We start from the raw sequence: 115343 nt of genomic DNA, 5'->3' as shown, positions 1-115343 counted from the left end.
TTAATTGATTGAATTAACCCGGATTTGTGATCAATGGAGAATCCTCTCGACACGGCGCTGCTTCAGACGTTCGTCGCCGTCGCCGACGTGCGGAGTTTCACCGGCGCCGGTCGCAGGCTGAATCTCAGCCAGTCCGCGGTCAGCGCCCAGATCGTTCGTCTCGAAGAACAGGTCGGCCAGGCGCTGCTCGTGCGCAATACGCGCAGCGTCACGCTCACCGCGCATGGCCAGACGCTGCTCGGTTACGCGCGTGCGATGCTCAATCTGAGCGGGGAAGCGAGGGCGCGGCTGGGCGCCGGCGACGCAGCCGATACCCGGCTGCGCATCGGCGCATCGGAGGATTTCGCGGAAGGCTGGCTGCCGGACGTGATGCGTCGCCACTCGGCCACGCGGCGCGGCTTGCGGCTGGATCTGACGGTCGACATCGGCGACAGCCTGTTTCGGCGGCATGCCAGCGGCGAATTCGATCTCGTGATCGGCAGCCGGTGCGCGCACACGGATCAGGGCGCGACGTTGTGGCAAGAGCCGCTCGTCTGGGCATTTGCGCGCCACGAGCGGTTGCCGGAAGGCGAGGTGCCGCTCGCGTGCTTCCCCGATCCTTGCCCGTACCGGGGCGCCGCCCTCAAGGCGCTCGCGCTGGCCGACCTGCGCTACCGGATCGCATGCGAAAGCCCGAGCGTCACCGGCATCCGGACATGCGTGCGCGCCGGCATCGCCATCGCACCGGTGCCGCGCAGCGCGATCGACGGCACGCTCCGGGAGCTCGGCGTGGCCGACGGCTTGCCGGAACTGCCGGAAGTCGAATTCGTGCTGATGCATGACGCGCGGATGCCGGCCGCGGTCGAATTCGCCGCGACGATCTTCGACGAAGCCGCCGTTCGCACGGGAGCGGGCAAGCGCACTACGCCCTAGCAGGCATCGTGCGGCCGCGTTCAGCGCTTGGCGCTCAATCCCGCGCGCACGCCCACCGGTTCCCGGCTCCGCCCGAGCAGCGCCGCCAGCGAGAGATCCGCGAGCTTGCCGAACGGCGCGCGCAGCAGGCTCGGCAGGTTCCAGCGCCCCTGTACGAACACGCCCTTCGCGTGGCTCATCGCGCGGAATCCCTCGATGCCGTGATACGCGCCCATCCCGCTCGGACCGACGCCGCCGAACGGCAGGTCTTCCTGCGCGACGTGCAGGAGCGTGTTGTTGATGCCGACATTGCCCGACGTGGTGCGCTTGAGCAGCGACTCGCAGTCGCCGTCCTGCGCACCGAAGTAATACAGCACGAGCGGACGCGGACGCGCATTCACGTAGTCGACGACTTCGTCGATCGTGCGATACGTGCGCACCGCCAGGATCGGCCCGAAGATTTCTTCCTGCATGACGGCCGTGTCGTCGCCGGCCCCGACGATCAGCGTGGGCGCGAGCGTCCGCTTGCGGGTCGCCGCCTGCTGCGGGCTCACGCCCGCCTCGATCACGCGCGCGCCCTTGCTGCGTGCTTCGTCGACGAGCCCCTTCAGGCGGTCGTAATGCCGGTCGCTGACGATCGACGTGTAATCCGGGCTCGTCGGCCCGTCCGGATAGAAGCGCGCGACAGCCGCATCGTATTGCGTGACGAACGCGTCCAGGTCGTCTTCATGCACCAGCGCATAGTCGGGCGCCACGCAGGTCTGTCCGCCGTTCGACAGCTTGCCGAACACGATGCTCGACATCGTCCGGCCATCGACATGCCCCCGCGCGACGATCGCCGGGCTCTTGCCGCCGAGTTCGAGCGTCACCGGCACCAGGTTCTCGCTGGCCGCCTTCATGACCTTGCGGCCCACCTGCGTGCTGCCGGTAAACAGCAGATGGTCGAACGGCAGGCCGCTGAAGGCTGCACCGACTTCCGGGCCGCCGAGCACGACCGCGACTTCTTCGCTCGGGAAGGTCTCCGCGAGCATCCGGCGCATCACCTCGCTGATGCGCGGCGTCAGTTCCGACGGCTTGAGCATCGCGCGATTGCCCGCGGCCAGCGCAGTCGCCAGCGGAATGAAGGTGAGCGAGAACGGGTAATTCCACGGCGCCATCACGCCGATCACACCGAGCGGCTGGTACTCCACGTGAGCCTGCCCGGCCCGATAGAAAATCCCGACGTGCCGGCGCTGCGGCTTCGTGAAGCGGCGCAGGTTGCGCGTCAGGTAGTCGATCGCCTGGATCACGCCGACCAGTTCCATGATCGCGGTCTCGTGCCGCGAGCGATTCCCGAAATCGGCGTTGATCGCCTCCTCCACTTCGCGGCGATACGCGAGCACCACGGCGCGCAGCCGCGCGAGCGTGGCCTTGCGCTGCGGCAAGGTCGGCGGCCCCTCGCTGACGAACGCGTTGCGCTGGCGGGCCAGCAGCACCGCCGGGTCGAAGCTCGAGATGGATTCTGCGGAAACGGCCATGGTGCACCTCACGAGGTTGCGTCGATGTAGACACTGTCAACTTGCATGCGGCGGATCATAGGACCACAATGTGTTCCCTGTCAACATAGGAGCAACACGATGTCGTCGGATGAGGATGCGGACGCCGGGCAAAAGGCTTATCACCACGGGGATCTGCGTCGCGCGATCATCGAAACGGCGCTCGACACGCTGCAGGAGCAGCAGGGCTGGCAGTTCACGCTGCGCGAAATCGCGCGGCGCGCGAACGTCAGCCACTCCGCGCCGTACCGGCATTTCCCGGACAAGGCCGCGTTGCTGCACGAGCTCGCACTGATCGGCTTCGATCGCCTGCACGACGAGCTCGCCGCGTCCATCGATCCCGCGGCGAGCGCACCGGACGTGCTGCTGGCGCTCGCGTATGCCCATCTCGCGTTCGGGCAGCGCAACCCGGATCTCTATCGACTGATGTTTGCCGCGGATGCCGGGGAGCCCTCGGACATCCATCTCGATCCGCGCGTGCAGGCGCCTTTCCTGCTGGTCGTCGACATCCTGGAACACGGCCAGCGCGCCGGCACGATCCGCCCGCGCCCGGCGCTCGGCCAGGCAACCGCCTGCTGGGCGCATCTGCATGGCCTGACGATGCTGGCGATCGACCGGCGGCTGGTGCGCGAGAAGGTCGGCGATCACGCGATCGAAGATGCGCTGACAACCTTGCTGGACGGACTCATACTGCCCGCCAGCCCTGCGCGGGCAGCGAAGACGAAAACGAGAACGAAAGCGAAAGGGTCTTGACCTTCAACTTTTCTTAAAGGTTATGGTTTGCCTCGGCAGCGTATCGAGGCCATGGGTATGTGTACTGCCATCCGACAATCCGGCGGCGGCCTCGCCGCCATCCGCCGCATTCCCCGGCGGGACCCGCGACAGCAATCGTTTCGCATGGGTCGCACAATCGACCGACGCCGGTTTCGCCGCGATTTCGGCGATCAGCGACAAGACCTGTCCCTTGCTGCGCGCCAGCCGCGCCTCCAGTGCCTCGATGTCCCGCACCTTGCGGTGCAGCGCCTCCAGCAACGAATCGCACGGCCACTGCGCGAGGCCGGCCGGAATCAGCGTGCGAATCTCGTCGAGGCTGAAATCCGCCTTCTGCGCGGCCGTGATCAGATCGAGCACCGTCACCGCTTCCTGCGGATAGGAGCGGTAGCCGTTCGCTTCGCGCGCGACGAGCGTCAACAGACCGATGCGCTCGTAGAAGCGGATGCGCGAAGGAGTAAGGCCGGTGCGTTCCGCCAGTTCCCCGATCTTCATGTTCCGATACTCCTTCGCCGGATCGCATCCGGCCATCCGTCCCGTCGTGACTGCGGGTTGTCTCCTGAAATTGATTCGTTATCCGATCTTTATTGGCTTCCTGTCGCAGGGCGGACGGCACACACTCTCAAATCACGTCGAAACGCAGCCCCGCATGGCGAACCAGGCGCTCGATGTAGCGCTCGTCGAACATCGTCGCGGGCGTCCAGAAGCCGCCGCCGCGGCCGGTCTTGACGCCGTCTCCGCTGTAATCCAGTGCGAGACCGATCGCGGCCTGGCCGAGCATCTTGCCGGTGGAGCCATAGCCCGGATCGCGGTCGCCGGTGACTTTCACGCGCAAGGTCCGCCCGTCGTCGGCACGACCGAAGAAACGCAAATCGTAACGGCCGGCCAGCTGGGCGGCCGCACTCGGCCCCTCGCCGGGCTTCGGCAGCAGGAAACGCTCCATCAGGCTGCGCACCGGCTTGACGAGGACACCGACCATGAACGCGCCGAGGCCGGCCACCATCGTCAGCGCCGTCAGGCGGCCCTTGAGGCCCGTGCCCGTCATCACCGCTTCGTCATACGTGAAGCGGCTGCCGTACGCGTTGCCGGCCAGCGCATTGGAGCGGTGCACGACACGCTCGTTGATCGCCGCCATCACGAATGGCGCGATCCATGCGTCGAAGTCGCGATCGAACGCCGCGGACCGCACCGCATGCTGGCGTACCGTGAAGCCGTGCCCCTTCGGGCACAGCGAATAAGGATCGAGCAGCTCCCTGCGCAACGCGGGATCGGCGGCCGCTTCGCGGACGACGTTGATCACGCTCGCCACCGTGCCGCCCGACGCACCGCCCTTCAGCGTCCTGACGCGCATCTTCACCTGCGCGGCCGGCACGCCCCACCGCTGCCGCGCCTGCTGCTGCAGGAAGAACACGCCCATGTCCGACGGCACCGAATCGAAGCCGCAGCAATGGACGACGCGCGCGCCGGATTGCCGCGCCGCCGGTTCGTACCTGTCGATCATCCGTTTGATCCACTGCGTCTCGCCGGTGAGGTCGCAGTAGTCGGTGCCGGTTTCCGCGCAGACCCTGACCAGCGGCTCCCCGTAAAGCGCATAGGGGCCGACGGTGGACACGACCACGCGCGTCTGCGCGCAGAGCGCTCGAAGCTGCGCTTCGTCGGCCGCATCGGCGACGATGATCGGTACCGACTGCCCGGCCGCACCCAGCGTATCCCTGACCTGCCTGAGCTTCGCTTCGGAGCGGCCGGCGATGGCCCAGCGCAGCGTCTCGCCGGAGCCCGACAGGTACTCGGACAGGTAGCGGGCCAGGATCTGCCCGACGAAACTGGTGGCGCCAAATACGACGAGATCGTGGGTCGGCCGGGTCATGGGCGGTTCCTCATGGGGGATTCCTTCTGCGCGGGGGTGCCGCGAACGGACGTGGCGTCAGCGTTGCTTTCCGGGTTCATCGAAGGCCTTCAACGGGGTCGGCAGGTTCAGGACCAGTTGCGCGTCCTTCACCACGTCGAGACGCAGGATGGTGGACGCGCCCAGCCCGTCGAGCAGCTGGCTCAACGGACCGCCGTGCCGCACGAGCTCGACGTTGCGCGGCAACAGGCGCTGGGCGAACGATAGCGCATTCGTCTGCACCGATGTCTGGTGCCATTCGCCGTCGATGCGATTGATCATCGTCGTCGAGCCCATGTGCGACTGCGATGCAACGTGGGTCAGTGCCGGCAGCGGCACGCTCAGGCTCAGGTCCGGCCGGCCGCCCGGGCCGGCGATGCGGGCGCGGGCGGTGGCGCCGAGGTCCACGTCGATGTCGGCGAGCCACTTGGGCAACTGATAACCGTGCACGCCGCGCACTCGCGCGATTTCCGTGGTGACCGGCAGCGCCAGCACGTGCGCGAAGAAGCTCCGGCGCCGCATCGAATCGATCAGCTCGCGCGCGTGCGACCCTGTCGCGCCGGGCCGGCGGATGACCACCGCGACGGACACTTCGTCATACGGATCGTTGTCGCACACCGAATACGAGAAGAAGGTCAGCGCGACCAGCCCGTACCCGGGCAACGCACGCAGCGGTTCGAGCGGCACCGGCAGCGTGGTCCGCAGGCGTTCGAGCGGCGCAAGGAACAGCAGCTGGATGCTGCTGGAACGGTAGTAGAAATTCGGCGCCCAGGTCGGGCCGACCCGCGAAGCAACCTGACGCTTCGGAATCCGACGGAAAAAATCGATGCTCCCCGCGGCGGGATCGCGCGCCACCTCGTCGAGGTCGGGATTCATCCGGAACCGGTCGTAGTACCCGCCTTCGGGCACGTCGACCGTGTGCGGCCCGAATTCGACCTGTGTAAACCGCCTGTCCATGTTCGTCGCCTCTCGTCGATGATCGACCGTGGCAGGCAACACCCGAAGCCTGCTGACTCACCGCCGTCAGCAAGCACTCTAGGCTTGAAGTCAACTTTAAGGTCAAGGACCGGAATAGAGGGGCACGTCGGATCGCGTCGGGACGGCCGCCCCGTTCTACGGCTACAACCGCGACAGCGCCAAACCGTCGCAAGGCGTCATCCGGAACGGGTGGCGGCAGGGCATGATGGGCAGCGCGAAGACCCACTACGACGGCATCGTCGCGTTCTCGCAGACCGACTTCACCGAAGACCTGAACACCTCATGTCATGTATTCGAGCTAACGTGCGCTCATGAAAGCAAGCCGCCTGTTGTCGATCATGATGATGCTGCAAGCGCGCGGATCAAGACCGCGCCGGTCTTGCAGCATGCGGGCAGCGCGGAGGTACCACCGGGATGGAAGGAGTGTCTGTTGCCGATCGAATCGATCGAGCACGGCGCGCGGACACTGCTGGGGTACGGCGCACACGTGAAAATCCTGGGGCCGCAGGCGCTCAAGGATCAGTTCATCGACGCGCTATCGCAGGTGAAAGCGCTTTATCAGGCGGGGGGCGATTGAAGCCTGGGCTTCGATCGCAGGGCTGCCGTTGCGCGATGCTCTTCCACGCTGCGGGCTCGCAAAAAATGCCCACGACGGTTCATGCGAATCAATTCACCTGCCCCCCCACTTTCCGCCCAGCCGCCTGACCCGATGCACGCCGGTTCGCGGAACACTACCTGTTTCACTCGAACAGGCCGACAAGCAGTTTGTCGTACATTTCAATCTGCTTCGGATTTGAAGACAAAAACCGACCGATTATTTCCCGTTGCCGCGCTCGATAACCCTGCCAATCCTCATCGTGAGAATCAATTGCGTGCAAGAGTTGCCGAGAACCTTCTTCCGCATCGTTTTTAGAATAGAAGTAGCCCAGCTCGGAGCAGAGTGAGGCGTTATGAACCAGCGCGTAGCCGTTCCAGCAAACATCGAAATAGAAGTAATTCAGGGAAAGCCCCGATTGATGGGATATTACAATATCGGTGAACTCGGAAAGAAACTGAGGCGTGTTGTAGTAGCCGACAAAGCTTATCTTCGAATCCCGAACAAGATCGAGGTGATGCGCGATGCCAATGAATTCCGGGCTGCCATTTGCCAGGTGCTCCGTGTTCGTCGCGTGTACATAGGATATCTTTGCGCCACACTTCCGATAGCCCAATTCCGCGATCAAAAGCGGATAGAGGCAAAACTTGGTAACGTCGATATTCGGCTCCATGATGGATAGCCGTTTTTCCTGCCCGGTCGGGCGATACTCTCCGCGATGCGGAAGAGTAGCCGATCGTTCTTCAATGCATATCGGATCCCAAACGAACGGTACCTCACGAACAGGCTGACGTCGCAATACGCTGAAAAAGCTTGCGCTGGTATCGACGACTTGCGGGATGATCCACACCTGATCATAACGTTGGTTGATGAATACCGTTTCCGCATGCCGCCTGCCGAAAATCATGGCTTGCATCATGTGTACGTATTCCGGGCCGCAACAGTAGCTCACAACTTTTGTGCCGCGCGCCTGCAGATACGCGGTTTGCTGTGCATCGATTTGCCCGCCGAGTTCGATCAAAACATCGAGCGAATCCTTGGCGTCGTCGAAGGAACACACCGGGAACCGCTTGATATCCCACGGAAGATCCGACGTGACCCTGACGTTCGTCGTGTTGACGAGCGTCACCCGATGATTGAGCGGCGAGTGCTGGAAGAGTTTCATCAGATACAAGGCGTTCTGCTTGATGCCGTTGACCCAGAGACTCTCTCCCGCGTGGTGAAGGCCTATTGTGATGCCGATATTGAGCGATCTTGCCGAACTCATGGATAGTGCTCCGTTGCGCGTATCTCGGACCGAATAAGATGATGGCGTTGTATTTATTTTTTACTGTAAATCACGGTGGAAATCCATGGCTCTCGCTGAAGCCACGATTCAGCACCAGCGGACGCTCAACTGCATTCGGCTTCCCTTCGGATTCCGCTGGCGCACGCACGCCCACGCAAGCCCCTGTCAAATTCCAATGTGACCGGGCATCCGGTGCCCAGCCTGCAAAAACGTATCGCGTGCTTCTCCGATTTTTTTATGAGAACACGATCTCTGCATTTCGCAATGCAACACGTTCAAGAGGCAATTTCCCTTTGTTTAAATCGATCAGCCGGCGAACCAGGCCCGCCGCCAATTATTGCTGAATGTAGCTGGAGATCATTGAGACAGCCGCAGATCAATCGACATATGACAAAATTTAACAGTCCAGCTTTCAGGCAGAAAGGATGGATGGAGGAAATCGTCCGCACAATGAAATGAAGTCGTCATTCCCGAGTCGGACCGACTGCTCATCCGAAGGCTTCGTCGACGAAATCAGATCTCGTCTGCAAACTCGTCGAGAAACCGCTGCAACCGGTCGCGACGAACGATCGCCATCCGGGTACCGGTGGCGGTCTGGAAACCGGTTGAAAGCCTCAGCAGTTTCGTGCGGAAGTGATCGATCGCGAAACGCGTGTCGTCGAGTTCCCGTTCCGATGCGTGCGGATCGGCCGGGTCGTACAGCGCGCTGCCCATCCGGCCCGCGACATAAAAGCACCGCGCGACGCCTACCATCCCGATCGCATCGAGCCGGTCGGCGTCCTGCAACACCTTTGCTTCGCGCGTCATCGGCGCGACACCGGCCGAGAAACTGTGCGCCTCGACCGCGTGAGCAACGGCGTCGACCTTCGCGTCAGGCCAATCCAGCGACTTCAGCACCTGCCGGGCCTTTTGCGCCGACAGCCGCGATGCCTGCGCGCGAAGCGGAGAATCTTTCTCGACCGCCACGCAGTCGTGCAGCAATGTCGCGGCGAACAGCACCTCGGCATCGCCGCCCTCCTTCGCGTGGATCGCGGCCGCGTTCTTCCACACGCGTTGCAGATGCGAAGTGTCGTGGGAACCGTCGCCGTCGGCGCCGCTCCAGTGAGCCAGCAGGGCCTTGGCCAGATCCTGAAAGGGTGCGAACGCAGGGAGGGTCATGAGGGGCGGCAGTCGAGGTCGGGATGCCGATTATCGCCGCAAGTGCCGCACGGCACACGGTCGACAGCCCGATCCGCCGTTGATCCCGGCGCCTGCGCGTCGAACGCAGTGCCGGGTTCGCCACACGATCGTGTGGATGCATCAGACCGCGGCGGCTCACTCGGTCATCGCCGGGCGAAACAGCCACGATCGCAACGGATTCAATTCCACGCATGGCGTGCCGGGCGCACGCCGTTCAGATAGTAGTTGCCGACGAGGTGATATTTCCAGCGCACCGGATCGTGCAGCGTATGCGTGCGTGCATTGCGCCAGTGCCGGTCGAGGTTGTGCTCGGAAAGCGTCGCCTGCGTGCCGGCCAGCTCGAACAGCTTCTCGCCCGCGAGCAGCGCGATCTCCGTCGTCAGCACCTTCGCCTCGCCCACCGCTACCGACGCGCGCGCAACGTCGTCCTCGGTCACGTCGCCGCGCGCCGCGATCTCGTCGAGCGTGCGCGCCGCGCGCTCGAGCAACGCCTCCGCCGCATGCAGCTGAATGTGCAGATGGCCGATCTCGCGAATCGTCAACGGATCGTCCGCCGCGCGCTCGACGCCGCTGTCGACCCACGGCCGCGTGCGTGTGCGCACGAATGCCAGCGTATCGTCGAGCGCGGCCCTGGCGATGCCCGCATCGATCGCGGCCTGGATGATCTGCGACAGCGGGCCGTTCAGCGTCGGCAGGTCCGACACGCGTTGCGCCGGCAGCACGTGCGACGCAGGCACGCGCACGTTGTCGAGCACGACCGTGCCGCTCGCGGTGGTCCGCTGCCCGAATCCCGACCAGTCGTCGATCACGGTCAGCCCCGGCGCCGGCTGGCGGATGTATGCGAGCCACGCGCGGCGCTCGTCGTCGAGGCCGAGCACCGGCACGTAATGCGCGAACAGCGCCCCGGTCGAATAGAACTTGGTGCCGTCGACGACGTAATCGTCGCCGTCCCGGCGCACGCGCGTCTTCAGGTCGAGCACGTGTTTCGTGCCCTTCTCCGAAAAACCGTTGCCGAACCGCTTGCCGCTCAGCACTTCCGAGAAGAAAAGGCGCTTCTGCGCGTCGGTGCCGGTCAGCGCGATCACGTCGACCAGCCCGAAATGATTCTGCGGCAACTGCCCGAGCGACGGATCGGCCGCCGCGACGATCTTCACCACCTCCGTCAGCGTCACATGCGAGACGCCCGCACCGCCATAAGCCTTCGGCACCGTGATGGCCCACAGCCCCGACTGCGAGAACCATTCGATCTCGTCGCGCGGTAACCGGCGCTCGCGGTCGCGCTCGGCCGCGCCTTGCGCAAGGCGTTGCGCAAGCGCATGCGCGGCCGCGATGGCCTGTGCGTCGTCGGCGATCACGCTGGCCGCCTGCGGTTGCGTATCGGCCGGTCGTTCCTGGATCGTGGCGCTCGTCTCTGACATCGGGCTCTCCTGCTGGTTGACGGAAACGTTCAATCTAGCAGCGCCCCGAGCGCCGGCAAACCGAGCGATTCGCACAACGATATTCCTTCGAACGACAAACGATGCGGCACGCCGCGCGCAAGAAACCGCGCGTCAGCAGCGACATCGACGCCCCGGCATCGATGCCACGGCGCGTCGCCCGCGTAATGCCCGGCAGCGATAAGGATGTACGAATCCGTTATTGGATCGTCCGCATCGTGCTTCCTATACTGGCCTGCCGGCATCGACGGCCCCCGCCTTTCAAGGACCACCGCATGACTTCATCTCCCGCCGCAACCGAACTTTCCACCGGCACCGACTATGACGCGCTTGCCAGCCGCTTCAGGCCGATCTTCGAACGCATCGCGGCCGGCACCGCGGAACGCGAACGCCGCCGCGAACTGCCGCACGAGGCGATCGGCTGGCTGAAGGCCGCCGGCTTCGGCGCCGTCCGGCTGCCGGTGCGCGACGGCGGCGCCGGCGCATCGCTGCCGCAGCTGTTCCAGTTGCTGACCGAGCTCGCCGCCGCCGATTCCAATCTGCCGCAGGCCTTGCGCGGGCACTTCGCGTTCGTCGAGGACTGGCTGAACGCGCCGCCCGGCGCCGATCGACAGACGTGGTTCGACCGCTTCGCGAGCGGCCAGCTCGTCGGCAATGCGTGGACCGAGACCGGCGACGTGTCGCTCGGCCAGACCATCACGAAGGTGTCGGAAAAGAACGGCCGGCTCGTGCTGAACGGCCGGAAGTTCTACAGCACCGGCAGCCTGTTTGCCGACTGGATCGACGTGTTCGCGCAACGCGCGAGCGACGGCAGCGACGTGATCGTCGCCGTCGCGACCGCGCAACCCGGCGTGATCCGCGAAGACGACTGGGACGGCTTCGGCCAGACGACGACCGGCAGCGGCACCACGCGCTTCGAGGATGCGACGGTCGACGCACGGGACGTGATCGACTTCGCGCGACGCTTCAAGTACCAGACCGCGTTCTACCAGCTCTTCCACATCGCGACGCTGGCCGGCATCGGCCACGCGATCGTGCGCGACGCCGGCGAGCTGGTGCGCCACCGCACCCGCGTGTACAGCCACGGCAACGCACCGCGTGCCGGCGACGACGCGCAGCTGCAGCAGGTGGTCGGCGAGATCGCGTCGTGGGCCTACGCGGCCGACGCGCTCGCGCAGCGCGCCGCGCAGCCGCTGCAACGGGCCTACGAAGCGCACTTCGGCGGCGACGCGACGGCCGAGCACGACGCGAACGTCGCGGCCGAGATCGAATCCGCGCAGAGCCAGCTCGTCGTGTCGGAACTCGTGCTGCGTGCGGCGACGCACCTGTTCGACGCGCTCGGGGCGTCCGCCACCCGCAGCACGACGGCGCTCGACCGCCACTGGCGCAACGCGCGCACCGTGTCGTCGCACAATCCGCTCGTCTACAAGGCGCGGATCGTCGGCGACTGGGTCATCAACGGGCGCACGCCGCCGTTCGTCTGGCAGGTCGGCAACGGCGCGGGCACGCAAGCAGAGACGGGAGCCGCGCAATGAGCAAGACCGGCAAGACCATCCGCTTCAACGCGTTCGAGATGAACTGCGTCGGCCACCAGTCGCCCGGGCTGTGGGCCCATCCGCGCGACCGGTCGTGGCAGTACAAGGATCTCGACTACTGGACCGACCTCGCCCGCGTGCTCGAGCGCGGAATCTTCGACGCGATCTTCATCGCGGACGTGATCGGCTACTACGACGTCTACAAGGGCAGCAACTACCACGCGCTGCACCAGGCCGCGCAGATCCCGGTCAACGATCCGCTGCAGCTTGCCGCGCCGATCGCGATGGCGACCGAGCATCTCGGCATCGGCATCACCGCGTCGACGACGTTCGAACACCCGTACACGTTCGCGCGCCGGCTGTCGACCGCCGATCATCACACGAAGGGCCGGCTCGCGTGGAACATCGTCACGTCCTACCTCGAAAGCGGCGCGAAGAACATCGGCGATCACGGACTGCGCACGCACGACGATCGTTATGCGGTCGCGGCCGAATACGTCGAGGTGCTGTACAAGCTGTTCGAAGGGAGCTGGGAAGACGGCGCGGTAGTGCGCGACCGCGACGGCCGCGTGTTCACGCATCCGGAAAAGGTGCACGAGATCGGCCACAAGGGCCGCTTCTTCGACGTGCCCGGCTACCACCTGTGCGAACCGTCGCCGCAACGCACGCCGGTGCTGTTCCAGGCCGGCGCGTCCGGCCCCGGCAAGGCGTTCGCCGCGCAGCATGCCGAATGCGTGTTCGTCGCCGCGCCGACCCGCGCGCAGCTCGCGCGCTACGTGGCCGACGTGCGCGTGCAGGCCACCGCCGCGGGGCGCGATGCGAGCAAGGTATTGATCTACAACCTCGTCACCGTGATCGTCGACGAAACCGACGAGAAGGCGCAGGCCAAGTTCGACGAATATCGCAAGTACGTGTCGTACGACGGCTCGCTGGTATTCATGTCCGGCTGGACCGGCATCGACTTCGGCCAGTACGCGCCGAACGATCCCGTCCGGCGCGTCGAGACGAATGCGATCGTGTCGGCGGTCGAGCACCTGTCGGGCGGCGACACCGCCTGGACGATCGAGGAACTGGCGGCCTGGGGCGGCATCGGCGGCCTGGGCCCGGTGTTCGTCGGCTCGGCGGCGACGGTCGCGGACATCCTGCAGGAATGGGTCGCCGCCACGGACGTGGACGGCTTCAACCTCGCGTATGCGGTCGCGCACGAAACCTTCGAGGACGTCGTGCGTCATCTCGTACCCGAACTGCAGCGGCGCGGTGTGTATCCGACCGGCTATGCGCCGGGCACGCTGCGCGAGAAACTGTTCGGCGGGTCGGCGCGGCTGCCGGACGAACATCCGGCCGCGCAGTTCCGCGACATCGAGCAGGTCAAGCGCGATGCCGAGCGGGTAGCCGCCTGAGCGGACGGCATTGCGGCGGCTGGTCGGCCCATGTGCGGGCCGGCCGGCTTCACGACAGGCAGCAACCGGTGCGGCGGGCCGCTCGCCCGACACCTCGCCCGATCGCTGCGCTCCCCCTCACTCGAAGAAGCCCGGCGCAGCCCCGCTGCGTGTTCTGCCTGCGCACTCGCGCATCGAGATGCAGTGTAGAAATCGCGGTAACGACGACGCGCGCACTGATGAAAGCGCGCGCGTTTCCCAGCCGACGAACGATCCCGACCGCCTTCACTCTGCGCCGTCGTCGTCGATGTCCCGCGCCGTCGGCTCATAACGCACGATCAGCAGGAACACGATCGGCGTCGCGGCGCTGATCGCGACGACCCAGAACATGTCCGTGCCGAGACGCGCCTGCAGGATCGGCAGCACGAACAGCGCCAGCGCCTGGCCGATGCCGCACAGCGACCGCCCGAAGCCGACACCGGTACCGCGGATCGACGCCGGATACGACAGCGTCGGATAGATCATCATCTGCGCGCCGGGCCCGAAACCTTCGGCGAACAGCCAGGTGCCGAGCATCAGCAGCACGAAGCCGATCGCGAGTGCGCCATGCGGATGCCCGGCCAGCGCGAGCGCCACGAGCGCGACGAACTGGAGCGCGAAACCGGCGATCGCGACATGGCGCGACGCATGGCGATGGGCCAGGCGCATGCCCAGCAAACCGCCCGTAAACGCGAACAGCACGTTCAGCGCCAGCGACGCCGCGATCGTTTCGAACACGCCCGCACCGAGAAACTGCGACAGGATCGACGGCAGGAAGAATGCGATCGCCGTGTATTCGAACGGGATACACAGGTTCATCACGCTGGCGACGATCGTGCGCCCCAGGTACGGGCGCTGGAACAGCACGCGAATGCGCACGGGCGGCTGGCTCGGCGCGCGTCGCGCGTCCTCCGCCTCGTGTGCGTGAATCCCGTACGACTCGCGCAGGATCCTCGCGGCATTGGCCAGGTCGCCCTGGTTCGCGGCCCACAGCGGCGATTCGTTCATGAAGCGGTTCCTGAACAGGATGATGACGAGGGCCGGCACCGCGCCGAAGATCAGCGATGCGCGCCAAAGCCATCCCGCGTGCTCGGCCGGCAGCAGGAAATACAGCCCGAAGATCAGCAGGAAGCACGCCGACGACGCCACGTACCACATCGGGCACCACGCGGCGAGCCGCGACGCCTTGTTGCCGCGACCGTTGAACTTCGAGAATTCCGCGAGAAACGCCATCGCGACGGGCAGGTCGATGCCGACACCGAGCCCCATCACGAAGCGCGCGGCGATCAGCACCCATACATTGGGCGCAAGACCGGCCGCGATCGCCGCGACCACGAAAAACAGCATGTCGGCCATGAACACCTGATAACGGCCGATCCTGTCGGTCAGCCATCCGCCGATCAGGCTGCCGAAGATCGTCCCGATCATGATCGCCGACCCGACCAGCCCGGTCAGCGCGGGTGTCAGGCCGAACTCGCGTGCCACGTCGTCGATCCCGTAGGACAGCGTCGTCAGGTCGTATGCATCGAGAAAGACGCCGCCGAGCGCCAGCAGCACGATCATCCGGGCGTGGCTGACGGAGCTGTCCACCGTGTTGATCAGGCGCGCGACGTCGCTTGCCGAGCGAATGGGGGAGGAAGCCGGGGAGACGGCATTCAGGTCGATCGAACTCATCGCACTCCTTTGTTTTTCGCCGACGGGCCGGCGATGTCCGCATGAAGCCGGAAGTCGTGCGTGTTCAATCGCGACCGGCAACGACCCTTCGCAACTGCACGCCTCTCGACACGCGACGCCGTCGAGCTCCGGCAGCAGGCATTCTGTTCTCCCGATCCGGTTCTCCCAAGCGATATAAACCGATAAATTAATCGACCCGCGTCATAAAGTTGCCCGCCGCCCGCGCTTAGCAGCAACGCGCATGTTCAATCGCGGATTTCTTCGTTACCGAAACCCCGCGGCTTCGCTACATTAGCCGGTCACCCTGCCCGTCCCCGGCTCGTTGCCGTTCTTCCGGAGAATCCCCGATGAAGCTGTCCTGGTCCCGCGCATGGCAATCCGCGGCCCTCGTCGTTGCCGCGTTCGCCGGCCTCGTCTCGGTGCACGCACGCGCGGCGACGCCCGCGGAAATCCGCGTCGACTACGCGTACTACTCGCCGGAGAGCCTGGTGATCCGCCACTTCGGCTGGCTCGAGGACGAATTCAAGGCCGACCGCACGTCGATTCGCTGGGTGCTGAGCCTGGGCAGCAATCGCGCACTCGAATACCTGAACAGCGGTGCGGTCGACTTCGGTTCCGCCGCGGGTCTCGCGTCGGTGCTCGCACGCGCGAACGGCAATCCGATCCATACCGTCTACGTGTTCTCGCGCCCCGAGTGGACCGCGCTCGTGGTCCGCAAGGATTCGCCGATCCGCTCGCTCGCGGACCTGAAGGGCAAGAAAATCGCCGCGACGCGCGGCACCGATCCGTTCCTGTTCACGCTGCGCGCACTGCATACGGTCGGCCTGACCCGCGACGACGTCGAGATCGTCAACCTGCAGCATCCCGACGGGCGCACCGCGCTCGCGAACGGCCAGGTCGACGCGTGGGCCGGCCTCGATCCGCACATGGCCGCGGCGCAGCTCGACGACGGCGCCCGCCTGCTCTACCGCAATGTCGCGTTCAACACCTACGGTTTCCTGAACGTCCGCGATGCCTTCGCCAGCCAGTACCCGCAAGCGGTCACGCGCGTACTGAAGGTCTACGATCGCGCGCGCCAGTGGATCGTCGCGCATCCGGCCGACACCGCGCAGATCGTCGCCGACGAATCGAAGGTGTCGCTGCCGGTGGCGAAACTGCAGCTTCAGCGCAACGACTTCAGCGACCCCGTACCCGGCGAAACGCAGCGCGCGGCACTGAAGGCGGCCGCGCCGGTGCTGACGGCCGAGCAGTTGACCAAGCCCGGCGTCGATCCCGCGAAGATCGTCGATACGCTGATCGATCCGGCGTTCGCACGCCCGCTCGTCGCCGCTTCGCACTGAGCCTGCCGCCCATGACGAACAGCGCCGCCCGCGACGACACGCTCGCGCCTCGCCGCCCCGCGTCGCCCCGCGCCGGCCGGCGCGATCCGCTTCGCCGGTGGCGGCTCGCGGGCCTCGCGCTGCCGTTCGCGATGCTCGCGTTGCTGGAGGTCGTCGTGCGCCAGGGCTGGCTGCCGGACCATCTCGTTCCGGCGCCAAGCGAGATTCTCGCCACGCTCGCCGGCATGGGCATCACGCGCGTGGCGCGCCACGTCGGCGCGAGTACGCTGCGGGTCGCGGCCGGTTTCGCGGCCGGCGCCGTACTCGCGCTCGCCGTCGGCGCGGCGATGGGCCTGAGCCGACGGATCGACGCGCTGCTCGAACCGACGTTCCAGGCGCTGCGCGCGATTCCGTCGCTCGCGTGGGTGCCGGTGCTGTTGCTGTGGCTCGGCATCGATGAAGCACCGAAGATCACGCTGATCGCCATCGGCGCATTCTTCCCCGTCCACCTCGCGGTGGTCGCCGGCATTCGCGACGTCGACCGCAAGCTCGTCGAGCTTGGCGCCGTGTACCGGCTCGGCCCGCTCGCGCTGTTCCGGCGAATCCTGCTGCCGGCCGCGCTGCCGCAGATCGTCACCGGCCTGCGTACCGGCCTCAGCCTCGCGTGGATGTTCATGGTCGCCGCGGAGCTGATCGCGGCCACGCGCGGCCTCGGCTTCCTGCTGAGCGACGGCCGCGAGACCGGGCGGCCCGATCTCGTGTTCGGTGCGATCCTGCTGCTGGCGTTGCTCGGCAAGCTGACCGACGGCGCGATGGCGCGCATCGAGTCGCACTGGCTCGGCTGGCGCGACGCATTCGATCACGCGAAACGCAAGGCGTCGACATGAGCACGCGCGCTTCCGCACATACGGCAGCAGACGCGGCAACACCGCTGCTCGACCTGCGCATCACCCGCAAGCTTTACGGCGGCCGCACGATCCTCGCCGACGTCCCGCTGCAGGTCACGCGCGGCGAGATCGTCTGCGTGGTCGGCCCGAGCGGATGCGGCAAGAGCACGCTGCTGCGGATCGTCGCCGGCCTCGACACGGATTTCCGCGGCAGCGTGAAGCTGGGAGGCGTCGCGCTCGACGGCCCCTCCCCGCGCGTCGGCGTGATCTTCCAGGAGCCGCGACTGCTGCCGTGGTTATCGATCGCGGACAACGTCGGCTTTGCGGCCGGCCCGCGAGGCGGGCGCGCGCCGGCCGTCGCCCGGCTGCTCGACGAAGTCGGCCTTGCCGGCGTCGCCCGGCAACTGCCGGCCACGTTGTCGGGCGGGATGGCCCAGCGCGCCGCGATCGCGCGCGGGCTGTTCGGCGAACCGGACCTGCTGCTGCTCGACGAACCGTTCAGCGCGGTCGACGCGATGACCCGGATGCGGTTGCAGACGCTGCTGCTCGATGTCGTCGCGCGGCACCGGATGGCCGCGATCGTCGTCACGCACGATCTCGACGAAGCGCTGTACCTGGGCGATCGCGTGCTGATGCTCGCGCCCGACCCGGGCCGCATCGACGACGAGATCCATGTCGAAGCCGCACGACCGCGCGACCGCCGCGACCCGTCGCTGGCCGTGCTGCGCGCGCGGCTGCTGGACGCGTTCCAGCATCTTCAGGATCGTGCCGGCGGGGCGAAGCGTTTGACGCACGACAACCCGGGTGGGGAATCCGGCATTCGCGCGGGTTGATTTCGGGCTGATTCCGGGTTGATTCATCGCCGATTCGTCGCCGGCATCTCCCGACCCCGATCCGGCACACGTTCAACGCCTGGGCGACGCATCCGGAGTGTCACGCGCATGCGGCGAGAATCATCGTCGTATCGGCGCCCCAACAGGGTGCGCGGGAGATCGAGCGTGCCCGCTCACGTCGCGGCCCCATGCAGTGCCGCGACGCGCCGGTGCACCGACGCACATCAACCGTGCTCAGCCGTGCGTATGCCGCAATTCGCCGTCGATCGTCTGCGGCAGCGTCAACAGGTTGAAGATCGGGCACACGGCCTCGACCGCCTGATGCAGTGCACGAATCGTCTCCGGCGGTTCGGGCGACACGATATCGAGCGTGTAGCGGAGGTTGTGCGGAAACACCGGCACATGCTCGAAGCCCGGCTGCTGCGCGAGCGGATGCTGGTCGCCGGTCACCTCGACCTCGATCGAGTCGATCTTCAGGCCGCGCTCCGCGGCCTGGATCAGCGTGATGTGCGTCAGGCAACTGCCCAGCACGCCGAGCTGCAGCTCCGGCGACGCCGGCCCGAGGTTGTAGCCCGCAAAATCGGGCGGACTGTCGCTGATCACCTGGAAGTCGCGAATGCGGATCTCGCGCACGCCGCTGCGGCCCAGTGCACGCACGGTCGCTTTCAGCGGCGTCGCCTTGAATTCCGGATCGTTGCGCGCGGCATCCTTTTTCGCGAGCCAGGCGTCGCGCTTCTGTTCGAGATAGTCGTTCAGTGTGGTCATGGTCGGGCCGGTACGGTCGCAATCATCGGCCTCGCATGCGACGGCCGGTTGAGGGAAGTCGTCATGCTATTCCGATCCGCTTCGGCCACTAAACGATCTTTCCAGCAAAGCAATTCGCGCCGCGCGATGTCACATTGCAACCTCCGCGTTCAGGGACGCGTCGGCAGTTATGCACCGCCCTCCGACTTATCCACAATTTCCGTGCATAACCCTGTGGAGAACCTGGCGGCAATCGCGCGGCCGCCCTTGCCGACAGGCGTCGCCGCGCCGCCGTCGCCGCATCGCGGGCACTGAACGCGAACAACTGCGCATCGGGTTCGACGCTCGCCCGGATCCGGTTCCTCATCGTGCCGGCGCATCGGTTGCGTCAATATCGGCAGTCAGGATGTCCGCACCAGAAGTGTGCTGCTTCGACGACGTCCGCACCGTGTCGTGCCGCGAGCGCGGCCCGACGATCCGGTACCCGCCGCCCGCCTCGAGGCATCACGCGAGCGCGTCGTCACGCAGACGGAACTGCGCGACCGCCGCGCTCAGCCGCGCGCCTTGTTCGTCGAGCGACAGCGCCGCGGCCGCGGCCTCCTCGACCAGCGCGGCATTGCGCTGCATCGCCTGCTCCATCTGGATGACCGCGGCGTTCACCTGCTCGATGCCCGACGATTGCTCTTCGAACGCGTGGCTGGTGTCGCTCATGATCGTATTGACGCGCTCGACCGCGGCGACGAGCTCGGCCATCGCCGAGCCGGCCAGTGCGACGAGACCGCTGCCGTCCTCGACGCGCTGCGCGGAATGGCCGATCAGCTCGCGGATTTCCTTCGCAGCCGACGCGCAGCGCTGCGCGAGCCCGCGCACCTCGGTCGCGACGACCGCGAAGCCGCGCCCTTGCTCGCCCGCGCGCGCGGCTTCGACGGCAGCGTTCAATGCGAGGATGTTGGTCTGGAACGCGATGCTCTCGATCACGCCGACGATCCCGGAGATCTTCGCGGAACTGTGCGAAATCGCCGACATCGTCTCGACGACGCGCCGCATCGCGTCGCCGCCGCGCGACGCGATGCCCGCCGCGCCCTCGACATAGGTGCGGGCATCGCGCGCGTTGTCCGCGTTCTGGCGCACGGCCGCCGTCAGTTGCTCGACGCTCGCCGCCGCCTGCTGCAGCGACACGGCCTGCTGCTCGGTACGCGCCGACAAGTCGACGTTGCCGCTCGCGATCGTGCGCACGTCGCCGACGATCGTCTCCGTACTCGTGCGCACCTGGTTCACGGTGTCGACGAGGCCGTCCTGCATCCGCTTCAGCGCATGCAGCAGATACGCCATCTCGTTCTCGCCGGGCACGACGACCGTGCCGGTCAGGTCGCCCTTCGAGATCTTTTCGAACTGGCCGACCGCGAGCCTGATCGGCTCGATGATCGCCTTCGCGAGCACGCGCTGCGCCACGAAGCCGACGACGAGCGCGAGCACCGCGACCGCGACCATCCCCCACACGATCCGGTGGAACAGGACACCGGCCGCCTCGTAGCGCGCCTTTTCACGCGCAACCTGGAACGATTCGAGCGCATCGATCGCCTCCTGGTACGCGGTGAACAGGGCGGGCGGCGCGGTGCGTTGCGTGTCGAGGAAGCCGAACGCATCGTCGCCGTCGAGTTGCGCGAGCGCCTTCAGGAACACGCCGTCGAGCAGGGCCCGACGGCGATTCTGCAGCGTGTCGAACAGCGCCTGTTCGTCGGCGTTGCGCGCGTGCAGGCGCGCGTAGGCCTCCAGTTCGTCGTTGCTCTGCTTGAGGAGCGCGTGGACTTTCGCGACCTCTTCCTTCGCCGACCGGCCGGCGCTGATGACCTGCGCGACGTCGCTCATCCGTTCGCGCAGCACGAGCATGCGCTCGGAGCTGGTCTTCAGGTGCAGCAGCGACGCGGTGTCGTCGCGGTACATCGCCTCGAGCGAACCGTTGCCCATATAGAGGGCCGCGATGCATGCGCCGACCACCAGCACGAGCAGCACGGTATAACCCGCGATGGTCGCGACGAGGCCACCACGGATAGTGAGTTGTTTTCGCATGACGTTCCCTTGCGCCGGCCGGGCGCGGCCAGCGGCGGATGTGGATTCCGGATCACGAAAGACGCGCGCCGTGTCGCAACACGCGGCGCATGGGCTGCGAACGGGTTAACGGCGGGTGGAACGGGGAGGTTTTATCCGCACGCGACGCGAATCTTGACGATTGCGACAAAGGAAGCAGAAAGATGCGCTCGACTCGTGCGCCAAGCAGTACCAACGATTGCGTGGGTCACTTTCCGCGAGCGTCGGGCGGAACACGAGGAACACGAGGCACGCGAATCGCTCGACGCGCCCGACAGGTATCTAACCACCGTCGGCCAGCCGTGAACGGATCTCGTCGACCGAGAGGTCGCGCTGATGCGTGGCGATCTGCCATGTATTTCCCCAGCGGTCTTTCACCATAGCCCGCCTGTCGCCATACGGCATGTCGGCCGGCGCTTCGAGCGGGACCGCGTGTGCCGCGAGCGCCCGCCGATAGGTCAGGTCGGTATCCTCGACATAGACATACAGAAACGCGGGCATCGGATCGCGCAGGCCGTCTTCGCCGCTGATCATCACGACGGAATCGCCGATCCGGATTTCCGCGGGCAACCCGGGTCGGAACGCGCCCTGGGCGTGAAACACCGATCGCATGAATTCGATCAGGTGTTCCGGATCCGGCACCACGATGCGGGGCGTGACGGTATGCCATCCGTCGGGCTGGAATCGGGCCATGTCGGGCAGCCTCCGAAGGGATTTCCGGGGGGTATTCTCCTCCGGCTCCGGCGCGCTGCAAAGGGCACGCCGCCGCCGGCCGGAACGCGTTTGGTTCAATCGACGATGAGCGGTTTCGCGCCGTCCCGGCGGACGATCGACGGGCCTCCCTTACGAACCCGGCCTGACGATGCCGGCTTCGTCATAAGCGACGATGTTCAACCCTTCCGTCGCCGTCGGCGCGACGAAGTACCGCGTCATCCTGTCGAACTCGGCGTCCGATGCCCGGAACGGATGATCGCCTCGCGCGTTGCGCGCGCGCAGCCGCGCCTTGCAAACGGCATCGCTGACGTCGAGGTAATGCAGCCGATGACCGCAGCCGGCGGCCTGCGAAACGGCGAGCCCCCATGCGCGCGCGGCGACGGTATTGAACGGCACATCCAGCACCACCGATACGCCGGCCTGCAGCACCGCGCGGGCCTGATCCGCGATCACGTTGCCGACGCGCCGTGCACACCGGACGTAGTCGTCGATCGACAGGATCTCGCCCGGATAAAGATGCGCGAGCCACGCGTCTTCGCTGATCGCAACGACCGGCCCGGCGCTCGCGAGCCGCGCGACGAGCGTCGATTTTCCGGAAGCGATCTTGCCGCATACCATGTGGAGCAACACGGCATCGTCCGATGCCGTCGCGTGAAGTGACTTCGTCTGCATTTCCAGGTTCTCCGTCGAATGCCCGGAAAGCAAAAACCCGCCTTCCAGGCGGGTTGTGACGATATCCATTCAGTCGATCGCTACTCCGCCGGCAATATTGCGGCGCAAATAATCGAACGGATCGGCGAATGGGTCATGCGCGTCAGAATAACCAGCGGCCCGATTGCGGGCAAGCGAATTGGAAGCGGCATACTTCAACCCGCAGGCTTGAAACTGATACCCTTGCCGGAAAACAGATATGGAATTCCGTGGCGGCTCCGTGCCACCTCCATTCAGATAACAGAAAACCAAAAAGAGGGCATTCCGAAATGAAACGTGGTTTTGTATTTGCCGGCCTGCTGGCAATGTCGTTATTCGCCGCGCAGGCGGCACGGGCGCAGGAAAAGGCCGCGCCGCCTGTTTATACGTGGCTGTCCGAGCGTTTTCCGGATTACACCCGCTACGATTCCCCGGTATTGACCGTCAGCGATTCGGGTTTATCGGCCGACCAGGGCATCGTCGACGCGCAATTGACGCTCGTCCAGTCTCCGCAAGGCGTCGATTCGGTACTGGGGCTGGCCGTCGCGTTCCATACGACGCAGAAGTGGAATTTCAATACCGTGCGCGATTACGGGACATACGGCACCCACTACCGGCAGCCGAAGATCCCGGTCGTGATTCCGACGCTGAACGGCGGCGGCTACGCCGACACCCCATACTGGAACACGTCAGCCGATGGCGCCAAGGCCTGGCCCGTCAACGGCGGCGTCTTCGTCATGCTGGACCGCCTCTACTTGAAGACCTACGAGATCAGCGGGACCGACCTCGTGCTCAGCCTCTCGGACTACGACGCGACCGACAAGGTCTTCAGGATCCGGATTCCGGCCGCGCACCTGTCGCGCTTTCTCGCCGGCATTCCGAACGACCGCCGTCTGGTGCCGGAGGAACTGAAGGGCCGTCCGATGGGCTTCGGCGTGCATTTTGTCGAGCTGGACGAAGGGATACAGGAGGGGATGAAAGTCCCCAGCAGCGCGATGCAGATCCTCGGTGTGCTGCCCGGCACCGTCGCCGATCGCGCCGGCCTGAAGAACTACGATGTGCTGATCCGGTTCGGCGATCGCCCGCTCAAGACGATGGCCGATCTGGCCGACGCCGTGCATGCGACCGCCAAGGGCACCGTGGTGCCGCTGACCGTCTGGCGCGATGCCAGGGCGGTCACGCTGCAGGCGCAATTCTGAGCGCGCCGCCGGGCCGGCGCGCGAACGCGGCCTGACGCCGCGGCGCATGCGTCACGCGTCACGCGTCACGCGGCCCCGTCGCGCCCCTTCGGAAACTCGCCACGGCTCATCGCGTCGAGTTGCCGCTCGATCTCCGCGCGCAATTCGGCGGAGATCTCGACGCTGTCGAGCAACTGCGAAATCCATAGCCCGTCGGCGGCGAGCCGGCAGATCATCAGCGTCGCGGCCTGCTCGAGCGGCACCGGGTCGGGGCGCGTCCATTCCCGCATCGGCACCGACCATCGTTCGCGCGTGTCCTGGTCGGTAATCATCGACGCGACGAGCACGCGCAGCACATCGGTACTCGCGACCGGCTGCGACTCGTCGAGCACCGCGTGCATGTAGGCCCGCGCCGCCGCACCGGCGCCGCCGGCATCCGCCGCCACCCGCTCGGCCATCTGCGCGGCGAACCGCCCGGTCGCCTGACCGAACAGCGCATCCAGCAGCCCCTGCTTGTTCGCGAAGTGATACTGCAACGCGCCCTTCGTCACGCCGGCGCGCTCGGCCACCGCATCGAGCGTCAATGCGGCCACGCCGTGATGTGTCGCGATTTCCGATGCGGCCGCCAGCAGCTGCGCGCGCACCTGGTCCGGTGCTTTTTTCCGACGCACGCCGACGGCGGCGACGGCCGGCACCGACGATGCTTCAGGCGCCCGCGCACCGGCCACGGCGGCCGGTTCGACAGGCTCGGCCACATCGTGCGGCGCGGGTTCGAGGTGCTTTTTCATGATGCGGATGTTAGCACCGGGCGTCTCGATATAAACATTCCGGCTGGATGGTATGATCCGCCGCATGACTCAATCCACCCCCTCCCCCTGGTCCGCGCTCGACACCGCCATCGCCCGTGGACGCGACGCCCTCGTGCGTCTCCAGCAGCCCGACGGCAGCTGGTGTTTCGAACTCGAATCCGACGCGACGATCACCGCGGAATACATCCTGATGATGCATTTCATGGACAAGATCGACGACCTCCGCCAGAAGCGGATGGCGCGCTACCTGCGCGCGAACCAGCGGCTCGACACGCACGGCGGCTGGGCACTGTACGTCGACGGCGATCCGGACGTGTCGTGCAGCGTGAAGGCGTACTTCGCGCTGAAGGCGGCCGGCGACAGCGAGCACGCGCCGCACATGGTCCGCGCGCGCGACGCGATCCTGAAGCTCGGCGGCGCGGCACGCTCGAACGTGTTTACGCGCATCCTGCTCGCGACGTTCGGCCAGGTGCCGTGGCGCGCGGCGCCGTTCATGCCGATCGAATTCGTGCTGTTCCCGAAGTGGGTGCCGATCTCGATGTACAAGGTCGCGTACTGGGCGCGCACGACGATGGTGCCGCTGCTCGTGCTGTGCTCGCTGAAGGCGCGCGCCCACAATCCGCGCAACGTCTCGATCCGCGAGCTGTTCGTCACGCCGCCGGATGAAGAACGCCGGTACTTCCCGCCCGCGCGCGGCATGCGCAAGCTGTTCCTCGCGCTCGACCGCACGGTGCGTCATGTCGAGCCGCTGATGCCGAAGGGCCTGCGGCAGCGCGCGATCCGCCACGCCGAAGCGTGGTGCGCGGAGCGCATGAACGGCGAGGACGGGCTCGGCGGGATCTTCCCGCCGATCGTGTACAGCTACCAGATGATGCAGGCGCTCGGCTACCCGGACGATCATCCGCTGCGGCGCGATTGCGAGAACGCGCTGGAAAAGCTGCTGGTCACGCGGCCGGACGGCAGCATGTATTGCCAGCCGTGCCTGTCGCCGGTGTGGGATACCGCGTGGAGCACGATGGCGCTCGAGCAGGCGCGCGGCGTGGCGGTGCCGGAAGACGGCGAGCCGGACGACGCGCGGCGCGCACTCGACGCACGCATCGCGCGCGCGTACGACTGGCTGGCCGAACGCCAGGTGAACGACCTGCGCGGCGACTGGATCGAGAACGCGCCGGCCGACGTCCAGCCGGGCGGATGGGCGTTCCAGTACGCGAACCCGTACTACCCCGACATCGACGACACCGCGGTCGTCACCGCGATGCTCGATCGCCGCGGCCGCACGCATCGCAACGCGGACGGCACGAATCCGTATGCGCCGCGCGTCGCGCGCGCGCTCGACTGGATGCGCGGGCTGCAATCGCGCAACGGCGGCTTCGCGGCGTTCGACGCCGACTGCGACCGCATGTACCTGAACGCGATCCCGTTCGCCGATCACGGCGCCCTGCTCGATCCGCCGACCGAGGACGTGTCGGGCCGCGTGCTGCTGTGCTTCGGCGTGACGAAACGCGCGGACGAACGCGCGTCGCTCGCGCGCTGCATCGAATACGTGAAGCGCACGCAGCAGCCCGACGGCAGCTGGTGGGGCCGCTGGGGCACGAACTACATCTACGGTACGTGGAGCGTGCTGGCCGGCCTCGCGCTCGCCGGCGAGGACAAGTCGCAGCCGTATATCGCACGCGCGATCGCATGGCTGCGTTCACGGCAGCATGCGGATGGCGGCTGGGGCGAGACGAACGACAGCTATATCGACCCGAAGCTGGGCGGCACCAATGGCGGCGAGAGCACGTCGAACTTCACCGCATGGGCGCTGCTCGCGCAGATGGCGTTCGGCGACTGCGAATCCGATTCGGTGAAGCGCGGCATCGCGTATCTGCAGTCGGTGCAGCAGGAAGACGGTTTCTGGTGGCATCGTTCGCACAACGCACCCGGCTTCCCGCGCATCTTCTACCTGAAGTATCACGGCTATACCGCGTACTTCCCGCTGTGGGCACTCGCGCGTTATCGGCGGCTGGCGGGCGCGGCGGCGGCAGCGCCCGCGACAGTCGATGCGGCCGACACGGCCGTCGCCTGAACGATCGCGCGCCGCGGTGCCGGACGGCACCCGGCGCGCTTGCTGTCGCTGTCGTATTCCCCTGCCCGCCGAATCATGCGGCGCCCTTCTCCCGCATCCTCGCAAACGCATCGCGCAAATCCGCGCAGAACGCATCGCCGATCATCGACAGCGGCTGCGACGCGGACGTCGCCATCGGGCACGGCCTGCCCGAACGTCTTGACCGCCACGCACTTGCCCGCCACGCACTTGCCCGGATACGCGGCCATTACCCGATCGATCAGCGCGCCGCCCGGCGCTCAGCGATCGATCGGCAGCGGCGCATCGGCCGCGACGAGCTGCTGCTCGCGCATCTCGCGCCAGAAATCGGCGGGGATATCGAACGTCAGTGCCGCTGAATCTTCCGCGATCCGCTCGGGCCGGCTCGCGCCCGGAATCACCGCGGCCGTCGCCGGATGCGCGAGCACGAACTGCAGCGCGGCCACCTTGACCGGCACGTCGTAGCGCGCCGCGATCGCGCGGATGCGCTCGACTTTCGCGACGATGTCGGGCGGCGCCTTCTGATATTCGAAGTGCGTGCCGCCGACGAGCACGCCCGAGCTATACGGGCCGCCGACGACGATCCCGACGTTGCGGGCCGCCGCCGCCGGCATCACGCGCTGCAGCGCGCGTTCGTGGTCGAGCAGCGTGTAGCGGCCGGCCAGCAGCATCCCGTCCGGTTGCGGTTCGGCCAGGTCCAGCACCCGTTCGATCGGCTCGACGCGATTCACGCCGAGACCCCATGCCTTGATCACGCCTTCTTCGCGCAGCTTGCCCAGCACGCGGAACGCGCCCTTGCGCGCCACTTCGAACTGCGCGAGCCATTCGTCGCCGTAGAAGTCCTGCGCGATGTCGTGCACCCAGACGATGTCGAGGCAGTCGGTGCGCAGGCGCTTCAGGCTGTCCTCGATCGAGCGCAGCGTCGCGTCGGCCGAGTAGTCGCTCACCAGCCGGTTCGCGCGGCCATGCGCGAAGATCCCGCTCTTTTCGCCGTAGTCGCGCGTCTTCGCGTCTTCCATTTCGTCGAGCACGAGGCGGCCGACCTTCGTGCTGATGACGTAGTCGTCACGGCGATGGGCGGCGAGCGCATCGCCGAGGCGTGATTCGGCCAGGCCGGCGCCGTAAGACGGCGCGGTATCGAAGTAGCGGATACCGCGCGCCCACGCGGCTTCGACGGTGGCGATCGCTTCAGCGTCGGGAATGTCGCGGAACATGTTGCCGAGCGGCGCCGCGCCGAAACCGAGCCGGTTGTCCGCCGGCAGCGTGTCTTTGAGACTCATCAGTTGCTCCGGGTCTGACAGGAAAGTGAACCCAGTCTAGGTTGCACACATAAGTCTGTCCAAGACATAATTCGTCAAACTTGAGTCCCAATAGGTCTTATATGCTCGACATCCGCCAGCTTCAGTATTTCATCGCGGTCGCGGAAGAGGAACACGTCGGTCGCGCGGCCGAACGCCTGCACATTTCGCAATCGCCGCTCAGCCGCCAGATCGCGCAGCTCGAGGAAAAGCTCGGGCTGACGCTGTTCGAACGCAGCCAGCAGCGCATTCGTCTGACGCGTGACGGCCGCACGTTTCTCAGCGAAACGCACGCGTTCCTGCGTCACGCGAACCGGCTCGAATCGCTCGCGCGCCGGCTCGGCCGCGGCGACGAAGGCGGCCTGTGCATCGGCTACCTCGAAACGGCCACGCACTCGGGCGTGCTGCCGCGCGCGCTGAAGACGCTGCGCGCCGATCGCCCGTCCGTTCACATCGCTCTGTACAACTATCAATCTGCCGCGCAGCTCGAAGGCTTGCGCGAACGCAGCCTCGACATCGCGCTCGTCACCGAGCCGCCTGCACCCGACGACCCCGAACTCGATTCGATGAGGGTGCTGAACGATCCGACGCTGCTCGCGATGCCCGACGGGCACCCGCTCGCGAAGAAGAAGACGCTCGTCGCCGACGATCTCGCCGCGCAGGCGTGGATCGGCGTGACGCAGCACGAAAGCGCGCCGCGTCACGGCGCATTCGTCGCGGCGTGCGCGAAAGCCGGCTTTTCACCGGACATTTCGGTGGAAGCGACCGAGCCGCTCGCGGCGCTCGGCCTCGTCGCCGCCGGGCTCGGCGTGACGATGATCCAGCAGAGCCTGCGTCACCAGGTGCCGGAAGGCGTCGTGCTGCGCGAGCTGCCGTGGTTCAGTTACCGCACGCCGCTGTGGGCCGCGTGGCACAAGGTCAACCTGCGGCCGCTGGTCGGCATCTTCCGCGAAATCCTGACCGGCGAAGAAGTCGTCGCGGTGGCCGGAAAGTAACGCTGCGGATAGCCGGGGGGCCTGCACATCGGTGCGCTCGCGCATGCGAAGCAAACATGCCAACGCCTTCGCTACGAGCCTGAACCCGCGACGAAGGCGCTGACGAAGCCCGATATCGCCAGGCTCCTGCTCACGCGATGCAACGCGACGCAATGCGCCGAGTTGCGCTGCCGTCAGGCCGCCGCGAACCGCTTCGCCAGTTCCGCGAGGCCGTCTTCGTAGATCCCGCGGAACAGCCTGACGGTGTCGTCGTCGGTCGCGCCGTGCGGCGTGAACGTGCCCGACCACTCGACGGTCGACGCGTTCGGGCCGTTTTCGTGCACGCGCAGCGTGGAGCGATAGTTCACGACCGGGAACGGCGCTTCGAGGATCGCGTAAGTGTAGCTGCGTTGCGCTTCGTCGAACGCGACCAGCCGCTCGACGATCGCCTCGCCGGCCGGGTTCGCGAGACGCCGCACGCGTCCGCCTTCGCTCAGTTCGCTGGCCGGAATGTACGACAGCCAGTCGGGCAGCGACCCGAAGCCGCCGATCAGTTGCCAGATCGTCCCGGCCGCAGCCGGGAGTTCGATGCTTGCATTGGCCTGTGCCATGTCATCACCTTTCAGGATTGACGTCAGGATCAACGATCGGCCGGCAGCGGCGCGTTGGCCGCGATCAGACCTTGCTCACGCATTTCGCGCCAGAAGTCGGCCGGGATCACCACGTTCAGCGCTGCCTGGTCTTCCGCGATCCGCTCCGGGCGGCTCGCGCCCGGAATCACCGCGACGGTGGCCGGATGCGACATCGAGAACTGCAGCGCGGCGGCCTTGATCGGCACGTCGTAGCGCGTGGCGATCGCCTTGATCCGCTCGACCTTCGCGAGGATGTCCGGCGAAGCCTTCTGGTATTCGAAGTGCGTGCCGCCCGCGAGCACGCCCGAGCTGTACGGGCCGCCGACGACGATCCCGACGTTCTGCGCGGCAGCCGCCGGCATCACGCGTTGCAGCGCGCGCTCGTGGTCGAGCAGCGTGTAGCGGCCGGCCAGCAGCATGCCGTCCGGTTGCGGTTCGGCCAGGTCCAGCACCAGTTCGATCGGCTCGACGCGGTTCACGCCGAGGCCCCATGCCTTGATCACGCCTTCTTCGCGCAGCTTGCCCAGCACGCGGAACGCGCCCTTGCGCGCCACTTCGAACTGCGCGAGCCATTCGTCGCCGTAGAAGTCCTGCGCGATGTCGTGCACCCAGACGATGTCGAGGCGGTCGGTGCGCAGGCGCTTCAGGCTGTCCTCGATCGAACGCAGCGTCGCGTCTGCCGTGTAGTCGTTGACGATGCGGTTCGGCCGGCCGTGTTCGAACAGGCCGCCCTTTTCGCCGAGATCGCGCGCCGACACGTCTTCGATTTCGTCGAGGATCACGCGGCCGACCTTGGTGCTCAGGACATATTCGTCGCGCGGGTGGTTCGCCAGCGCATCGCCGAGGCGGATTTCCGCCAGGCCCGCGCCATAGAACGGAGCCGAATCGAAATAACGAATGCCGTGTTGCCATGCCGCTTCGACGGTGGCTGCGGCTTCCGCATCGGGGATGTTGCGGAACATGTTGCCGAGCGGGGCCGTACCGAAACCAAGGATCTTGTTACCGGGCAGCTTGTCTTTGAGACTCATGATTTTCTCCAGGGAATGAGGGAAAGCGGGTTCAGTCTAGGTACGTCGGTTAAGTCTGTCCAAGACGGAATTCGACACACTTGAGTCCCAGGAGGTCTGAATGGCCGTTTCAAGGCCTGCCTCGATGCCCCGCCCCGATACCCCGTTCCGGCAGGACGCCCGACCGGCAAGGCTTTCGACCGAATTCACACCCGATTCGTGATTCCAGATCAAAAATCATTTGGGCCGGCAGCCGTTTTTCCCTGGCGCCGCGATACCTATATTGACTGCACTCGCAACGACATCGACGTGGTTGCGGTTCACTCAACCCGACAGGTACCCATGATGAAAACGCTGATTTCTTCCACGCTTGCCGCACTGATCCTTTCCGCACCGGCGCTGTCGTTCGCGCAGCAGGCCGACCATCAACCGACCCGCGCCGAAGTGAAGGCCGAAATGGCCCGCCTCGCGGCGGTCGGCTACACCCCGGCGCAGGATCACAACCAGTATCCGGTCGCGATCCTCGCCGCCGAAAAGCGCGTGCGTGAAAACGCCGTCGCACACAATGCGCCGGGCACCGCACCGGCCGCCGCGACGTCCGGTTACGGCAGCGAAGCGCGCACCGCCGGCGAATCCGGCCGCGTGACGACGGTCAACGGCCGCGACTCGATCTATCGCGGTCATTGAGCCGCGCCGACGCGCAGGAGCGCCCGCCTCCCGATACGCGCCACCGCTCGTCCACCCTTCCGCATGGCCGGCCCGAATCGCCTGAACAGGCATTCGGGCCGCGCGTCGTCGCTTCACTCCTCGCCCTCGCGCTGCCCCGCCGAACCGGCTCGCACGTCGTCACCGCACGCAGCGATTCGTGACTGCGCAGTACAAGTTCTTATGCCGCTTCATCCGTTTATCCGCCGCGCGCCGCGCCGGATACTGCGCACCATCCGGCGCGAGGCGCCCCACTCGATATTTCGCACACGTATGAACCGATATCCAGGATTGAAGCGCATCGCGCGACCGGCCGTGCTGGCCGCCATTCCACTGGCCGCGCTCGTCGCGTTGTCCGGCTGCCGGTCGGACGACAAGGCGCCGGCCGCGACGCCGAACGTGATCGTCAGCGCGCCCGTCGCGCGCGACGTCAACGACGTCGACGTCTATACGGGCCGCTTCGAAGCGGTCGACACCGTCGACGTGCGCCCGCGCGTGAGCGGTTATCTCGACAAGGTCGCGTTCCAGGACGGCGCGACCGTCCGCAAGGGCGACCTGCTGTTCGTCATCGACCCGCGCCCGTATCAAGCGGCCGTCACGGCCGCGCAAGGCACGCTCGAACGCGCGCAGTCGCAACTGAAGCTGAGCCGGCAGGATTTCGAACGCGCCAGCATCCTGATCAGGACCGACACGATCGCGCAGAGCCTCTACGACCAGCGCAGGCAGGCCGTGCAAAGTGCGCAGGCCGAGGTGACGAGCGCGCAAGGTGCGCTCGAACGCGCGCGGCTCGACCTGTCGTTCACGCGCATCGTCGCGCCGATGTCCGGCCGTATCAGCCGCAAGCGCGTCAGCGAGGGCAACCTCGTGAAAGGCGGCGACAGCGACGCGACCGTGCTGACGACGATCGTGTCGCAGGACCCGATCGACATCTACTTCGATGTCGACGAGGCAAGCTACCTGCGCTATACGCGCGAGGCGCAAAAAAGCGGCGGCAGCGCGTCGTCGCGGCAGGTCGCGATCGCGCTGCCGGGCGATGCGCAGCCGTCGCTGACGGGCACGATGGATTTCGTCGACAACCGCCTCGACGACTCGACCGGCACGCTGCGGCAACGCGCGCGCGTCGCGAATCCGGACCGGCGCCTGAGCCCCGGCCAGTTCGGCCGCGTTTATCTGTCGAGCCGCGTCGCGCATCACGCGCTGCTCGTGCCGGATGCGGCCGTCGCGACCGATGCGACGCGCCGCGTGCTGTATTTCGTCGACGCGAACGGCACCGTCGCGATCCGCCCGGTGACGCCCGGCCGCCTGTACGGCAACCTGCGCGAAATCGACGCGGGGCTGAACGCGGGCGACCGCGTGATCGTCGACGGCTTCCAGCGCGTGCAGGCCGGCGACAAGGTCAAGGTCGTGCCGCGCGCGATCGAAGCCGCCACGTTGGCCCGCGCGGCGAGCGGCACGACCGGGAGCGCGCAATGAACCTCGGCCGTCTGTCCGTCCAGCAACCGGTGCTCGCGATCGTCCTGTCCATCGTGCTGACCATCGCCGGTGCGCTAGCCTATTTCTCGCTCGCGGTGTCCGAGTATCCGGACATCGCGCCGCCAACCGTCGTGATCCAGGCGACCTATCCGGGCGCGTCCGCGGAAACGGTGTCGCAAACGGTGTCGACGCCGATCGAACTCGAAGTGAACGGCGTGGAAGACATGCTGTACCTGTACAGCCAGGCGACGTCCGACGGCAGCCTGAACATCACCGTGACGTTCAAGCCCGGCACCGACGTCGACAAGGCGCAGGTGCTCGTGCAGAACCGCGTCGCGCTCGCGACGCCGCGCCTGCCGGAGCCCGTGCAGCGCAGCGGCGTGTCGGTGCGCAAGTCGTCGCCGACGCAGCTCGGCACGATCTTCCTGTACTCGCCGGACCAGCGCTACGATCCGCTGTACGTGTCGAACTACGCGATCCGCAACGTCGCGGACGTGCTGAAGCGGATCGAGGGCGTCGGCGACATCAACCCGCTCGGCGCACGCGAATACTCGATGCGCATCTGGCTCGATCCCGAGCGCGTGGCGTCGTTCGGCCTGAGCCCCGGCGACCTGATCGCCGCGGTACGGGCGCAGAACACGCAGCTCGCGGGCGGCGTGGTCGCGCAGGCGCCGATCACGAACCAGGCGTTCCAGCCGAACCTGATCTTCGAAGGGCGGCTCAAGCGCCCCGAGGATTTCAGCGACATCGTCGTCAAGCAGGGCAAGGACGGGCGGCTCGTGCGGCTGAAGGATGTCGCGCGCGTCGAAGTCGGCGCACTCGCGTATGCGACCGACAGCTACATGCTGCGCCACCCGACGATCGCGTTGCAGGTGCTGCAGCAGCCCGGCGCGAACGCGGTCGCGACGATGGATGCGGTCGAGAAGAAGATGGCCGAACTGGCCAGGGACTTCCCGAAGGGCATCGTCTACAACATCGGCTACAACCCGACCGCCTTCATCGGCGACAGCATCCACGAACTCGTCAAGACCATCTACGAAGCCGTCGTGCTCGTCGTGTTCGTCGTGCTGCTGTTCCTGCAGGGCTGGCGGCCGTCGATCATCCCGATCCTGTCGATTCCGGTGTCGCTCGTCGGCACGTTCGCAGCGATGGCCGCGCTCGGCTACTCGATCAACAACCTGACGCTGTTCGGCCTCGTGCTCGCGGTGGGGATCGTCGTCGACAACGCGATCGTCGTGGTCGAGAACGTCGAGCGGCACCTGTCGGCCGGTGCCGGGCCGCGCGACGCGACGCTGCTGACGATGAAGGAGGTGGGCGGCGCGCTGTTCGCGATCACGCTCGTGCTGTGCGCGGTGTTCGTGCCGACCTCGTTCATTCCGGGCATCTCGGGCCAGTTCTTCCGCCAGTTCGGCGTGACGATCGCCGTGTCGACCGCGATCTCGTTCTTCACGTCGGTAACGCTCGCGCCCGCACTCTCCGCGATGATGCTGAAAGCGCACACCGGCGATCATGATGTACCTGCACCGGCGTCGCGCCGGGCCGCGCCGTTCGCGCCGGCGATGCGCGTCGCGCGGCGCTTCTCGAACGCGTTCAACCGCGTGTTCCAGCGGCTGTCCGATGCGTATGGCCGGCTCGTCAGGAAGGTCGTGCGGATCATCCCGGCGATGGGCGTGCTGTACGTGGTGCTGATCGCCGCGACCGGCTACCTGCTCGTGTCGAGCCCGAAGGGCTTCATTCCCGCGCAGGACCGCGGCTACCTCGTCGTGCTCGTGCGGATGCCCGACGGCGCGACGCTCGAACGCACGAGCGCGGTCGCGCGCAAGATCGAGGACATCGCGCTGTCGGTGCCCGGTGTCGCGCGCGTGCCGGTGTTCTCCGGCGTGAACGCGGCGACCGGCACGAACTCGGCAAACAGCGCCGGCCTGTTCCCGGTGTTCGAGCCCTGGCCCGAACGCAAGGCGCGCGGCCTGACGATCGACACGATTGCCGCCGAGATGCGCAAGCGGCTCGCGGCCGTCACCGAGGCGTCGATCGTCGTCGCGATGCCGCCGCCGGTGCAGGGCCTCGGCAGCACGGGCGGTTTCGCGATGCGGCTCGAAGACCGCAACGGCCTCGGCACCGCCGCGCTCGCGAAGGCGACGCAGGATCTGGTGGCGGCCGCGAACCGCACGCCAGGCATGGTCGGCGTCTATACGCCCTACTCCGCGACGAGCCCGCAGGTGCATGTCGAGCTCGACCGCGAGAAGGCCGAAATGCTCGGCGTGCCGAGCCACGCCATCAACGACGCGGTCGAGACGTATTTCGGCTCGACCTACATCAACGACTTCAACATCGTCGGGCGCACCTATCGCGTGACCGCGCAGGCCGACCTGCCGTTCCGCGTCGGCGCTTCCGATCTCGCGCGGCTGAAGGTGCGCAACCGCGACGGCGAGATGGTGCCGATCGGCAGCGTCACGCGCATCGACGACACGCTCGGCGTCGATCGCGCGCCGCGCTACAACCTGTATCCGGCCACCGAGATCAACGGCGATACGGCACCGGGCCTCGGTTCCGGCTTCGCGATCAAGACGATGGAATCGCTCGCGAAACAGGTGCTGCCGCCCGGCATTTCGTTCGAATGGACCGATCTGTCGTATCAGCAGACCACGGCCGGCAACACGGGGCTGCTCGTGTTCCCGCTGTGCGTGCTGCTCGTCTACCTGGTGCTCGCCGCGCAGTACGGCAGCTGGAGTCTGCCCGTGTCGATCCTGCTGATCGTGCCGATGTGCCTGCTCGCCGCATCGCTCGGCGTGCGCGCGCTCGGCCAGGACGTGAACATCCTCACGCAGATCGGCTTCATCGTGCTGGTCGGGCTGGCCGCGAAGAACGCGATCCTGATCGTCGAGGTCGCGCGGCAGCTGGAGGCCGACGGCACCGAACTCGTCGAGGCCGTCGTCGAAGCCTGCGTGCAGCGGCTGCGCCCGATCGTGATGACGTCGCTCGCGTTCATCCTCGGCGTGCTGCCGCTCGTGATCTCCGAAGGCGCCGGCGCGGAAATGCGCCAGGCGGTCGGCGCGGCCGTGTTCTTCGGGATGATCGGCGTGACGTTCTTCGGGCTGCTGTTTACGCCCGTGTTCTATGTGATGGTTCGCCGGCTCGCGTTGCGCAAGGCCGCTGTCGCGACCGTCGCGACGGAGGTGGTGCAATGAAGTTCGTTCGACTCGTGGCCGCGCTGTCCGCGGCGGCCGTCCTGACCGCGTGCACGAGCGCGCCGGTCGCCACCGTCACGCCGCCGCTGGCCGCGACCTATGCGAACGCGGATCTCGCGGCCGGCGGCCCGGCCGCCGATACCGGCGCGTGGTGGCACGCTTTCCACGACCCGATCCTCGACCGGCTGGTCGACACGGCGCTCGCGAACAACCTCGACCTGCAGGCTGCCGTCGCACGCATCGACGCGGCGCGCGCGGTGCGGATCGGCACGGCGTCGCAGTGGTTCCCTTCGGTCGACCTGAACGCGGGCGCCGGCCGCCAGCGGCTCTCCGCCTCGCAGGCATTCCCGACCGATACGCCGACGACCGGCAACGCGTTCGACCTGAATGCGAGCCTCGCGTGGGAAATCGACATCTTCGGGCGCATCCGCCAGGGCGTGTCGGCCGCCGACGCGGATATCGCGTCCGCGCAGAACGATGCGGCGGCCGTGCGGATCGCAACGATCGACGAAACCGTGCGCACCTACGTGACGGTGCGCGGGCTCGAGCAGCGGCTCGCGCTGGTCGAGGCCAACGCGTCGAGCCAGCGCAGCACCGAGGAATCGACGCGGCGCCTGTTCGACGCGGGCGTCGTGCCGGTGGCCGACGTGGACCGCGCCGCCGCGCAGACGGAAACGACGCTGGCCGAGCTGCCCGCGCTGCAACTTCAGCGGCAGGCCGCGATCCACCGGCTGTCGATCATCACCGCATCCACGCCGCAGGCCATCTACGCGCGCGTCGATCCGCCCGCGCCGGAACCGGTGTGGACAGCCGCCGCGCCGGGCGTCGGCACGCCGGCCGACTTGCTGCGCCGCCGGCCCGACGTGCGTGCGGCCGAGGCGCGCGTCGTCGCCGCCTATGCACGGATCGGCGTGGCGGAGGCCGACCTGAAGCCGCACCTGCAACTGATCGGCGTGATCGGTGCGGCGATCGACGGCTTCTCGGGCGCGACGCTCGCGCGTTCGCTCGCATGGATGGCCGGCGCCGGCGCGAGCGCGCCGCTGTTCGACGGCGGGCGCCGGCGCAGCGTCGTCGCGTTGCGCCGCGCGCAGGCCGCACAGGCGGTCGCCGCGTATCGCTCGACGGTGCTGACGGCCGTCGGCGACGTCGAGACATCGATTGCCGCCACCGCCCGCGATCACAGCCGGACCGAGCGCCTCGAACGCGCGGTGTCGAACGCGCGCGGCGCCTATACGCAGATCAACCGGTCGTGGCGCAGCGGCGAATCGGCGTTCATCGATACGCTGGAGGTGCAGCGTTCGCTGCTCGCGGCCGAGGATTCGCTCGCGCAGGCGCGCACCGAGGAAATGCTCGGCCGGGTCAGGCTGATGACTGCGCTGGGGCAGTAGGCGCGCGGTTCAGGTTCGACCGCTGCCGCGCATCGGTCGATACGCAAAGGGCGGCTGGTTCGATGTGATTCGAACCCGCCGCCCTTTTGCATGTCGCGTGGCCAGCTGCGTGCGGCACCGGCTCAGTCGATGTCGCCGCCTTCCTTCAACTGCGCGCTCAAGTAGTCGAGAAAACTGACGATGCGCGACGACAACGTCGCGTTGCGATAGAACACCGCGTGAATCGGCTGGCGGAACTCGACGGTATCGTCGACGAGCAGCTCGACGAGGCTGCCGTCGCGGCGATGCGTGCCCGTCATGTAGTCGGCCAGGCACACGATGCCGGCACCACTGAGCGCGAGCGTCAGCAGCGTCTCGCCGCTCGACGCCTGCAGCGCCGGATGAATCCGGTACACGCCGCCGTCGGCGCTGCGCAACGGCCAGTGGTTCAGCGTTTCCGGCTGCACGAAGCCGAGCAGCGCATGGTTCGCGAGATCGGCGACGCTCGTCGGCACGCCGGCTTTCTCCAGGTAAGCCGGGCTCGCCAGGATGCGCAGCCGGCTGCTGCCGAGCCGGCGCGCATGCAGCGTCGAATCGCGCAGCTCGCCGATCCGGATCGCCACGTCGGTGCGCTGTTCGAGCAGGTCGATGATCTCGTCGCTCGTATGGAGTTCGGCCGTGATCGCCGGATAGGCTTCGCGGAAGCCGGGCATCATCGGCGCGATCACGTGCTGCATGAACGGCATCGCCGCGTTGATCCGCAAGCGCCCGGACGGCGTCTCGCGCTGGCTGACGATCTGTTCCTCGGCAAACTCGACCGACGCGATGATGTCGCGCGCGTAGTCGAGAAAAAGCTTGCCCTCGTCGGTCAATTCGAGGCGGCGCGTCGTGCGGCGGATCAGCGTCGTGTCGAGCTTCTCCTCGAGGCGCCGCAGGATCCGGCTCATCACCGAGGTCGGTTGATGCAGCTTGTCGGCCGCACCCGTCAGCGAACCGGTATCGGCGATGGTCACGAACGCGAGCATCTCGTCCAGGGTCGTCTTCATGGTCGGCAGTCTTCGGCAGTTTCAGAAACCGCCACGATAGTGCCGCCGCGCCGCTTTGATAAGCCGGCGCGCGCGCGAATCACAGTTGATTTCGATTCAATGATTCGCGGCGACTATTGTCCGAACAATCCGGCACGAAGCGGGAGGCCGCATACGCAAACGCGCCCGGGCGGGCGCGCTTTTCGTCAGACAAGGCAACGCCGTGTCAGGCCGCGACGGGCATCTCGTCGCGAATCCAGTCGAGCATCGCGCCGTGCGTCGGCGCCCACCCGAGTTCCTGCCGCGCGCGCAGTGCCTTCACGCGGCTGTTCGACGCAAGCGAGTAATGCGCGCGCGAATGGCCGAGCGCCCGCGCCGCATCCGCGATGTCCCATTCGACGATGGACGGCAAGCCGAGCCGCTCGCCGAGCGCATGGCCGATTTCCGCGAACGACGCTTCGCCGTTTTCCGCGAAGTAGAACGCACCGGGCGGCGCGGCATCGATCGCGCGCAGATACAGATCGGCGACATCGGCGACGTGCACGTTCGACCAGCGGTTCAGCCCCTTGCCGATCACGCGCACCGCGCCGGCATCGCGCGCGATCGCCGCAAGCAGCGGCAGCTGCGCGCTGTCGCGGCGGATGCCGAGGCCGTCGCCGTAGATCATGCTGTTGCAGATCACGGCCGAACGGATGCCGAGGTTTGCCGACGACATCACGAGCCGGTCGATCGCGCGGCGCTCGGCCTTCGCGGGCTTGACGACGGGCGTCGTCTCGTCGAATACGGGGGCAGCGCCATGCGCGCCCTGTGCGTCGTCCGCGATCACGCTGGTGCCGCTCGTATGCACGAACGTCTTGCCCGAGCCGCTCAGCGCGGCGATGATCGCCTCGACGGCCTCGCGATGATCGCTGCTCGCCGCGTTGACGACGCAGTCAGCGTCGCGCGCGAACGCGTGCAGCAGCGCCGAGTCGTCGAGTGTGCCGACGACCGGCATGATGCCGGCCGCCGCGAGTTTCGCGGCGTTGTCGCCGTCGCGCGTCAAGCCGGTGACGACGTGCCCTGCCGAAACGAGCCGCGCGGCCACCGAGCCGCCGATGTAGCCGCTCGCGCCCGTCACGAATATCCTGATGCCTTTCATCTGCTGCTCCGAAAGCGAGACAGTCGGTACGGCAGACGTCTCGCGAAATGTCGTGCGTCGCAGTATCGGCGGCCGGCGTTGCGCGAGGAAGGGCGGCGTCGCGAAAACAGTTTTGAGCGCAACGGGATGATCGGCCGCGTCAGACGAATCCCTCGTCGACCAGCGTGCAGCCGTCCGCGGTGATTTCGTGCCGCTGGCCCGAGCCGCCGGCCACGCGGCTCCAGCTCTCGGACACGAGCATCGCCGCATCGCCGTCGGTGTGCAGCGCATAGCCGAATCCGCCATACATGCCCGGCACCGCGAACCACATGCGTTCGGCCTGCGCGTCGAGTTCGAGTAGCGGTTCGAGTTCGGGCAGGCGCAGCGCGTCGACGCGCAAATGTGCGATGCGGCCGAGCATCATCGCGTGGAAATGGCGCTGGATGGCGAGCAGCGTGACGCCGGGCACGAAGCGTCGCGGCTGCGGCGCCAGCAGGTCGACCAGATGCCGATGCCCGCGCCGCCCGGCGATATCGACCGGGCGTTCGCCGTGGGCGTCGCGCAGCATGCGCCACGCACCGAGCCGCAACAGTTCGGCGACGACCGCCTTCGGTGCGCCGCCGCAGGCGGCCTGATGCAGCGGCGCACGAAGCGACGTGCCGCCGAGCCGGGTCGCGTTGACGAGCGCACGCTCCTTCGCGACGAGCGCGAGCATCGTCGCCCAGTCGCCGTTCCTGGCCGCGTCGGCCAGCGCGTGCCGGGTCGCGACCTGCGCGTTGACGAGCACGTCGGCGCCCGTGATGCCGTCCCATGTGATGCTCAACCGGATCTCCTCGTGTGTCGCGTTCGCGTGACCGCGTCGATCGCCCATCATAAGCGTTCGTCGCGCCTGCGCGATCGCGCGGCGCTGCTTCGGGCCGGGATTCCCCGGCGCCCGATCCGGCCGCTGACCGCACAGGCCCGTCGATCTGCGATGATGTCGGACGCGAGGCCACGCATCGCGATCGCCTCGCACGGGCGCGCCGCGCGCGCACCCGATCCATCCACCCCGACGAAGCATGCTCATCATGATCGACGTTTCCTCCATCACCGACGCGTTCGCCCCGGGCGGCGAGCCGACGCAGTACCGCGTATCGCCCGAGAAACTGATTTCCGGCGATCCGCTGCACACGCTCACACCCGGCTTCGCGAGTCCGTGCGGCCGCTTCTCGACCGGCATCTGGGAAAGCACGCCCGGCTGCTGGCACGTCGCGTACACCGAAGCGGAATACTGCGAGATCCTCGAAGGTACGTCGGTGATCACCGACCTCGAAGGCAACCGGAAGACCCTGCGTGCCGGCCATCGTTTCGTGATTCCGCCGGGTTTCCGCGGCACGTGGGAAGTCGTCGAACGCACGCGGAAGATCTTCGTCGCGTACGACGAGCAGCCGCCCGAATGAGTGGCGAGCGGGCGCGATCGATGCAGCATTGCACGACAGGTCGACGATCCGCCAGCCGCGCTGCATCGCCGCCGTGCGCAATCGTTCGTCCGGGTTCGTCGCGACCGCATCGGTCGCCTTCCCGGCAGCTCGGCACGCCGGCCGTGCGGCACGACCGGCGTGCCGGCGGAAACGTTACCGCCGGCCGTCGAGCGCCCCGAGAATCCCGTACGCGGCCTTCACGCGGTCTTCGTTCGGAAAGCTGCGGTTCGCGAGCATCACGATCGCGATCCGCTTCGACGGGACGAACGCGACATAGGTGCTGAAGCCGTTGGTCGAGCCCGTCTTGTTGATCCACGTATTCGCGCTCGGCGCGAGCGGCGGCTTGATCGCGGAGGCCGGCAACCCGTCGCGCAGCATCTTCATCGAGTTGCCTTCGAGCAGCGTCGGCAGCGCGACCGGATACGGATACTGTTCCCAGATCAGGTCCTGCGTCAGCGGCCCCGCGCGGAAATAGCCGGTGTGAGTGCGTTCGAGCGCGCGCTGCAGGCGCGGCGCGGTTTCGATCAGCCCCATGTTCGCCTGCACGAAGCGCAGCAGGTCGGCCGCCGTGGTCCGCACGCCGTAGGCCGGCTGCCACAGCATGCCGCCCGTCATCCGGATCGGCTTGCCGTCCTGCGTATAGCCCTGGGCGTAGTCGGCCTGACGTGCTTCCGGCACGTTGATGTACGTGTGCGTCATGCCGAGCGCGGGAAAGAGCCGCTGCTCCATCAGCACCGCGAAATCCTTGTGCATCGCCTTCGCGGTGAGCCACCCGAGCATGCCGACCGACACGTTCGAATACGTCCGGTACGTACCCGGCGCATGCGCGGGCCGCCACGCGTCGAGATAACGGATCAGCCCCGCGTCGTCGCGGATGCTGTCCGGCACCTGCACCGGCATGCCGCCGGACGTGTGCGTACCGAGATCGCGCAGCGTCACGACACCAAACGGCTTGCCTTGCAGGGCGGGCAGGTACTTGCCGACCGGGTCGGCCAGCGACAGTTCACCGCCCTCCTGCGCGTCGGCCGCAAGCGTCGCGGTAAGCGTCTTGCTCACGGAGCCGATTTCGAACAGCGTGTCGCCGGTGACGGGCTTGCCGGTTTGCGTCGACATCACGCCGTAGTCGAACACGTAGGGCTTGCCGTCGGCGACGATGCCGACCGCCATGCCGGGAATCGCGTACTGCTTCATCAGCGGCGCGATGTGGCGGGTCACGGTGTCGTGGAGGTCGTCCGGGGTGGCGGCGCCCGCGCGGACGGCCGTGGCGGTGGCGCACGCGGCGACGAGCAGGGTCGCGGCGAAGCGTGTCGCGTTGAATCGCATGGTTGCGGTTCCTTCGATTTCTGATGGTTGCGTGGACAACAGATCCGGTCGCGCCATGCGGAAATCGCAGCGGCCGGCCTGCCGAAGCAGGACTATCCGCTGTAAGCCGTCCGTCAACAATCGACGTTATGTTGATCGAGCCTAAAGAAAAACTTATGGGCTTGGCGAAGGAATGGATGACCGCTGCCGCCGGCGCGGCGTGCTCGATGGTTTGCGGGGAACGTCGAACGGCACCGTCGCGTGCACTGCCACGAACGCGACACGTCGGTGACGTTGCCGTACAAACGAGTCACGGCACCGACAACACGACGGCTCCAGCGCGTCACCCCGGCAACCGGTCCAGAAACGCCAGCATCGCCGCGTTGAACCGCGCGGGCCGCTGCAGCGGCGCGAAATGGCTCACGCCGGGCAGGATCGTCAGCGTCGCGCCCGGGATCGTGCGCGCCAGGTACGCCGCATGCTCGGGCTGGATGAATTCGTCGTGCTCGCCCAGCACGATCGTGACCGGCACGGCGATCGCCGCGAGATCCTCCGCGCTGTAATCCGGTTGCGTGCGCATCATTTCGCTGACGGCCGCGACGAATGCATCGAACTCGCCCGGTGTCGCTGAAAGCGCCGCATAGTCCTTGCGATGCCGCGCGAAGCAGCGATCGAGCAGCGGGCCCGGCACGATCTCCTTCGTGCCGCCCGGGTCCATGTTGCATGCGAAGAAGAACACGCCGGCCGCACGCTCCGGCGCGCGATCGGCCAGCACGAGCGCGATGCACGCGCCGTCGCTCCAGCCGACGAAACGCGCACGGTCGACGTGCAGCGCATCGAGCACCGCGAGCACGTCCGACGCCATGCGTTCGTAGGAATAGGGTTGCGCGTCGCGCGTGCTGCGGCCGTGGCCGCGGCTGTCGATCACGATCGCGCGGTAGCCGGCCGCGAGCAGCGCCGGCACCTGGTTGCCCCAGTTGCCGCCGTGGCCGAGGCCGCCGTGCAGCAGCACGACCGGCGGGCCGTGGCCGAACGACGCGTGCCAGATGCGCGCGCCGTCGTGTTCGAGCCATCCTTGCGCGTCGGCCGCCGGCAGCGGCGTGCCGCCTTGCGCGTCGAAGCGGACGAGGTCGTCGTCGTCGAGTTCCGCATGCATCGTTCTGCCGTCCTGTCGAGGGAAACGCGCTTGCGATTGTAATGCGTGCGGCCGACGCAGCCGCATCCGCTCAGGCCTGCGTCGACACCAGCCCGCCCGCCGACGAGCCGCCCGTCTTCTCGACGGCCGCCGCGAGTTGCGAGATCGCGGTCGCCAGCGCCCCCGCGATCGCGCCGGCTTCCGCGCTCAGCGACTGCTGTTCGACCGCCGCGGCCGGGTCGTCCTTCGCGCGCTGCGCGGCGCTCGCCATCTGGCGCTCGATCGTGGCCAGCTGCTTCTGCAACCGGTCGATCAACGCTTTCAGCTGCGCGACCGCCGGGTCGTCGGACGACGCGCCCGATGCGCCGAGCGTTTCGCCGGCGGCACCGGTCGAGCCCTGCGCGCCGGAAGTGCCTGCCGTACTCGTCGTACCCGTCGCGCCCGCGGCATTCGTCGCGCCATCGGAGGATGACGTCGCGGCGGGCGCAGCCGACGAAGCGTTCGCGCCCGGGCTGGCGTCCGCCAGCGAGGTGCGCGTGGTCGTGGAGAAATCGATCTGCATCGTGTCGGTCCCTGTATCGGTAAGCGAATCGTGGCTGGGGGAGAAATTACCTTCCAACTCGTTTACGGCATTCGTCACACGAAACTTGAGTAGCGGGGCCCGACAGATTTGGCGGAAGATCGCCGGTTTTAGTCGCGAAAGGGCCAGATTCGCGGCACCGCAGCGCTGATAAAATCGCGGCTTCGCCGGCGGAAGTCGCGCGCCCGTCGCCCCGGCGCACGAGCGCGCAACGCCGCCGGTTATACGACTCCCGCCCTTCCGGGCGCGGCACGCGGCACGTGCCGACGCCGCGGTCGCGGCTGCGCGGGTCGCTTTTTCCGTTCGCCTGCGTGCCCCGCTCGCCGCTTCAAGCGGCGAACGCCGTCCGGCGCGCGCTCACTTCATCACGCATTCGAGGAACACACGATGGCCCGCATCGGCGCCTTCTGCATCACGACGTGGCTTGCCGCCGCGATTCTCTACTTCGGCCAGCACTCCGTCGCGATGATCGTGTTGAGCGGTGTCGTCGTGTTCGGCGGATTCGACCTGCTGCGTCCGTAAGCGCGCAGGGCCACGCGGCCACACGGCCGCGCCCGGTCGGGATGGCCGGCGCGACTGTGATAGCCTCTCCCGCACCGTCTGTCACGCGCACGCCTCGCCGGCAACCAGGAGAACGGAATTTGAATCATGGTTCGAACCGCCACCCGGCCGCCCTCGCCTGCAAGGTGTGCTCGGCCCGCGCCCCCATCTGCGGGCTGGTCGATTTCTCGCGCTGCGGCGCCGACTTCATTGCCGGGAAGAAAGTCGACCCGTATGCGGGCGTGCCGGTCTACTACCATGCTTGCGAGCAATGCGGCTTCACGTGGGCGCCCATGTTCGACAGCTGGACCCACGACGATTTCGCGCAGCATGTCTATAACGCCGACTATGCGCGCCACGATCCCGAGTATCTCGAGGTCCGTCCGCAGCAGCATGCCGACCTGATCTGCACCAGTTTTGCGGACATGCGGGAAGGCCGGATTCTCGATTTCGGCTCGGGGCTGGGCTTGCTGGAACGGAAACTGGCGTCGCGCGGCTTCACGGACGTGACGTCGTACGATCCGTTCTCGCACCCGGTTCCGCCCGAAGGCACGTTCGACACGATCCTGTCGTTCGAGGTGTTCGAGCATCATCCGGCGCCGTTCGACCTCTTCGACCAGATCATGCGTTACCGGAAACGCGACGGCGCGCTGCTGTTCCAGACGTCGCTGATCAGCCGGGAGATCATCGAGCGCGGCATCGAGCAGTGGTGGTACTGCGTGCCGCGCAACGGGCACATCTCGTTTCACACGCCGCAGTCCCTGACGCTGCTTGCCCAACGCCACGGGCTCGAATACGGCGCGTTCAGCCCCGAGTTGCACGTCGTCTTCGATCGCGCGGCGACACCGCGCTGGCTCGACAGGTTTCTCAAGCCGTAACGGCTCGCCGGCGATCGGGCATGCGACGAACGCCGCGTGCCTTCACGCGGCGCTTGAACGGCTCGCCGCCGCTTGCACGGCATCGCGCCCACGCCCACGCCCACGCCCACGCCGCCCTCAGCATGCCCCGAACGTCGGCACCGCCGGATCGACTGCCAGCGCGCGCTCGTTGAACACGACCGGCACGCCGCCGAGCCCGAGCCTGCAGTTCGGGCGGTCGAGCCGCCACCCGTCGACGCGCAGCGCGGCGCGCGACACCGGCGCACCGCTCGCATGCGGCAAATCGATCGTGATCCGCCGCTTCGCGCCCGGCATCAGGTTCAGGTAGTTGTCGCTGTAGAACGCGGGCAGCACGCGCGCACCGGTCGACGAATCGAATACCTGCAAGTGCGTCATCAACGCGAACGTCGTGCCGATGTTCGCGACGTCGACCGTGATGCGCGTCGTCGTGTCGTCGGTCTCGGCCGATGCCGCGCCGATGGCAACCGCCGCGCCCGGCATCGTATCGAGCGACGTGTACGCGGTGTCGCCTCCGTCGCGCTGTCGCCAGTACACGTTCTCCGCGAGCGTATTGCCGCCCGCATCGGTCAGCACGAGCGACACGATGCACACGTCCGACTTCGCCGCGGCCATCGCCGCCTTCAGGTTCGCCACCACGCGATACGACGCCTTCGCGACGCCGCCGACGTCCGCGACAGTCCGGCTGCTCGACGTGCCGTCGAGGTTGTACACGCGCATCTCGACGCGGCCGGTGACGGCCGTCGCCGTGTGATTCGCGATCGTCACGTCGGCGGTATTCGCATCGAGGATCGCATTGACGCGACGGCACCCATGCCGCACCGCGAAGAACGACGCATGCGCGTCGAGGTCGTGGCTGTACATCTGCCACACGAAGCTCGGTTGCGCGGGGTTCGTCATCCACATGATCACGCCGGTGGCCGGCGACGTGATCTTCCCGGCCACCGGGCCGATCATCACGGCCGCGTTCGCCTCGTAGATCGAGCGGATGCATTCGTAGTTCATCATCTGCGCCTTGCGCACGAAGTCCGCGAGATTGCGGATCGCGCCGTAGCGCTGCGCCGTCATCGCGATGTAGCCGGCGCCGCCCTGCTTGCCGACCGCCGGGTAATACGCGCCGTTGCCGTTCATGTCGCGATCGGCCCAGAAGTCGTCCGGGCATTCATACGAGCCGGGCGGCAGCATCGATTCGACGCATTCGAGCGTCGGGATCGAATGCGAGCCGACCTCGTTGTGAAACGCGATCGACGTCGTGCCGTAGCCGCGGCTGAATGCCGCCTGCGGCGAGGCCCAGTTGTACGGGCCGCCGGACGAATAGCCGTTCACCGCGCCGGCGCCCGTATCGCCGGCCGAACTCGTGAGGCACAGGCGTTGCGGGTCGAGTTCGGCGACGAGCGCGTCGAGCCCCTTGACGAGTGCCGGCGGCGGCGCACCTTCGTTGCCGCCGCACCAGAGCAGGATCGACGGACGATGGCGGTTGCGCGCGATCACGTCGCGGATGTTGTCGAGATCGCGCGGCACGTTGGCCGGCCCCGACCCGTCGCCTTCGGTCGAGAAGAAGAAGTCCTGCCAGACGAGGATCCCGTAGCGGTCGCACGCATCGAAGAAATCGTCGCTCGTGCTCTGCCCGTTCCAGTTGCGGATCAGGTTGAGGTTCGCGTCGCGATGAAGCCGCACCTGGTTGAACAGCCGTTCGCGCGGAATGCGCTTCAGCGCTTCGTCGAGCCCCCAGTTGCCGCCCATCACCAGGATCGGCAGGCCGTTGACCGTCATGCTCAACTGCGGCCCCATGCCGATGTCGCGCACATATTCGATGCGGCGCAGGCCGACTTTCAGCGTGCGCTCGTCCGAGCGCCTGCGCGCCACCTCGATGCCGACCGTCACCGCGTAGAGGTTCGGTTCGCCATACCCGTTCGGCCACCACAGGCTCGGCTGCCTGATCGAAAGCGCTGCTATATCCGACGACGTGAGCGACACCTTCGTCGTCGTACCCGATGCGGGAATCGCGATGTCGTGGCGAAACGGCGCGCCGTTGCCGACGGTGCCGACGACGGTCGCGACGAGATCCGCGCCGGAGCCGTTGTCCAGTTCGAGATCGAGCCGCAACTCGGCGCGCGACAGGTCGGTGGACAGCGTGTGCGCGACGTTGAGCGCCGCGATCCGCACCGCGCCGGTCGTGAACCATGCCACTGGCTGCCAGATGCCGAGTTCGCGATCGGGGATCGTCGGCAGCCAGTCCCAGCCCGCCGAGCAGAAGAAGGTCGGCCCGTTCTTCAGCGTGACGCCGGTCGGGCCGCCGTTGCGCCCGCCGCGCGTAACGCCGCTCGCGTAGCTCGGCAGCAGCGGCCCTTCCGAGAAATCCGGCTTGACGACGCGCACCGCGAGACCGGCCGCGCCGCCCGCTTGCGGCACCAGCCTCGAGATGTCGAATGCCCCCTGCTTGAACGCACCTTCGAGCCGGCCGACGGGCGCGCCGTTCAACCAGACCTCGGCGCAGTAGTTGACGCCGCCGAAGCGCAGCCACAGCCGCTGCCCCGGCTGCCGTGCGGGCGCCGTGAAGGTCGTCCGGTACCAGTAGTCGGTGTCCTTCAGCGTGTCGGGAATGGTGTCCGTGACGATGCGGCCGTAGAACGGGTCGGGATACTTGCCGTTGACGATCATGCTGTTCAGCACGGTGCCGGGCACCGTCGCCGGCGCCATGCCCGTCACGCCGGCCGCGCCCGACAGTTGCGCGCCGCCGGCGCCCGGCAGGCTGCTCGCCGGGGCGAACGTCCAGTTCTTCGTGAGATCCTGCGCGGCCAGCAGGCTGTGTTCGGGGTCGCCCGGCGCGACGGGCGTGCCGGACGCACCGGCGGGCGCATCCATGTCGCCACCGCAGCCGGCGAGCCAGCCCGTGCCGACCAGTGCGGCGCCATACGACAGGAATGTCCGGCGTTCTTTCGACGTCATGTGGTTGTCTCCCGGATGATGCCGCCATCGTCGCGGGCACGCGTGCGGTGCGAGACCATACGCGCGCCGGTCACGTTCACTGCGCGCCGGCCCGGTGCATGCGCATCACCGTCGACGGACTGCCGGCCGTCATCTGCGTATAGTCCGCGTTCGGCCCGGACGGCGGCGTCAGGTTGTCGGCGGCCGCCCATTGCGTCGGCGCCGCCGACAGCGTGTAGCTCATCGTGCCGCCATTGGCGATCTTGCCCAGCGGCAGCCATGAGCCCGCGTAGTCCGCGCCGTTCACCTTCAGCGACTGGATATACGCAAACGACGGGTGCCCCGCACCGTCCATCGCCACCTGCTTGTCGCTTTCGAGCCGCAGCGTCTTGCCGTTGCCGAACCAGACGGTGATCCCGCTGAACTGCGGCGTGGACAGCGCGAGCCCCGCTTCCGAAGGAATCACCGGGAACATGCCGAGTGCCGCCCACACGTACCAGCTCGACGTCGCCCCCATGTCGTCGTTGCCCGGCAGCCCGTCGCGCGCGGTCGTGAACGCCTTCGACATGATGATCGGCAGGATGTACTGCGCACCGCTCGGCTGCCCGGCCCAGTTGTAGCCCCACGGCGACTGGAACGACGGTTCGTTGCCGATGTACAGGCCGGTGGACGATTCGCCGCCGTTCAGGTCGCCGGAGGCCGGCACGGTCGAGAACGGCGTCGTGATCGCAAACAGCGTGTTCAGCCGCGCGACGGCCGCCTGCTTGCCGCCGATCGCGTCGATCAGCGCGCTCCAGTCCTGCGCGAAGGTCCAGAAGTAGTTCGGCTCGGTCGATTCATGGAACGAACCCTGCACGAGCGTCCCCAGCGTGCCCGGCGCCGAGCCGGCCGGCGGCGCATTGCGCGCGGCGATCACCTTGTTCGTGTAGTCGAAGATGTTGCGCCACCACCCGGCCCGCGTGTACAGCGTGCCGATGTTGTCGGGCGTCACGCCGACCGACGGCGCGTTCAGTACGCTGGCGGGCAATGCCTGCAGGAACGCGGCCGCGGAACGGTCGCTCAGCACGCGCTCGATGGTGGCCGAAGACGAGTGACCGTCGTCGCCCTGCGACAGGTAGTGGGCCGTCAGGAAGTTGGCGAGCCCCGCGGCGCTCGTGCGGTCGTTGCATGCGCTCGACGGATCGAACACCGACTGCTTCGTCAGCCGCGCGGCCGACACCAGATCGAAATCGGTCGCGCCGAACCTGTACGCGCCGGCGATCACGTTCAGCGCGTTGTCGCCGGCCATCGGCGTCGAATCGTCGCTGCCGTCGACCCAGTGCGGGAACGCGCCGCACTGAAGCCCGTCGACCACGAGCGACTGCATCATGTCGCTCGTTTCCTTTGGCGCGAGCAGCGCCAGCAACTGCGTCTGCGACCGGTACGTATCCCACAGCGAGAAGCCCGTGTAGTGGTTGCCCGCGCCGCCCTGCGATCCGTCGGTGCGCCGGAATGCGTAGTCGCCGACCCTTGCCGTCGCGCGCTGCGGAACGGTGCCGGTCTGGTCGACCGACGCCGGATAGCCGCCGCTCGCGTTCTTCGGCTGGCGCATGCTGCGGAATTCGCCGTTCGTGTCGCTGTAGAGCGTCGGCGTGCCGAACACGCGATAGAGCGCGGTGTAGAACTTCGTCAGGTTCGCCTTCTGCGTCTCGTTCAGCGATGCGGGCGCGGCGGCCTGGTCGATCTGGATCGTGTTGAGGCGGTCGTTCCACAAGCCGGACGCGTTGTTGCGCGCGTCGTCGAACGCGAGCTTTTCGCCTTCGGCTTTCAGGTTGGCCTGCGCATTCTGGATGCTGACGGACGAGACCCCGACCTTCACGGTGACGGTGCGGTCCGCGTCGGTCAGGTCGAACTGCAACGTCGCCGCACCGTTGCTGACGGTATTCACCGCCGACGTGCCCGCCTGCTTGCGCAGCGGCTTGTCGAAGGTCGCGTAGAAATACACGGGCGCGTTCCACACCGTGCCGTACGGCGTGCAGAACGCCGGCGCGACGGCCTGCCCGCTCATCGACCTGCCGTCGCTCGCGAGCGCCAGCGCGACGTTGCTGGCGGTGACCTTCGTGCTGCCCGAATCGCTGTTGCCGTTCAGCTTCGCGTCGATCGAGAAGAAACCCTTGTCCTTGTCCGTGTACGTGAAGCGCGCGATGCCGGAACGCGCCGTCGCGCTCAGCTCCGTGACGATGCCGTTCGCGAGGCGGACCTTGTAGTACCCGGGTTCGGCCGTTTCATCCGCATAGCTGTACCCGATTCCGGTCGGCCGGCCGCCCGACGCGATCGCCTTCGCCGCATCGGACGGCAGCATCGCGACCGTGCCCTGCCCCGGGCACCCGACACCGCTCAGGTGCGTCACGCTGAAGAAGTCGATCGTGCCGCCCGCCCCGCCCGTCGACAGGTAGCCGCCCGAGCCGTTGAAGTTGTAGCGCGGCGTGTTGGGCCCGAAATTCACCATCCCGAACGGCACCATCGCGCCCGGGCTCACGTTGCCCGCGTAACCCGAGTCCGAGTTGACCTGCGTGCCGATGAGCGGGTTGACGAACCGGGTCAGCTGCATGTTGGTGCGCCTGGGCGGCGCCGGCTGATCGGGCTGCGACGGCCCGGAGGGGTCCGAAGTCGGCGGCACGGTCGACGGCGTGTCTCCCGCGCCGTTGCTGGCCGTCTTAACACCGTTCACGTCGTCGCCGCCGCACGCGGCAAGCGCCGCGCAAGTCAGCGCGGCGACGAGCAAGAGTCGTGGATGTCTCATTTTTTCGTTTAGTACCGTTAATCAAAACGATTGTTCCGGCGCCGTACTCATCCGGCACGCCGCGCGGCTTGCGGCCCCGCGCGGCACATCGATGCCGCGCGGCGTGACGCCGACTGGCCCTCCAGGCGACGTCACGCCGGCTCGTTACATGCGAATACCCCGCGACGATCGTTGCTGACGCAACCGTCGCCTCACCGCCCTGTCTCCGGGAACGTCACATCCTTCCCTGGGGCTTACAGTGCCGTAACGACTGTTTATTCACCACGAGAAGTTTCCCGAATTTTCAGTTTGTTTAACTAAACAATCGAGAGTTAAGCAGCTTCGGGTATGCATTCCCGCCATTTGTTGCGTTGCAACGGCGGCGCACCGGGAGGTGCATTGACGGGCGCCCGGCGAACCCGGGCGCCGCATGAACGTGAAGAACGGGACGAACGGATGCCGTGCGCGTCAGCGCGGCAACGTCCGCAGCGACGACGGTCCGCCCGTCAGCGCGATCCGCTTGCCCGTATCGCGCAGCTTGCCACCTTCCACCGCATAGAACGCCAGTTGCCGCTCGACGTTGAACTGCACGATCACGTGCCGGCTGTCCGCGGTGAACACGATGCCTTGCGCGGCTTCGCCGCCGGGCACCTCGCTCACCTTCACGGCCTGCCCGTTACGGATTTCGAACAGCAGCACCTTGCCGATCTTGTGGCGGCCCGGATTGTCGGCCGTCAGGTTCGAGCCGTCCATCGCCTGCACGGCGATCCACTTCCCGTCCGGCGAAATCGCGACGCCTTCCGGCAGCGACGGCACCGTCAGGTACTGGACCGTGCGGAACGGCACGCGCGACACGTCGATCAGCGCGACCGAATCGGCATCGCCCGCGAGCGTGCCCGTATAACCCGGCAGCCCGGCCAGCCCCACGTTGCTGACGACGGCCCAGCGGTTGTCGCTCGACACGTCGATCGTGTAAGGCGCGACACCCGTGCTCAGGCGCGACCCGCTGTCGGTCACCTTGCCGTCGTCGACGTTCAGCACCGCGATGCCCTGCTCGTCGCGCAGCGACACGAGCGCATGCTTGCCGTCGTGCGTGAAGCTGATCCCGGCCAGCCGCTTCTTGCCGATCTTCAGGCTGCCGTCGAGCGTCACCTGCGTGCCGTCGATGCGAAGGATCGACACGCTGCCGTCGACGTTCGCGACGAGCGCGAGCTTGCCCGAGCGGTCGATCGCGATCCCCTGCGGATGCGTGCCGAGCTCGATGCGCGTGACCGACGGCGGCGCGGCGTCGAGATTCACGACCTGCAGGAACGTGTCGAACACAAGCTGCTTCGCGGCCGTGTCGTAGCGCGTCGGCGCGCCGACAAGCGCGAGCTTCGCGTCGGGCGTGATCGCGACGGCCTGCGGCGGCCCCTGGATGCCGTTCTCGACGTCGACCTGCCGCGCGACCTTCGGCGGGAACGTGCTGGCGTCGAGCAGCGTCAGCGTGTCGGCGGGCGGCGACGCGAGATAGGTGTCGCGGCCCTCGACGCGCTGGTACTTGCCGTCGTTGCCGGACACGATCCAGTCGGCGGCGTGCGCGGCAACGGCCGTCGTGGCAAGGGTCAGCGCGGCGAGCAGGCGCGCGCTGCGCGGGCGGAAAGGATTCGAATGCATGGCGGTCGGTTCTCCGGATCGGTTGCGGATGCAATGGTTGGCTCGACCCTGCTGCTCGACGGGTCAAACCACCGCATGATGCCCGAAAGCCGCCGAATCCGGCGTCCCGCACCCGGTTCGTTTCGGTCAACCCGTCCGTCGCGCGCCGGACGACCACTCGTCGACGTTATCGAGCGGATACACCGGCCGCGCCAGCCGCTCGTAGTGAAACAGCCCGTAGTCCGAGCCCGTCACGCCGCGGCTGTCGCACTCGACCAGCGCGGCCGCGATCGGCACGAACACCGGCCGGCAATACATCCGCGATTTCAGCAGCAGGAAGCGTGCGCGGCGCGGATCGACGCCGACGCTCTCGAACACGCCGAGGTCCCACGGCTCCTGCGTACGCTCGGTGATGACGAGCGTGGCCGCGCCGATATCGAGCACGGCCGTGCGACCCATGTACGCGCGCTGGCCCGTGTAAGTCGGCCCCGTGATCACGTATTCGCCGTCGGTGAGCGCACGCACAATGCCGGTCGCGCGAAACGGCTCGCGCCGCACGCCGCCGTGCGACGGCAGGCGGTTGCCGACCGGCACCGTCACGGTCGCGCCGACGCCCGCGTCGATCAGCGCGGCGACGGCCTGCGGGTCGCACAGCGGCCCGCTGACGATGCCGTCGAGCCCGTGCGCGAGCGCGGCCTCGAGCAGGTCCATCGTGTCGCACGGGCCGCCCGACATGCAGTTGTCGCCGTGATCGAGCATCAGCACGGGGCGATCCGCGTCGCGCGCGAATGCCGCCGCCTGCGCGACCGATTCGGCGAGCGGCGCGCTGCGATAGACGAATTCGTCGCGCGCGCCCCAGATCTGCCGAGCGATGCGCTCGGCCGCCGCGTCGGCCGCGGCGCGGTCGCCGTCGGCCACCACCACGACGCTGATGCACGGCGCCGGAATGTCCGCAAGCGAGAAACCCGGCAGCACCGATACCGCGAGCATCCCGTCGGCCTCGGCCGCGCGCGCGGCCTCCACCGCGCGCTTCATCGCGCCTTCCGCGCTCGCGCTGCGCAACGTCGACGTCATCAGCGGCGGCTGCCGCCATGCGAGCACGGGCCACGCTCGACCGTGGAGACGATCGAGCAGCACGCGCGCCGCATGCTCGCCCGTCTCGTACATGTCGACGTGCGGATAGGTCTTGAAACTGACGATCACGTCCGCGTGATCGACCATCTTCTGCGTGACGTTCGCGTGCAGGTCGAGCGCGACCGCGATCGGCGCATCGGGCAGCGCCGCGCGCACGCGTTCGAGCAGGTCGCCCTCGCCGTCCGCGCTCTGCTCGGCGACCATCGCACCGTGCAGGTCGAGCATCACGGCATCGCAACCCGGCGCGGCCGCGACGATCGCATCGCAGATCGCCGCATACGCGTCGGCCGCGACCGGCCCGCTCGGGTTCGCGGCCGCCGATACGGGCGTGACGATCCCGGCGCCTTCACGCTCGGCCGCGTCGAGGAACGCGGCCATTGCGGTGCGCATCCCGCGATTCGCGCGATACGCATCATCGCCCCAGTCGGGGCCGTTGCGGCCGAACGCGGCGAGCGGCGTCGGCACCGGCGAGAACGTGTTCGTCTCGTGGTTCATCCGGGCGATCAGGATCTTCATCGTGTACTGCCCTTCGCGTTCGCGGCCGTATCGCGTCGGCCCGCTGCCGTCTCCTTCACCCGCATCGTCGAACTCCCCTCAATCGATGAAACGATGAAACGACGCGGCACGCGCAGCGTGCCGTCGCCGGAATCGCGCCGCCGCCCGCCGGCTCGCTCGTCGCTTGTCGTCGCGAACCGGGGCAGGGGCGCGCGTCGCTCAAGCGTACCCCGTCGTGCCCTTCGTCTCCAGATATTCGACGAGGCCGAACTCCGCATACTCGCGTCCGTTGCCCGAGCGCTTGTAGCCGCCGAACGGCGCGGCCGGGTTCCACGCCGGATAGTTGATGTGCACGTTGCCGACCCGCAGCCGTGCCGCGACCCGGCGCGCGCGCTCGAGGTCCTTCGTCTGCACGTATGCCGCAAGCCCGTAGACCGAATCGTTCGCGAGCGCGATCGCCTCGTCCTCGGTGCGGTAGGTCAGGATTGACAGCACCGGCCCGAAGATCTCCTCGCGCGCGATCCTCATGCCCGGCGTGACGCTGGAGAACACCGTCGGCTTCACGTAGAAGCCGTCGCCGAGCCCGTCGGGCCGACCGGGGCCACCGGCGACGAGCGTCGCGCCTTCGTCGATCCCGCACTGGATCAGCTGCTGGATGCGATCGAACTGCGTGCGGCTGACGACCGGCCCGATGCCCGTTTCCGTCGAACGCGGATCGCCGACGACGGTGCGCGCCGCCTCGTTGCGCGCCGCGGCCTCGGCTGCGGCAAGGTGGTCGACATGCACGAACATCCGCGTCGGCGCGTTGCACGACTGCCCGCTGTTGCTGAAGCAACTGCGCGCACCGCGCGTGACCGCATCCTCGATGTCGGCATCGGGCAGGATCAGGTTCGGGCTCTTGCTGCCGAGTTCCTGGTGCACGCGCTTCACGGTATCGGCGGCCGCCTTCGCGACCTCGACACCCGCGCGCGTCGAACCGGTGAACGACACCATGTCGACGTCCGGATGCCGCGACAGCGCGTCGCCCACTTCGTGCCCGTAACCGTGCACGAGGTTGAACACGCCCGGCGGCACGCCGGCTTCGTGCAGGATCTCCGCGAACAGGATCGCGCTGAACGGCGCGATCTCGCTCGGCTTGAGCACCATCGTGCAGCCGGCCGCGAGCGCCGGCGCGACCTTGCACACGATCTGGTTGATCGGCCAGTTCCATGGCGTGATCAGCGCGCACACGCCGATCGGCTCGTGCGACACCAGCAGCGAATCGGTCTGCGTGCTGAAGCGGAACGCCTGCAGCGCGCGGATCGTCTGCTCGAGGTGCGCGGTGCCGACCGCCGCCTGCATCGCGCGCGCGAATGCGATCGGTGCGCCCATCTCCTGGCTGATCGTCCGCGCGACCTCCTCGTAGCGGCGCTGGTAGATCTCGAGCACGCGCCGCAGCAGCGCGACGCGCTCGCCCACCGGCCAGCGCGAATACGTGTCGAAGGCCTGCCGGGCCGCGCCCACCGCACGGTCGACGTCGGCCGCGCCGCCGATCCTGAGCTGCGCATACGGCCGCGCCGTGCTCGGGTCGATCACGTCGATCGCCTTCGCATCGGCCGGGTCGAGCCACTGGCCGTCGATATAGGACTGTTGTGACGTTCGCATCGAATGCTCCTGTGGTGACGGGTGCCAGTGTCGCGCTCAGCGCGTCGCGCGCGCGAAGGTGTCGACGAGAATGTCGCGGATCTGCGCGACGAACCACACGATTTCGTCGCGCGACATCACGAGCGGCGGCGAGAACTGCACGATCGGCGTGCCTTCGTGATCGACGCCCGCGCGGCACAGCAGCCCCGCGTCGAAGATCGCGGGCGCGAGCAGCGTCGACACGAACGCCTGCGCGCTGATGCCGGCCGCCCAGCGGCGCGCGGCCTTGTCGGTCACGAGTTCGAGCGAGTAGTGGTAACCGTCGCCGCGCACGTCGCCGACGCACGGCAGTTCGAGCAGGCCGTCGAGGGTCTGGCGGAACACCGCTTCGTTGCGTCGGACGTTCTCGAGCACGCCTTCGCGCTTCATGATCGCGAGGTTCGCGAGCGCGGCCGTGCACGCAACCGGATGGCCGCCGTATGTCGCGCCGTGCAGGAACATCTGCTGCGGGCCGTCGAGGATTGTTTCCACGACCGCGTCGCTCGCGATCACGCCGCCGAGCGGCACGTAGCCCGACGCGATGCCCTTCGCGAACGTGATGACGTCCGGCTTCAGCCCGTAGCGCGCGGAGCCGAAATATTCGCCGAGCCGGCCGAACCCGCAGATCACTTCGTCGGCGACGAGCAGCACGCCGTGCCGGTCGCAGATGTCGCGCAGCCCGGCCGTGTAGCCGGCCGGCGGCGTCAGGCTGCCGCCCGCGTTCTGCAGCGGCTCGACGACGATCGCGGCGACGGTATCCGGGCCTTCCTGCACGATCAGCGACTCGATCTCGTCGAGCAGATGGCGCGTGAACTGCGCTTCCGTCTCGCCCGCCGGGCGGCCGTAGCGTTTCGTGTTGCCCACGTGGCGCACGCCCGACATCAGCGGCTCGAAATGCTTGCGGAAGTTCGTCATCCCGTTCAGCGCGAGCGCGCCGAACGACGTGCCGTGATACGCGACGCGCCGCGCGATGAACTTGCGCCGCTGCGGCTCGCCGCGCGACTGGTGATACTGGCGCACCAGCTTGATCGCCGCTTCGTTCGACTCCGAGCCGCTCGACGTGAAGAACACGCGGTTCAGCCCGTCCGGCGCGAGCGTCGCGAGCTTGTGCGCGAGCGTGATCGCCGGCTCGTGGCCGACACCCCAGTTGGTGGCGAACGGCAGCCGCACCATCTGCTCGCGGATCGCGTCGCCGATTTCCGCGCCGTGGCTGTAGCCGACCTGCACGCAGTACAGCCCGGCCAGCGCATCGAAGTAGCGCTTGCCGTGGCGGTCGACGAGCCAGCAGCCTTCGCCGCGGTCGAACACGGTCAGCGCGTGGTCGCGATACGCATCGGCGTGCGTGAAATGCATCAGCAGGTGGCGCTTGCCGAGCGCCTGCAGGTCCGCATCGAGATTGACGTCAACAGCGTTCATGGTTCACTCCTCCTTCAGGGTTTCAGGTCCGGCGCGGCGCGCCCGGTCATTCAATTCATCGACAGCGTCGGCGCCGGGCGCGTGAAGCCGCGCGTCAGCCATGCGAGCTGGCAGAGCCCGAGCACGAGCCAGCCGATGCCGACGTAGAACGTCTGGCGCGACAGCCCCGACCAGAGCCACACGTTCATCGCGAAGCCGAGCGCCGGCATCACGCCGAACGTGATCCAGCCCGCGAAGCGGCGATGCTCGGCGCGGCACAGATAACTGCGCATCACGCACAGGTTCACGACCGCGAACGCGACGAGCGCGCCGAAGCTGATCATCGTCGACGCGAGATCGAGCGTGACGAACAGCGCGGACAGCGACACGACGCCGACCGCGAGCGTCGCGCGCACCGGCGTGCGCAGCCGCGCATGCAGGTGGCCGAATACGCGTTCGGGCAGCACCCGGTCGCGGCCCATCGCGAACAGCACGCGCGTCACGCTCGCCTGCCCGGCCATCGCGCTCGCGAAACAGCCGGCCACGTACACGGCGACGAAGAACGCCGACAGCGTGCCGCCGCCGATGCGCCGCATCAGCTCGAGGCTGGCCGAATCGAGATCCTTGAATGCGTGCCAGTCGGGAAACACCACCTGCCCGACATACGCGATCAGCATGAACAGCACGCCGCTCGCCAGCGTGCAGAGCAGGATCGCGCGCGGCACCGTGCGCTTCGGCTCGCGCGTTTCCTCCGACAGGGTGGTGACCGCGTCGAAGCCGAGGAACGACAGGCACAGGATCGCGGATCCGGCGAAGATCGCGCGCGCATCGCCCGACGACGGCAACGCGACGGCCATCGACAGCCCCTCGCCTGCCGCGACCCGCGCCGATGCGATGACGAAGATCGCGATGAACACGAGCTGGCTCGCGATGAGGATCAGGTTCACGCGATTGACGAGGCGGATGCCGACGATGTTCAGCCCGGTGATCAGCGCGATGCTCCCGACGATCCACACGCTGGCCGGCACCATCGGAAAAATCTGCTTCATGTAGATGCCGATCGCGAGGTAGCTGATCATCGGGATGAACAGGTAGTCCATCAGCAGCGCCCAGCCGACCATGAAGCCGGCCGACGTGCCGAAATTGCGGCTCGCGAACGTATAGGCGGACCCGGCGCTCGGCATCAGCCGCGCCATGTGGCCATAGCTGCGCGCGGTGAACAGCATCGCGACCAGCGTGACCGCATACGCGGCCGTCAGGTGCCCGTTCGTCTCGCTCGTGACGAGCCCGTAGGTCGTGAACACCGTCATCGGCAGCATGTACGCGAGGCCGAAGATCACCAGCGTCGCGAGGCCGAGCAGGTGCGGCTTGCGGCGTTCGTCCGCGTCGCCGCGAAACGCGTGCGCTGCGAAGTCCTGCGTCGCGGCGGCCGATGCGTATCGACCGGGGCTGTCGTTGTCCATGCTGTCCTCACGTAGGTGGCGTTCACGGCTTCAACACTCGTGCGCCCGGCACGGCCGGCGGCGCACGACTGGAAGAAAGTGTGGTGCGCCAAAAATTCCGCCACGAATGAGAAATGCGGACGTAATCAGGGGATATTTCCGGACACCCCGCCGCGTATCGCGCCGGCGCGTCATGCATGGTGCTGTGCCGCACTGGCGTTTTGCGGACATTCCGGCTATGTTCTACGCGACCCAGTCGCCCCGTCAGCACCATGGACACTCGATCTCATCGAAACCAGAGCCGGGCCGAGCGCAGCCTGCGTTCGTCGCTCGGCCTCGCACGCCCGGCCGGACGCCAGGAGGACATTCCCGCCACCGTCCACGCGATCGCGGTCGCGCTGGACGAGTGCCGCGTGCGGCATATCGACGGTGCCGCGCTGCTCGAAGGCACGGGGCTCGGCGCGGACGAAGTCGCGTCGCCGAACCTGCACGTGAATCGCGGCCAGGAGCAGCGCTGCTTCCACAACCTGCTGCAGCGCAGCGGCGTGCCGTCGATCGGGCTGTCGATCGGCGCGCGGCTGCACGTATCGACACTCGGCCTCGCCGGCTACGCGATGCTGATCAGCGGCTCCGTGATGCAGGCATTCCGGTGCATGAGCCAGTTTCCGCTGTTCATGGGCCTGTATTTCGACGTGCGTATCGATGCGCATGCGGACGGCATGAGCGTGACCATCAGCCGCTACAACGGCGAGCCCGATCTCGAGGTGTTCCAGGTCGACATGTGCCTGTCGAGCCTGCGCCTGATCGTGTCCGACCTCGTCGGCAAGCCGGTCTGGCCCGCGCAGGTACAGCTCGCGCGCCGCACGCCGCGCAACGCGGCCGACTACACGCGCCACTTCGGCTGCAAGGTCGCGTTCAATGCCGGTGACAACCGGCTCGTGTTCACGTCCGTGAACGGCACCGAGATGCCGCTGCTCGCGAACGAAGTCAGCTTCAATGCGCTGCACGGCCAGTGCGAGGCGCTCGAACGACAGTGGGCCGCGTCGGTCGGCACGCGTTTCGCCGATCGCGCGAAGGAGCTGATGGCGCGCGACCTCGCGCGTTTCAAGTCGATGACGTCGCTCGCGAACGCGCTGCACCTCACGGAGCGCACTCTGCGCCGTCGGCTCGACAAGGACGGCCTCACGTTCCAGTCGCTGCTCGACGACGTGCGCCGCGACGAGGCGGTGCGGATGCTCGACGATCCGGAGCTGACGGTCGCGGCCATTGCGGAACGTCTCGGCTACAGCGAGCCGCGCAGCTTCCGCCATGCGTATCGACGCTGGACCGGGCACCCGCCGCGCGCCGGCGCCGAGTCCGACACGTAACGCGCCATGGGCGCGCGGTCGAAAGGCCCGGCGTACAAGCCTTCGCGCCGACCGGCCACGAGCCGGATTCATCGACGGCATCGGTCATTCCCGCACACGCAATGCATCACCTGCGTCTGCATGAGGTCGCGTTCGAGATGGCGGTTATCGCCCGGGCCGACTCAAGTAGAATGCGCGCAACCATCAAGCCGAGCGGGGCCACGCTTCCATTCCACTCGCACCGGCGCAACGCGAACAAGACGACACGAAACTGCGCAGCGGCATCCGCGGGCCGCGCCGCCCCATCCGGGCGCGCGCCACCGCGACGATCGCCCGCCGACGAAGCCTCCATGAGCAAACCGATCCTGTACCTCCTCGCCGGCAACGGCAGTGCGGCCGACTGGTGGGACGACACGCTGCCCCACTTCCGCCATTACCGGCCCGTGCCGCTGGAACTGCCGGGCTTCGGCGACAACCCCGCGCCGCCCTGCGAGGATCTCGCCGCGTATGCTCAAGCGCTGCTGGACGCAACCGAACCGGGCCACGCGATCATGGCGGTCGGCGTGAATGCGCTGCTGGTGCTGCATGCGTTGCAACGGCGCCCCGGCCACTTCGGCCGCAGCGTGCTGCTCGCGCCCGTCGGTGCATTTCTGTGGGAACGGCGCCTGCCGAAACTGATGGCGCCGAAGCCGCTGCGCAAGACCATTCACTGGCTGCTCGCGCACTACCCGGCGCTGTTCGCCCGCAAGTTCTCGAACCTGACCTGGACACGCGCGCAGTACCGCCGCATGGGCGCCGGCTACGCGCGCTGCCGCGCGTTCCTGCCGCACTGGGATCTCGTGCGCGCCGATACCGCGCTGCCGCTGCTCGAGTGGGTCACCGATCGCATCGAACTCGTGTGGGGCGATCAGGACGCCGTGCTCGGCGTGCGCCAGGCCGCCGCATGGTCGGCCATCCTCGCGCGCGCCGACCTCACCGTCACGCTGCAGGCCGGCTGGGGACACTATCCGTGGATCGACGCGCCGGCGGCGTTCGCGCAGTGGCTCGAAGCGGGCGACGCCGGCTTCGTCGCGCACACCAAGGGCGGGCGCCTGGCGCTGGCGACGATGGCCGGCCTGCCCGTGCCGCCCGCGCTGTCGCTGACCCGCGCCGACGACCCGCGCCTGCCCGGCTTTCTCGCGAGCCAGCCCGACGCCGAGTGGGCGATCCGCTCGTCGAGCCATGGCGAAGACCAGGCCGATGCGGCCAACGCGGGCCTGCACACCACGTTCCTGCGCGTACCGGCCTCGCAGGCAGCCGCGCGCGTGGCCGAGCTGCTCGACGGCGGCCTCGAGGAAACGGTCGTGCAACGCTTCATCACGCCCGTGCTGTCGGGCATCGCGTTCGTGCGGCATCTCGCGGTCGAAGTCGAATGGGTGGAAGGCCACCTCGAATCGCTCGCCGACGGCCAGGCCAGCCCGCAACGCGCGATCCTGTCGCGGCTGGGCGAGCCCTGGCAACGCGGCACGTTCCCGGGCGCGCACGGCCTGGGCGCGACGCAACTGTGGACCTTCCTGCAACGCGTGCTGCGCGCGTTCCACTACGTGCCGGGCGATGTCGAATGGGCGTGGGACGGCACGCAGCTGTGGCTGCTGCAATACCGCCCGATCAGCAGCTACGGCTGGCACCGGCACCTGACCGCCGCGAACATCGCCGAGATCCTGCCGCCGCAGCCCAGCCGGCTGGTCGAGTACGCACAACGGCGTGCGGCCGGCAGCATCCCGGCCATCATGGCGCGCTGGGATGCGCGCGTATTGCAGGACAACGAACCATTCACCGCGCTCTACGGCGGCGCGTCGTACATCAACAGCGACCTGTTCCTCGCCCGTCTCGCCGACTGGGGCGTATCGGCCGGCAACTACAGCGGCGAGATCGGCGGCGCGACCCCGCCGCTGCGCTGGCGCCCGCTGCGGCTGCTGCGTTCGCTGCCGGTGTTCTGGCGCATGCTGCGCGCCGCACGCGGGCATCTGCCGACGCTCGAACGCGGTCTGCAGCGCTTCGACCGGGAACTCGCGACGCTTGTCGAGCAACGCGCCGACGGCCGGCAGCTGGCTGACTGGTTCACGCGCTTCTACGTGTTCGTCGTGCAGGGCAACCTGTGCATCGCGTCATCGCTGGCCAGCAGCGGCGGCGCACTGTGGGGCCGTCCGCCGACCGCGTATGGCCAGCTCGAGAACAGCCCGCATCGCCTGCCGTGGGAAACCGATCCGGGCACCGCACGGCCCGCGCCCGCCGATCTGCCGTTGCAGGCGTTTCCCGACTGGCCGCTGCCCGTCCGCGTACTCCACGCGCTCGGCGCGCCCGGCATGCGCGGCTGGTATCTGCAGGTGCGCGAGTGGTATCGCGACAACCTGATGCGCGTGTTCTTCCGCCTGCATCACGCGATGCCGGCCGCCGACCGCGACGCATGGTTCGCGCCCCATCCCGATCGCCGCGAACGCAACGGCAGCTTCTGGCAGGACGGCAGCGAAGGCACCGACGAGGCGGCCGGCTTCATGATCTATCCGGGCCACACGCAAGGCGTGCTCGGCCGCGACATCCTGCTGGAAGACACGCTCGACCCGGGCCGGCACGCGCAGTACCAGGCCGCACGTGCGGTGATCGCGCGCATGGGCGGCCGGCTGTCGCACGGCGCGACGCTGCTGCGCGAACTGCGCAAGCCGTCGGCCGTGCTGCCGCGCGTCGACGCGGCGTGGATCGGGCGCGAGGTGCGGCTCAGCGACGGCCGGCTGACGCTGGTCGACTAGGCGCGACGCGGTTGCCGCGGGCCCGGGCGCGTACTCAGCGCACCGGCGTGCGGAGTTTCCCGTCGACCTTCAACGTACGCCGGTCGTGCGCGGCTTCGTATTCGACCGTCTGCGCCGGTGTGACGGCGCCGTAGGAACGGCCGTTCACGTAGACGATGCCGTCCCGCAGCTCGATCCGGTCGCCGTTGACCGTCGCGGTGGCCCGTTCGCCCTGCAGCACCGCGCCCGAGCAACCGGCGGTCGAAAAGCTGCGCACCGACGTGCCCGGCATCGCGGCGATCCCGCCCTGATCCGCCGCATGCGCCGCGCTGCAGGGCGGCGCATCCATGCTGCCGGCCGCGTGAACGGCACCGGCACCGATCCCGCATCCGGCAAGCAACGCAATCGTCATCGGCTTCAGATTGTTCATGGTGGGCTCCGTTGTCCGCCGCCGCGGATCGATGACCGGCCGACACCCGTGCTCGCATGACGGGGCGTCCGGATGCATCGAGTATGCGTCCGGTTCGCGGCACTCCGCCATCCGCGCCAATACCACTCACCGCCCGCCCATCCGTCCCCGTGATCCGCGCCGACGCCGGCCCCGCAAGCACCGCTCGGCACGACGCGTCCCGATGAAAATCCGCCTTGATCAAGTTGCGACCCGCAACTATTATTGATTGCGATCCGCAACCTTTCCGGGCTGACCATGGACCTCATCGACGCTCCCGCCAAGCCTCGCGAAGCAACCATCCTCGAGCTTCGCGACTTCTCCCGCAAACTGGTTCGCGAGCTCGGCTTCATGCGCGCGACGCTGGCCGACAGCGACTGGGCGCCTTCGGCGGTTCACGCGATCCTCGAGATCGGGATGGCGCCCGGCATCAACGCCCGCGATCTGGGCAACATCCTGCGGCTGGACAAGTCGAACACGAGCCGGCAACTCGCGCGGCTCGAGGCGGCCGGCATCGTCGAACGGCGCGTGTCGAGCGACGATGCGCGCGCGACCGAGCTGTACCTGACCGCCGACGGCAAGAAGCTCCAGAAAAGAATCGACGCGTTCGCGACGGATCAGGTGTCGAATGCGCTGCGCCGCATGGTGCCGGCGGATCAACAGGCGCTGCTGCGCTCGCTCGCGCTGTATGCCGATGCGCTCGCGCAGGACAACGCCGCCAGGGCAAGCGCCGCGACACCCGATGCGCCATCGATCCGCGAAGGCTACCAGCCGGGCTGCATCGGCGATATCGCGGGCCTTCACGCGCGCTTCTACTCGGAACACTGGGGATTCGGCGCCTTTTTCGAAAAGCGGGTGGCGACCGAGCTGGCCGAGTTCGCCGGTGCGCTGCCGGCCGACGGCAAGGCGCTCTGGCTGTGCCAGGAAGACGGACGCACGCTCGCGTCGCTCGCGATCGACGGCGACCCGGCAACGGGCGTCGCGCACCTGCGATGGTTCATCGTGAACGATGCGTTGCGCGGCTCGGGCATCGGGCGCCGGCTCATGACGGAAGCCATGCGCTTCGTCGACGCGCAGCGGTTTCGCGAAACCTATCTGTGGACGTTCAAGGGCCTCGATTCGGCACGCCACCTGTACGAGTCGTTCGGCTTCACGCTGACGAGCGAATCCGCGGGCACGCATTGGGGCACCGAGGTGGTCGAGCAGCGCTTCAGCCGGCCGGGGCCATCCGGCGGCTGAGGGTCGATGGGCCGTCTGCGCCGCGACGCCCTTCATGGTTTCTCGACTGCCGTTGCGACTGCCTTTGCGACGACCGTTCCGGCGCGATTCGCGCTGCAGGCCGTCGAATATTCTCATCACTTGACCCGCGTCATGGCCGCTCGAGCCGCGTCGCGTGCGCGGTTCATCCGTTATCGCGATCACGCCGAACGCCTGCATCGGCCTGCGAATCACTAGGGAAAATCCTGAGACATCCTTACAGCGATTTCCCTGATGATTCACGGAAGCGTCATGTTTCGGCGATCCAGCGGTCCGCCAAGCTTTCAGTTTGCGTCTCGAACCCGATGACGCATCGCGGCAAATTCGATGACCGCGGCCTGAAACGGCAGTCGCTGGCGAATCGTCAGGTGTTCAATACTTTCAACAACCCGGTCGAGAGTAAACGTGAGATTCCGTGGCCCGCTGGTGCGGTGGAGACGAGGCGATGCGCGAAACCTGCGCGCCGCGATCGCGTCCACCGACGACCGTGGTGACGGCTGGCAAAGTCCTCGCCTGCATCTGTCGATCTACACCATCCTGTCCTGCCGCTCCGTTCGCCGCCACAACGCCGTCGCCGCACGTGCGTACGTCGCGATCCATACCGACGACGTGGCCTCGCTGCTGCCTTAGCGCTTCCCCCCTTTCCCTGTATCCGTTCGACCTGCCCGCCGTGTCGCCCGACCGGTGACGGAATCCGCTCGCGCTTCGTTTCCGTGCGAGCCGGCCCGCAATCGAACGGATTCCTGATCGTCGCGCACCGCGCTCGCTCACGCCCGCTTCATCCGATGAACCGTCGCGCACCGGCCCGCGCATCGCGGATCGACACGCGCCCTGAAAATGGAAGACTTCGTCATGCGAATCCGCACGCTTGCCCGCAGCATTGCAACCGCCGCCACCCTGTCGGCCGCCGCGTCCGCCGGCACGACCGCCCACGCGGCCGGTGAACTGAACATCTACAACTGGTCCGACTACATCGCACCGGACACGGTCCCGAACTTCCAGAAGCAGACGGGCCTCCACGTCCGCTACGACAACTACGACAGCGACGACACGCTGCAGGCGAAACTGATGTCGGGGAATTCCGGCTACGACATCGTCGTGCCGACGTCGAACTACATGGCCAAGCAGATTCAGGCGAGCGTCTACCAGCCGCTCGACAAGTCGAAGCTGCCGAACCTGTCGAACCTCGATCCGCTGCTGATGAAGATGGTCGCCGACGCCGATCCGGGCAACCAGTACGGCGTGCCATGGGCCTACGGCACCGACGGCATCGGCTACAACGTACAGGCCGTGAAGAAGGCGCTCGGCGAAAAGGCGCCGGTCGACAGCTGGGCGCTGGTGTTCGATCCGGCGAACATGGCGAAGCTCAAGAGCTGCGGCGTGTCGTTCCTCGACCAGGCCGTCGACGTGTTCGCGGCCACGCTGCAGTACATGGGCAAGGACCCGAACAGCACGAACCCGGCCGACTACCGCGCGGCGTACGAGGTGCTGAAGAAGGTGCGCCCGTACATCACGCAGTTCAACTCGTCGGGCTATATCAACGATCTCGCGAACAACGACCTGTGCGTGTCGTTCGGCTACTCGGGCGACGTCGGCATTGCGCACCGCCGCGCCGCCGAAGCGAAGCGCCCGTACGAGATCCGCTTCGCGAATCCGAAGGAAGGCGGGCTGCTGTGGTTCGACATGATGGTGATCCCGAAGGATGCGCCCAACCGCGACGCCGCGCTGAAGTGGATCAACTACCTGCAGGATCCGAAGGTCAACGCCGGCATCACCAACGCGGTGTTCTATCCGACCGCGAACAAGGCCGCGCGCCAGTACGTGAAGCCCGCGATCGCGCGCGACCCGTCGGTGTATCCGGCCGACGAGGTACTGAGCAGGATGACGCTGCTCAAGCCGATGCCGCCCGAGATTCGCCGGCTGCAGAACCGGCTGTGGGCGCAGTTGAAGACGGGGCGTTGAGCGTCGCGCCGCGGGACTGAACCGTGCCCTGCGGCGGCTCACGCCGCAGGGCACGGTTCCGATCGGCTGCGGAATAGTCGGCCTATCCGACAGGGCGTCGACCGCCTGCCCCAACTGACCGACGAGCCCTCGTCAGACTTCGGCTTCGCGACGGACGGCCGCGACTCTCCGCGTAAGGCTGCCGTCGATCGGGCTCCCGCAAAGGCCAGCTGGTCTCGACTTATCGTTTTCCGCTCCGGGGCATCGCGAATCGCAGTAATGCCACGCAGATCGCCACGCTCCCTGCGATCACCCACCAGATGATCTGCAATCCTCTCCATGAAATCTGCCAGAGACGACTAACCCAGTGCATGCTTCTCCGCCTCTCGGTCGGCGTGCGCTTGTTCAAGCCCACCGTCTTGGCCGTCGCCAGCGCGATTTTCCCGCCGATGACAATGGAAAAAAGCACGTAGTAGATCCATCGATAGTGCTTCGACCGACGATCGTCGTTGACCTGCGTCAGTAGTTTCTCTTGCCGGTCGCGAAACGCGACAAGTGTCGAGACGACACATTCGCTTGCAAGCGATGCCGGATTGAACGCATCGTGCCTGACGTCTCGCCCGTCAAGCCGCTCGGGAAACGACGTGCAGAACTGTATCGGGGTTCTCAGGCACCGCGACGATGACGGCGGCAACACGCTGACCCTATCGTCGATCCGCGTCACAGGACACATGTCCTCGTTGTATGTCGCAATTTCGTTTCGCAACGACGTGATTTGCTCCGGTGTCAGACGTTGCCCGTTGATCTGGTACATATCCGCCGCGGCGTGCGGCCCCGTGACGACAAAGACAGCCGGATCTTCTGCCGAGTAATCGAGCAGTGTTTGCTGCACGCTCGACGCCCAGCGGCATGACAGGCTCTCCCCCAGCCTGTTCTGCGCGCACCACGATTCATACCGTTCCGCCTGCTTCAACAGATAGGCGCTCGCTCTCTGCATATCGCGGGAACTCTCCTGCAGAGACTGGACATGCCGGTTCGCTTGCGAATCGAACACGAAAAAAATGCCCGCGAGCAACGCGGCCGCGTACCAAACATGATCGTAGACATGCCCGAAACCGTCGCCGATCGGAAGGAGGTCGATGAGCACAAGCACGCCGCACCATCCCGCGACCAGCCCTAAACCTACCAGCGTCAGCATGCCCCAACCGCTGCCCAGCACACCGCTCCCGCCGATGACGAACGAATCGGGCACAAACGAAATCAAGGGCCACCAGCCCTGCAGTACCAGCAACCCCGGCAGCAAAAGAATTGACAATGCAACCAGGGCCCCCTTCTTCCGGGCGAGCACATATCCCGTCGTGATGTAGAGAAACGCCAACACCAGCAAGAGTATCCAGAGCACGACCAGAATCGGCAGCATCGCTTCGCCTGGCGACCAATAACTCGAAACGATCTGCCCCTGCGCATCCTTCTCGACAAAATTCGACGAGACAAGTCCGAGTCCTTCAAAACTTTGCTGAATATTCCAGGCGCCGCCTTTCAATATCACGAGATAGGGGTATATCAGCCAGCCCAAATATTTGCCGAGAAAATACCCCGACCGCTCCGCGACGATATAAACAATTTCATTCATTTTTCAATCCATTGAATCAACACGATCGACCCATCTAAAATCCCGGCCTTAACCAGAATCATTCTAGGTGTGATATGCCAAAAACAACAATCAACGGATCTCTTTTATATATTCTAAAAAATCAGTCTCTTTGTCTTATTTCACCGGCAATCTCGTCTTGACGGACTGGTTTGCCGGTCGGCGCCTCGCCAGGCATACGAGCACTCCTGCCGGAGCCGCACACCCCGCACCGTGTTGCATGTCACCACCGCGAACACCGTCACGACGTGAACCGCATCTACCAACATGTCGACCGGCGCCCCCCGTGGCGTCTGGGCCAGATGTGGTGCGAGACCATCGGTCATGCCTCTGTTCGCGGCTCGACCATGATGCAATGACTGCCATTCGACCGTGAACGTGCACTCGGCATGCGGGATGACCGGCCGGGACACGAGCGTGTCCGATCTCCACCGAGGCCGATTGCATCAACTATCGCGACACCTGCTCCGCCGAAAACGCGTCTTCCACGAACCGGATCACGTCGTCGAGCGACGACGTGCACGTGGCGCCCGCCGCGAGCACGCGAAACGCACCCTCCGGCCCGAAGCAGACGAGCGGTTTGCGCCAGCGCCGCGCGAGCGCAATCTCCTCGGCCGTGCCGTGCCCGCCCGGCAGCGCGACGATCAGGTCGCTGCTCAGCACGTTCACGTAGTTGCGGTTGATCGTGTGCGGCTCGGCATCCGGCTCGCGGCGCGGCAGCGGCGTGAGGATCGGGATGTCGACGAACGGATGCGGATAGCCGTCGAGCGGCACGAAGCCCGCGAGCGGATCGGCCTGCGTCGGCAGGATGCCGATCGATCGCCCGGCCCGCCCGGGCACGCCGGCGAACGCCCGCGCGACCGCCAGCATCACGCCCTGCCCGCCGCCCGTCAGCAGGTTGAAACCGGCCTGCGCGAGCCATGCGCCGAGCGGCTCCGAGAACACGAGCCACGGCTCCTTGCCCGAGCCCATCACGCCGATCGTCCTGTTCTTCTGCTGCATCGTGGTTTCCGGAGAAATGGTTGGAGTGCGCGCGCTCGCCGCGCTCATTCGAGCTCGACGCCCTTGAGCTCGGGAATCAGGAACAGCGTCGCGACCATGTCGAGCACGTAGAGGCCGGCAAGCATCGCGATGGCCGTCTGGAACGAATAGTGCGCGGCAAGCGCGCCGACCGCGACCGGGCCGAAGCCGCCCACCGCGCGGCCGATGTTCCACAGCACGTTCTGCGCGGTTGCGCGTGCGGCCGTCGGATAACCCTCCGACATCAGCGTCCCGTAGCCACCGACCATCCCGTTGACGAACATGCCCATCAGCGCGCCGGCCCACAGCATCGCCGTCGGGTCCGACAGCTGCGCATACGCGATGACCGTCGCCACCGCGCCGAGCTGGTACAGCAGGAACGTCGGCTTGCGCCCGATGCGGTCGGCCAATTGCCCGAACACCCAGACGCCGATCATCATCCCGACGACCGTCACCGCCGTCCACACCCCCGACTTCGTCAGCGAGAAACCCATCTGTTTCGACAGAAAGGTCGGCAGCCAGATCATGATCCCGTAGTAGCCGAAGTTCTGGACCGAACACAGGATCACGATGCCGAGGCTCGTGCACGCGGTACGGCCGTCCGCGACGAGCAGGCGGAACGCGTTGGCCTTCGGCTGCGCCGCGCGCTGCACGAACGCCTCCGGCTCGTGCAGCTTGTTGCGCATCGCCCACGCGAGCAGCGCGGGCAGCACGCCGACCAGGAACATCCCGCGCCAGCCGATGTGCTGCAGCAGGAACGGCGTCAGCAGGGCGGCCAGCAGCACGCCGGCCTGCCAGCCGAGCGCGACGTAGCACGACACGCGCGCGCGTTTGCTGGCCGGCCACGCTTCCGCCGCGAGCGCCATGCCGATCCCGAACTCGCCGCCCAGCCCGATGCCCGCGATGGTGCGGTAGACGAGCAGATCCCGGAAGCCCTGTGCGAACGCACACAGCCCGGTGAAGACCGCGAACAGCAGGATCGTCCAGGTCAGCACGCGCACGCGCCCGTAGCGGTCGCTCAGCGCACCGAACAGGATGCCGCCCGCGACGGCGCCGATCAGCGTCCAGGTGACGAGCGCGCCGCCCTGCCCGGGTGTCAGGTGCAACGCCGCCGTGATCGCCGGCAGCATGAAGCCGAGGATCAGCAGGTCGAAGCCGTCCATCGCATAGCCGATCGCCGATCCGGCCAGCGCTTTCCACGCGTACGCGCCGACCTGCTCGACGCGCGGGGCCGACGGGCCGCCGAGCGTCGGAGATTTCATGTTTGCTGCCATGATGTCCTGCCACGATTGTCCGGCGACATTCTAAGGCCTGTGCCCGCGAACGAAGGGCCGGCAGGTCGGCACGTGGCGAGGGTCCGCGCGCGCCGGCACCCGCCTGCGGGACGGCATGGCGGCAACCTGCGGGTCATGAACGGGAGAGAAAAACGGCGGGCCGGTGTCGGCGGTGAAGCCGGCGATGTCGCGGTCAGGGCGGACACCGGATGAACGACTACGTGGGGGGAGCGGGTTGCCGGCCGGCCCGCTTGCGCGAGCCGGAGGGCGCCGGATGGTCCGGCGGCCTGGCCGGCTTCAGCCCTGGTCGTCTCCGGGCCACCAGGTCTTGGCCTCGCGGTCGACGGCGAGCGTGTCGAGATCCTTGCCTTCGAGCCATTTCGGCCGCGGGCCGCGGCCCGACCATGAGCGGCCGGTCGTCGGATCGTAGTACTTGGCAGGTGCCTTGCGTTTTCGCTGGACGATATAACCGAGCGCGCTCAGCACTTCCTGCTGCGAAATTCCCAAAAGCTCGACCTGTTCCTTGAATGCCGCGAGCGCGGCCTGCTTCTCCTTCTGCTTCGCATCCGACAGCTTGATATTCAGGTCCCGAAGTTGTGCTTCGAGTTCCTGCAGGGCCTGGGTCATGTATTCATCCTCTTTGGGCATGTTTTCGCAAAAAGCTCCGATGGCGGAACCTACCACGAAGTTCCGCCGATGGGTGCTGTCAAATATATGTATCGTTTGCCTGAGCCGGCGTGGCTTGCGCGATACGCACTAAACGACGTCGCGCGTCAATCGATGACAGACTGAACCGGCCCGGCGACGCGCAGCCCGCCGCATACGAAGGCACGGGCGAACGACTGCGGCAAGTAAGCGCCGCACCAGGCACTGGCGCGGCATGGCGCGAATGATAGCAGTGCACGGCATCGCGATGCAGAAGTCGTCGGCCGGCGTCGATCCGAACCCGGTCGCTTTTTGGCCGCTTTTCGGTCGCTTTTCAGCCGCTTACAGACCGACTTCGCGGGCGTCCCACGCGATCCTGTCGAACAGCGCGCGCAGCTTCGCGCCGCGCGCCGCGTTCAGCGCGGCCGCATGCGCGACGCGCCCGGCGAGATGCGCGCGGAAGTCCGGACACGCATCGCGATTCTGCGACGCCGGCCCGCTCCGGATGCAGTTGGTCAGGATGGCCTTCAGGAGATCGAACTCATCGCGCGCCAGGTTCGGATGACGATTGACGACCACGCCGGCGAGTTGCTGGCGCATGCCGCGCCGCATCACGCGCGTCTTGCGAAGGTGCAGCGCAAAGCCCTCCTCGAGCGCGATCGCGGCAACGCGCACCTGCAGCCGCTCGACGTCGCGCGCCAGCGCGCCGCCGCCGGAAAATGCGAGATCGTCGGCATAACGCGTGTAGGTTGCATCGAGCGAACGCGCGAGCGCGGCGAGCCGCATGTCGAAGCGGAAGGCGCTCAGGTTCGCCAGCGCCGGCGACGTCGGCGCCCCCTGCGGCAGATGGCGTTCGCGATAGCGCTGGCGGCCGATCCAGTCGAACCGGTCACGCAGGTCCGGCGCGAGCAGCCGCGTGGACGGTACGCGGTTGGTGCACATCCCGGTGAGCGTGCGCGCGACTTCGGCCGGGTACCCGAGCGTGACGAACAGCGCGTGAATGCGCGCGGCGCGTATCGATACGAAGAAATCCGCGAGGTCGAAACGGACGACGACATCGCGATCGGCATGCGGCGCCGCGAACGACACGATCCCGTGCCCCTTGCGAAAACCGTGTACCGCATCGTGTGGCGCAATGCGGTCGAGCAGCCCGTGCAGGATGCGGCGCTGCGCTTCGCGCAGCCGGCCCTTCGGGATCTCGACCAGGCGGCACCCGCCGCTGCGCTTGTCGTGCGCCACGTACGTGTAGTGATGCAACGGCGTGGCGCCGCTGCGCGCGTCGACGCGCCAGTGGTCGGACAGCCAGTCGAGTTCAGGCACGCGCACGCCGAGCCAGTCGGCGAGATCGCCGGGCGTCGCCCATTGCGGCACGTCGCAACCGGCCAGCGGCACCGGCAACGGCTGCTGGACGAGCGGCCGCCGCACGACGCGGATCGCGGCGGGCCGATCGCTGCCGTACCACGCGAGCACGAACGGCGGCGCATCGGCGAGGTGCGCCGCAAGCGCATCGATGTCGACATCGGCCCAGCGCGCGCCGAAGCGCACGAGCGCGGCATCCGCGACTTCGTGCGTCCACGGCGGCGCGGCGCCGAGCACCGCCGCCATCCGGGACAGGACGCCGGCACGTTCGGGCGCACCGGCCAGCATCGCCTCGGCAATCGTGCGGGTGGTATCGCGCAGGGATGAAGACATGGAAAAGGATGGGCGGGACGATGAGCCAACGTGACGGGTACTGCGAGGAGTCACGTTGCGCAACGCGCAACGGCGCTCCTTGCGACGCATCGGGATGTCGATCTGATCCACGGGGTAGCCCCGTAGTCCTGGAACATCGGCTGCCTGTTCCGGGCGTGAGCTTGACCCACCGGCCCGCGATGCGACTTTAAAGGCCGCGAACGCGGCGTGTCAAACCGGGGCGATCCGGCGCCGCCGGATCGCGACGACCGACCTACGCGCGCCGGGAAAACAGTTCGCGGTACGCGATCGGCGCGACGCCGACGCCGGCCATGTTGTTCAGCATCGTGGCCCAGGTCGCGTTGTCGAGGCTGACCGGAAACGACCGCACGCGGTTGGCGAGCAGCCAGAAGGTACGCGTCATGCCGTTGCTCATCGCGACTTCATACCCGCCTCCCTCGATCCAGTAGCCGACCGGCGGCAGTGCCACCGGTTCGAGGCGGCCGGCCCGGAACGCGGCGGCGGCCGACGCGTACTTGCTGTTGAGCGGCATGACGCGGCGCGGCACGCAGTCCTGCGAGTTCGGCTGCGGGAATCTCGGGCTCGTGCCGAGCCACAGGCCGTAGAACGTCTGCGCGTCGAGATGCACGACGTAGCGCTCCGTTTCGGCGGGCGTCGCCGCCATGTAGCAGTCGGCCTGGCCCGGAACGGCGACACGCCATATCGCGCGCTGCGCGCTGAGGTCGACCAGTTCGCTCGCCTGCGGCCGCGGGTGGACGGGAGACGGTCGTCCCGCTTCGCGCAGGTCGCGCGCGCGATCGAGTCCGATACGAAGACGTGTCAGCATGGGCCCTCTCTTGCTCTCGTGATTTGTTCGAATGAGCCGGGGTGCGGGCGAAACCATCGTCGCGCGTCGGCACACCGTGTGCCCGGCGCTCCCGGTGTGCCCGGGAACCCGCGCAGTGTAGCGCCTTTCCGTTCGGGCACGAGTCGCGTCGTGCCAGGGATTTCTCCCGCGCTCGAACGATCGAACCCCATGAACGCCCATGCGCTTCGCCTGCCGCGCCGGCACCACCATCGATCATCGCCTCAATATTCGCCGCCGATTATTTGAATATCGAAACAATCAAAAAATAAAAACAACACCATCCAGAATTCAATTAAATCAAATTCAAACAAAAAATTATCGAATCCCATTAACGATAAATTAATTCGATTGGCGCCCTCAAACCCAAATAAATAGTCTGTGTTGTGCGCCGCAACACCGCGATTCAAAAATCAAAGAGGTAACGGAGGCGCAGCACGAATCCTTTCATTCGTGCTTTGTCGCAAAGTTCCAGCTTGCCAGGCCCTCGTTGATTTCCAGACGCTTGCGAATCAGCAATCCGGAAGGACAGACATGTCTTTCCGGACGTGGCCGACGTCGTCAGATCGCATCATTTCATTCAATTCCAAAGGAAAGTCATGAAGAAGATTGCAACCGTGCTGTTTTCAGCACTGATGCTCGCCTCCACGTGCGCGTCCGCACAGGCGCTTTGCAAAGCCGGCAAGATCGACAAGATCGAAACCGACACCACCGGCAACCTGCTGGTGACGATCAACGACGGTGTCTACTCGTTCAGTGCCAAGGAAGTTTATTCGATTATTTACCAGGCATATTCAGAAAACAGAAATCTGTTTATCTATGGAAATAATTGCGCGAATGGCTCGCCGGCGACCCGCTTTGCGATTCGTTAATCGACCTTGAAGCACTCGACGATTATCGATACGTGAAGCCCGGTGCTGGATTGACGGTCTGAATCCAGCACCACCGCGGGCTGGGGTGCCGATACTGCGCGACATGGCACCTGCATGCCCGCGACCTGTTCATCCATCTGCCATTCCCGTCCGGGTACCGATGAAGCCTGCCGGCTTGCCGTTGCGAATCAGCCGTCGTCCGGCGTTTGGCGCCTCCACCGCATCATCGCGACATTCACGCCGAGCCGGATGCCCGGTTCGTTGCGCGAGGCTCGCGTGTGATTCCATGTGCGGCTTGTGAAAGCGCCTGCACGTCCGTAGCATCAGGCATCCCTGCGTCGGCGACCGTCGGGGCCCGGCCATGAGCAGACGCCCGGCTGTCGGATATCGCCATGCGCAGACCGTACCCATCCACGTCGAAGGCGCCCAATGATCGACCACGTTTACATCTCAGTCACCGACATCGAAAAATCACTGGCCTTCTACGCTGAAGCCTTGAAGCCGCTCGGCTGGAGAATTTTCGGCAACTACGACTCCGCTTCGGGCCCGGAAAGCGTCCCTGATCTTTACGGCATCGGCGACGATGTGTACGGCAAGGGAGCGGGCGTTGGATCGAGCATCTGGCTGCGCAAACGTCATCCCGGCGAGACCGGGCTTTACGTCGGGATCGTCTGCGATACCAACGAACTGGTCGACGCCGCCTACGCCGCCGCGATCAAGGCCGGCGGGATTGACGAAGGGAAACCGGCGGATCGTACCTACTTCGCCCCCGGCTACTACGCCGCCAACGTAGCCGACTTCGACGGCAACCGTCTCGAATTCGTACACAAGGCGTGGAACCCGAAGCGACACGCGTAGCACATTGATGCACGGGCGCCCTGGCTGTTCGGCCTGCGCCGCCCGCGCCGACGCGTGAATCGCATGCGGCATGGCGCAACCCGCATCGGCGGAGGGGCGCGACCGCGCGGGCCGTCTCCCGGCGGTCCGCCCCAGGCGACGTCACCGATCCAGCAAGCGCCCCAGTCGCATCATCGTGACGTTCACGCCGAGATGCCGCATCGACGGTTGCACGATCACGCAGTTGTCATACGGCGTGACGATCACATGGTCGCCGTCGCGGGCAATTTCGGTGCCGGCCTTCCCGATCACCTCGAGCCCCGTGAACGGTTGCGAGAACCGGAAATCCATCGAACGCGCGACGACCGGCTCCGTGATCTCGACGAACTTCTGCCGCACCGGCACGGCCTGCGTGAGGAAGGCCGCGACGTCGTCGCGCGCGACCACACCCGCATGCAGCAGGAAGCGCGCCGCGCTGTCGAGCGCGACGTCACGCGCGCTCGCGGCGAAGTGCTGGCCCGTCTCGATCAGCAGCGCATTCTTCGCGCTCGCCGCGTCGCCGAAGCCGCCGTAGTCGCGCAGCCGCGTGCCGTTCGCATGGCCGCGATCGATGATCACGTGTTCCGGCGTGCCGATTGCGGCCGCCAGCGCGATCGCCTTCTCGAGCGGCCCGGTCATCATCAGCGGCGCGGACGCCTCGTGCATCGAATGAATGTCGAGCAGCAGGTCGACCGTATCGAGCAGCGGACGCATCGCGCGCGCACGCGCGAGCTCGCGGCTGTCGCGCGTGCCGTCGAGCGCGGCCGGCGTCCACACGCGATTCATGTCCTCGTCGAGGTAGCGCGTCGCATCGGCGTTCTCCGCACTGAAGTGCTCGTATGCGCCCACGTTGCCGAAGCCGAGCGACAGCCGGCCCGCAACCGGCTGCAGGCCCGCGGCCAGCAACGTGTCCACCGCGATCGCGCCGCTGACTTCGTTGCCGTGCGTCAGCGCGAGGATCATCACGTGCTTGCCGGGCCGGCCGCTGTCGAACGTATGCAGATAGTCGATGCCCGTATTGCCCGCGCGCCAGCGCGAGATGTCGGGGAAGGCCACTTCGATCGGATAGGCCGGCAAGGCGGCGCGGATGGCTTCAAGCGTGGTCATGTCGGAAAGGCTCAACAGGGTTCGGGAAAGGCACGGCCGGCGTGTGCCGGCTGCGCCGGAATCGGGTTGGCGGCCGGCGCGTCACGCCCCGGTCGCGCGTGTCGATGGCGCGGCGGCGGCCGCCGCGCCGCGCATCCGGCGGCCGAGCGAAATCACCGACGTGATCCCGAGCACGGCCGTCGCCATCACGTAGAAACTCGGCGCCAGCTTGTTGTGCGTCGCGTCGATCAGCCAGGTCACGATCAGCGGCGCGAAGCCGCCGAACAGCGTCACCGAGAAGTTGTACGACAGCGCGAGGCCCGTGCCGCGCGTGCTCGTCGGGAAGATGTCCGCGAGCAGCGCCGGCAGCGGCGCGAGGCTCACCGCGATCAACAGGCCGACCAGCGCCTGGACCGCGAGCAGCGTCTCGACCGTCGGATAGCGGTTCAGCACGACGAACAGCGGCCACGTCGTCACGCCGACCAGGATCAGCGCGATCAGCATCACGCGGATGCGGCCGAAACGGTCCGACAGATGCCCGACGACCGGCGCGGCGACCATCAGCATCGCGCCCGTGACGACCGCGCCGAGATACGACGACGTGGCCGGGATATGCAGCTGCTTGACCGCGTACGTCGGCATGTACAGCTTGTGCACGTAGTTGAAGGCCGTGGCCGTCGCGACCACACCCGCGCCGAGCAGCATGTTCGCGCGATCGCGCACGAACACGTCGCGCAGCGGCGACTTCGCGCGCCCTTGCTCGCCCAGCCGGCGGAAATCGGCCGGTTCGTCGATGTTGCGGCGAATGTAGAGCCCGACCGGGCCGATCAGCAACCCGACCGAAAACGCGACGCGCCAGCCCCACGTATGCAGCTGGTCGGTCGTCAGCAGCAGGCTCAGCAGCGCCGATACACCGGCCGCGAGCACCGTCGCGAGCCCCTGCGTCGACATCTGCCAGCTCGCGAAGAAACCGCGGCGCTTCGCGTCGGCCTGCTCGACCATGAACGCGGTTGCCGCGCCGAATTCGCCGCCCGTCGAGAAACCCTGCAGCATCCGCGCGACGATGATCAGCAACGGCGACGCGATGCCGATCTGCGCATACGTCGGCGCGAACGCGATCATCGCGGTGCCGAGCATCATCAGCCCGATCGACATCGTCAGCGATGCCTTGCGGCCCGCGCGGTCGGCATAGCTGCCGAGCACGATCGAACCGAGCGGACGCGTGACGAACGAAATGCCGAACGTGCCGACCGACAGCAGCAGCGAAGTCGCCGCGTCATGCGTGGGGAAAAACAGCTGGCCGATGACGATCGCGAAGTAACCGTAGATCAGCAGATCGTAGAACTCCAGCGCGTTGCCGATGCTCGCGGCGCAGATCTCGCGCCACGGGTTGTGCGGGGCCGGCGTCGCGCCGTGTGTATTGCGGGTCATCCCTTGCTCCTCCGGTAATGCTGGCCGTCAGGATTTTGAAAGACGGCGCGCGGCTTTGCCGGCGGCCGTTCGGGCCAGTCAAGCGCGGAGTGTAGGCAACGTGGGGCGGGCGTTCGTGCCGTTTCGGCACGCAATCGTGCCGATCGGCGCGCAGGCGGCGCGGGCGCTGCCCGCGGAGGCTACGCGGCGCCGTCGTCGCGGGCCGGCGCGGTGCGCCAGATCGCGTCCAGTACCGGGTGCGGGTCGTTCCGTCGCCGGTACAGCGCAATGTCGAAGCCGATCTGCCAGTCGGCGCCCCCGACGATCGCGAGCTCGCCGCGCCGCACGTCGTCGGCGACGAGCCGCTGCGGCAGCCACGCAAGGCCGAGCCCGCGGCGCGCCATCGCGAGGATCGCTTCGTACGAGTCGGCCTGGTACACGGGCCGCAGCGTCGGGCGGCCGGGCATTTCGGCGAGATGGCGCGACAGCACCGCGCGCAGGGTCAGCGTGCGCGCGAACGCGAGCCACGGCAGCGGCGCCTGCCCGGCCGGCAGCCGGTAGCGCACGCTGCCGCGCGCATCGAACGCGCTGACCGGCACCAGCACCTCGCGCGCGACGGACAGCCAGTCGAAGCGGTCGCGATCGATCAGCAGCCGCGTATGCGGGCTCGAATAGACGATCAGCATGTCGGCGTCGCCGGCCGTGAGCTGCAGGATCGCTTCCTCCGCGCTGCCGGTCGACACGGTCGCCGTAAAAAAGCCGGCGCGCGCAACGGTCTCGTCGTACCAGTCGGGGAAGAAGGTGGCCGAGAGCGTGCGGCCGGTCGCGATTCGCAGGTTGTTCTCCAGCACCGGCGACGCTTCCTGGAGTTGCGTGCGGGCGCCGTGCAGAATGTCGAGCGCGTTCGATGCCGCATCGAGAAAGACGGTGCCCGCCGCCGTCAGTTCGAGCGGCTTCGTGCGCGCGATCAGGCGCGCGCCGACCCACTCCTCGAGCGACCGGATACGGCGGCCGAACGCCGGATGCGTGACGAACCGGTTCTCCGCCGCGCGGGTGAAGCTGCGCGTGCGCGCGAGTTCGACGAAGTCTTCGAGCCATTTCAGTTGCATGGCTGGGCTCCTGGGTGGGCGATGATGGGCCGGCCGGTGCGCGCGGGCCGCCTCCGTCGCGCGGCTGCGGCTACGGACGGCTGCGGATCACGCGGCGCGGGGCCGCGGCGTGGCGCCCGATCCTACAGCGTCTGCGGCGCATCGCGCAGCACGGCGCGCAGCGCGATATCGAAAGGCGTCGCGTGATCGATCCCGGCTGCGCGCACGCGCGATGCGTCCAGATGGCAATCGTACGGACGCGGCGTCGCGTCGGTCGGCTGGTCGATCCGCGTGAGCGATGCTTCGATGCCGAGCGCGGCCGCGATCCGCTGCGCAATGTCGTACTTCGTCATCGGCTCCTCGCCCGACCAGTGACGGATGCCCGTGATCGACGCACCCGCGAGATGGCGCAATGTCAGGTCGCGGATGACGTCCGCGACGTCCGGCGTATACGTCGGGTAACGGATCGCCCAGGCGTCCATGCCGACCGCGTCGGTGCCCGGCCGTGCGGACGCGGCGATCGCCGGCACGAGACTCGTGACGGCCGATTCGCTCCAGTCGACGATCGGGCCGTACAGCAGCGGCAGGCGCAGCACGCACGACAGCGGCGACGCGGCGAGGAGCGCCGCCTCGCCTTCCAGCTTCGTGCGGCCATAGATGTTCAGCGGATTCGGGGTGGCGTCCTCGCGGTACGGAGCGGCCTTGCCGTCGAAGACGTAGTCGGTGGAGATGCCGAGCGTCCATGCGCCGTGGCGCGCGGCGAGCGCGCCGATGCGCGCCTGGGCGGTGACGTTGATCGCGCGTGCGCCGTCAGGATCGCGTTCGCAGACGTCCGGGCGGCGTTCGGCCGCGCAGATGATCACGGCGGCCGGCTGGCGGGTGGCGAACAGGTGTTCGAGGGCCGGCTCGTCGAGGACGTCGAGTTCGGCGAGGTTTTCCGCCGGCAACGCAAGGCGTTTTGCGCCTGCGCCGTGCGGGTTGCGGATCGTCGCGACGAGGTTCAACGAAGACTCGCGGGACAGCGATGCGGCAACCGCGCGGCCGAGGAGGCCGGCGGCGCCGATGAGAAGGACGGTCGATTGCGGCACGGTAGCCATCTGTGAAAGGGGAACGGGGATTTCCGAGAGCCTATCCCAACTTTTGCATGCCGGGCATAAACCGATGACCAGCGCGCCGCTTCATGCCGCGCAAACGCAAGGCAGCCATTTCGATCGCAGGGGCTTTAACCCGGAGCGATCCGGCAACGGATGCCCGGGACACGCGATCGTGCGACGAATGACGAGCAATCCGTCGCGATCGTGGCAGCATCGACACCGCCCGAATCAATCAGGAATTCGAACATATCCGCTGCGTGCCGATCAGTGAGCGGCGGCACATGGACTCCGGCTGCTCTGCGGCACCGCGCACGCGCCACACGTCACACCCCGCCCACAAAAACAAAACCCGGCGCACTTTCGTGCACCGGGCTCCGAGCCGAACGGAAACGCCGCCCCGCCTTACTTCCGGTCGAGCGAATACCGCCCCGGCCCGGTCAGTGCGAGCAACAGCAGCCCGCCGATGATGCTCACGTTCTTGTAGAAGTTGATCATCGCCATATATTGCTCCATCCCCTGCAGCGCCCAGTAGCGATGGCCGATCAGCGCGGTCGCGAGCGTATAGGCGGCGAACACCAGTGCGAGCGGACGCGTATAGAAGCCGGCCGCGATCAGCAGGCCGCCGACCAGCTCGACCGCCACCGCGATCACCGCGGCCAGTTCGGGCGCCGGGTTCCCCGTCGACGCCATGTACGCGACGGTGCCCGAGAAGCCGTTCAGCTTCTGCCAGCCGAACAGCACGAACAGGATCATCAACAGCACGCGAGCCGCCAGCAGCAGCTCGTCCTTCTTCGACTCCAGCGAAACGTAACGCATAACAATCACCCTTGAATTGACGGTTTGATGCATCCGGTGCCGGGAGGCGCCGAATCACTCCTCGCACGATCGGACAGCAGGCCGGAGGGCCCGCCGCCGAAGAATCCGTCGGGTTGCGCCGTTCCCGGCGCGCTTCCGATCGGTTCTGGCGAAGCACGGATGCAGTCTACTGTCTCGTCACGAATCATCAATCCGTCAAAGAAGGATTCGCTGTCTCGTTCAAGTGGACAATCGAAGACGAACACGCCGACGAGCAAAGGTCGGCAGGCAGTGCAAATCGACCCGCTCAATGTTTCCGGAACACGGAAACACCCTGTTTCTTTCAGGCCACCTGATTCAATCGATATTTTCGACTTCAATTGACACGAATCGGTCACAACCGCGTATCACGACTATCATTAAACGACGGGTCCGATATGCGATTCACAAAGGCTGGCTTGATTCCCGCAACTCGCCCGGCATTGCAATCGACCTGGCATTCCGTTGCATAAAAAAGCACATGGCCCGGAAACGAACATCGGCAATGCGAAAACGTTTCGCGGGCAGGCGGGCTGGAATCGTCGGTGACGCGCATCGTCCGTCAGACAAGGATTTCAGCCCGGCATCGACCGGGAAACACCCTTTCCACACACCGTCGATTGATCCAATGTTTAGCAGAACCAGCGCAAAACCTTGACCCATCCTTCTCGCCCTTTGCCAGTTTTCAAAACCGTGAAAAATGCTTGAATAAATACAACCGAAACGGTGTGTTTACGGCAAAGAATCGCAGACCTTTAGCCCTCACTCAAACACCCCGCTCCCATCTGCATTTTTCTCGACATGAATTACAAAAAATTACCAAGTAATACCGATTTAAATATACGATAGCGCACGTCCTTACGTTTTCCCGACACTCCCGTGAACCCCGGGAACGCGTCGCGCCGGACGCGCCCTGCCTTCGAAGCGCCGCAGGCCGACCCGGCAGCCGCTCGTCACGGGATCGTTATTCAACCGGAGACCACCCATGGCAACGAACACGCCCGTGACCAGCGGCGCGAACACGAACAGCCTGTTGCAACAGGCGGCGCAATCGATCATCAACGGCTCGACCGGTAATCCGTCGATGGACGTCGGCACGCTCGTCAAGACGCTGGTGAACGCGAAAACCGCCGGCCGGGCCGCGGCGCTCGCCGCGTCGCAGACCACCGGCACGACGCAGATTTCCGCATTCGGTGCGCTGTCGTCGGCGCTGGGTGCGCTCGAGGCTGGCCTTACCTCGCTGGCGAATGGCGGGCTGCAGTCGACGTTCACCGCGGTCGCGAGCGGCAAGGGCCTGACCGCGACGGCGGGTGCGGGCGCGGTGGCCGGCACCTACACGATCGGCGTCACGCAGACCGCGACCGCGCAGGCACTGGCTTCGTCGGGCTTCGACGGGAGCAAGGCGCTCGGCACCGGCACGCTGACGCTGTCGCTCGGCAGCCAGTCGTTCAAGGTCGACGTCACCGGCACGAACAACACGCTGTCGGGCATCGCGGCCGCGATCAACTCCGCGGCGAACAACCCGGGGATCAGCGCGACCGTGATCAACGGCACCGACGGCGCGCACCTCGTGCTCGCGTCGACGAAGACGGGCTCCGCGAACGCGATCAGCGTCGCGGTCGGCAACGTGGCCAACGACAACGGGCTGTCGAACCTCGGCGTCACGTCGACGGCCGACACGACGGGCGGCGCGTCGAAGATCGAATCGGCGAACAGCGCGGCCGCGTGGCGGCAAAGCGCCGTCGCGCAGGACGCGAAGTTCACGCTCAACGGCATCGCGTCGACCAGCGCGAGCAACACGGTGTCGGGCGTGCTGAGCGGCGTCACGCTGAACCTGTCGGCGGCCGCGGTCAGCGCGACCGACACGCAGACGCTGACGGTCAGCACCGATACGAAGTCGCAGGCGGCCACGATCACGAACTTCGTGAGCCTCTACAACACCGTCGTCAAGACGATGGGCGCGCTGTCGAGCTACACCGAAGGGGCGAGCTCGCAGGGTGCGCTGATCGGCGATTCGACGCTGAACACGATCCGCAACTCGCTCGCGTCGATCGTCGCGCGCGGTGTCGCGAACGAGAACGGCAACGGACACACGAACCTGATGGCGATCGGCATCTCGCTCGAGAAGGACGGCACACTGAAGGCCGACAGCGCGAAGCTCGACAGTGCGCTGTCCAGCAACCCGTCAGGGGTCGCGCGCCTGTTCAACTCGACGAACGGGATGGGCAAGCAACTGACCGACCAGATCGCGCCGTTCACGAAGAAGGGCGGGATGATCGAGGTGCGCACGAACGCGCTGAGTGCCAACCTGAAGCGCGTCACGCAGCAGCAGACGGATCTGGCCGACTACGCCGCGCAGTTGACCAAGCAGTACCAGGCGCAGTTCACGGCGCTCAACACGCTGATGGCCAAGATGAACTCCAACACGCAATACCTGACGCGGCTGTTCGGCGGCGCCAACAGCAGCGGCACGCTGGCGAACAAGTGACGAGCGCCCGGGCGGCCCGATGATCGCGGCGGCGGCCGCCGGTCTGTGGATCGACCTGCTCGCGCCACCGCGCGTGGCGTCGTGCCCGGAAACATCGTTCATACCCGGCTGTGCGCAAGCGCGCGCCGGGCGCCCTCCGCCGGTTCGCGCTCCATCCCGGCGGGCTGCTTGCCCGCAGTTCACCCCGAAGGGCCGTGCCGTCAGCCGAGACCTTCGACGCGATCGGCAAACAAATCGATCGCACGCGACACCTGACGCCCGAAATAGCCTGGCCGTTCGCGCTCGTATGCGCGCAGCAGCGACGTGCATTCACGCTCCGCCCAGCGCCACACGGGGCCCTGTTTCGCGAAGACCGGATGATCGTGCAGTTCGGCCGGTACCGCGTGCTCGTCGTCCCAGCCCCAGAAATACGCCTGGTACGCGCGCGCGTACGGCATCCCCAGATGGCTCGCCACGGTCTCGTCGTGGCGCAGCGTGAAATCGACGATTTCCTTGCGCGCACGGCCGCCGATATCGTCATGACGCGCCTCGATCCAGCAGTGATACCTCGCGAGCTGCGACAGATGCCGCGCGGTGCGGCGCCGCTCGCGCGTCGTGCACAGCGCATACAGGTTGCCGCCGCCGAAATCCAGCACCTCGCCACCCGCGAACGGCCGGTACGGCTTGCCGGTCAGCAGCGTCAGCACCTGCGCGCCGACGATCGCGTAGTCGGCACATCGCATGTAGCCGCTGCGCGTCGTCGCTTCCGACACGCTCCGGTGGACGACCTCATCGATCACGGCGTGCAGCATGGGATCTACCGGTGCCGCCAGGATCGGCGGCTGGCTTGTCGTCGTCACGTGTTGCATGGGAAGCGGATGCGGATTCAACGGTTCGTCGGGAAAAGCGCTCGGCGGCGCGATATTACGAATCGTTACAAGAAACGATGAGGGGCGTTGATCAGATTTGTGTGCTTTTGTCGCCCTGCGTGAACATGCAGCGGTCGGCCGGCGGCGGTTGATCGCGGGACGCAACGCATCGGACGGACGAGCGGCGGCGCCTTGGCTTGGCTTGGCTTGGCTTGGCTTGGCTTGGCTTGGCTTGGCTTGGCGCTCGGCTCGGCTCGGCTCGGCTCGGCGCTTGGCGCTTGGCGCTTGGGGCTTGGGGCTTGGGGCTTGGGGCTTGGGGCTTGGGGCTTGGGGCTTGGGGCTTGGGGCTCGCGGCTCACGGCTCGCGGCTCACGGCTCGCGGCTCGCGGCTCGCGGCTCACGGGCGAAATGGTGCGATGGAATAGATGAAGGTGGGACCGCGCGTCGGTGCCGTATCGACAGCCCATCGTCATTCATGACGACGGGCAACCCTGACCGTCGACGAATGCAGCGGCCCCGCCGCGACAGGCACCCTTGCCGCCCTCGACAGCACGGAAACGCCCGATGGATTCGCCGCGCCACACGTTGGGGCCGGGCACGCGCCGGGTTCACATCATCGGCGATCGCGGATACGCCACCAACACCGCTTGTCGCGACGCGTACACAACGCAACGCATCGCGACGAACCGACCGTGCTTGCAGCCACCGTGCGCCACCCTGCGCCTCGCGAGAACCCCACACGCGAGCATCCGCCTGCCCGGCCCGCGATGCCGTCGCGCATCGCAGAACACGGACGACACACCGCGCGCCCTATTGCGCAGCGATCCGACGACGGAAATGCTCGGTGCCGGCCACGATCTTGTCGAGCACTGCATCGAGTGCCCAGAATCGTTCACGCACGTCGTAGTCGATCGCACGGCAGCGGATCGACGCGAAGGTGCCGATCCGCTGGTGATAGAGCTTCGCGAGCGCCGGGTACCCGAGCGCCTCCGACACCGCCGAGACGACCAGGAACGTCGAAAGCTCGTCGGCCAGTTCGGGATGCGCATCCCCTTGCGTGCGCAACCACCGGTACAGATCCGGATGAAAGTTGGTGAACACGCCGTTGAAGCCGGCGGAACCCGCCTTCATCGCATCCCGCGCGATCGCGGCATTCGCGTTGAGGATCTTCAGCGGCGAGCCCTCGGCGAGCGCGACCCGCCGCTTCACCGTTTCTAGGTCGCAGCTCACGTCCTTGAGCATCACGAACCGGCCCGTGTCGATGCACGCGCGCAGTTCGTCATCCGACAGCAGCCGCCGGTAAGGCGCCGGACATTCGTACAGCCCGAGCGGCAGGTCCGACGGCAATCGCGCAAGCAGCCGGTGAAGGTGGTCGAGCAACGCGGCACTCCCCTGGCGCTGCGGATCGAGGCGGTTGGTCACGAGCACGACGCCCTGCGCGCCCGATTCGGCCGCCGCGCACAGCTCCGCGGCCTGCGCGTCGAGATCGTCGCTGATGTGCCCTGACGCGACGACGGGCACGCGCCCGGCCACCCGCTCGACCACGAAGCGCGCGAGCTCCGCGCGTTCGGCCAGACTCAGGAACTGCATCTCGCTCGATTGCGCGACCGCGAACAACGCATCCGCGCCGTGCGCGAGATACCACTCGATCAGCCGCTCGAGCCCTGCGTAGTCGATCGCGCCGGCATCGTCGAACGGCGTCAGCATCACCGGGACGATCCCTTCGATGGTCACGTTCGCTTGCTGCGGGTGTTGCATCTGTTTCTCCTTGCTTCAGTGAATGCGGGGGGTAGGCTCACGCGGGCAACGGCCCGGGCGCGGCGTTCGCGGCCTGCTCGGGAATCGGCTTGCGCACCAGCAGCAGATAGGCGATCGCACCCGCGAACGCGATCGCCGCGGCGGTCAGCAGCGCCGGCACGAACGACCATTTCTGCGCAATGATGCCCGTCAGGATCGGCGCAAGCGCGCCGCCGACGAAGCCGCCGAAATTCTGGATCGCGCCGAGCGATGCGACGCGGCTCGGCGGCGCGGCCGCCGTCGCGAGCGCCCACGAGCAGGCCGACGCCGCGTTCGCGAGAAAGATCACGACCGAGATGCAGGCGAGCGCCACCGTGTTGCTCTGCACGAGCGCGGCCGGGATCGTGAAGACGACCATCCCGAGCATCGCGACCACCACCGCATTGCGCCGGCTCACGACCGGCGAACGGCTGCGGCGCGTAATCAGGTCCGACACCCAGCCGGCCACCAGCGAGCCGACGAACCCGCACAGGAACGGCACCGACGCGGCGAAGCCCGTCCGGATCAGGCTCATGTGCCGCTCCATCGTCAGGTAGCCCGGCAGCCAGGTCAGGTAGACCCAGTTCAGGTACACGGATCCGAAGTAACCGACCAGCATCCCCCAGGTCGTGCCGTGCGAGAACAGGCTGCGCCATTCGACGAACGTCAGTTTCGGTGTCGCGGTTACGCTTTGCGCGTCGGCATCGAGGTAGTTGCGTTCGGCGGCGGACAGTTGCGCGCGCACCGGATCGCGATACAGCGCGAACCAGACGACGGCGACGACGAGACCGAGTGCCCCCGTCGCGATGAACGCCCAGCGCCAGTCGAACGACGCGACGAGGATCGACAGCAGCAACGGCGCAAGCGCGGTGCCGAGCGGCGACGCGGCGTTGAAGATCCCGGTCGGCGTGCCGCGCGCGCGCAGCGGAAACCAGTTGCTAACCACCCGCGCGGCCGACGGGAATTGCGGCGCCTCGCCGATGCCGAGCACGATGCGCGCGACGATGAACCAGCCGAAAGTCGACACGATGCCGCCCGCCGCCTGCGCGAACGACCAGACGATCAACCCGACGCCGAGCAGCCGGCGCGGCCCGATGCGGTCGACGAGCCCGCCGACCGGAAACTGGCACAGCGCATAGCTCCACGAGAAGGCCGACAGCAGCAGCCCCATCTGCGCGAGCGACAAGCCGAGATCGCCGCGGATCGCCGCGCTCGCGACGGCCAGCGTGCCGCGATCGAGGTAGTTGACGATGCCGCTCGCCATCAGCAGTGCGAGCGCGATGCGTTGCCCGCGCCGGATACGCGGCGGTGCGGGCGGAACGGTCGAGGTTTCGTTCATTGCGGTTGTCTCCATGTCACTGGTATCGGCCGGTTCCGGCCTGTCCGTCTGATGCGGCATTCAGGGTTCGAAGCGCGCCACTTCCTCGCGCGTCGGAATCGAGGTCTGCGCGCCGTGGCGCGTCACGCTGATCGCGGCGGCGCGCTGGCCGAAGCCGATCGCGTCGTCCATCGACGCGCCGCCCGCGCGGGCGGCCGCGAACCCACCGACGAACGTGTCGCCGGCCGCGGTCGTATCGACGGCGGCCACCGTCAGCGCCCGCAGGCGGCCGTTACCGGCGCCGCCGCGCCAGCAGACGCCCCGCGCGCCGAGCGTCACCAGCACGTTGCCGACGCCCTTCGCACACAGCGCATCGGCGGCGCGCACGGCCGATGCGTCGTCGCCGACGGCGATGCCGGTCAGCGATTCGGCTTCGGTTTCGTTGACGACGAGGTAGTCGACCCGTGCCAGCAGCGCGTCGAACAGCGGCTGCGCGGGCGCGGGGTTGAGCAGCACCGGCGTGTGGTGCGCGGATGCACAGGCAATGGCGCGCGCGACGGCGGCAACCGGCACTTCGAGCTGGCACACGAGCAGCGCGGCCTCGGCGATCGCATCGCGCGCCGCGTCGATCCGGTCGGCGTCGAGGCGCGCATTCGCGCCGGGCACGACGACGATGCTGTTCGCACCGCCCGCGTCGACCGTGATCGTGGCCACCCCGGTCGCCGTGCCGCCGATCCGGCCCAGGTGCGTCACGTCGATGCGTTCGGCCGCCAGCGCATCGTGCAGGCGCGCACCGAACGCGTCGTCGCCGACGCAGCCGATCATCGCGACCGACGCGCCCAGCCGCGCGGCCGCGACCGCCTGGTTCGCCCCCTTGCCGCCATGAACGGTCTGGAAATCCGTGCCGAGCAGCGTCTCGCCCGGCACCGGCAGGCGCGGCGCGCGCGTCACGAGGTCGATGTTCACGCTGCCGACGACGGCAATGCGCGGTGAAAGGATGTCGCTCATCTTGTAATGTAACCGCTTACATTTGCGGCGGACAAAATGGCCGGATCGGCCGTCGTCGATGAAAATCTCACGATATGGATAGAATATGTGTCTGACATAATGCGGAAGCACGCCAAGATAGCGCTTACATTCTCACAGGGTCGAGCGGGAATGCAAGCGGCGCCACCACGAATCGAGGGTAAACAATGACGCATTTGACAACGCGCGGCGCCGTCACTGCCGCCCCGCCGGGAGCCGGCCGATGAGCACGCCTCCGTCCCGTGCCGGCGCGCCCCGGGCGCGCCGCGGCAGCGGCCGCTCGGTGCTCGGCGACGTCGCGAAGCTGGCCGGCGTATCGACCGCGACCGTCTCGCGTGTGTACAACGATCCCGGCAAGGTGTCGGCCGACGTGCAGCAGCGCGTGCGCGACGCGGCGCGCGCGCTGAACTGGATTCCGAATGCGGCGGGCCGTGCGCTCGCGTCCACGCGCACCCACATCACGGGCGCGATCATTCCGACACTCGACGACCAGGTGTTCGCGTCGCAGGTCGCGGGCATGCAGACGGTCATGGCCGAGCACGGCATCACGCTGTTCCTCGGCTGCTCGAATTACGATCCCGCGCAGGCGCTGGCCCAGGTGCGCGCGATGCTGTCGCGCGGCGTGGAGGCCGTGTCGCTGGTCGGCGAAGCGTATCCGCCGGAACTGTTCGAACTCCTTGCGATGCACCGCGTGCCGTACGTCGTCACGTATGCGTATCGCGACGACAGCCCGCACTGCTGCATCGGCTTCGACAACCGCGCGGCATTCGCGCGGCTCACCACCCACCTGCTCGATCTCGGCCATCGCGATTTCGCGATCATCATGCAGCCGTCGGCCGACAACGACCGCGTACAGGCCCGCCTGCGCGGCATTCACGACACGCTCGCCGCGCGCGGGCTCGCGGTGCGCCCCGTCCATCAGCACGAGGGCGCGGCCACGATCGCCTTCGGGCGGGCGAGCCTGCGCGCGATCGTGAACAGCGACGCGGCGACGCGGCCGACAGCCGTGATCTGCGGGAACGACGCGCTCGCGCTGGGCGCGCTGCTCGAGGCGCAGGCGCTGGGCATCGACGTGCCCGCGCAATTGTCGATCACCGGGTTCGACGACGTCGCGCTCGCGCGCGAAATCCAGCCGCCGCTGACGACGATGTGGGTCGATACCGACGCGATCGGGCGCCAGGCCGCACTGGCCTTGCTCGACGCGCTCGAGAACGGCGCGACGGGGCCCGGTCATGCCGTCCTGCCCGAATTGCGTACGCGGGGATCGGCTGCGCCGCCGGCGCACGCGCGCGCAGCGGGAAAGAAATGAGGCCGCGCCGGGCGGCTTCGGCCGCCCGGCCCGCTCGTCACTGCATCACGTCGACCGGCAGCGTCTTGTCGAGATTGTCGTGCCACGCCTGGATCGTCTTCGGCACGGTTTTCTTCCACGCGGGCACGTTCGAGTAATAGCGCATCCGGACGTTGCTCTGCGCGTCGAACACGAGCAGCCCGATCCACAGATCGTTGCCGCGGCGCATCACGATCGCGGCGTTCGTCGTCGCGATGCCGCGCACCCAGTACGACGTCACGTGCGCGTTCAGCCCGTCGAGATCCTTTTCGTCGGTGCTGTAATTGGCGGTGTCGACGAGCGTCTGGTAATCGGCGCCGAGCAGTTTGTGCGCGGTCGCGTTCTGCGTCGAGTCGCCGACGACCTCGAGGCTCAGCAGGTCGGCCGCCGGCGCGGCCTGGAACTGCGACGCGGTCAAGTACTCGCCGCCGTAGAAGACACCCATGCCGGCCCCGCAATCGGAATCCGCGCCGTCTTGCGTGATGCCGACGCGTCCGCCCTTCCGTTCGAACTCGAGCCGGCACTTGTCCTTGCGGTAGGTGCCGACGTCGCCGTGCAGCACGATGTCGCCGTCGAGCCCGCCCGTATTCGCGCCATTGTTGCCGGCCAGCTCGAAATGCAGTCGCGGCGGCGTGCCGGTGAACGTCAGCACACCACCGAACGACGGGTTGGCGCTCTTCATGTACCACGTCTGCTGCCAGCGATCGGCGGCCAGCGGCCTGCCGTTCAGGCTCGCGAGCCGTTCGCGGTAGCGGTCGCCGAGGCACGATTCGTCGGCGCCGCACCGGTCGCGCTGCTTGAGCCACTTCAGCTGCGCGGCCTTCAGCGCGGCCGTGTCGCCGCCTTTCGCGAGCACCTGCTTCCACGCCGCCGCGAGGTCGCCGTCGAGCTTCGACAGCGCGGCATCCGCGCAGATCGTCTTCTCGGTTGACGAAGCAGCCTTCGCGCAGTCGAAGCCGGCCGCGTGCGCGGCGGCCGGCAACAGCATCAGCAGCGCGGCCGCCGCGACGGATCGCACGCGCATGTGCAATGCGCCGTCGGCGGAAATCGCGGTTTTCCCGCGAGCATTCGATCGGTTCTGGAGGGTCATCGGCTTGGATCGTCGCTGGATCGCGCGCCTGTAGAAGCTACCTGCACGCGGCATTCGAGGTAAAAACGCCCGGCCCGGCATGGGGTGCATGCCGTTGCTCGCCGAAGCCTAACCCGAATGCGCGACGCCGATCAATCGACGTTCGATGTCGGCGCAACCGTCGCGGCGGCCTCGCGGCATTGCACGATGCCGTCGCGCAATGCGGCTTCCACGGCGGCATCGACCGACAGGATCGATGCGCACGCAACGACCAGTCGAGCCCGCGGCTCGCGTGGTGCCCCTTGCACAGGCCGCGCAGCGTGATCGCGTTGTGGCGCCTGCCGGCCTTCCGGATCTGCGGGCCGATGCAATACAGCGGTCAGCCGTCGAACGGCACCAGCTCGTAACTCGTGCTCCGGCCGCCGGACGGCACCAGCTCGTAACTCGTGCTCCGGCCGCCGGACGACGAGCGTTGCAGCACGCCGCGCTCGACGAGTTCAGTGATGTCACGCAGCGCCGTATCCTGCGAGCACTTCGCGAGCGCCGCCCACTTGGTGCTCGTCAACTTCCCCTCGAAGCCGTCGAGCAGGCGATTCATGACCTTCGCCTGGCGTTCGTTCATCGCGACGCCGGCACATCGTTGCCAGAAGCGCGCCTTGACCAGCACGGCGTCGAGCGTCGCATGCGCGTGATCGATGGCCCGGCCGAGCGCGGTCAGGAACCACGCGAGCCATTCCGTGACATCGAGCGAACCGCGCTGCGTACGCTCCAGCACGTCGTAATACGCGTTGCGCTCGCGCTGGATTTGCGCCGACAGGCTATAGAAGCGTTGCGGACTGCGGTCGGCACGCGCCAGGACCAGATCCCCGAGCGCACGCGCGATGCGGCCGTTGCCGTCGTCGAACGGATGGAGCGTGACGAACCACAGGTGGGCCAGGCCGGCCCGGATCAGCAGGGGCTCGACCGGCACGGCATTGAGCCACGCGAGAAAACGCCCGGTTTCGTCGGCGAGGCGCGCGGCGGGCGGCGCCTCGAAATGCACGCGCTGCCGGCCGATCGGCCCGGACACGACCTGCATCGGCCCGGTCGCATCCGTGCGCCAGCCACCGACCGTGATCCGCGACATCCCCGAGTAGCCGGTCGGGAACAGCGCCGCATGCCACCCGAACAGGCGGACTTCGGTGACCGGCGCCGCCGCATGGGTGGTCGCGTCCAGCACCATGTCGACGACGCCCTCGACGTGGCGGTCGACCGGCGCCAGCGCGCCGATGTCGACCCCGAGCCGACGTGCGATCGACGACCGCACCGATGCCACGTTCAGGCTTTCGCCCTCGATCGCGCTGGTCTTGACGACGTCCTCCGTCAGCGCGGCCAGGCTGGCCTCGTCGCGCAGCGCCAGGCCGACGTCCGCCAGCCGCCCGGCCAGCATGCCTTGCGCACGGCTGACGTCGGCGAGTGGCGTGGCCAGTGCAGGCAGGTTGAAGCGCCATGCGGGCCAGTCGGCCGACGCCCAGATGAAGGTGTAATCTCCGCTCATGATGCGGAGATTATCCCACCGATTCACCGCACGGCTCAATATTCTCCGCAAATGATGCGGAGAATAAAGCCTCCATTCCCCGCAAACCGGCCCGCTACCGCGCCCGGCCCGCCCCGCCCTTCGCTGCGGGCGCAGCCTCCCCGAGCCGTTCCGCGAGAAACCCGATGAACGTGCGCAGCGTGACGAATCCTTCCCGATGCTGCGGGAACACCGCGTTGAGCGTGATCGGCGACGGCGCATACGCGTCGAGCACCGGCACGAGCGCGCCGCTGTCGAGCGCCGCGCCGACGATGAAGTGCGGCAGCAGCGCGATGCCGAGCCCCGCGATCGCCGCGTCGCGCACCACTTCGCCGTTGTTCGCGACGAGCGGCCCCTGCACGTCGAACGTGCGCGCCGCGCCGTCGACGCGGAATTCCCAGCCGATGCGCCGCTCGCGCCCGTACAGCAGGCACGTGTGGCCGGCGAGATCCACCGGCGTCTGCGGCGTGCCCTGCCGCTTCAGATAGGCGGGGCTCGCGCACGCGACCATCCGCCACGCGCCGAGCGGGCGGGCGATCAACGTCGAATCCTCGAGCGAGCCGATCCGCAGCACGAGATCGAAGCCCTCGCCGATCAGGTCGACGCGCCGGTCGGTCAGGTCGAGGTTCAGCCGCACAGCCGGGTGCGCGGACAGGAATTCGGCGATCAGCGGCGACACGTGCGTGATCCCGAACGACAGCGGCGCGCTGATTTTGAGCGACCCGTGCAACTCGGTGCTGCGCACCGACATCGCCTGCTCGGCGTCGGCGATTTCCGCGAGGATCCGCTGCGCGCGCGCATAGAACTCCTGCCCCGATTCGGTCACCGCGAGGTTGCGCGTGTTCCGGTGCAACAGCCGCACGCCGAGCGACGCCTCTAGCGCCATCGTGCGCCGGCTGACGAACTGCTTGGACAGCATCAGTTGATCGGCCGCCGCCGTGAAGCTGCCCGCATCGACCGTCGCGACGAAGATCCTCAGGTCGTTGATTTCCATATTGTCCACTCCATAGCGACAGTCATTATCTCTACAGCCATTTATTTGTCAAATCGATTGACCTAAGATTCACCTCAACGAACGGCCGGTCCCACTTCCGAGGTCCGGCGTCTTGAGGAACAAAAATCATGATCGAAATCCGTGCAGCAAACCAACGTGGCCGTGCGGAGCATGGCTGGCTCAGCTCCCGTCATTCGTTTTCGTTCGCGAATTACTACGATCCGAAGCAAGTCGGCTTCTCCGACCTGCTGGTGATCAATGACGACCGCGTCGCGCCGGGCCGCGGCTTCGGCACGCACCCGCACCGCGACATGGAGATCCTGTCGTACGTGCTCGACGGCGCGCTGGAACACAAGGACTCGATGGGCACCGGCTCGGTGATCGTGCCGGGCGACGTGCAGCTGATGAGCGCGGGCACGGGCGTGCGCCACAGCGAGTTCAACCACTCGCCGGAACTGCCGGTCCACTTCCTGCAGATCTGGGTGGGGCCGGCCGAGAAGGGTGCCGAGCCGCGCTATCAGCAGACGAATGTCACCGCAGACGACAAGCGCGGCAAGCTCGCCCTCGTCGTATCGCCGGACGGCGACGCCGGTTCGCTGAAGATCCGGCAGGACACGCGGATTTACGCGGGCTTGTTCGACGGCGCCGAACGCGCGACGCTGGAACTGGCGCCGGACCGCTTTGCGTACGTGCACGTGGCACGCGGCAGCGTGTCGGTCAACGGCGTGACGCTCGGCGAAGGCGACGGCGTGCGCATCCGCGACGAACGGACGCTGACGTTCGCCGACGGGAAGGATGCCGAAGTGCTGGTGTTTGACCTGCGTCCGGTCGAAGTAACGGCCGAGTGGGCATAAAGCCCGTTCGGGAAACCGGGCCCCGCTGAACGCGGGGCCCTTTTAATCGGAGATTCGCAACATGGCCAAGGTACTCGTTCTTTATTACTCGTCCTACGGGCACGTCGAAACGATGGCGCAGCACATCGCGGAAGGCGCGAAATCGGTGCCCAGCGTCGAGGTCACGCTCAAGCGCGTGCCGGAAACGATTCCCGTCGACCAGGCCCGGGCGATCGGCGTGAAGGTCGACCAGGCTGCGCCGGTCGCGACCGTGGACGAACTCCCCGGCTACGATGCGATCATCTTCGGCACGCCGACCCGCTTCGGCAACATGGCCGGCCAGATGCGCACGTTCCTCGACCAGACCGGCGGCCTGTGGATGAAGGGCGCGCTCGTCGGCAAGATCGGCAGCGTGTTCGCGTCGACCGGCACGCAGCACGGCGGCCAGGAAACGACGATCACGTCGTTCCACACGACGCTCCTGCACCACGGGATGGTGATCGTGGGCGTGCCGTATGCGTGCAGCGGCCTCGTCAACATGAACGAAATCACCGGCGGCACGCCGTACGGTGCCACCACACTCGCGGGCGCGGACGGCAGCCGCCAGCCGAGCGCGAACGAGCTCGACATCGCGCGCTATCAAGGCAAGCACGTCGCGGAACTTGCCAGCAAGCTCGCGTCGTAACAGGCCGCCTTCGCGGCCCCGCACACGCGCACACGGCGCCGGTCGACCCGGCGCCGTGTGCGCTGTGCCCAGGCCCGGCCGTTGTTACTGGCCCGACGCCGGAGCGGCGGGCGCCGCCTTCGTCGCGGGCGCCTTCTGCGCGGCGTTCTGCGGGTAGTTGCTCTGGTCGTTGGTCAGCCGGTAGCCGCTGCCCGTGCCGATCGCCTTCAGGTCCGACGCGTGACGCGCCCGGGCGGCCTTGCGGGCCGCCTTCTTCTGCGCCTTGTCGATCTGCTTCTGCGTCGGCGCGGACGCCGGATCCTGCGCATATGCCGCCGGCGCGGCTGCCAACAGCAGACCGAACGACGCCGTTACTGCCACTGCCACCGAAACCACGCGAGACTTCTTCATGGCCGGACCTCCTTGTCGATTGTTGATTGTGGATAGAACACCGGCGCGCACACGACCGCTTGCGACAACGGCGCCGATGCAACGTTAGCCGAACAGTATGTACTTGTCCTTGTGCGTTCCTGAATTCTCCCGATAACGGCAACGATACGTGGGCACCGCGTACGCCGTCGTTCCGGCGCGTCGCCCGCGCCATCAGGGAAACCGATAACCCGGCCTGGCCCGGCCGGCGCTCAGATCCAGCGCGACAGCACCGGCAGCAGGACCGGCACGACGAAGGCGGTGAGCACGCCGTTCAATCCCATCCCGAGCCCGGCGAACGCGCCGGCCTCCTCGCTGACCTGGAACGCGCGCGCGGTGCCGATCCCGTGCGACGCGACGCCGAGCGCGAACCCGCGCACGGCCGGTTCGTCGACGCGCAGTGCGTTGAGGATCCCGCGCGCGCACACGGCCCCGAAGATCCCGGTCGAGATCACGAGCACCGCGGTGAGCGACGGAATCCCGCCGATTTCCGCCGCAACGGCCATCGCGATCGGCGTCGTCGCCGATTTCGGCGCGAGCGACGCGATCGTCTGGTGCGAGGCCCCGAACAGCGCCGCGATGCCGACCGCCGACACGATCGCGGTCAGCGAGCCCGCGAGCAGGCCGACCAGCAGCGGCACCGCGGCGCGGCGCAGCTTCGACCACTGGCGGTACAGCGGCAGCGCGAGCGCGACGGTCGCGGGGCCAAGCAGGAAGTGGACGAACTGCGCGCCTTCGAAATACGTCGGGTACGGCGTGTGCGTGATCGTCAGCAGCACGACGATCAGCGCGACCGCGATCAGCACCGGGTTTGCGAGCGGGTTGAAGCGCGCCCGCGCATAGACGGCCTGCGCGAACAGATACGCGATCAGCGTGATGGTCAGGCCCAGCAGCGGGCTCGCGGCGAGATAGACCCAGATCGCGCCGAGTTTCGGGAAGGCCGTCATTGCGTGCCCTCCACCGCATCGCCCGCGCGCCGCTGGCGCCGCAGCAGTGCACGCGTGACGAGCGCCGTCACGGCGATCGCGAGCGTGGTGCTGACGGCCAGCGCGACGACGACCGCGAGCGCATCGCCGCGCACGCGGTCGGCCGACACCATGATGCCGACGCCGGCCGGCACGAACAGCAGCGACAGGTGGCGCAACAGCTCGAGCGCGGTCGGCTCGATCGTGTCGGCCACCTGCGGGCGCAGCATCACGAAGCCGAACAGCAGCAGCATGCCGATCACGGGGCCCGGCACCGGCAGGCCGAACAGGTAGGACACGCCCTCCCCGAGACACTGGAAGGTCAGCAAGACCGCGAACGCCTGCAGCATGAAACGCTTCTCCCGAACGAGGCCGCGCTGTCGTACGGCCGCGCGACCGATGGCCGGCGGCTTGCGGCGCCAGCGTGGACGATACGCGCGATCGTACCAACAATGCCCGCGGCGCGGGGCCTCGCGGGCGCCGGAGCCAACGATGCGGGCGGTCACGGGCGCGCCGTGAAGCACCACGCGAAGCCGACGATGCGGCGCGATTCGCGACGGAGCTCGAGTTGCCGAACCGGGACGAAAAATCGCGGGCGATGGGGGCGTGCGGGGCGTGCGGGTTGCAGGCCGACACATTCGCCCGGTTCACGCGCCGCACGCAACAAAGGCGGGCATGCGCCCGCCTCGTCGTCATGCGCACTCGCGCTGCCCCGCCTCACGGGCAGCGCGAGTGCGAACCCGTCGCTTACTTCAGTCGCGTCGCGAGTTCATTCGCCATCGCCTTCGTCGCGGCCTTCGTCGGCGCGTCGCCGGCCAGCGCGTTCAGCAAACCGAAATCATGGATCGTGCCGTCGTAGCGCGTGGTCGTCGCATCGACGCCGGCCGCGTCGAGCTTGCGGCCGTACGCTTCGCCCTCGTCACGCAGCACGTCGAACTGCGCGACCTGGATCAGCGCGGGCGGCAGGCCCTTCAACTGCGCGGTGCTTGCGCGCAGCGGCGACGCGTAGATCTCGTTGCGTTGCGCTTCGTTCTTCGTATAGGCATCCCAGAACCACTTCATCATCGGCCGCGTCAGGAAGTGCCCTTGCTGATACGCGTTGTACGAACCCGTGTTGAAGTTGTGGTCCGTGACCGGCCACATCAGCCCCTGGAAGCGGATCGCGGGGCCACCCTTGTCCTTCGCCATCAGCGCCACCACGGCCGCCATGTTCCCGCCGACGCTGTTGCCGACCACCGCGAGGCGGCTGCCGTCGACGCCGATCTCCGCGCCGTGCGCGGCCACCCACTTCGTCGCCGCATACGCCTGGTTGATCGCGACCGGGTAATGCGCTTCCGGCGACGGCGTGTAGTTCACGAACACCGCGACGGCCCCCGATTGCACGACGAGATCGCGAACGAGGCGTTCATGCGTCGGAAAATCGCCGAGCACCCAGCCGCCGCCGTGGATGAACACGAACACCGGCAGCGTGCCCGTCGCGCCTTGCGGGCGGACGATCGTGACCGGTACGGACAGGCCGTCCTGTTCGATCGTGCGGTTCGACACGTCGATCCCCGACAGGTCGACCTTCGTGCCGTTCTGCGCGTCGACCAGCACCTGGCGCGCCTTCGCGGGGCTCAGCGTTTCGAGGCCCGGGCCCTTCTGGCCGTTCAGCGCGGCGAGGAAAGTGCTCGTCGCCGTATCGGGACGGACGGTATCGGCACCGGCGGCGAATGCGGTGGTCGAGGCGGACAGTACTGCGGCGACGGCGGCAGCGATCAGCAGCGGCTTGACGATCTTCATGATGGTGTTCCTTGGCTTCAGGCGTAAATGACGATGGATGATTCGCAGTGCGACCGATCAGGCAAGCGTGAGCGTGACGTCGATGTTGCCGCGCGTCGCGTTCGAATACGGGCACACGAGGTGCGCGCGGTCGATCAGCGTTTGCGCGATGTCGCGATCGAGGCCCGGCAGCGAGATCGTCAGTTCGACTTCGATGCCGAAGCCGTTCGGGATCGCGCCGATGCCGACGCTGCCTTCGATGGAAGCGTCCGCGGGCATCGCGATCTTGTCGCGGGCCGCGACGAACTTCATCGCGCCGATGAAGCACGCGCTGTAGCCGGCGGCGAACAGTTGCTCGGGGTTCGCGCCTGCGCCGCCCGCGCCGCCGAGCTCGCGCGGCGTGGTCAGTTTCAGGTCGAGGTTGCTCTCGGGCACCGTGGCACGGCCGTCACGGCCGCCGGTGGCTTTTGCATGGGCGCGGTACAGCACTTTTTCGATCGACATGACAGACTCCTTTTCAGCAAATGAATGAAACAGCCTTCGAACCGGGGACCGCGTGCCGACAGCCTTGCTGCCCGCATCGCGCCTGTTTATCTACTCATAGATAGATAAACATCCCCAAAAAATGCAGATGATCGAGCCATCTGCGCCAGAACTCTATCTACCTATAGATAGACAGTGAGATTCAATAAAAAGGCGGCGAACCGCCTCACTGCATGCGCGCTCCGTCAGGACCGCTTTTTCCAGACGGCCTCGACATCTTCGAGGCGCGCCCGCGTGTGAAACAGCCGGCTGGCCAGCACACTGCCCTGGAACGCCGCGTACAACGTGCGCGCGGCCGTCTCGGGCTCGCCGCTGAACTGCAGCGTGCCTTCCCGCGCGCCCTGCTTCAACAATTCCGCCAGCCAGCCCTCATTGGCCTTGAAGAACGCCTGCACCGCCTGCCGCACATTCTCCGGCAACGTTTCGATGTCGGCCGCGAGCATCCCGCACAGGCAGATCAGGTTGCCGTCGCCGAGCGTGCGGCCGAACATCTTCGTGTACAGGCTCAGCTTCACGTCGGCCGGTAACGCCGGATCGATCGCCCGCACGGCCGCGAGGACTTCGTCGCTATACGCCGCCACCGCTTCCAGCACGAGGTCGTCCTTCGACGGGAAGTAGTAGTGGATGCTCGACGTCTTCACGCCCACCAGATCGGACAAGTCCCGATAGCTGAAGCCGTTGTAACCGCGCTGCATCATCAGCGTGATCGCATGGTCGAGAATCTGTTCGCGGACGGTCGGTTTCGTTTCCATGGATCGAACTTTATCTACTCATAGATAGATAGTCAAGGGTTTTATTTGGGGCGCGATGAAATGGTGTGCAAGCCGTGGCTCGACTGTCGAAATGCGCGGAACGCCGTGCCGGGGCTATTCAACCGACGCCCGGTATTTCGCTTGATGAGTCCGCGGGCACCGCGAACCGGCCACGGCCGGACGTCACACTTGAATCCGCGCCCAAGTGAACAGAGCGCGGATGACCGGCGCCTGCGTCGCTTCCGATCAGAAACGGTAGCCTATCGACGCAAAGGTCAGGATTGGATTGACCTTCAACCGTGACGTGCTTGTTACGGTGCCGACCGGCGAGCGAGTCGTGAGTGTCGCCTTCGTGGATAGCCACGCATACGCGACCGAAGCGCCAATGGACCAGTGGGAATCGATATTGTAGGTCAGGCCTGCATTGAGAATCGGGGCAAAGGACTTGCTCAGCGAGACCGATGTCGGCCCTTCGAGGCGCGCGCCAACGGAGGGCGAGTAGAGAAACTTGCCGGAAGCAACCGGGTTGCTCAAATCGATGCCATTGAACCAGACATAAGAAATCCCCGCCCCCACATACGGCCGCAAACGTGCCGACGGCTCGCCGAAATGGTACTGCGCGATGATCGCCGGGCTCCAGGCTCGCGCCGTTCCCAACTCCCCCAGCCCGGCAAGCGTCCCCGTACCGGTGAGACGGAGCTTCGGTGGAACGCCCAGTATCGTCTCCAACGCAATATGGTCGGTCACGAAGTAGGTCGCCGTGAGCGCAACCGTATCGGCATCCGAGATGCTCGCCCCGCTTCCGGCCATCGTGTTCGACCGACCGAGGGCATTGACCGTCAACGGTTCGCTGGAATCCTGAGGTGCCATATGCAACCACCCCGCGTTAATCATCAGTTGTCCTGCAGATTGTGCGTAAACGGAAGAAACGAGTGATACCGACAAGAGTATTGCTGCGCTCGTATGCTTCATATGGCCTCCAGAGGTTGTTATAAAGGTATTTCCAGTGATGCAGGATTCGTCATTCGGGACCTGACGAGGAGTCCGCCAGGTCCCGAATATTCCGTCGCAAAACGAATCGGAATATTGGTCAACGATTTCTAAGTCGGCTGATCACCCGCACGCTCGTCACAGCAGCAACCCGCTTCAGGGATGTCAACGGATCGGCACGATTCGTGGGTACGCTGACGGGCAAGCCCCCCAGGCGGGGAAACAGCCGTTGCGCATTACCCGATTCGATCAGCGCGCGCGCATCGGCATCCCAAACATTCGAATGCTCCAGCGTGTTGCATTGCATGCCTGTCAATGGTGCAGGCGCGAACGGGAAATCGCTGCCGAACAGCACCTGGGACGGATCGACCAATTCGCGCAGCGCCGCTTGTGGAAAGTCGGCCGGGGAGAGCGCAGTGTCGAAGTGAAATCTTCGGATATAGGTCAGCATGCCTGCCGGCATGCTGGATACGAACTCGGGAAGAAGATTGGCGAGCGACAGGCGCCACGCGACATACGGAACGAAGCCGCCCGCATGCGCCAGAATCCAGCGGATATTGGGATAGCGCTCCATCGTGCCGGTCAGGACGAGATTCAACGCCGCACGCGTCGTGTCGCACAGGAACTCGATCAGAAAGCCCGGGGCGATCAACCCGATCTCTTCGCTTGACCGATGCAGGTTCGGATGCACGAATACAACCGCCTTCCGCCTGTCCAGCTCGGCCATCAGCTCGTCGAATTCCGGCGAACCCAGAAAGCGCCCCTCGGTACTCCCTAGCAGGACGATACCGTCTGCTCCGAGTACATCGAGAGCATGAATCGCCTCGCTGCATGCCCGATCGGTAAACGGCATGGGCAAGACCGCAAATGACCCGAAACGATCGGGATGTCGCTGACGCAGTTCGGCCGCGTGCTCGTTGCATTCTCGTGCAAGCGAACACGCTTCATCGAGATTGCCGAAATACACGCCCGGCGCCGAGATCGACAGCAACGCAACTTGAATGGCATTGGCGTCCATCACCGCCAGCGATTCTTTCTCGGTCCAGCCAGGGAGCTCGGCACCCGCAACCTTTGTCAGGCCTCGCCTGGACATGGCGGCCCGATATGCGGGTGGAACAAAGTGATGATGAACGTCGATACGGCTCACCCTATTCTCCAATTCTATATAATATATAGTCCGAACTAAATGAAAGAATCTCACCCGCTTTGTCGAGCGGAATGGACACCTGCCCCCTGGATCGAGGAAGCCGACGCGCCGTGTACAGTCCCGGACGCGCTCAGGAGGTCCAGGGCGACGTCGACGATCATGTCCTCCTGTCCGCCGACCATGCCGCGCCGACCCAGCTCCACGAGAATGTCCATGGTCTTGAGCCCGTACTTCGCGGCGGCCTGTTCCGCGTGACGCAGGAAGCTCGAATACACGCCGGCGTAACCCAACGCGAGGGTCTCGCGGTCGACCCGCACCGGGCGATCCTGGAGCGGGCGCACGATGTCGTCGGCCGCGTCCATCAGGCGGTAGAGGTCTGTACCATGCCGCCAGCCAAGGCGATCGGCTGCCGCGACGAACACCTCGAGCGGTGCGTTGCCGGCGCCTGCTCCCATGCCTGCAAGACTGGCGTCGATCCGGTCGCAGCCCTCTTCAACCGCGACGATCGAATTCGCGACACCCAGGCTCAAGTTGTGATGCGCATGGATCCCCGTCTGGGTTTCAGGCTTCAGCGTGTCCTTGAATGCCCGCATCCGGTCGCGGATGTCGTTCATGTTCATCGCGCCGCCCGAATCCACCACGTAGCAGCAGGTGGCGCCGTAGCGCTCCATCAACCTTGCCTGCTCCGCCAGCGCTCGAGGCATCTGCATGTGGCTCATCATCAGGAAACCCACTACGTCCATCCCGAGTTCCCGCGCGTACTCGATGTGCTGGCGTGAAATATCGGCTTCGGTACAGTGGGTCGCAACGCGAACGATCCGCGCACCGGCGTCGTACGCGGCCCTCAGATCATGGACGGTGCCGACCCCTGGCAGCAGCAGCGTCGCGACCCTCGCGTGCGTGACGACACCGGCCACGGCCTCGATCCACTCGACGTCCGTATGCGCGCCGAATCCGTAATTGAAGCTGCTGCCTTGCAACCCGTCGCCATGCGCGACTTCGATCGAATCGACCCCGGCTGCATCGAGTGCCGCGGCAATCTCTCGCACTTGCGCGAGGCTGTACTGATGGCGGATCGCATGACTACCGTCGCGCAGCGTTACGTCGGAGATATGGAGCTTCTTGTCCATCGGATAGGCACTCACTGTTGATTGGCTCCGAGGCGGGCCGCGATCCGTTCTGCCGCGGCCTTGGCTGCGCTCGTCATGATGTCGAGGTTGCCTGCATAAGACGGCAGGTAGTGCGCAGCCCCTTCGACTTCGAGAAGGATCGAGGTCTTGAGGCCGACCATTCGCTCGCCGACACCCGGGATCCGGATCGGCCGCCCGGCCTCGATACGATCGAACTGAACACGTTGTTTCAGTCGATACCCGGGCACATACGACTGGACGGCTTCCACCATCCCGGCGACCGATGCCTCGATCTCGCGTTCATCGGCGAAGTCGCTCAGCGTGTACACCGTATCGCGCATCATCAGCGGCGGCTCGGCGGGATTGAGCACAATGATCGCCTTCCCCTTCGCTGCACCGCCGACCGCTTCGATCGCCCGTGATGTCGTCTCGGTAAATTCATCGATGCTGGCGCGGGTGCCGGGTCCGGCACTCCTGCTCGCGATGGACGCGACGATCTCGCCGTAGTGCACTTTCGCGACCCGCGATACCGCCGCGACCATCGGGATCGTCGCCTGTCCGCCGCACGTGACCATGTTCACGTTCGGCGCATCGAGATGCGCGTCGAGGTTCACCACCGGCACACAATACGGGCCGATTGCGGCCGGCGTCAGGTCCACGACGCGAATGCCGGGCTTGACGGTGCGCAGGAACGCATCGTTCTGTGTATGCGCCGCGGCAGACGTCGCATCGAACACGATGTCGATCTCGTCGAACACGGGCATGCGGGCCAGCCCCTCGACGCCTTCATGCGTCGTCGCGACGCCCAGGCGCGCCGCGCGCTGCAACCCGTCCGACGCCGCATCGATTCCCACCATGGTGCCCATCTCGAGATGTTCGCCGTGGCGCAGGATCTTGATCATCAGGTCGGTACCGATATTCCCGCTGCCGATAATGGCGACTTTCCGTTTGGTGCTCATCGAGCTCGCCCTCATCCGATAAGGCAACTGACGCTGCCGAGCGCACCGATCTGCGCGTGAATCGTGTCTCCGGCACCCACCGGCACCATCGGACCCAGCGCACCCGACAGGATCACGTCGCCCTCACGCAACATCTGTCCGCGTCGCGCCATCATGCAGGCCAGCCAGTACACGGCCCGCAACGGATGGCCGAGGCACGCGGCACCCGTTCCGGTCGATACGGTCTTGCCGTCGCGCGTCATCGACATGCCCAGTTCCCCGATGGAAATTCCACCGAGCGACACCGGTTGATTGCCGAGAACGTAGAGGCCGCAGGATGCGTTGTCGGACACCGTATCCTCGAGCGCGATGCGCCAGTCGGAGATCGCGCTGTCGACGATCTCGAGCGCCGGCAGCGCACAGGCCAGCGCCGACAGGACCTGTCCATAGCTCGGCGCTTCATCGGCCATGTCGCGTCCGACGACGAACGCCACTTCCGCCTCGATCTTCGGCTGCATCAGGCGGCTCAGGGGCACCTCATCGCCATCGAGATATTCCATGTCGTCGAACAGCACGCCGAAATCGGGCTGGTCGACGCGCAACTGCTGCTGGACGGCAACCGACGTCAGGCCGATCTTCTTGCCGACGATGCGCCGGCCGTCCGCGATCCGGGCCGCGGTGTTGAGTTCCGAAACGGCATACGCCGCGTCGAGACCTGCAATGCCGAACCGCGTGGCAATCGGGTCGATCGGCGTGCGTGATTCACGTGCGTCGCGTAATGCTTTCGCAGCGGCCTGAACGGCTGCCGGGTCGAATGAATGAGACATGGCGGAAGAAAGTGAAATCGTGGGTCAGGCCGCTTGCGCGACGGCCCGTGCCGTCTTTGACATGCGGGCGAATCCATCGCCTGCGCCGGCTCCGAATCCGAGCCGCTCCCGCAGTTGGCGAATGGTCCTGTCGAGCTCGCCGACGGGAACGACGGCGAAGGCGAAGCGGTCGGGTCTCAGTACCGCAACGGCCTGCGTCTTGAACCCCGCCTTGTTGAACCACGCGATCATCTCGCCACCGATATCCTCGACTTCGGCGACCTCGATCACGTTGTCCCGATTGACGCCTTCGAGCCCTTGCGGGCGGCCGCCATACGCGTACATCGTCACGCTGCGTACCGACAGTGCGCCGAGCATTGCCCGCGACACATCGTCGATGCAGCGGGAGGGATCGACGTTCAATCCGATCAGCGAAAAGCCGTGTCCGAGCAGGTCGTCCAGTTTCTTCCGGTCACCGTTGAAAAGACGCACCTCGGGTTGTGGAATCAGCGCGCCCTCCGGGCCGCGTCGGCGACGGCGCGGCAAACCCAGGTACGCATTCTTGCGATAGACGGGCATCGGCTTGAATCCGCCCCCTTCGAGCCAGCGTCTGAGCGGCGGTATGGCCCGGATAATGCCGAGGGACGTGTCCCGCACCAGCGTGGCGGACAAGCTGCGCGCCGATACGACGTTCTTGAGCAGGACGGACGTGTCGATCATCGCCTTCGCGTGTGCATGCCGTTCCGACTGGTACGTGTCCAGCAGCGCGTCGGCCGCGAGGCCGCGCAAGACGAGATCGAGCTTCCAGCCGAGGTTGTACGCGTCGCGCACGCCGGAACTCGCACCCTGCCCCATGAACTGCGGCGTCATGTGAGCGGCATCGCCGCCGAGCAGCACGCGTCCGACCCGCCACTTCGACGCAATCAGCGCGTTGAACGTATAGACGAGCTTGCGCTTGATCACGAACTGATCCGGGTCGACGAACAGCGACAGATACTTCCGGACCGTCTCCGGCCGCTCCATGTTTTCCTTCGTTTCGCCAGGCATCAACATGAATTCGAACCGGTGGAATTTCCCGGGTTGAACGCAGCTCACGACCGGCAGCTTCGGGTCGACGACGAAGTTGAAGTACGGCAGGTGACGCAACGCGTCCGTTCCGGGCTTGCGTTCGAGGTCCACGACGAGCCACGGCTCGGGGAAGCTCTTGCCCGACATCTCGATCCCGAGCTTCGTGCGAACGACGCTCCGGCCACCGTCGGCGCCGACCAGATAGCGCGCCCGCAGGGTTCCGATATCGGGATCGCCTGCCACGCACGCGCGCGCGTCGTGACTGTCGCTGAACCGCGCTTCGCGCGTCGCCTGGTGCGTGACGCTCACGCCGTCGGCGTCCTGAGCGAAGTCAACGACTTCGCGGCCCCGTCGCACGTCGACGTTCGGATAACGTGCGAGCGTCTCGGCCAGCGTCGTTTCCAGGTACGGCTGATAAAAGAAGTTGATCACGGGCCAGCCGAACGGACGCTTGCGCGGCATGTATTGTGTGATCGGCGTGCCGTCGCGCCGCACGAGCTGGACGGGCGTCTCCATCATCATCCGCGACTGGATCTCGTCGGCCACGTCGAGATGCTGGAAAATCCGCATGCACTCGTCGTCGGTGTATACCGCTCGCGCGTTACCGTAAAACACGGGTTCGCGCTCCAGCACGACGACGTGGTGGCCGGCCTGGCCGAGCATGTGCGCGAGGACGAGGCCGGTCGGCCCCAATCCGACGATCGCGACATCGCACGCATCATTCGGATGCGCTCCGTTCATGAACGTTCTCCTTGTACAGAAAATTCCGGACGCGTCAGCGATGCAAGCGCGCGACGCACGCGCCCCAACCGCACGCCAAGGCTCAAGTTTTCCGGACGATGGCCCCATAGACTGATGCCTCGATAAATCGCCGGACGCCACGTTTGCTCATCGACCACGATCGGGTTCCAGCCAAGCTCAATCTCGAAGCCCGACGGCGTCTGAACGTAGAAGGAGAGTTCGCGATCATTGGGATGCTGGCCGATTGCATTCGCGATCGGATAGCCCATCGCACGACACCTGAGGTAGGCTTGCGTCACGTCGTCGAGGGATGCGCATTGAAGATTCATGTGGTGAATCTGCGTGCGCAGCGGATTCAGGCGGATCCCACGTGTCGATGCAGTCGCGAACGAATGATGTCGTTCGTTGAATCGGAGAAACGCGAAGTCAAGATTCAGACCTTGCATCCTGTCTTCGATTTCGTCGGAAAGGCGCGCATCGAACACGTCTTTCCAGAACTGCTGCATCACCTCCGGTTGTCGGGTCGTGACAGCCACATGCCCCATCCCCGACGCGCCTGTCACAAAGCCCGTCGCACTCATGCGCAGCGGAAGTTCGCTGATGACCGGTTCCGTGAACAATTCCGTGCGCAGTTTCTTCGGCCCGGCGAAGAACCAGAATCGCTTCACGCCGCGCAAGGCCGCTTCTTCCTTGCTCCCCTCCTCTACACGCACCCCGCGAGCCGAGATTCGTGCGACGGCAAGCTCGAGCGCCTCGCGGTCGTCGAGCTGCCATCCGATGGCAATGACATCTTCGGCCGTGCCGGCACGGATGATCAAACGCCGGTCGTGCGAGTCGATGCGGCATGCGACCACCCGCGGATCGGGCGTATCGACGTGCAGCCCCAGGCCTTCCGACGCGAATTTCGTCCACTCGCGCAGCCGGGCCGATTCGGCCAGCAGGTAGCCCATCCGGACACGGCCGAACAAGCTGCTTGTGGGTGACCGCGCGCTAACGATTGTCGGCATGACATCCCCCTCGATCAGCGGGCCGCGACGACGCGTGCTGCCGCATCGCCCTGCGCAAGGAAGGCCAGCACGGCGGCATTGAATTCGTTCGACCGCTCCCACTGCACCCAGTGTCCGGTATTGCTGAACAGATAGACATCGCAGTTCGGCATGCGCTTCTGGAGCGCGTACGCGCCGCTGGCCCGGTTGACCTTGTCATCCACGCCCCACAACACGAGCGTCGGATTGCGCACGGATGCCAGTCGCGCATCCCGCGTGAAGTCGATATGGCTGAACTTCGGAATGCCCTTGGGGCCCAGCAAAGGCGGGCTCGCGACGACGGCCGGATCGATGCTGGCGCGAAAGCGTTCCTCGATCATCGATTGCGGCACGAGACTGCCGTCGAACACGAGATCGCCGCGAATAAACGTCGTGAGCTTCTCGAGGCTCGGGCCATCGTCCTTGTAATAGTTCAGCAACCGCTTGAGGCCGGACGTGGGAACCTGACGCGTCGTATTGACGCCGCCGGGGCCCATCAACACGAGCCGGCCCACCGCTTGAGGGCACTCCAGCGCCATGCGAAGCGCACAGGCTCCGCCGAGCGAATTCCCGATGGCATGCGCATTCGGGATACCGAGCGCGTCCAGCATGCCGAGCATGCTTTCCGCGAGATCTCCAAATGGATCGTTGCGGTCGACACCTTTCGTGGACTGGCCGAACCCGGGCATGTCGGGCACCAGCACCCGGAAATGGCGCGCGAGCGCGTCGATGTTCCGCGCGTAGTTCGAGAGGCCCGATGCGCCCGGCCCACCGCCATGCAGCATCAATACGGCGGGCCCTTCGCCAGCTTCCGATAGAAAAACGTGCCGCGCGCCGACCTTGACGGTGCGTTGGCGCATTGCGTGCGTGATGGGGCGGGTGTCCATGGCGTCGACTGCTCCTGATTTCGCTAGATTCGCTAGATGCGATCCATTGTAATGAGATTAATGTCATTATGACAATACTCTCGTTTTTACCTAGCGTCCGGTCGGGCAGCCGTCGGCCGCACCGTATAATCGGCACATGAGTGAATCCACGACCATTGATCATCGGACCCGTGTTGCCGCGCAGCGCCGCGAACGGATGCGCGCGCGGCTGATCGAAAGCGCGATGCTCGTTTTTGCCGAGAAAGGGATTGGCGCCAGCGTCATCCAGGACGTCATTGCGGCAGCCGATGTGTCACAAGGCACCTTCTACAACTACTTCCGTACCAATGAGGAACTGCTCGAGGCAGTGACGCAGGAACTCAACGACGAGTTGCTGCGCCTGATCGAAACGGTCGTGGGCGCGTACGAAGATCCGGCGCGTAGAATTGCGTGCGGCGTACGGATGTTCCTGTATGCCGCACGCGCTTATCCGCTGCTTGCGCGCTTCATTTCGGCAGCTGGCGTACACGCCGTCGGCCCGAGCAGCCTGATCTACGTGTACCTACCGGTCCATATCCAGCAAGGCCTGGCGACCGGCCGGTTTCAGGGCGTGACGGTCGATCTGGCGCTCGACATGATTGCCGGGACCGCCCTCACGACGATTCATCGACTCGCCGAACAAGGTGCGGTGGCCGAGTCGCCCGAACAGATCGTTGCCGCGATTCTGCGCGGCCTGGGTGTCGATGGAGAAGAAGCGCAGCAACTCGTGCTCGACGAACTGACACTGGTCATGCCGCCTGAAACGTCCCTGCTGGAGCGCGGGCGTGTGCGTGCGGCGAAGCAACCCGACGCCCGGCCGTGATCGCCCGCCTCGCGGCACGCCATCAGGCGGAGCAGCCGATCGAGGCAACGCCAGCTGGCGAGCATGAACACATTGCCCGAGTTCGACGCGATCATTTCGTGCAGACGGATTGTTCGTATCAAACAGCGTCACCAACCCTGCCATCCATACGCCACCATTCGCGGACGCCCATTGCTTCGCGCATCCGTGGCGTTCCCCGTTCGCCCGGACGGATCCACCAGCCCGTCGTACGCAGCCTGAATCGAACCGAGAGCGGCTGGACCTGACGCAAACGACGGCAGGCAACCCCGATGAACCGCCGCAATCATCCATCTCAGCGTGAGCCCGCGGACCGGCCTGCCATCGCGTACACCGGCAAAACTCCGGACAGCAAGAACGGGCAAGCGATCGGCATCGCTCCACCGCTCCCATGCCGTCGTCACGTTGATTTTCCCCGCATCGCCCCCCCATCGTCACCCTCCGTCGCGGTCGCCGACCGACACCGAAAGCGGTTTGTCGGTGCATTCCGTGCACACGCCGGAGAATAATTTGACGGTCCCGATGGCGTCCCTAGACTGGTGCGGAGGATCCACAGAGCGCGCGACGACCTCGCGTCGCGCCACACAAGCAGGAGATGCGACATGCTCACGAAAATCGATACACACCATCACATCGTGCCGCCAGCCTACGCAGCATGGCTGGAAAGTCGCGGCATCACGGCGGGAGGTCTTCCGATCCCGCACTGGAGCGAAGAAGGGGCGCTCGATCTGATGGAAGCGGAAGGTACGGCGACAGGCATTTTCTCGGTATCGACGCCGGGGGTCCATCTTGGCGATGACATCGAGGCGCGCGAGAAAGCACGTGAGGTCAACGAATTCACTGCCGCCGTTGTCTCGCGACACCCCGGCCGCTTCGGGTTCTTCGCGACGCTGACGCTACCGGATGTCGAAGGCGCAATCGCGGAAGCGACCTATGCGATGGATACACTCCGTGCGGACGGCGTGGTGCTGATCAGCAGCGTACGAGGCACGTACCTCGGTGATGAATCCTGGGCGCCGCTGTTCGAAGAGCTGAACCGACGTCAGGCAGTTGTCTTCATCCACCCTGGCGATCTACCCTGCGAGCCGGTGCCCGGGATTCCCCCGTATGCGGCGGACTTTCTTCTCGACACGACGCGGGCGGCGATCAACATTGCGAAAGCCGGTTGGCTTGAACGCTTTCCTGACGTGAAATTCATCCTGTCGCACGCAGGCGGGTTTGTCCCCTACGCAGCACAGCGAATTGCGCGTGTTGTGTCGCCCGACAACAGCACCGAGCGCGGCCTGGCGCGACTCAGGCGCTACTACTTCGACACGGCGCTCTCGAGCAGCCCCTACGCGCTACCGGCGTTGCTTGCATTCGCCGATCCATCCCGGATTACGTTCGGGAGCGACTGGCCGTATGCCAACAAGGACCGGTCGGTCGATTTCACCCGGATGCTCGAATCGTTTCCACTGGCGGAAGCGCAGCGACACGCGATTTATCGCGGTAACGCGGAACATCTATTCCCGCGACTGGCGGTGGGGTAAGAAAATGCTGGGGACGCCGGATGTCGGTGCCCCCGCTTTCTCGTGTGCGTCGACCCTGGGTCGGCAATGGATTCTTATCCGCTGCCGCCGCTTCCATTCAGGTATCGGCGCTCGCGAACCTGCCCTTCGGTTGACCTGATCGCAACGTGCGATATTTGCCGAGCGAGATGAGCAGCGCGCTTGCGATGACCAGCACGATCGGGGCAAGCCGGAGCGGTAACGCGTAGTTGCGATACAGGTCGAAGTAGCGGCCAGCCACGAGCGGGCCGACGACTGCGCCGAAACCGTAGCCTGCGAACGCGATGCCATAGTGAAGCCCGAAACGTCTCAGCCCCAGATAGGCGCGGACCAGGTAGGACAGCAAGTCCCCCTCTGCCCCTATCGCGAGGCCGATGCAGGCGCACGCGAGCAGCACGGATGGCAGGGACGCTGCGTTCATGAGCAGCAGGTACCCCAACGCGCCGGCGAGCAGGAAACCCGCGCCGACCAGCGGCGCATGCAGGTAATCGATCAGCGCACCGGAAATCAGGCGCCCGATGAGTATTCCGACGCCGATCAGCGACGCGCAGTTCGCCGCCGCCCCGGGCGACAACCCGCGATCCGCCAACAGCACCGGCAAATGCGGATTGAGCGAGAGCGTCGCACTCGAAGCGAGAAAGGCGACCACGACGATCGTGCCAAGCTTGACCGCCGAGAAGGTCTGTTCTGCGCCGGTGACGTCGACAGGGCGATCGTCCCTTCGCGGCCGCGGCGCCACCTTTCGTTCCCTGATCAGCGCATAGGCAACGAGCGAGCCCGCGAGCGACACGCACGCGCTGATCTGGTACGCGTGGCGCCACTGGAATGCGGCGATGAGATGCTGGGTGACCGTTGGCGTGGCTGCCGTACCCACACCCAGTCCGATCATTGCGCAACCCGTCGCAAGCCCGAGGCGCCGGTCGAACCACTGCGGAAGGATCGCAAGGTAGCCGAGCACGGACGTGGCGGCACCGGACACACCGATCACCAGCGATAGCGCAATCCACGCGCCAATGGAGCCGCTCTGCAGCCCCATGCATGCTACCGCAAGACTGAACGCGATTGCCGAGACGAGAATCACGCGGCGCACGCCGAAACGATCCATCAGCATGCCGATGAACGGGCTCGCCGCAGCGAGTCCGCCCATTGACGCCGCGTAGGACATGGCCGCCTGTTCCCGCGTCCAATGGAATTCACGCAGCACGACGGGCGCGAATACGCCGGCAGTCGCATTGAATACCGGGGCATAACCCAAAGCCATGCCGATTGCGGCCCCGGCGACGATGGTGGCGAGTTGCAGCTTGCTGGGTCCACTGGCACCTGCGCCCTCTCTGCGTGCTGCGCTCATGTCCGACTCCTTGTGAAGCTCGATGGGGTTGCCGGCGCGCGGTCATTTGGCCGGATACGCCGGATAACTGGCAAATGCGAAGGCAAGCAGGCGGCGTTCGATTGTGCAAACGATGGCGGCAACACTGTGATCAACCACCCGTAACAAGACTCGACGTGTGCTCATACGCACCGGACTCGACATCCGCGCCCTACCGGTTCTGTTGGGTGAAAGCCTTCAGAGACCGAACGGTACGTACGCATTCAGCGACTCGGGCGACTCGATGAACCCGGCTTCCCCGAACGTGCCGAGCCCACTGCCCCGCTTGCAGGAAAGAGGCGCGGCACCCGCGACAACCGCGAGTGCCTGCCACTCAATTTTGCAGAAAGTCGAGCACCATGCGATTGAATGCGTCCGCATGCTCCCACTGCGCCCAGTGCCCGCATCGCCCGAATACATGCAGGTGAGCATTCGGCATGCCCCACACGAGCCGCAGGCCCACATCCATCGGCACGAAACGATCGTCGCGCCCCCAGATCACGAGCGCGGGCGCCTTGATTTCGTTCAACCGGTGACCATAGTCGGGAAACTGCTTCGGATTGGCAGCCAGGCTTTTCACGAAGTTCTCGAGATGATCGCGCCGCGCCAACATGTTATCGAGCCGAGTCTGCATCAGCTCTTCGGTCATCGTGCTCGTGTCGTAGACGAACACGTTGAGCATCTTCTTCAGGTTCTCGAGCGTTGGGTTGCGATACAGCCCTTGCAGCAGCTTGATGCCTTCGGTAGGCATCGGCACAAACTGGCTCGGACCGCCCGTGCCGCCGCCCATCAGCACCAGCTTGCCGACGCGCTCCGGATACGACAGCGCGAAGGCCACCGCGCTATGCCCGCCCATCGAGTTGCCGACGAGATGCGCGCGCTCGATGCCGAGCTTATCCAGCACGCCCTTCAGCACACGCGCGTTGAGGTCGGAGCGCGAGCCGGTGCAGATGATCGAATCGCTCTTGCCCCAGCCGGGACAGTCGACGAGGATCACGCGATAACCCGCGTTCGCGAACGCGTCCACGTTGCGATGGAAGTTCGCCCAGCCGCTCGCGCCCGGACCGGAGCCGTGCAGCAGAACGAGCGTTTCCTTGCCCGCGCCGGTGTCGTTGTAGTGCACGCGCAGTTCCGTGCCGCCTTCCATCACGTTCACGAACCTGCTGGTCGCGGCCTCTGTATGAATCATGGTGTCAGTCATGTCGATGTCCTTCGTCAGATCGATTCGGTTCCAAGTGTGTGCGAGCCGTTGGCCGACTCGCGCGGAGATTTCGCGACCACGGCGAGCGCACCGAGCGCCGCGATCACGATGAGCGGAATGCTCGAGATCACGAGCATCGACGCGCTCTGGCCCAACGCCAGCAGTTGCCCGGCGATCAGCGGGCCGACCATCGAACCCACACGGCCGATGGCCACCGCTGCGCCGACGCCCGTGCCGCGCACCCGCGTCGGATACGTTGCACCGGCAAGCGCATACAGCACCGATTGCGTGCCAACGAGAAACAGCCCCGCCAGCAGGCCGCCCCATGCCATCGACACGCTGCCCGTCGCGCTGGCGAGCGCCAGCAACGCAATCGCGATGCCCGCATACATGCCGACCACGACCGGCCGCTTGCCCATGCGATCCATCAGCCCTGCGATCACGATCGCACCGACGCCGCCGCCGATGTTGAACATCATCTGCACGATGCTTGCCTGTACCGGTGTGAGGCCGCGCGAGAGCACCATCGACGGCAACCAGTTCATCAGGAAATACAGCACGATCAGCGTTCCCAGGTAGCTGATCCACAGCGCGATGGTCGTCACCGCGCGCCCGTCGCTGAAGAGCGCGCGCACGATGCCGTCCTTCGACTCGCGGGTCGCAGACTGGCTCGCCGCGACGAAGTGCGTCGACTCCTTCAGGAAGAGCGCCAGCAGCGGCAAGGTCAACAGCGGCCCGATCCCGCCGACATAGAAAATGTGCCGCCAGCCCTCAGCGCCCGGGCTGACGATGCCGATCACGGCCGCGAGCGCCGCGCCGAAAGGCATGCCGCAGTACATCGCGCCGACTGCCGTGCTGCGTTGTCCGGGCGCTGCCGCCTCCGCACACAGCGCGATCAGGTTCGGCATCGCAGCACCGAGACCGAGGCCCGTGAGAAAGCGCGCGACGAGCAGGCTCTGCAGATCCCACACCTGAGTCGTTGCAATCGAAAATATCCCGAACAGCGCGACCGACATAATCAGCACGCGCTTGCGGCCGATGCGATCCGCGAGCCTGCCGCCAATTGCCGCGCCCGGCAGCAGGCCGAGCGCGCCGATGCCGAATGCCCAGCCGAGCTGCGCGACCGCGAGATGAAACTCGCGTGCCATGCGCGGCGCGGCGATGCCGGTGGATTGCAGGTCGAGCCCCTCGAGGAGCGCGACCGCGAGGCCCAGGCCGATGGTGATGGCGCCGCCGGCGCGCGGGGGGGAAGCCGTTGACGTTTTCATTGATGTCTCCAGGTTGAACGATGCAGCGCTCTTCATGGCGCGTGGCATACCGAATGGTTCAGGCGCGTGCTTCGCGCTTCTTGAGATCGAGCGCGACGTCGACGATCATGTCTTCCTGGCCGCCCACCATGCGTCGCTTGCCGAGCTCGACGAGAATGTCGACGGCTTTCAGACCGTACTTCTTCGCCGCGATTTCAGAGTGCCGCAGGAAGCTCGAATACACGCCCGCATAACCGAGCGCGAGCGTTTCGCGGTCCACCCGCACTGGTCGGTCCTGCAACGGGCGGACGATATCGTCGGCCGCATCGAGCAGACGATAAAGATCGGTGCCGTGATGCCAGCCAAGGCGCTCGGCCGCCGCGATGAACACTTCGAGCGGGGCATTGCCCGCTCCCGCCCCCATGCCTGCCAGGCTCGCATCGATGCGGTCGCACCCCTCCTCGACCGCAACGATGGAGTTGGCCACGCCGAGGCTCAGGTTGTGATGGGCATGCATGCCCGTGTGGGTCTCGGGGCGAAGCACGGCCTTGAGCGCCCTGAAGCGCGCCCGGATGTCGTTCATGTTCATCGCGCCGCCGGAATCGACCACGTACACGCAGGTCGCTCCGTAGCTTTCCATCTTCTTCGCCTCGATAGCGAGGTGGTCAGGCGTGGTCATGTGGCTCATCATCAGAAAGCCGACGGTATCCATGCCGAGGCTGCGCGCATATTCGATGTGCTGCTTCGAAATGTCCGCCTCCGTGCAATGGGTCGCGACACGTACGACACGCGCGCCCGCGTCGTACGCGGCCTTCAGGTCGTGAATCGTGCCGATGCCGGGCAGCAGCAGCGTCGCGATTTGCGCGTGCTTCACCACATCGGCGACCGCCTCGATCCATTCCAGATCGCTATGCGCGCCGAAGCCATAGTTGAAGCTCGAGCCCTGCAAGCCATCGCCATGCGCGACCTCGATGCTGTCGACCTTCGCCTCGTCCAGCGCGCGGGCGATGTCCTGCACGTTCTGAATCGAATACTGATGACGGATCGCGTGCATGCCGTCGCGCAGCGTCACATCGGAGATATAGAGTTTCTTGTCCATGATCGGGTGCTCCTTGCTTCAGGCGTTCACGAGCGACGCAGCCATGCGCTCGGCCGTTGCCAGCGCGGCGGAAGTCATGATGTCGAGATTGCCCGCGTAGGCCGGCAGATAATGGGC

The 115343-nt window shown here is 66.6% G+C and carries 99 protein-coding genes and 2 pseudogenes (1 of these 101 only partly in view); 33 read left to right on the top strand and 68 right to left on the bottom strand.

Features of this window, described 5'->3' with window-relative positions; all coding sequences use genetic code 11:
- Window positions 1-33: 33 nt before the first annotated feature.
- Entirely contained in the window at window positions 34-912 is an 879-nt protein-coding gene (locus tag PQB87_RS34825) for a LysR substrate-binding domain-containing protein (RefSeq protein ID WP_113044476.1), read from the top strand.
- A gap of 20 nt (window positions 913-932) precedes the next feature.
- On the opposite strand, the gene PQB87_RS34820 is transcribed toward PQB87_RS34825, so the two are convergent.
- Window positions 933-2408 carry a coniferyl aldehyde dehydrogenase gene (locus PQB87_RS34820; protein WP_489244850.1) on the bottom strand — a complete coding sequence of 492 codons (1476 nt, stop codon included), beginning with the start codon at window positions 2406-2408 and terminating at the stop codon, window positions 933-935.
- Between the two features lie 99 nt (window positions 2409-2507).
- On the opposite strand from PQB87_RS34820, the gene PQB87_RS34815 reads away from it, so the two are divergent.
- A complete protein-coding gene (locus PQB87_RS34815; RefSeq protein ID WP_489245167.1) occupies window positions 2508-3179 on the top strand; it encodes a TetR/AcrR family transcriptional regulator in 672 nt (223 codons plus the stop codon).
- A gap of 3 nt (window positions 3180-3182) precedes the next feature.
- Here PQB87_RS34815 and PQB87_RS34810 read toward each other — a convergent pair whose 3' ends face one another.
- From PQB87_RS34810 to PQB87_RS34800, 3 genes are all read right to left on the bottom strand, one after another.
- Window positions 3183-3692, bottom strand: a complete 510-nt coding sequence (locus PQB87_RS34810; protein WP_489244848.1) for a MerR family transcriptional regulator — start codon at window positions 3690-3692, stop codon at window positions 3183-3185.
- Window positions 3693-3819: 127 nt separating this feature from the next.
- Window positions 3820-5064: a saccharopine dehydrogenase family protein gene (locus tag PQB87_RS34805; RefSeq protein WP_489244846.1), complete on the bottom strand. Its 1245-nt coding sequence runs from the start codon at window positions 5062-5064 to the stop codon at window positions 3820-3822.
- Window positions 5065-5121: 57 nt separating this feature from the next.
- Window positions 5122-6039 (bottom strand): acetoacetate decarboxylase family protein, encoded by a 918-nt coding sequence (locus PQB87_RS34800; protein ID WP_175936128.1) that lies wholly within the window; start codon window positions 6037-6039, stop codon window positions 5122-5124.
- A gap of 145 nt (window positions 6040-6184) precedes the next feature.
- Here PQB87_RS34800 and PQB87_RS34795 point away from each other — a divergent pair.
- Together PQB87_RS34795 and PQB87_RS34790 are read left to right on the top strand one after the other, a co-directional pair.
- A pseudogene (locus PQB87_RS34795) lies at window positions 6185-6338 on the top strand (alpha/beta fold hydrolase); the annotation flags it as partial.
- On the top strand, window positions 6332-6637 hold the full coding sequence (locus PQB87_RS34790) for a WCX domain-containing protein (protein WP_279609153.1): 306 nt from the start codon (window positions 6332-6334) through the stop codon (window positions 6635-6637). The pseudogene PQB87_RS34795 and the gene PQB87_RS34790, both read left to right, overlap by 7 nt.
- Window positions 6638-6800: 163 nt before the next feature.
- Here the strand turns inward: PQB87_RS34790 and PQB87_RS34785 are convergent, their stop codons facing one another.
- The 3 genes from PQB87_RS34785 to PQB87_RS34775 form a co-directional block, all read right to left on the bottom strand.
- Window positions 6801-7922 carry a DUF2827 domain-containing protein gene (locus PQB87_RS34785; protein ID WP_175936129.1) on the bottom strand — a complete coding sequence of 374 codons (1122 nt, stop codon included), beginning with the start codon at window positions 7920-7922 and terminating at the stop codon, window positions 6801-6803.
- Window positions 7923-8456: 534 nt separating this feature from the next.
- Complete coding sequence (locus PQB87_RS34780) at window positions 8457-9101, bottom strand: HD domain-containing protein (RefSeq protein WP_060064206.1); 645 nt, start codon at window positions 9099-9101, stop codon at window positions 8457-8459.
- A gap of 200 nt (window positions 9102-9301) precedes the next feature.
- Window positions 9302-10540: an SfnB family sulfur acquisition oxidoreductase gene (locus PQB87_RS34775; RefSeq protein WP_034196241.1), complete on the bottom strand. Its 1239-nt coding sequence runs from the start codon at window positions 10538-10540 to the stop codon at window positions 9302-9304.
- A 293-nt stretch (window positions 10541-10833) separates the two neighbouring features.
- Between PQB87_RS34775 and PQB87_RS34770 the strand changes: the two genes are divergently transcribed.
- Together PQB87_RS34770 and PQB87_RS34765 are read left to right on the top strand one after the other, a co-directional pair.
- Window positions 10834-12093 (top strand): acyl-CoA dehydrogenase family protein, encoded by a 1260-nt coding sequence (locus tag PQB87_RS34770; RefSeq protein WP_233345010.1) that lies wholly within the window; start codon window positions 10834-10836, stop codon window positions 12091-12093.
- The gene (locus PQB87_RS34765) at window positions 12090-13493 is read left to right on the top strand and encodes an LLM class flavin-dependent oxidoreductase (RefSeq protein WP_233345009.1); all 1404 of its coding nucleotides are present in this window, start codon (window positions 12090-12092) and stop codon (window positions 13491-13493) included. The genes PQB87_RS34770 and PQB87_RS34765 overlap by 4 nt, the downstream gene beginning before the upstream one ends.
- 264 nt (window positions 13494-13757) lie before the next feature.
- Here the strand turns inward: PQB87_RS34765 and PQB87_RS34760 are convergent, their stop codons facing one another.
- Window positions 13758-15185: an MFS transporter gene (locus PQB87_RS34760; protein WP_027792085.1), complete on the bottom strand. Its 1428-nt coding sequence runs from the start codon at window positions 15183-15185 to the stop codon at window positions 13758-13760.
- 347 nt (window positions 15186-15532) lie between these two features.
- On the opposite strand from PQB87_RS34760, the gene PQB87_RS34755 reads away from it, so the two are divergent.
- Genes PQB87_RS34755 through PQB87_RS34745 form a run of 3 tightly spaced genes read left to right on the top strand, consistent with a single transcriptional unit; the run spans window position 15533 to window position 18224 of the window.
- Entirely contained in the window at window positions 15533-16525 is a 993-nt protein-coding gene (locus PQB87_RS34755; RefSeq protein ID WP_059682968.1) for an aliphatic sulfonate ABC transporter substrate-binding protein, read from the top strand.
- Window positions 16526-16536: 11 nt separating this feature from the next.
- Window positions 16537-17391, top strand: a complete 855-nt coding sequence (locus PQB87_RS34750; protein ID WP_233345007.1) for an ABC transporter permease — start codon at window positions 16537-16539, stop codon at window positions 17389-17391.
- On the top strand, window positions 17388-18224 hold the full coding sequence (locus tag PQB87_RS34745; protein WP_060064218.1) for an ABC transporter ATP-binding protein: 837 nt from the start codon (window positions 17388-17390) through the stop codon (window positions 18222-18224). The genes PQB87_RS34750 and PQB87_RS34745 overlap by 4 nt, the downstream gene beginning before the upstream one ends.
- Before the next feature lie 234 nt (window positions 18225-18458).
- Here PQB87_RS34745 and PQB87_RS34740 read toward each other — a convergent pair whose 3' ends face one another.
- The 4 genes from PQB87_RS34740 to PQB87_RS34725 all read right to left on the bottom strand — a co-directional run bounded on the left by PQB87_RS34740 (window position 18459) and on the right by PQB87_RS34725 (window position 22442).
- The gene (locus PQB87_RS34740) at window positions 18459-18989 is read right to left on the bottom strand and encodes an OsmC family protein (protein ID WP_021160217.1); all 531 of its coding nucleotides are present in this window, start codon (window positions 18987-18989) and stop codon (window positions 18459-18461) included.
- A gap of 483 nt (window positions 18990-19472) precedes the next feature.
- Window positions 19473-21038, bottom strand: coding sequence for a methyl-accepting chemotaxis protein (locus PQB87_RS34735; protein WP_153491326.1), 1566 nt, complete (start codon window positions 21036-21038; stop codon window positions 19473-19475).
- Window positions 21039-21338: 300 nt separating this feature from the next.
- The gene (locus PQB87_RS34730) at window positions 21339-21749 is read right to left on the bottom strand and encodes a VOC family protein (protein WP_233345006.1); all 411 of its coding nucleotides are present in this window, start codon (window positions 21747-21749) and stop codon (window positions 21339-21341) included.
- A gap of 150 nt (window positions 21750-21899) precedes the next feature.
- Window positions 21900-22442: a P-loop nucleotide/nucleoside kinase family protein gene (locus PQB87_RS34725; RefSeq protein WP_153491323.1), complete on the bottom strand. Its 543-nt coding sequence runs from the start codon at window positions 22440-22442 to the stop codon at window positions 21900-21902.
- An 18-nt stretch (window positions 22443-22460) separates the two neighbouring features.
- On the opposite strand from PQB87_RS34725, the gene PQB87_RS34720 reads away from it, so the two are divergent.
- Window positions 22461-22754, top strand: coding sequence for a hypothetical protein (locus PQB87_RS34720; RefSeq protein ID WP_181523008.1), 294 nt, complete (start codon window positions 22461-22463; stop codon window positions 22752-22754).
- A complete protein-coding gene (locus PQB87_RS34715) occupies window positions 22751-23659 on the top strand; it encodes a PDZ domain-containing protein (protein WP_489244837.1) in 909 nt (302 codons plus the stop codon). Before PQB87_RS34720 ends, PQB87_RS34715 begins: the two co-directional genes overlap by 4 nt.
- A gap of 65 nt (window positions 23660-23724) precedes the next feature.
- Here PQB87_RS34715 and PQB87_RS34710 read toward each other — a convergent pair whose 3' ends face one another.
- Window positions 23725-24426 carry a TetR/AcrR family transcriptional regulator gene (locus tag PQB87_RS34710; protein WP_489244835.1) on the bottom strand — a complete coding sequence of 234 codons (702 nt, stop codon included), beginning with the start codon at window positions 24424-24426 and terminating at the stop codon, window positions 23725-23727.
- 52 nt (window positions 24427-24478) lie between these two features.
- On the opposite strand from PQB87_RS34710, the gene shc reads away from it, so the two are divergent.
- Window positions 24479-26515 (top strand): squalene--hopene cyclase, encoded by a 2037-nt coding sequence (shc, locus tag PQB87_RS34705; RefSeq protein ID WP_489244834.1) that lies wholly within the window; start codon window positions 24479-24481, stop codon window positions 26513-26515.
- 73 nt (window positions 26516-26588) lie between these two features.
- Here shc and PQB87_RS34700 read toward each other — a convergent pair.
- Window positions 26589-26787, bottom strand: a pseudogene (locus PQB87_RS34700) (LysR family transcriptional regulator); the annotation flags it as partial.
- A gap of 6 nt (window positions 26788-26793) precedes the next feature.
- Window positions 26794-27813: an aldo/keto reductase gene (locus tag PQB87_RS34695; RefSeq protein WP_489244832.1), complete on the bottom strand. Its 1020-nt coding sequence runs from the start codon at window positions 27811-27813 to the stop codon at window positions 26794-26796.
- Between the two features lie 101 nt (window positions 27814-27914).
- Here PQB87_RS34695 and PQB87_RS34690 point away from each other — a divergent pair, with 101 nt between their 5' ends.
- Window positions 27915-28826: a LysR substrate-binding domain-containing protein gene (locus tag PQB87_RS34690; RefSeq protein ID WP_489244830.1), complete on the top strand. Its 912-nt coding sequence runs from the start codon at window positions 27915-27917 to the stop codon at window positions 28824-28826.
- A gap of 173 nt (window positions 28827-28999) precedes the next feature.
- Here the strand turns inward: PQB87_RS34690 and PQB87_RS34685 are convergent, their stop codons facing one another.
- The gene (locus PQB87_RS34685) at window positions 29000-29416 is read right to left on the bottom strand and encodes an SRPBCC family protein (RefSeq protein WP_489244829.1); all 417 of its coding nucleotides are present in this window, start codon (window positions 29414-29416) and stop codon (window positions 29000-29002) included.
- A 29-nt stretch (window positions 29417-29445) separates the two neighbouring features.
- A complete protein-coding gene (locus PQB87_RS34680) occupies window positions 29446-30465 on the bottom strand; it encodes an aldo/keto reductase (RefSeq protein ID WP_489244828.1) in 1020 nt (339 codons plus the stop codon).
- A 321-nt stretch (window positions 30466-30786) separates the two neighbouring features.
- Between PQB87_RS34680 and PQB87_RS34675 the strand changes: the two genes are divergently transcribed.
- The 4 genes from PQB87_RS34675 to PQB87_RS34660 all read left to right on the top strand — a co-directional run bounded on the left by PQB87_RS34675 (window position 30787) and on the right by PQB87_RS34660 (window position 37198).
- A complete protein-coding gene (locus PQB87_RS34675; protein WP_174414584.1) occupies window positions 30787-31131 on the top strand; it encodes a DUF4148 domain-containing protein in 345 nt (114 codons plus the stop codon).
- Window positions 31132-31422: 291 nt separating this feature from the next.
- A complete protein-coding gene (locus PQB87_RS34670) occupies window positions 31423-32622 on the top strand; it encodes an efflux RND transporter periplasmic adaptor subunit (protein WP_174414583.1) in 1200 nt (399 codons plus the stop codon).
- Window positions 32619-35810 carry an efflux RND transporter permease subunit gene (locus PQB87_RS34665; RefSeq protein WP_489244827.1) on the top strand — a complete coding sequence of 1064 codons (3192 nt, stop codon included), beginning with the start codon at window positions 32619-32621 and terminating at the stop codon, window positions 35808-35810. The genes PQB87_RS34670 and PQB87_RS34665 overlap by 4 nt, the downstream gene beginning before the upstream one ends.
- Window positions 35807-37198 (top strand): efflux transporter outer membrane subunit, encoded by a 1392-nt coding sequence (locus tag PQB87_RS34660; protein WP_489244825.1) that lies wholly within the window; start codon window positions 35807-35809, stop codon window positions 37196-37198. The genes PQB87_RS34665 and PQB87_RS34660 overlap by 4 nt, the downstream gene beginning before the upstream one ends.
- Window positions 37199-37320: 122 nt before the next feature.
- Here PQB87_RS34660 and PQB87_RS34655 read toward each other — a convergent pair whose 3' ends face one another.
- The 3 genes from PQB87_RS34655 to PQB87_RS34645 all read right to left on the bottom strand — a co-directional run bounded on the left by PQB87_RS34655 (window position 37321) and on the right by PQB87_RS34645 (window position 40142).
- On the bottom strand, window positions 37321-38223 hold the full coding sequence (locus PQB87_RS34655; RefSeq protein ID WP_489244824.1) for a LysR substrate-binding domain-containing protein: 903 nt from the start codon (window positions 38221-38223) through the stop codon (window positions 37321-37323).
- A 205-nt stretch (window positions 38224-38428) separates the two neighbouring features.
- Complete coding sequence (locus PQB87_RS34650) at window positions 38429-39340, bottom strand: NAD-dependent epimerase/dehydratase family protein (protein WP_489244823.1); 912 nt, start codon at window positions 39338-39340, stop codon at window positions 38429-38431.
- A gap of 139 nt (window positions 39341-39479) precedes the next feature.
- Window positions 39480-40142, bottom strand: a complete 663-nt coding sequence (locus PQB87_RS34645) for an ankyrin repeat domain-containing protein (protein WP_489244821.1) — start codon at window positions 40140-40142, stop codon at window positions 39480-39482.
- Window positions 40143-40386: 244 nt separating this feature from the next.
- On the opposite strand from PQB87_RS34645, the gene PQB87_RS34640 reads away from it, so the two are divergent.
- Window positions 40387-40758, top strand: coding sequence for a cupin domain-containing protein (locus tag PQB87_RS34640; RefSeq protein WP_021163834.1), 372 nt, complete (start codon window positions 40387-40389; stop codon window positions 40756-40758).
- 174 nt (window positions 40759-40932) lie between these two features.
- Here PQB87_RS34640 and ampC read toward each other — a convergent pair whose 3' ends face one another.
- The 3 genes from ampC to PQB87_RS34625 all read right to left on the bottom strand — a co-directional run bounded on the left by ampC (window position 40933) and on the right by PQB87_RS34625 (window position 43778).
- Complete coding sequence (gene ampC / locus PQB87_RS34635) at window positions 40933-42102, bottom strand: class C beta-lactamase (RefSeq protein WP_489244819.1); 1170 nt, start codon at window positions 42100-42102, stop codon at window positions 40933-40935.
- 322 nt (window positions 42103-42424) lie between these two features.
- A complete protein-coding gene (locus PQB87_RS34630) occupies window positions 42425-43237 on the bottom strand; it encodes an alpha/beta fold hydrolase (RefSeq protein WP_489244818.1) in 813 nt (270 codons plus the stop codon).
- A 70-nt stretch (window positions 43238-43307) separates the two neighbouring features.
- Entirely contained in the window at window positions 43308-43778 is a 471-nt protein-coding gene (locus tag PQB87_RS34625) for a hypothetical protein (protein WP_233344994.1), read from the bottom strand.
- Window positions 43779-44183: 405 nt separating this feature from the next.
- Between PQB87_RS34625 and PQB87_RS34620 the strand changes: the two genes are divergently transcribed.
- A complete protein-coding gene (locus PQB87_RS34620; protein WP_006767081.1) occupies window positions 44184-44318 on the top strand; it encodes a hypothetical protein in 135 nt (44 codons plus the stop codon).
- Between the two features lie 119 nt (window positions 44319-44437).
- Window positions 44438-45214 (top strand): class I SAM-dependent methyltransferase, encoded by a 777-nt coding sequence (locus PQB87_RS34615; RefSeq protein ID WP_060064287.1) that lies wholly within the window; start codon window positions 44438-44440, stop codon window positions 45212-45214.
- Between the two features lie 117 nt (window positions 45215-45331).
- Here the strand turns inward: PQB87_RS34615 and PQB87_RS34610 are convergent, their stop codons facing one another.
- From PQB87_RS34610 to PQB87_RS34580, 7 genes are all read right to left on the bottom strand, one after another.
- Window positions 45332-48181 carry a glycoside hydrolase family 2 protein gene (locus PQB87_RS34610; RefSeq protein WP_489244815.1) on the bottom strand — a complete coding sequence of 950 codons (2850 nt, stop codon included), beginning with the start codon at window positions 48179-48181 and terminating at the stop codon, window positions 45332-45334.
- 76 nt (window positions 48182-48257) lie between these two features.
- Entirely contained in the window at window positions 48258-50942 is a 2685-nt protein-coding gene (locus PQB87_RS34605; RefSeq protein ID WP_489244814.1) for a GH92 family glycosyl hydrolase, read from the bottom strand.
- 447 nt (window positions 50943-51389) lie between these two features.
- Window positions 51390-52577 (bottom strand): beta-propeller fold lactonase family protein, encoded by a 1188-nt coding sequence (locus PQB87_RS34600; RefSeq protein WP_059555150.1) that lies wholly within the window; start codon window positions 52575-52577, stop codon window positions 51390-51392.
- 126 nt (window positions 52578-52703) lie between these two features.
- Window positions 52704-54206 carry a M81 family metallopeptidase gene (locus tag PQB87_RS34595; RefSeq protein ID WP_489244812.1) on the bottom strand — a complete coding sequence of 501 codons (1503 nt, stop codon included), beginning with the start codon at window positions 54204-54206 and terminating at the stop codon, window positions 52704-52706.
- Window positions 54207-54404: 198 nt separating this feature from the next.
- Entirely contained in the window at window positions 54405-55829 is a 1425-nt protein-coding gene (locus PQB87_RS34590) for an aldehyde dehydrogenase family protein (RefSeq protein WP_489244811.1), read from the bottom strand.
- A gap of 36 nt (window positions 55830-55865) precedes the next feature.
- Entirely contained in the window at window positions 55866-57263 is a 1398-nt protein-coding gene (locus PQB87_RS34585; protein WP_489244809.1) for an aspartate aminotransferase family protein, read from the bottom strand.
- 50 nt (window positions 57264-57313) lie between these two features.
- Window positions 57314-58705, bottom strand: a complete 1392-nt coding sequence (locus tag PQB87_RS34580; RefSeq protein WP_059620381.1) for an APC family permease — start codon at window positions 58703-58705, stop codon at window positions 57314-57316.
- Between the two features lie 251 nt (window positions 58706-58956).
- Between PQB87_RS34580 and PQB87_RS34575 the strand changes: the two genes are divergently transcribed.
- On the top strand, window positions 58957-60051 hold the full coding sequence (locus PQB87_RS34575; protein ID WP_021160131.1) for an AraC family transcriptional regulator: 1095 nt from the start codon (window positions 58957-58959) through the stop codon (window positions 60049-60051).
- Between the two features lie 329 nt (window positions 60052-60380).
- Window positions 60381-62816 carry a PEP-utilizing enzyme gene (locus tag PQB87_RS34570; protein ID WP_489244807.1) on the top strand — a complete coding sequence of 812 codons (2436 nt, stop codon included), beginning with the start codon at window positions 60381-60383 and terminating at the stop codon, window positions 62814-62816.
- 34 nt (window positions 62817-62850) lie between these two features.
- Here the strand turns inward: PQB87_RS34570 and PQB87_RS34565 are convergent, their stop codons facing one another.
- Window positions 62851-63225, bottom strand: coding sequence for a S26 family signal peptidase (locus tag PQB87_RS34565; protein WP_059489298.1), 375 nt, complete (start codon window positions 63223-63225; stop codon window positions 62851-62853).
- A 276-nt stretch (window positions 63226-63501) separates the two neighbouring features.
- On the opposite strand from PQB87_RS34565, the gene PQB87_RS34560 reads away from it, so the two are divergent.
- The 3 genes from PQB87_RS34560 (at window position 63502) to PQB87_RS34550 (ending at window position 66462) form a co-directional block, all read left to right on the top strand.
- Complete coding sequence (locus PQB87_RS34560) at window positions 63502-64482, top strand: bifunctional helix-turn-helix transcriptional regulator/GNAT family N-acetyltransferase (RefSeq protein ID WP_059620379.1); 981 nt, start codon at window positions 63502-63504, stop codon at window positions 64480-64482.
- Window positions 64483-64905: 423 nt separating this feature from the next.
- On the top strand, window positions 64906-65130 hold the full coding sequence (locus PQB87_RS34555) for a hypothetical protein (RefSeq protein WP_021160126.1): 225 nt from the start codon (window positions 64906-64908) through the stop codon (window positions 65128-65130).
- 222 nt (window positions 65131-65352) lie between these two features.
- A complete protein-coding gene (locus PQB87_RS34550; protein WP_489245165.1) occupies window positions 65353-66462 on the top strand; it encodes a polyamine ABC transporter substrate-binding protein in 1110 nt (369 codons plus the stop codon).
- Window positions 66463-66682: 220 nt separating this feature from the next.
- Here PQB87_RS34550 and PQB87_RS34545 read toward each other — a convergent pair whose 3' ends face one another.
- The 6 genes from PQB87_RS34545 to PQB87_RS34520 form a co-directional block, all read right to left on the bottom strand.
- Window positions 66683-68074, bottom strand: coding sequence for a hypothetical protein (locus PQB87_RS34545; RefSeq protein ID WP_489244805.1), 1392 nt, complete (start codon window positions 68072-68074; stop codon window positions 66683-66685).
- A 468-nt stretch (window positions 68075-68542) separates the two neighbouring features.
- Entirely contained in the window at window positions 68543-69142 is a 600-nt protein-coding gene (locus tag PQB87_RS34540) for an SLOG cluster 4 domain-containing protein (protein WP_489244803.1), read from the bottom strand.
- On the bottom strand, window positions 69139-70386 hold the full coding sequence (locus PQB87_RS34535; protein WP_489244801.1) for an MFS transporter: 1248 nt from the start codon (window positions 70384-70386) through the stop codon (window positions 69139-69141). The genes PQB87_RS34540 and PQB87_RS34535 overlap by 4 nt, the downstream gene beginning before the upstream one ends.
- A gap of 297 nt (window positions 70387-70683) precedes the next feature.
- Window positions 70684-71013, bottom strand: coding sequence for an H-NS histone family protein (locus PQB87_RS34530; protein ID WP_027792132.1), 330 nt, complete (start codon window positions 71011-71013; stop codon window positions 70684-70686).
- 360 nt (window positions 71014-71373) lie between these two features.
- Window positions 71374-72723 carry a reverse transcriptase family protein gene (locus tag PQB87_RS34525; RefSeq protein ID WP_489244800.1) on the bottom strand — a complete coding sequence of 450 codons (1350 nt, stop codon included), beginning with the start codon at window positions 72721-72723 and terminating at the stop codon, window positions 71374-71376.
- A gap of 253 nt (window positions 72724-72976) precedes the next feature.
- Window positions 72977-73549, bottom strand: a complete 573-nt coding sequence (locus PQB87_RS34520) for a plasmid fertility inhibition factor family protein (protein WP_489244798.1) — start codon at window positions 73547-73549, stop codon at window positions 72977-72979.
- Between the two features lie 617 nt (window positions 73550-74166).
- On the opposite strand from PQB87_RS34520, the gene PQB87_RS34515 reads away from it, so the two are divergent.
- Window positions 74167-74439, top strand: coding sequence for a type 2 periplasmic-binding domain-containing protein (locus tag PQB87_RS34515; protein WP_021160117.1), 273 nt, complete (start codon window positions 74167-74169; stop codon window positions 74437-74439).
- A gap of 429 nt (window positions 74440-74868) precedes the next feature.
- Complete coding sequence (locus tag PQB87_RS34510; protein WP_059682881.1) at window positions 74869-75297, top strand: VOC family protein; 429 nt, start codon at window positions 74869-74871, stop codon at window positions 75295-75297.
- 141 nt (window positions 75298-75438) lie between these two features.
- On the opposite strand, the gene PQB87_RS34505 is transcribed toward PQB87_RS34510, so the two are convergent.
- The 5 genes from PQB87_RS34505 to PQB87_RS34485 form a co-directional block, all read right to left on the bottom strand.
- Window positions 75439-76422, bottom strand: a complete 984-nt coding sequence (locus tag PQB87_RS34505; RefSeq protein ID WP_059489286.1) for a M14 family metallopeptidase — start codon at window positions 76420-76422, stop codon at window positions 75439-75441.
- An 81-nt stretch (window positions 76423-76503) separates the two neighbouring features.
- The gene (locus PQB87_RS34500) at window positions 76504-77832 is read right to left on the bottom strand and encodes an MFS transporter (protein WP_059651978.1); all 1329 of its coding nucleotides are present in this window, start codon (window positions 77830-77832) and stop codon (window positions 76504-76506) included.
- Between the two features lie 179 nt (window positions 77833-78011).
- Window positions 78012-78920: a LysR family transcriptional regulator gene (locus PQB87_RS34495; RefSeq protein WP_111939566.1), complete on the bottom strand. Its 909-nt coding sequence runs from the start codon at window positions 78918-78920 to the stop codon at window positions 78012-78014.
- A 122-nt stretch (window positions 78921-79042) separates the two neighbouring features.
- Window positions 79043-79996, bottom strand: coding sequence for a dTDP-4-dehydrorhamnose reductase family protein (locus PQB87_RS34490; RefSeq protein ID WP_489244795.1), 954 nt, complete (start codon window positions 79994-79996; stop codon window positions 79043-79045).
- 399 nt (window positions 79997-80395) lie between these two features.
- On the bottom strand, window positions 80396-80809 hold the full coding sequence (locus tag PQB87_RS34485; protein ID WP_027792143.1) for a DoxX family protein: 414 nt from the start codon (window positions 80807-80809) through the stop codon (window positions 80396-80398).
- Window positions 80810-81812: 1003 nt separating this feature from the next.
- On the opposite strand from PQB87_RS34485, the gene fliD reads away from it, so the two are divergent.
- Window positions 81813-83315 (top strand): flagellar filament capping protein FliD, encoded by a 1503-nt coding sequence (fliD, locus tag PQB87_RS34480; protein WP_060064336.1) that lies wholly within the window; start codon window positions 81813-81815, stop codon window positions 83313-83315.
- A gap of 200 nt (window positions 83316-83515) precedes the next feature.
- Here the strand turns inward: fliD and PQB87_RS34475 are convergent, their stop codons facing one another.
- From PQB87_RS34475 to rbsK, 4 genes are all read right to left on the bottom strand, one after another.
- Complete coding sequence (locus tag PQB87_RS34475) at window positions 83516-84163, bottom strand: hypothetical protein (RefSeq protein ID WP_048029150.1); 648 nt, start codon at window positions 84161-84163, stop codon at window positions 83516-83518.
- An 810-nt stretch (window positions 84164-84973) separates the two neighbouring features.
- Window positions 84974-85921, bottom strand: coding sequence for a dihydrodipicolinate synthase family protein (locus tag PQB87_RS34470; protein ID WP_059492515.1), 948 nt, complete (start codon window positions 85919-85921; stop codon window positions 84974-84976).
- A gap of 37 nt (window positions 85922-85958) precedes the next feature.
- A complete protein-coding gene (locus PQB87_RS34465) occupies window positions 85959-87278 on the bottom strand; it encodes an MFS transporter (protein ID WP_176100060.1) in 1320 nt (439 codons plus the stop codon).
- A gap of 60 nt (window positions 87279-87338) precedes the next feature.
- Entirely contained in the window at window positions 87339-88265 is a 927-nt protein-coding gene (gene rbsK, locus PQB87_RS34460) for a ribokinase (RefSeq protein WP_489244791.1), read from the bottom strand.
- A 241-nt stretch (window positions 88266-88506) separates the two neighbouring features.
- Between rbsK and PQB87_RS34455 the strand changes: the two genes are divergently transcribed.
- A complete protein-coding gene (locus PQB87_RS34455; protein ID WP_111939570.1) occupies window positions 88507-89592 on the top strand; it encodes a LacI family DNA-binding transcriptional regulator in 1086 nt (361 codons plus the stop codon).
- A 37-nt stretch (window positions 89593-89629) separates the two neighbouring features.
- Here PQB87_RS34455 and PQB87_RS34450 read toward each other — a convergent pair whose 3' ends face one another.
- The 3 genes from PQB87_RS34450 to PQB87_RS34440 all read right to left on the bottom strand — a co-directional run bounded on the left by PQB87_RS34450 (window position 89630) and on the right by PQB87_RS34440 (window position 93228).
- The gene (locus PQB87_RS34450; protein ID WP_489244788.1) at window positions 89630-90634 is read right to left on the bottom strand and encodes a lysozyme inhibitor LprI family protein; all 1005 of its coding nucleotides are present in this window, start codon (window positions 90632-90634) and stop codon (window positions 89630-89632) included.
- Window positions 90635-91058: 424 nt separating this feature from the next.
- Window positions 91059-92216, bottom strand: coding sequence for a Fic family protein (locus PQB87_RS34445; protein ID WP_233345724.1), 1158 nt, complete (start codon window positions 92214-92216; stop codon window positions 91059-91061).
- Window positions 92217-92310: 94 nt separating this feature from the next.
- Window positions 92311-93228 carry a LysR family transcriptional regulator gene (locus PQB87_RS34440; protein WP_059693646.1) on the bottom strand — a complete coding sequence of 306 codons (918 nt, stop codon included), beginning with the start codon at window positions 93226-93228 and terminating at the stop codon, window positions 92311-92313.
- A 128-nt stretch (window positions 93229-93356) separates the two neighbouring features.
- On the opposite strand from PQB87_RS34440, the gene PQB87_RS34435 reads away from it, so the two are divergent.
- Both PQB87_RS34435 and wrbA read left to right on the top strand, forming a co-directional pair.
- The gene (locus PQB87_RS34435; protein ID WP_059693649.1) at window positions 93357-94082 is read left to right on the top strand and encodes a pirin family protein; all 726 of its coding nucleotides are present in this window, start codon (window positions 93357-93359) and stop codon (window positions 94080-94082) included.
- Window positions 94083-94143: 61 nt separating this feature from the next.
- The gene (wrbA, locus tag PQB87_RS34430) at window positions 94144-94746 is read left to right on the top strand and encodes an NAD(P)H:quinone oxidoreductase (RefSeq protein ID WP_489244787.1); all 603 of its coding nucleotides are present in this window, start codon (window positions 94144-94146) and stop codon (window positions 94744-94746) included.
- 84 nt (window positions 94747-94830) lie between these two features.
- Here the strand turns inward: wrbA and PQB87_RS34425 are convergent, their stop codons facing one another.
- The 14 genes from PQB87_RS34425 to PQB87_RS34360 form a co-directional block, all read right to left on the bottom strand.
- The gene (locus tag PQB87_RS34425; protein WP_027792154.1) at window positions 94831-95136 is read right to left on the bottom strand and encodes a hypothetical protein; all 306 of its coding nucleotides are present in this window, start codon (window positions 95134-95136) and stop codon (window positions 94831-94833) included.
- Window positions 95137-95366: 230 nt separating this feature from the next.
- On the bottom strand, window positions 95367-96101 hold the full coding sequence (locus PQB87_RS34420) for an LrgB family protein (RefSeq protein ID WP_048028849.1): 735 nt from the start codon (window positions 96099-96101) through the stop codon (window positions 95367-95369).
- Window positions 96098-96469 (bottom strand): CidA/LrgA family protein, encoded by a 372-nt coding sequence (locus tag PQB87_RS34415; protein WP_027792156.1) that lies wholly within the window; start codon window positions 96467-96469, stop codon window positions 96098-96100. Before PQB87_RS34415 ends, PQB87_RS34420 begins: the two co-directional genes overlap by 4 nt.
- Before the next feature lie 397 nt (window positions 96470-96866).
- Window positions 96867-97901: an alpha/beta hydrolase gene (locus PQB87_RS34410; RefSeq protein WP_124535082.1), complete on the bottom strand. Its 1035-nt coding sequence runs from the start codon at window positions 97899-97901 to the stop codon at window positions 96867-96869.
- Between the two features lie 57 nt (window positions 97902-97958).
- Complete coding sequence (locus PQB87_RS34405) at window positions 97959-98384, bottom strand: organic hydroperoxide resistance protein (RefSeq protein WP_021160683.1); 426 nt, start codon at window positions 98382-98384, stop codon at window positions 97959-97961.
- Between the two features lie 224 nt (window positions 98385-98608).
- Window positions 98609-99175, bottom strand: a complete 567-nt coding sequence (locus PQB87_RS34400) for a TetR/AcrR family transcriptional regulator (protein WP_489244784.1) — start codon at window positions 99173-99175, stop codon at window positions 98609-98611.
- Between the two features lie 246 nt (window positions 99176-99421).
- Entirely contained in the window at window positions 99422-100147 is a 726-nt protein-coding gene (locus PQB87_RS34395; RefSeq protein ID WP_111939577.1) for an OmpW/AlkL family protein, read from the bottom strand.
- 118 nt (window positions 100148-100265) lie between these two features.
- On the bottom strand, window positions 100266-101312 hold the full coding sequence (locus tag PQB87_RS34390) for an amidohydrolase family protein (RefSeq protein ID WP_153491277.1): 1047 nt from the start codon (window positions 101310-101312) through the stop codon (window positions 100266-100268).
- A 50-nt stretch (window positions 101313-101362) separates the two neighbouring features.
- Window positions 101363-102442, bottom strand: a complete 1080-nt coding sequence (gene dmpG / locus PQB87_RS34385; RefSeq protein WP_489244783.1) for a 4-hydroxy-2-oxovalerate aldolase — start codon at window positions 102440-102442, stop codon at window positions 101363-101365.
- Between the two features lie 11 nt (window positions 102443-102453).
- A complete protein-coding gene (locus tag PQB87_RS34380; protein ID WP_153491549.1) occupies window positions 102454-103401 on the bottom strand; it encodes an acetaldehyde dehydrogenase (acetylating) in 948 nt (315 codons plus the stop codon).
- Window positions 103402-103412: 11 nt separating this feature from the next.
- Window positions 103413-104207 carry a 2-keto-4-pentenoate hydratase gene (locus PQB87_RS34375; protein ID WP_489244781.1) on the bottom strand — a complete coding sequence of 265 codons (795 nt, stop codon included), beginning with the start codon at window positions 104205-104207 and terminating at the stop codon, window positions 103413-103415.
- 24 nt (window positions 104208-104231) lie between these two features.
- The gene (gene mhpA, locus PQB87_RS34370; RefSeq protein ID WP_489244780.1) at window positions 104232-105995 is read right to left on the bottom strand and encodes a bifunctional 3-(3-hydroxy-phenyl)propionate/3-hydroxycinnamic acid hydroxylase MhpA; all 1764 of its coding nucleotides are present in this window, start codon (window positions 105993-105995) and stop codon (window positions 104232-104234) included.
- Window positions 105992-106945, bottom strand: coding sequence for a VOC family protein (locus PQB87_RS34365; RefSeq protein ID WP_228395764.1), 954 nt, complete (start codon window positions 106943-106945; stop codon window positions 105992-105994). Before PQB87_RS34365 ends, mhpA begins: the two co-directional genes overlap by 4 nt.
- A gap of 71 nt (window positions 106946-107016) precedes the next feature.
- Window positions 107017-107805, bottom strand: a complete 789-nt coding sequence (locus PQB87_RS34360) for an alpha/beta fold hydrolase (protein ID WP_502291573.1) — start codon at window positions 107803-107805, stop codon at window positions 107017-107019.
- A 238-nt stretch (window positions 107806-108043) separates the two neighbouring features.
- Here PQB87_RS34360 and PQB87_RS34355 point away from each other — a divergent pair, with 238 nt between their 5' ends.
- On the top strand, window positions 108044-108748 hold the full coding sequence (locus PQB87_RS34355) for a TetR/AcrR family transcriptional regulator (protein ID WP_060157731.1): 705 nt from the start codon (window positions 108044-108046) through the stop codon (window positions 108746-108748).
- 620 nt (window positions 108749-109368) lie between these two features.
- Window positions 109369-110295: an amidohydrolase family protein gene (locus PQB87_RS34350; protein WP_489244777.1), complete on the top strand. Its 927-nt coding sequence runs from the start codon at window positions 109369-109371 to the stop codon at window positions 110293-110295.
- Window positions 110296-110392: 97 nt separating this feature from the next.
- On the opposite strand, the gene PQB87_RS34345 is transcribed toward PQB87_RS34350, so the two are convergent.
- The 5 genes from PQB87_RS34345 to PQB87_RS34325 form a co-directional block, all read right to left on the bottom strand.
- Window positions 110393-111661: an MFS transporter gene (locus PQB87_RS34345; protein ID WP_489244775.1), complete on the bottom strand. Its 1269-nt coding sequence runs from the start codon at window positions 111659-111661 to the stop codon at window positions 110393-110395.
- Window positions 111662-112013: 352 nt separating this feature from the next.
- Window positions 112014-112880 carry an alpha/beta fold hydrolase gene (locus PQB87_RS34340; RefSeq protein ID WP_233345725.1) on the bottom strand — a complete coding sequence of 289 codons (867 nt, stop codon included), beginning with the start codon at window positions 112878-112880 and terminating at the stop codon, window positions 112014-112016.
- A 14-nt stretch (window positions 112881-112894) separates the two neighbouring features.
- A complete protein-coding gene (gene mhpT, locus PQB87_RS34335; RefSeq protein WP_489244773.1) occupies window positions 112895-114148 on the bottom strand; it encodes a 3-(3-hydroxy-phenyl)propionate transporter MhpT in 1254 nt (417 codons plus the stop codon).
- 58 nt (window positions 114149-114206) lie between these two features.
- On the bottom strand, window positions 114207-115229 hold the full coding sequence (gene dmpG / locus PQB87_RS34330; protein ID WP_311769280.1) for a 4-hydroxy-2-oxovalerate aldolase: 1023 nt from the start codon (window positions 115227-115229) through the stop codon (window positions 114207-114209).
- 15 nt (window positions 115230-115244) lie between these two features.
- A protein-coding gene (locus PQB87_RS34325) for an acetaldehyde dehydrogenase (acetylating) (RefSeq protein WP_059552805.1) crosses the window boundary here: on the bottom strand, window positions 115245-115343 show its 3' end. 849 nt of this gene lie beyond the right edge of the window; 99 of the gene's 948 nt are visible here — the last part of the coding sequence; its start codon lies off the right edge, out of view; its stop codon occupies window positions 115245-115247.

It is taken from the genome of Burkholderia sp. KL41 (assembly GCF_057005415.2).
This window is presented reverse-complemented; position numbering and strand designations above follow the sequence as displayed.

What these genes read in the sequence shown, in the direction of transcription:
- PQB87_RS34345 (WP_489244775.1), bottom strand. Translation starts at nt 111,661, where the DNA reads ATGAGCGCAGCACGCAGAGAGGGCGCAGGTGCCAGTGGACCCAGCAAG.
- PQB87_RS34495 (WP_111939566.1), bottom strand. Translation starts at nt 78,920, where the DNA reads ATGCAACTGAAATGGCTCGAAGACTTCGTCGAACTCGCGCGCACGCGC.
- PQB87_RS34490 (WP_489244795.1), bottom strand. Translation starts at nt 79,996, where the DNA reads ATGGCTACCGTGCCGCAATCGACCGTCCTTCTCATCGGCGCCGCCGGC.
- PQB87_RS34710 (WP_489244835.1), bottom strand. Translation starts at nt 24,426, where the DNA reads ATGAAAAAGCACCTCGAACCCGCGCCGCACGATGTGGCCGAGCCTGTC.
- mhpT (WP_489244773.1), bottom strand. Translation starts at nt 114,148, where the DNA reads ATGAAAACGTCAACGGCTTCCCCCCCGCGCGCCGGCGGCGCCATCACC.
- PQB87_RS34610 (WP_489244815.1), bottom strand. Translation starts at nt 48,181, where the DNA reads ATGACGTCGAAAGAACGCCGGACATTCCTGTCGTATGGCGCCGCACTG.
- PQB87_RS34465 (WP_176100060.1), bottom strand. Translation starts at nt 87,278, where the DNA reads ATGAACGAAACCTCGACCGTTCCGCCCGCACCGCCGCGTATCCGGCGC.
- PQB87_RS34475 (WP_048029150.1), bottom strand. Translation starts at nt 84,163, where the DNA reads ATGCAACACGTGACGACGACAAGCCAGCCGCCGATCCTGGCGGCACCG.
- PQB87_RS34365 (WP_228395764.1), bottom strand. Translation starts at nt 106,945, where the DNA reads ATGGGCTACCTGCTGGCCGAATCGGCCCGGCTGCGCGAGTGGACGAAA.
- PQB87_RS34685 (WP_489244829.1), bottom strand. Translation starts at nt 29,416, where the DNA reads ATGGCACAGGCCAATGCAAGCATCGAACTCCCGGCTGCGGCCGGGACG.
- PQB87_RS34410 (WP_124535082.1), bottom strand. Translation starts at nt 97,901, where the DNA reads ATGAAGATCGTCAAGCCGCTGCTGATCGCTGCCGCCGTCGCCGCAGTA.
- PQB87_RS34740 (WP_021160217.1), bottom strand. Translation starts at nt 18,989, where the DNA reads ATGACCACACTGAACGACTATCTCGAACAGAAGCGCGACGCCTGGCTC.
- PQB87_RS34800 (WP_175936128.1), bottom strand. Translation starts at nt 6,039, where the DNA reads ATGGACAGGCGGTTTACACAGGTCGAATTCGGGCCGCACACGGTCGAC.
- PQB87_RS34535 (WP_489244801.1), bottom strand. Translation starts at nt 70,386, where the DNA reads ATGGCAGCAAACATGAAATCTCCGACGCTCGGCGGCCCGTCGGCCCCG.
- PQB87_RS34765 (WP_233345009.1), top strand. Translation starts at nt 12,090, where the DNA reads ATGAGCAAGACCGGCAAGACCATCCGCTTCAACGCGTTCGAGATGAAC.
- PQB87_RS34600 (WP_059555150.1), bottom strand. Translation starts at nt 52,577, where the DNA reads ATGCATTCGAATCCTTTCCGCCCGCGCAGCGCGCGCCTGCTCGCCGCG.
- PQB87_RS34690 (WP_489244830.1), top strand. Translation starts at nt 27,915, where the DNA reads ATGCTCGACATCCGCCAGCTTCAGTATTTCATCGCGGTCGCGGAAGAG.
- wrbA (WP_489244787.1), top strand. Translation starts at nt 94,144, where the DNA reads ATGGCCAAGGTACTCGTTCTTTATTACTCGTCCTACGGGCACGTCGAA.
- PQB87_RS34575 (WP_021160131.1), top strand. Translation starts at nt 58,957, where the DNA reads ATGGACACTCGATCTCATCGAAACCAGAGCCGGGCCGAGCGCAGCCTG.
- PQB87_RS34550 (WP_489245165.1), top strand. Translation starts at nt 65,353, where the DNA reads ATGCGAATCCGCACGCTTGCCCGCAGCATTGCAACCGCCGCCACCCTG.
- PQB87_RS34435 (WP_059693649.1), top strand. Translation starts at nt 93,357, where the DNA reads ATGATCGAAATCCGTGCAGCAAACCAACGTGGCCGTGCGGAGCATGGC.
- PQB87_RS34425 (WP_027792154.1), bottom strand. Translation starts at nt 95,136, where the DNA reads ATGAAGAAGTCTCGCGTGGTTTCGGTGGCAGTGGCAGTAACGGCGTCG.
- PQB87_RS34595 (WP_489244812.1), bottom strand. Translation starts at nt 54,206, where the DNA reads ATGAAGATCCTGATCGCCCGGATGAACCACGAGACGAACACGTTCTCG.
- PQB87_RS34355 (WP_060157731.1), top strand. Translation starts at nt 108,044, where the DNA reads ATGAGTGAATCCACGACCATTGATCATCGGACCCGTGTTGCCGCGCAG.
- PQB87_RS34675 (WP_174414584.1), top strand. Translation starts at nt 30,787, where the DNA reads ATGATGAAAACGCTGATTTCTTCCACGCTTGCCGCACTGATCCTTTCC.
- PQB87_RS34750 (WP_233345007.1), top strand. Translation starts at nt 16,537, where the DNA reads ATGACGAACAGCGCCGCCCGCGACGACACGCTCGCGCCTCGCCGCCCC.
- PQB87_RS34725 (WP_153491323.1), bottom strand. Translation starts at nt 22,442, where the DNA reads ATGCAGACGAAGTCACTTCACGCGACGGCATCGGACGATGCCGTGTTG.
- PQB87_RS34625 (WP_233344994.1), bottom strand. Translation starts at nt 43,778, where the DNA reads ATGCAGATCGATTTCTCCACGACCACGCGCACCTCGCTGGCGGACGCC.
- PQB87_RS34530 (WP_027792132.1), bottom strand. Translation starts at nt 71,013, where the DNA reads ATGACCCAGGCCCTGCAGGAACTCGAAGCACAACTTCGGGACCTGAAT.
- PQB87_RS34515 (WP_021160117.1), top strand. Translation starts at nt 74,167, where the DNA reads ATGAAGAAGATTGCAACCGTGCTGTTTTCAGCACTGATGCTCGCCTCC.
- PQB87_RS34485 (WP_027792143.1), bottom strand. Translation starts at nt 80,809, where the DNA reads ATGCGTTACGTTTCGCTGGAGTCGAAGAAGGACGAGCTGCTGCTGGCG.
- PQB87_RS34680 (WP_489244828.1), bottom strand. Translation starts at nt 30,465, where the DNA reads ATGAGTCTCAAAGACAAGCTGCCCGGTAACAAGATCCTTGGTTTCGGT.
- PQB87_RS34650 (WP_489244823.1), bottom strand. Translation starts at nt 39,340, where the DNA reads ATGAAAGGCATCAGGATATTCGTGACGGGCGCGAGCGGCTACATCGGC.
- PQB87_RS34455 (WP_111939570.1), top strand. Translation starts at nt 88,507, where the DNA reads ATGAGCACGCCTCCGTCCCGTGCCGGCGCGCCCCGGGCGCGCCGCGGC.
- PQB87_RS34825 (WP_113044476.1), top strand. Translation starts at nt 34, where the DNA reads ATGGAGAATCCTCTCGACACGGCGCTGCTTCAGACGTTCGTCGCCGTC.
- mhpA (WP_489244780.1), bottom strand. Translation starts at nt 105,995, where the DNA reads ATGAACGGAGCGCATCCGAATGATGCGTGCGATGTCGCGATCGTCGGA.
- PQB87_RS34655 (WP_489244824.1), bottom strand. Translation starts at nt 38,223, where the DNA reads ATGAAGACGACCCTGGACGAGATGCTCGCGTTCGTGACCATCGCCGAT.
- PQB87_RS34815 (WP_489245167.1), top strand. Translation starts at nt 2,508, where the DNA reads ATGTCGTCGGATGAGGATGCGGACGCCGGGCAAAAGGCTTATCACCAC.
- PQB87_RS34775 (WP_034196241.1), bottom strand. Translation starts at nt 10,540, where the DNA reads ATGTCAGAGACGAGCGCCACGATCCAGGAACGACCGGCCGATACGCAA.
- PQB87_RS34805 (WP_489244846.1), bottom strand. Translation starts at nt 5,064, where the DNA reads ATGACCCGGCCGACCCACGATCTCGTCGTATTTGGCGCCACCAGTTTC.
- PQB87_RS34380 (WP_153491549.1), bottom strand. Translation starts at nt 103,401, where the DNA reads ATGAGCACCAAACGGAAAGTCGCCATTATCGGCAGCGGGAATATCGGT.
- PQB87_RS34470 (WP_059492515.1), bottom strand. Translation starts at nt 85,921, where the DNA reads ATGCAACACCCGCAGCAAGCGAACGTGACCATCGAAGGGATCGTCCCG.
- PQB87_RS34450 (WP_489244788.1), bottom strand. Translation starts at nt 90,634, where the DNA reads ATGCGCGTGCGATCCGTCGCGGCGGCCGCGCTGCTGATGCTGTTGCCG.
- PQB87_RS34420 (WP_048028849.1), bottom strand. Translation starts at nt 96,101, where the DNA reads ATGACGGCCTTCCCGAAACTCGGCGCGATCTGGGTCTATCTCGCCGCG.
- PQB87_RS34580 (WP_059620381.1), bottom strand. Translation starts at nt 58,705, where the DNA reads ATGGACAACGACAGCCCCGGTCGATACGCATCGGCCGCCGCGACGCAG.
- PQB87_RS34755 (WP_059682968.1), top strand. Translation starts at nt 15,533, where the DNA reads ATGAAGCTGTCCTGGTCCCGCGCATGGCAATCCGCGGCCCTCGTCGTT.
- PQB87_RS34400 (WP_489244784.1), bottom strand. Translation starts at nt 99,175, where the DNA reads ATGGAAACGAAACCGACCGTCCGCGAACAGATTCTCGACCATGCGATC.
- PQB87_RS34620 (WP_006767081.1), top strand. Translation starts at nt 44,184, where the DNA reads ATGGCCCGCATCGGCGCCTTCTGCATCACGACGTGGCTTGCCGCCGCG.
- PQB87_RS34695 (WP_489244832.1), bottom strand. Translation starts at nt 27,813, where the DNA reads ATGAGTCTCAAAGACACGCTGCCGGCGGACAACCGGCTCGGTTTCGGC.
- PQB87_RS34405 (WP_021160683.1), bottom strand. Translation starts at nt 98,384, where the DNA reads ATGTCGATCGAAAAAGTGCTGTACCGCGCCCATGCAAAAGCCACCGGC.
- PQB87_RS34760 (WP_027792085.1), bottom strand. Translation starts at nt 15,185, where the DNA reads ATGAGTTCGATCGACCTGAATGCCGTCTCCCCGGCTTCCTCCCCCATT.
- PQB87_RS34545 (WP_489244805.1), bottom strand. Translation starts at nt 68,074, where the DNA reads ATGAATGAAATTGTTTATATCGTCGCGGAGCGGTCGGGGTATTTTCTC.
- rbsK (WP_489244791.1), bottom strand. Translation starts at nt 88,265, where the DNA reads ATGAGCGACATCCTTTCACCGCGCATTGCCGTCGTCGGCAGCGTGAAC.
- PQB87_RS34525 (WP_489244800.1), bottom strand. Translation starts at nt 72,723, where the DNA reads ATGTCTTCATCCCTGCGCGATACCACCCGCACGATTGCCGAGGCGATG.
- PQB87_RS34360 (WP_502291573.1), bottom strand. Translation starts at nt 107,805, where the DNA reads ATGCTGCATGGCGGTGGGCCGGGCGCATCGGGCCTCTCGAACTACGCG.
- PQB87_RS34445 (WP_233345724.1), bottom strand. Translation starts at nt 92,216, where the DNA reads ATGAGCGGAGATTACACCTTCATCTGGGCGTCGGCCGACTGGCCCGCA.
- PQB87_RS34500 (WP_059651978.1), bottom strand. Translation starts at nt 77,832, where the DNA reads ATGACCCGCAATACACACGGCGCGACGCCGGCCCCGCACAACCCGTGG.
- PQB87_RS34770 (WP_233345010.1), top strand. Translation starts at nt 10,834, where the DNA reads ATGACTTCATCTCCCGCCGCAACCGAACTTTCCACCGGCACCGACTAT.
- PQB87_RS34590 (WP_489244811.1), bottom strand. Translation starts at nt 55,829, where the DNA reads ATGCGAACGTCACAACAGTCCTATATCGACGGCCAGTGGCTCGACCCG.
- PQB87_RS34745 (WP_060064218.1), top strand. Translation starts at nt 17,388, where the DNA reads ATGAGCACGCGCGCTTCCGCACATACGGCAGCAGACGCGGCAACACCG.
- PQB87_RS34670 (WP_174414583.1), top strand. Translation starts at nt 31,423, where the DNA reads ATGAACCGATATCCAGGATTGAAGCGCATCGCGCGACCGGCCGTGCTG.
- PQB87_RS34810 (WP_489244848.1), bottom strand. Translation starts at nt 3,692, where the DNA reads ATGAAGATCGGGGAACTGGCGGAACGCACCGGCCTTACTCCTTCGCGC.
- PQB87_RS34340 (WP_233345725.1), bottom strand. Translation starts at nt 112,880, where the DNA reads ATGACTGACACCATGATTCATACAGAGGCCGCGACCAGCAGGTTCGTG.
- PQB87_RS34820 (WP_489244850.1), bottom strand. Translation starts at nt 2,408, where the DNA reads ATGGCCGTTTCCGCAGAATCCATCTCGAGCTTCGACCCGGCGGTGCTG.
- PQB87_RS34440 (WP_059693646.1), bottom strand. Translation starts at nt 93,228, where the DNA reads ATGGAAATCAACGACCTGAGGATCTTCGTCGCGACGGTCGATGCGGGC.
- PQB87_RS34780 (WP_060064206.1), bottom strand. Translation starts at nt 9,101, where the DNA reads ATGACCCTCCCTGCGTTCGCACCCTTTCAGGATCTGGCCAAGGCCCTG.
- PQB87_RS34605 (WP_489244814.1), bottom strand. Translation starts at nt 50,942, where the DNA reads ATGAGACATCCACGACTCTTGCTCGTCGCCGCGCTGACTTGCGCGGCG.
- PQB87_RS34350 (WP_489244777.1), top strand. Translation starts at nt 109,369, where the DNA reads ATGCTCACGAAAATCGATACACACCATCACATCGTGCCGCCAGCCTAC.
- ampC (WP_489244819.1), bottom strand. Translation starts at nt 42,102, where the DNA reads ATGCGATTCAACGCGACACGCTTCGCCGCGACCCTGCTCGTCGCCGCG.
- PQB87_RS34720 (WP_181523008.1), top strand. Translation starts at nt 22,461, where the DNA reads ATGCCCGGAAAGCAAAAACCCGCCTTCCAGGCGGGTTGTGACGATATC.
- PQB87_RS34505 (WP_059489286.1), bottom strand. Translation starts at nt 76,422, where the DNA reads ATGACCACGCTTGAAGCCATCCGCGCCGCCTTGCCGGCCTATCCGATC.
- PQB87_RS34630 (WP_489244818.1), bottom strand. Translation starts at nt 43,237, where the DNA reads ATGCATGCGGAACTCGACGACGACGACCTCGTCCGCTTCGACGCGCAA.
- PQB87_RS34665 (WP_489244827.1), top strand. Translation starts at nt 32,619, where the DNA reads ATGAACCTCGGCCGTCTGTCCGTCCAGCAACCGGTGCTCGCGATCGTC.
- dmpG (WP_489244783.1), bottom strand. Translation starts at nt 102,442, where the DNA reads ATGGACAAGAAGCTCCATATCTCCGACGTAACGCTGCGCGACGGTAGT.
- PQB87_RS34540 (WP_489244803.1), bottom strand. Translation starts at nt 69,142, where the DNA reads ATGAGCGCGGCGAGCGCGCGCACTCCAACCATTTCTCCGGAAACCACG.
- PQB87_RS34730 (WP_233345006.1), bottom strand. Translation starts at nt 21,749, where the DNA reads ATGGCCCGATTCCAGCCCGACGGATGGCATACCGTCACGCCCCGCATC.
- fliD (WP_060064336.1), top strand. Translation starts at nt 81,813, where the DNA reads ATGGCAACGAACACGCCCGTGACCAGCGGCGCGAACACGAACAGCCTG.
- PQB87_RS34660 (WP_489244825.1), top strand. Translation starts at nt 35,807, where the DNA reads ATGAAGTTCGTTCGACTCGTGGCCGCGCTGTCCGCGGCGGCCGTCCTG.
- PQB87_RS34560 (WP_059620379.1), top strand. Translation starts at nt 63,502, where the DNA reads ATGGACCTCATCGACGCTCCCGCCAAGCCTCGCGAAGCAACCATCCTC.
- PQB87_RS34570 (WP_489244807.1), top strand. Translation starts at nt 60,381, where the DNA reads ATGAGCAAACCGATCCTGTACCTCCTCGCCGGCAACGGCAGTGCGGCC.
- PQB87_RS34585 (WP_489244809.1), bottom strand. Translation starts at nt 57,263, where the DNA reads ATGAACGCTGTTGACGTCAATCTCGATGCGGACCTGCAGGCGCTCGGC.
- PQB87_RS34520 (WP_489244798.1), bottom strand. Translation starts at nt 73,549, where the DNA reads ATGCTGACACGTCTTCGTATCGGACTCGATCGCGCGCGCGACCTGCGC.
- PQB87_RS34785 (WP_175936129.1), bottom strand. Translation starts at nt 7,922, where the DNA reads ATGAGTTCGGCAAGATCGCTCAATATCGGCATCACAATAGGCCTTCAC.
- PQB87_RS34640 (WP_021163834.1), top strand. Translation starts at nt 40,387, where the DNA reads ATGATCGACGTTTCCTCCATCACCGACGCGTTCGCCCCGGGCGGCGAG.
- PQB87_RS34395 (WP_111939577.1), bottom strand. Translation starts at nt 100,147, where the DNA reads ATGAAGCATACGAGCGCAGCAATACTCTTGTCGGTATCACTCGTTTCT.
- PQB87_RS34715 (WP_489244837.1), top strand. Translation starts at nt 22,751, where the DNA reads ATGAAACGTGGTTTTGTATTTGCCGGCCTGCTGGCAATGTCGTTATTC.
- PQB87_RS34375 (WP_489244781.1), bottom strand. Translation starts at nt 104,207, where the DNA reads ATGTCTCATTCATTCGACCCGGCAGCCGTTCAGGCCGCTGCGAAAGCA.
- shc (WP_489244834.1), top strand. Translation starts at nt 24,479, where the DNA reads ATGATCCGCCGCATGACTCAATCCACCCCCTCCCCCTGGTCCGCGCTC.
- PQB87_RS34415 (WP_027792156.1), bottom strand. Translation starts at nt 96,469, where the DNA reads ATGCTGCAGGCGTTCGCGGTCTTGCTGACCTTCCAGTGTCTCGGGGAG.
- PQB87_RS34510 (WP_059682881.1), top strand. Translation starts at nt 74,869, where the DNA reads ATGATCGACCACGTTTACATCTCAGTCACCGACATCGAAAAATCACTG.
- PQB87_RS34735 (WP_153491326.1), bottom strand. Translation starts at nt 21,038, where the DNA reads ATGCGAAAACAACTCACTATCCGTGGTGGCCTCGTCGCGACCATCGCG.
- PQB87_RS34565 (WP_059489298.1), bottom strand. Translation starts at nt 63,225, where the DNA reads ATGAACAATCTGAAGCCGATGACGATTGCGTTGCTTGCCGGATGCGGG.